The 94,714-nt window shown below is 72.1% G+C and carries 86 protein-coding genes and 3 pseudogenes (1 of these 89 only partly in view); 51 read left to right on the forward strand and 38 right to left on the reverse strand.

The genetic code is table 11. The features are described 5' to 3' along the window. Nucleotides 1–712: the 5' portion of an LLM class F420-dependent oxidoreductase gene (locus tag ACIBMZ_RS02435; RefSeq protein ID WP_396690295.1), read on the reverse strand. 239 nt of this gene lie to the left of the window's left edge; 712 of the gene's 951 nt are visible here — the first part of the coding sequence; it begins with the start codon at nucleotides 710–712; the stop codon falls past the left edge of the window. Nucleotides 713–714: 2 nt separating this feature from the next. Next, complete coding sequence (locus ACIBMZ_RS02440) at nucleotides 715–1,497, reverse strand: ABC transporter ATP-binding protein (protein WP_396690297.1); 783 nt, start codon at nucleotides 1,495–1,497, stop codon at nucleotides 715–717. 268 nt (nucleotides 1,498–1,765) lie between these two features. On the opposite strand from ACIBMZ_RS02440, the gene ACIBMZ_RS02445 reads away from it, so the two are divergent. After that, nucleotides 1,766–2,788: an ABC transporter substrate-binding protein gene (locus ACIBMZ_RS02445; RefSeq protein WP_396690299.1), complete on the forward strand. Its 1,023-nt coding sequence runs from the start codon at nucleotides 1,766–1,768 to the stop codon at nucleotides 2,786–2,788. A gap of 101 nt (nucleotides 2,789–2,889) precedes the next feature. Next, nucleotides 2,890–3,750: an ABC transporter permease gene (locus ACIBMZ_RS02450; protein WP_396690301.1), complete on the forward strand. Its 861-nt coding sequence runs from the start codon at nucleotides 2,890–2,892 to the stop codon at nucleotides 3,748–3,750. A 6-nt stretch (nucleotides 3,751–3,756) separates the two neighbouring features. On the opposite strand, the gene ACIBMZ_RS02455 is transcribed toward ACIBMZ_RS02450, so the two are convergent. Further along, a complete protein-coding gene (locus ACIBMZ_RS02455) occupies nucleotides 3,757–4,938 on the reverse strand; it encodes an ABC transporter substrate-binding protein (RefSeq protein ID WP_396690303.1) in 1,182 nt (393 codons plus the stop codon). Nucleotides 4,939–5,385: 447 nt separating this feature from the next. On the opposite strand from ACIBMZ_RS02455, the gene ACIBMZ_RS02460 reads away from it, so the two are divergent. The 4 genes from ACIBMZ_RS02460 (at nucleotide 5,386) to ACIBMZ_RS02475 (ending at nucleotide 9,986) form a co-directional block, all read left to right on the forward strand. Further along, nucleotides 5,386–8,526 (forward strand): nitrate- and nitrite sensing domain-containing protein, encoded by a 3,141-nt coding sequence (locus tag ACIBMZ_RS02460; RefSeq protein ID WP_396690305.1) that lies wholly within the window; start codon nucleotides 5,386–5,388, stop codon nucleotides 8,524–8,526. After that, nucleotides 8,523–8,930 (forward strand): roadblock/LC7 domain-containing protein, encoded by a 408-nt coding sequence (locus tag ACIBMZ_RS02465; RefSeq protein ID WP_007465177.1) that lies wholly within the window; start codon nucleotides 8,523–8,525, stop codon nucleotides 8,928–8,930. Before ACIBMZ_RS02460 ends, ACIBMZ_RS02465 begins: the two co-directional genes overlap by 4 nt. 86 nt (nucleotides 8,931–9,016) lie before the next feature. Next, entirely contained in the window at nucleotides 9,017–9,382 is a 366-nt protein-coding gene (locus ACIBMZ_RS02470) for a DUF742 domain-containing protein (RefSeq protein WP_117226208.1), read from the forward strand. Further along, on the forward strand, nucleotides 9,363–9,986 hold the full coding sequence (locus tag ACIBMZ_RS02475) for a GTP-binding protein (RefSeq protein ID WP_396690307.1): 624 nt from the start codon (nucleotides 9,363–9,365) through the stop codon (nucleotides 9,984–9,986). Before ACIBMZ_RS02470 ends, ACIBMZ_RS02475 begins: the two co-directional genes overlap by 20 nt. 57 nt (nucleotides 9,987–10,043) lie before the next feature. Here ACIBMZ_RS02475 and ACIBMZ_RS02480 read toward each other — a convergent pair whose 3' ends face one another. Genes ACIBMZ_RS02480 through ACIBMZ_RS02490 form a run of 3 tightly spaced genes read right to left on the reverse strand, consistent with a single transcriptional unit; the run spans nucleotide 10,044 to nucleotide 11,650 of the window. Then, a complete protein-coding gene (locus ACIBMZ_RS02480; RefSeq protein WP_396690308.1) occupies nucleotides 10,044–11,132 on the reverse strand; it encodes a uroporphyrinogen-III synthase in 1,089 nt (362 codons plus the stop codon). After that, nucleotides 11,133–11,468: a nitrite reductase small subunit NirD gene (gene nirD / locus ACIBMZ_RS02485; RefSeq protein ID WP_396690310.1), complete on the reverse strand. Its 336-nt coding sequence runs from the start codon at nucleotides 11,466–11,468 to the stop codon at nucleotides 11,133–11,135. Beyond that, complete coding sequence (locus ACIBMZ_RS02490; RefSeq protein WP_396691035.1) at nucleotides 11,465–11,650, reverse strand: hypothetical protein; 186 nt, start codon at nucleotides 11,648–11,650, stop codon at nucleotides 11,465–11,467. Before ACIBMZ_RS02490 ends, nirD begins: the two co-directional genes overlap by 4 nt. Before the next feature lie 163 nt (nucleotides 11,651–11,813). On the opposite strand from ACIBMZ_RS02490, the gene ACIBMZ_RS02495 reads away from it, so the two are divergent. The 7 genes from ACIBMZ_RS02495 (at nucleotide 11,814) to ACIBMZ_RS02525 (ending at nucleotide 17,141) form a co-directional block, all read left to right on the forward strand. Beyond that, the gene (locus tag ACIBMZ_RS02495; protein WP_396690312.1) at nucleotides 11,814–12,557 is read left to right on the forward strand and encodes a class I SAM-dependent methyltransferase; all 744 of its coding nucleotides are present in this window, start codon (nucleotides 11,814–11,816) and stop codon (nucleotides 12,555–12,557) included. Then, nucleotides 12,557–12,844, forward strand: a complete 288-nt coding sequence (locus ACIBMZ_RS02500) for a hypothetical protein (RefSeq protein WP_396690314.1) — start codon at nucleotides 12,557–12,559, stop codon at nucleotides 12,842–12,844. The genes ACIBMZ_RS02495 and ACIBMZ_RS02500 overlap by 1 nt, the downstream gene beginning before the upstream one ends. After that, nucleotides 12,834–13,127, forward strand: a complete 294-nt coding sequence (locus ACIBMZ_RS02505; RefSeq protein ID WP_396690316.1) for a type II toxin-antitoxin system PemK/MazF family toxin — start codon at nucleotides 12,834–12,836, stop codon at nucleotides 13,125–13,127. Before ACIBMZ_RS02500 ends, ACIBMZ_RS02505 begins: the two co-directional genes overlap by 11 nt. A 461-nt stretch (nucleotides 13,128–13,588) precedes the next feature. Beyond that, nucleotides 13,589–14,032, forward strand: coding sequence for a 50S ribosomal protein L13 (gene rplM / locus ACIBMZ_RS02510; RefSeq protein ID WP_350692820.1), 444 nt, complete (start codon nucleotides 13,589–13,591; stop codon nucleotides 14,030–14,032). A 20-nt stretch (nucleotides 14,033–14,052) separates the two neighbouring features. Further along, entirely contained in the window at nucleotides 14,053–14,517 is a 465-nt protein-coding gene (rpsI, locus tag ACIBMZ_RS02515) for a 30S ribosomal protein S9 (RefSeq protein ID WP_102658823.1), read from the forward strand. 118 nt (nucleotides 14,518–14,635) lie between these two features. Continuing rightward, entirely contained in the window at nucleotides 14,636–15,988 is a 1,353-nt protein-coding gene (gene glmM, locus ACIBMZ_RS02520; RefSeq protein ID WP_396690319.1) for a phosphoglucosamine mutase, read from the forward strand. 112 nt (nucleotides 15,989–16,100) lie between these two features. After that, nucleotides 16,101–17,141 (forward strand): hypothetical protein, encoded by a 1,041-nt coding sequence (locus tag ACIBMZ_RS02525; RefSeq protein WP_396690321.1) that lies wholly within the window; start codon nucleotides 16,101–16,103, stop codon nucleotides 17,139–17,141. An 8-nt stretch (nucleotides 17,142–17,149) separates the two neighbouring features. On the opposite strand, the gene ACIBMZ_RS02530 is transcribed toward ACIBMZ_RS02525, so the two are convergent. Beyond that, the gene (locus ACIBMZ_RS02530; protein WP_396690323.1) at nucleotides 17,150–18,343 is read right to left on the reverse strand and encodes a pyridoxal phosphate-dependent aminotransferase; all 1,194 of its coding nucleotides are present in this window, start codon (nucleotides 18,341–18,343) and stop codon (nucleotides 17,150–17,152) included. A gap of 156 nt (nucleotides 18,344–18,499) precedes the next feature. Here ACIBMZ_RS02530 and glmS point away from each other — a divergent pair, with 156 nt between their 5' ends. Beyond that, nucleotides 18,500–20,413, forward strand: a complete 1,914-nt coding sequence (gene glmS / locus ACIBMZ_RS02535) for a glutamine--fructose-6-phosphate transaminase (isomerizing) (protein WP_396690324.1) — start codon at nucleotides 18,500–18,502, stop codon at nucleotides 20,411–20,413. A gap of 21 nt (nucleotides 20,414–20,434) precedes the next feature. Here glmS and ACIBMZ_RS02540 read toward each other — a convergent pair whose 3' ends face one another. Both ACIBMZ_RS02540 and ACIBMZ_RS02545 read right to left on the reverse strand, forming a co-directional pair. Further along, a complete protein-coding gene (locus ACIBMZ_RS02540) occupies nucleotides 20,435–22,048 on the reverse strand; it encodes an alpha/beta hydrolase (RefSeq protein WP_396690326.1) in 1,614 nt (537 codons plus the stop codon). Next, nucleotides 22,045–22,341: a hypothetical protein gene (locus ACIBMZ_RS02545; RefSeq protein ID WP_396690328.1), complete on the reverse strand. Its 297-nt coding sequence runs from the start codon at nucleotides 22,339–22,341 to the stop codon at nucleotides 22,045–22,047. The genes ACIBMZ_RS02540 and ACIBMZ_RS02545 overlap by 4 nt, the downstream gene beginning before the upstream one ends. 218 nt (nucleotides 22,342–22,559) lie before the next feature. Between ACIBMZ_RS02545 and ACIBMZ_RS02550 the strand changes: the two genes are divergently transcribed. The 5 genes from ACIBMZ_RS02550 to ung all read left to right on the forward strand — a co-directional run bounded on the left by ACIBMZ_RS02550 (nucleotide 22,560) and on the right by ung (nucleotide 27,584). Beyond that, the gene (locus ACIBMZ_RS02550) at nucleotides 22,560–24,029 is read left to right on the forward strand and encodes an NAD(P)H-hydrate dehydratase (protein WP_396690330.1); all 1,470 of its coding nucleotides are present in this window, start codon (nucleotides 22,560–22,562) and stop codon (nucleotides 24,027–24,029) included. 83 nt (nucleotides 24,030–24,112) lie between these two features. Beyond that, a complete protein-coding gene (alr, locus tag ACIBMZ_RS02555; RefSeq protein WP_396690332.1) occupies nucleotides 24,113–25,231 on the forward strand; it encodes an alanine racemase in 1,119 nt (372 codons plus the stop codon). Beyond that, nucleotides 25,228–26,322 carry an alpha/beta fold hydrolase gene (locus ACIBMZ_RS02560; RefSeq protein ID WP_396690334.1) on the forward strand — a complete coding sequence of 365 codons (1,095 nt, stop codon included), beginning with the start codon at nucleotides 25,228–25,230 and terminating at the stop codon, nucleotides 26,320–26,322. Before alr ends, ACIBMZ_RS02560 begins: the two co-directional genes overlap by 4 nt. Further along, nucleotides 26,319–26,807 carry a tRNA (adenosine(37)-N6)-threonylcarbamoyltransferase complex ATPase subunit type 1 TsaE gene (gene tsaE / locus ACIBMZ_RS02565; protein WP_396690336.1) on the forward strand — a complete coding sequence of 163 codons (489 nt, stop codon included), beginning with the start codon at nucleotides 26,319–26,321 and terminating at the stop codon, nucleotides 26,805–26,807. The genes ACIBMZ_RS02560 and tsaE overlap by 4 nt, the downstream gene beginning before the upstream one ends. Nucleotides 26,808–26,882: 75 nt before the next feature. Further along, on the forward strand, nucleotides 26,883–27,584 hold the full coding sequence (ung, locus tag ACIBMZ_RS02570; RefSeq protein WP_396690338.1) for a uracil-DNA glycosylase: 702 nt from the start codon (nucleotides 26,883–26,885) through the stop codon (nucleotides 27,582–27,584). A gap of 81 nt (nucleotides 27,585–27,665) precedes the next feature. Here ung and ACIBMZ_RS02575 read toward each other — a convergent pair whose 3' ends face one another. The 3 genes from ACIBMZ_RS02575 to ACIBMZ_RS02585 all read right to left on the reverse strand — a co-directional run bounded on the left by ACIBMZ_RS02575 (nucleotide 27,666) and on the right by ACIBMZ_RS02585 (nucleotide 32,710). After that, entirely contained in the window at nucleotides 27,666–30,905 is a 3,240-nt protein-coding gene (locus ACIBMZ_RS02575; RefSeq protein WP_396690340.1) for a S8 family serine peptidase, read from the reverse strand. 115 nt (nucleotides 30,906–31,020) lie between these two features. Continuing rightward, on the reverse strand, nucleotides 31,021–32,184 hold the full coding sequence (locus ACIBMZ_RS02580; RefSeq protein WP_396690342.1) for a hypothetical protein: 1,164 nt from the start codon (nucleotides 32,182–32,184) through the stop codon (nucleotides 31,021–31,023). Further along, entirely contained in the window at nucleotides 32,168–32,710 is a 543-nt protein-coding gene (locus tag ACIBMZ_RS02585) for a SigE family RNA polymerase sigma factor (RefSeq protein ID WP_396690343.1), read from the reverse strand. Before ACIBMZ_RS02585 ends, ACIBMZ_RS02580 begins: the two co-directional genes overlap by 17 nt. A 171-nt stretch (nucleotides 32,711–32,881) precedes the next feature. Here ACIBMZ_RS02585 and tsaB point away from each other — a divergent pair, with 171 nt between their 5' ends. The 4 genes from tsaB to ACIBMZ_RS02605 all read left to right on the forward strand — a co-directional run bounded on the left by tsaB (nucleotide 32,882) and on the right by ACIBMZ_RS02605 (nucleotide 35,392). Further along, a complete protein-coding gene (gene tsaB, locus ACIBMZ_RS02590; protein WP_396690345.1) occupies nucleotides 32,882–33,559 on the forward strand; it encodes a tRNA (adenosine(37)-N6)-threonylcarbamoyltransferase complex dimerization subunit type 1 TsaB in 678 nt (225 codons plus the stop codon). 68 nt (nucleotides 33,560–33,627) lie between these two features. Then, the gene (gene rimI, locus ACIBMZ_RS02595) at nucleotides 33,628–34,071 is read left to right on the forward strand and encodes a ribosomal protein S18-alanine N-acetyltransferase (protein WP_396690972.1); all 444 of its coding nucleotides are present in this window, start codon (nucleotides 33,628–33,630) and stop codon (nucleotides 34,069–34,071) included. A gap of 5 nt (nucleotides 34,072–34,076) precedes the next feature. Further along, nucleotides 34,077–35,123, forward strand: a complete 1,047-nt coding sequence (gene tsaD, locus ACIBMZ_RS02600; RefSeq protein WP_396690346.1) for a tRNA (adenosine(37)-N6)-threonylcarbamoyltransferase complex transferase subunit TsaD — start codon at nucleotides 34,077–34,079, stop codon at nucleotides 35,121–35,123. A 14-nt stretch (nucleotides 35,124–35,137) separates the two neighbouring features. Further along, nucleotides 35,138–35,392 (forward strand): hypothetical protein, encoded by a 255-nt coding sequence (locus ACIBMZ_RS02605; RefSeq protein ID WP_131056998.1) that lies wholly within the window; start codon nucleotides 35,138–35,140, stop codon nucleotides 35,390–35,392. On the opposite strand, the gene ACIBMZ_RS02610 is transcribed toward ACIBMZ_RS02605, so the two are convergent. Next, nucleotides 35,373–36,149, reverse strand: a complete 777-nt coding sequence (locus tag ACIBMZ_RS02610) for a CopD family protein (protein ID WP_396690973.1) — start codon at nucleotides 36,147–36,149, stop codon at nucleotides 35,373–35,375. The genes ACIBMZ_RS02605 and ACIBMZ_RS02610 overlap by 20 nt on opposite strands. Between ACIBMZ_RS02610 and ACIBMZ_RS02615 the strand changes: the two genes are divergently transcribed. Together ACIBMZ_RS02615 and ACIBMZ_RS02620 are read left to right on the forward strand one after the other, a co-directional pair. Further along, nucleotides 36,049–36,696 carry a hypothetical protein gene (locus ACIBMZ_RS02615; RefSeq protein ID WP_396691037.1) on the forward strand — a complete coding sequence of 216 codons (648 nt, stop codon included), beginning with the start codon at nucleotides 36,049–36,051 and terminating at the stop codon, nucleotides 36,694–36,696. The two genes, ACIBMZ_RS02610 and ACIBMZ_RS02615, sit on opposite strands and share 101 nt — an antisense overlap. Nucleotides 36,697–36,705: 9 nt before the next feature. Continuing rightward, entirely contained in the window at nucleotides 36,706–36,843 is a 138-nt protein-coding gene (locus ACIBMZ_RS02620; protein ID WP_396691039.1) for a hypothetical protein, read from the forward strand. Between the two features lie 5 nt (nucleotides 36,844–36,848). On the opposite strand, the pseudogene ACIBMZ_RS02625 reads toward ACIBMZ_RS02620, so the two are convergent. The 8 genes and pseudogenes from ACIBMZ_RS02625 to ACIBMZ_RS02660 all read right to left on the reverse strand — a co-directional run. Beyond that, nucleotides 36,849–37,160: pseudogene (locus tag ACIBMZ_RS02625) on the reverse strand (copper resistance protein CopC); the annotation flags it as partial. Between the two features lie 17 nt (nucleotides 37,161–37,177). Beyond that, on the reverse strand, nucleotides 37,178–37,915 hold the full coding sequence (locus ACIBMZ_RS02630; RefSeq protein WP_396690348.1) for a DUF4142 domain-containing protein: 738 nt from the start codon (nucleotides 37,913–37,915) through the stop codon (nucleotides 37,178–37,180). A gap of 147 nt (nucleotides 37,916–38,062) precedes the next feature. Beyond that, entirely contained in the window at nucleotides 38,063–39,244 is a 1,182-nt protein-coding gene (locus ACIBMZ_RS02635) for an ROK family protein (RefSeq protein ID WP_396690350.1), read from the reverse strand. Nucleotides 39,245–39,272: 28 nt separating this feature from the next. Next, the gene (locus ACIBMZ_RS02640) at nucleotides 39,273–40,532 is read right to left on the reverse strand and encodes a sugar ABC transporter permease (RefSeq protein WP_396690352.1); all 1,260 of its coding nucleotides are present in this window, start codon (nucleotides 40,530–40,532) and stop codon (nucleotides 39,273–39,275) included. Next, nucleotides 40,529–41,347 (reverse strand): ATP-binding cassette domain-containing protein, encoded by an 819-nt coding sequence (locus ACIBMZ_RS02645; RefSeq protein WP_396690354.1) that lies wholly within the window; start codon nucleotides 41,345–41,347, stop codon nucleotides 40,529–40,531. Before ACIBMZ_RS02645 ends, ACIBMZ_RS02640 begins: the two co-directional genes overlap by 4 nt. Before the next feature lie 102 nt (nucleotides 41,348–41,449). After that, a complete protein-coding gene (locus ACIBMZ_RS02650; protein ID WP_396690356.1) occupies nucleotides 41,450–42,544 on the reverse strand; it encodes a sugar ABC transporter substrate-binding protein in 1,095 nt (364 codons plus the stop codon). 197 nt (nucleotides 42,545–42,741) lie between these two features. Then, a complete protein-coding gene (ybaK, locus tag ACIBMZ_RS02655; RefSeq protein WP_396690358.1) occupies nucleotides 42,742–43,221 on the reverse strand; it encodes a Cys-tRNA(Pro) deacylase in 480 nt (159 codons plus the stop codon). 95 nt (nucleotides 43,222–43,316) lie between these two features. After that, complete coding sequence (locus tag ACIBMZ_RS02660) at nucleotides 43,317–44,561, reverse strand: methyltransferase domain-containing protein (RefSeq protein WP_396690360.1); 1,245 nt, start codon at nucleotides 44,559–44,561, stop codon at nucleotides 43,317–43,319. Nucleotides 44,562–45,271: 710 nt separating this feature from the next. On the opposite strand from ACIBMZ_RS02660, the gene groES reads away from it, so the two are divergent. The 3 genes from groES to ACIBMZ_RS02675 all read left to right on the forward strand — a co-directional run bounded on the left by groES (nucleotide 45,272) and on the right by ACIBMZ_RS02675 (nucleotide 49,066). Then, nucleotides 45,272–45,586, forward strand: a complete 315-nt coding sequence (gene groES, locus ACIBMZ_RS02665) for a co-chaperone GroES (protein WP_089155197.1) — start codon at nucleotides 45,272–45,274, stop codon at nucleotides 45,584–45,586. Between the two features lie 70 nt (nucleotides 45,587–45,656). Then, complete coding sequence (groL, locus tag ACIBMZ_RS02670) at nucleotides 45,657–47,300, forward strand: chaperonin GroEL (RefSeq protein WP_396690362.1); 1,644 nt, start codon at nucleotides 45,657–45,659, stop codon at nucleotides 47,298–47,300. 119 nt (nucleotides 47,301–47,419) lie between these two features. Further along, nucleotides 47,420–49,066, forward strand: coding sequence for a molybdopterin-dependent oxidoreductase (locus tag ACIBMZ_RS02675; RefSeq protein ID WP_396690364.1), 1,647 nt, complete (start codon nucleotides 47,420–47,422; stop codon nucleotides 49,064–49,066). A 57-nt stretch (nucleotides 49,067–49,123) separates the two neighbouring features. On the opposite strand, the gene ACIBMZ_RS02680 is transcribed toward ACIBMZ_RS02675, so the two are convergent. Then, on the reverse strand, nucleotides 49,124–49,510 hold the full coding sequence (locus ACIBMZ_RS02680; protein ID WP_396690365.1) for a WhiB family transcriptional regulator: 387 nt from the start codon (nucleotides 49,508–49,510) through the stop codon (nucleotides 49,124–49,126). 254 nt (nucleotides 49,511–49,764) lie between these two features. Here ACIBMZ_RS02680 and ACIBMZ_RS02685 point away from each other — a divergent pair, with 254 nt between their 5' ends. Continuing rightward, nucleotides 49,765–50,562, forward strand: a complete 798-nt coding sequence (locus ACIBMZ_RS02685; protein WP_396690367.1) for a response regulator transcription factor — start codon at nucleotides 49,765–49,767, stop codon at nucleotides 50,560–50,562. Nucleotides 50,563–50,669: 107 nt separating this feature from the next. On the opposite strand, the gene ACIBMZ_RS02690 is transcribed toward ACIBMZ_RS02685, so the two are convergent. After that, nucleotides 50,670–51,080: a DUF5319 domain-containing protein gene (locus tag ACIBMZ_RS02690; protein ID WP_396690369.1), complete on the reverse strand. Its 411-nt coding sequence runs from the start codon at nucleotides 51,078–51,080 to the stop codon at nucleotides 50,670–50,672. Nucleotides 51,081–51,300: 220 nt separating this feature from the next. Between ACIBMZ_RS02690 and guaB the strand changes: the two genes are divergently transcribed. The 3 genes from guaB (at nucleotide 51,301) to ACIBMZ_RS02705 (ending at nucleotide 55,570) form a co-directional block, all read left to right on the forward strand. Then, the gene (gene guaB / locus ACIBMZ_RS02695; protein WP_396690371.1) at nucleotides 51,301–52,863 is read left to right on the forward strand and encodes an IMP dehydrogenase; all 1,563 of its coding nucleotides are present in this window, start codon (nucleotides 51,301–51,303) and stop codon (nucleotides 52,861–52,863) included. 37 nt (nucleotides 52,864–52,900) lie between these two features. Then, on the forward strand, nucleotides 52,901–54,019 hold the full coding sequence (locus tag ACIBMZ_RS02700; protein WP_117226169.1) for a GuaB3 family IMP dehydrogenase-related protein: 1,119 nt from the start codon (nucleotides 52,901–52,903) through the stop codon (nucleotides 54,017–54,019). 132 nt (nucleotides 54,020–54,151) lie between these two features. Then, a complete protein-coding gene (locus ACIBMZ_RS02705; protein WP_396690373.1) occupies nucleotides 54,152–55,570 on the forward strand; it encodes a M1 family metallopeptidase in 1,419 nt (472 codons plus the stop codon). Between the two features lie 40 nt (nucleotides 55,571–55,610). On the opposite strand, the gene ACIBMZ_RS02710 is transcribed toward ACIBMZ_RS02705, so the two are convergent. Then, nucleotides 55,611–56,723, reverse strand: coding sequence for an LCP family protein (locus tag ACIBMZ_RS02710; RefSeq protein WP_396690375.1), 1,113 nt, complete (start codon nucleotides 56,721–56,723; stop codon nucleotides 55,611–55,613). 182 nt (nucleotides 56,724–56,905) lie between these two features. Here ACIBMZ_RS02710 and ACIBMZ_RS02715 point away from each other — a divergent pair, with 182 nt between their 5' ends. Both ACIBMZ_RS02715 and guaA read left to right on the forward strand, forming a co-directional pair. Continuing rightward, nucleotides 56,906–58,600 (forward strand): FAD-dependent oxidoreductase, encoded by a 1,695-nt coding sequence (locus tag ACIBMZ_RS02715; RefSeq protein ID WP_396690377.1) that lies wholly within the window; start codon nucleotides 56,906–56,908, stop codon nucleotides 58,598–58,600. Nucleotides 58,601–58,700: 100 nt separating this feature from the next. After that, entirely contained in the window at nucleotides 58,701–60,257 is a 1,557-nt protein-coding gene (gene guaA / locus ACIBMZ_RS02720) for a glutamine-hydrolyzing GMP synthase (protein ID WP_396690379.1), read from the forward strand. Nucleotides 60,258–60,519: 262 nt separating this feature from the next. Here guaA and ACIBMZ_RS02725 read toward each other — a convergent pair. Continuing rightward, a pseudogene (locus ACIBMZ_RS02725) lies at nucleotides 60,520–60,855 on the reverse strand (PspC domain-containing protein); the annotation flags it as partial. 144 nt (nucleotides 60,856–60,999) lie between these two features. On the opposite strand from ACIBMZ_RS02725, the gene ACIBMZ_RS02730 reads away from it, so the two are divergent. The 3 genes from ACIBMZ_RS02730 to ACIBMZ_RS02740 all read left to right on the forward strand — a co-directional run bounded on the left by ACIBMZ_RS02730 (nucleotide 61,000) and on the right by ACIBMZ_RS02740 (nucleotide 64,227). Next, complete coding sequence (locus tag ACIBMZ_RS02730; protein ID WP_396690381.1) at nucleotides 61,000–61,947, forward strand: NUDIX domain-containing protein; 948 nt, start codon at nucleotides 61,000–61,002, stop codon at nucleotides 61,945–61,947. A gap of 94 nt (nucleotides 61,948–62,041) precedes the next feature. After that, nucleotides 62,042–62,947, forward strand: a complete 906-nt coding sequence (locus tag ACIBMZ_RS02735; protein ID WP_396690383.1) for an NUDIX hydrolase — start codon at nucleotides 62,042–62,044, stop codon at nucleotides 62,945–62,947. Nucleotides 62,948–63,312: 365 nt separating this feature from the next. Continuing rightward, entirely contained in the window at nucleotides 63,313–64,227 is a 915-nt protein-coding gene (locus tag ACIBMZ_RS02740) for a CDP-alcohol phosphatidyltransferase family protein (RefSeq protein ID WP_396690974.1), read from the forward strand. Nucleotides 64,228–64,287: 60 nt separating this feature from the next. On the opposite strand, the gene ACIBMZ_RS02745 is transcribed toward ACIBMZ_RS02740, so the two are convergent. The 3 genes and pseudogenes from ACIBMZ_RS02745 to ACIBMZ_RS02755 form a co-directional block, all read right to left on the reverse strand. Further along, complete coding sequence (locus ACIBMZ_RS02745; protein ID WP_396690385.1) at nucleotides 64,288–65,535, reverse strand: phosphatidylserine decarboxylase; 1,248 nt, start codon at nucleotides 65,533–65,535, stop codon at nucleotides 64,288–64,290. A gap of 346 nt (nucleotides 65,536–65,881) precedes the next feature. After that, nucleotides 65,882–66,065, reverse strand: a pseudogene (locus ACIBMZ_RS02750) (hypothetical protein); the annotation flags it as partial. Further along, nucleotides 66,062–67,795 (reverse strand): PspC domain-containing protein, encoded by a 1,734-nt coding sequence (locus ACIBMZ_RS02755; protein WP_396690387.1) that lies wholly within the window; start codon nucleotides 67,793–67,795, stop codon nucleotides 66,062–66,064. The gene ACIBMZ_RS02755 and the pseudogene ACIBMZ_RS02750, both read right to left, overlap by 4 nt. A 170-nt stretch (nucleotides 67,796–67,965) precedes the next feature. Here ACIBMZ_RS02755 and ACIBMZ_RS02760 point away from each other — a divergent pair, with 170 nt between their 5' ends. From ACIBMZ_RS02760 to ACIBMZ_RS02790, 7 genes are all read left to right on the forward strand, one after another. Further along, nucleotides 67,966–69,234, forward strand: coding sequence for a PspC domain-containing protein (locus ACIBMZ_RS02760; RefSeq protein ID WP_396690976.1), 1,269 nt, complete (start codon nucleotides 67,966–67,968; stop codon nucleotides 69,232–69,234). Then, the gene (locus tag ACIBMZ_RS02765) at nucleotides 69,231–69,917 is read left to right on the forward strand and encodes a response regulator (protein WP_396690389.1); all 687 of its coding nucleotides are present in this window, start codon (nucleotides 69,231–69,233) and stop codon (nucleotides 69,915–69,917) included. Before ACIBMZ_RS02760 ends, ACIBMZ_RS02765 begins: the two co-directional genes overlap by 4 nt. Nucleotides 69,918–70,291: 374 nt before the next feature. After that, entirely contained in the window at nucleotides 70,292–71,929 is a 1,638-nt protein-coding gene (locus ACIBMZ_RS02770; protein ID WP_396690391.1) for an ABC transporter substrate-binding protein, read from the forward strand. A gap of 100 nt (nucleotides 71,930–72,029) precedes the next feature. Further along, on the forward strand, nucleotides 72,030–73,040 hold the full coding sequence (locus tag ACIBMZ_RS02775) for an ABC transporter permease (protein WP_396690393.1): 1,011 nt from the start codon (nucleotides 72,030–72,032) through the stop codon (nucleotides 73,038–73,040). 157 nt (nucleotides 73,041–73,197) lie between these two features. After that, entirely contained in the window at nucleotides 73,198–74,136 is a 939-nt protein-coding gene (locus ACIBMZ_RS02780; RefSeq protein WP_396690395.1) for an ABC transporter permease, read from the forward strand. 166 nt (nucleotides 74,137–74,302) lie between these two features. After that, nucleotides 74,303–75,340, forward strand: a complete 1,038-nt coding sequence (locus tag ACIBMZ_RS02785; RefSeq protein WP_396690397.1) for an ABC transporter ATP-binding protein — start codon at nucleotides 74,303–74,305, stop codon at nucleotides 75,338–75,340. Beyond that, nucleotides 75,333–76,343 (forward strand): ABC transporter ATP-binding protein, encoded by a 1,011-nt coding sequence (locus tag ACIBMZ_RS02790; protein WP_396690399.1) that lies wholly within the window; start codon nucleotides 75,333–75,335, stop codon nucleotides 76,341–76,343. Before ACIBMZ_RS02785 ends, ACIBMZ_RS02790 begins: the two co-directional genes overlap by 8 nt. A gap of 346 nt (nucleotides 76,344–76,689) precedes the next feature. On the opposite strand, the gene ACIBMZ_RS02795 is transcribed toward ACIBMZ_RS02790, so the two are convergent. Further along, nucleotides 76,690–77,061 carry a chorismate mutase gene (locus tag ACIBMZ_RS02795; protein WP_396690978.1) on the reverse strand — a complete coding sequence of 124 codons (372 nt, stop codon included), beginning with the start codon at nucleotides 77,059–77,061 and terminating at the stop codon, nucleotides 76,690–76,692. A 331-nt stretch (nucleotides 77,062–77,392) separates the two neighbouring features. Between ACIBMZ_RS02795 and pcrA the strand changes: the two genes are divergently transcribed. Further along, nucleotides 77,393–79,786, forward strand: coding sequence for a DNA helicase PcrA (gene pcrA / locus ACIBMZ_RS02800; protein ID WP_396690401.1), 2,394 nt, complete (start codon nucleotides 77,393–77,395; stop codon nucleotides 79,784–79,786). Between the two features lie 54 nt (nucleotides 79,787–79,840). Here the strand turns inward: pcrA and ACIBMZ_RS02805 are convergent, their stop codons facing one another. Both ACIBMZ_RS02805 and ACIBMZ_RS02810 read right to left on the reverse strand, forming a co-directional pair. Beyond that, entirely contained in the window at nucleotides 79,841–80,641 is an 801-nt protein-coding gene (locus ACIBMZ_RS02805; RefSeq protein WP_396690403.1) for a M23 family metallopeptidase, read from the reverse strand. 275 nt (nucleotides 80,642–80,916) lie between these two features. After that, nucleotides 80,917–81,630, reverse strand: a complete 714-nt coding sequence (locus ACIBMZ_RS02810; RefSeq protein WP_396690405.1) for a M23 family metallopeptidase — start codon at nucleotides 81,628–81,630, stop codon at nucleotides 80,917–80,919. A gap of 424 nt (nucleotides 81,631–82,054) precedes the next feature. On the opposite strand from ACIBMZ_RS02810, the gene ACIBMZ_RS02815 reads away from it, so the two are divergent. The 3 genes from ACIBMZ_RS02815 to sucD all read left to right on the forward strand — a co-directional run bounded on the left by ACIBMZ_RS02815 (nucleotide 82,055) and on the right by sucD (nucleotide 85,146). Next, complete coding sequence (locus ACIBMZ_RS02815) at nucleotides 82,055–82,459, forward strand: cobalamin B12-binding domain-containing protein (RefSeq protein WP_350692734.1); 405 nt, start codon at nucleotides 82,055–82,057, stop codon at nucleotides 82,457–82,459. Between the two features lie 618 nt (nucleotides 82,460–83,077). Continuing rightward, nucleotides 83,078–84,256, forward strand: coding sequence for an ADP-forming succinate--CoA ligase subunit beta (gene sucC / locus ACIBMZ_RS02820; protein ID WP_396690407.1), 1,179 nt, complete (start codon nucleotides 83,078–83,080; stop codon nucleotides 84,254–84,256). Nucleotides 84,257–84,258: 2 nt separating this feature from the next. Next, complete coding sequence (sucD, locus tag ACIBMZ_RS02825) at nucleotides 84,259–85,146, forward strand: succinate--CoA ligase subunit alpha (RefSeq protein WP_396690409.1); 888 nt, start codon at nucleotides 84,259–84,261, stop codon at nucleotides 85,144–85,146. 44 nt (nucleotides 85,147–85,190) lie between these two features. Here the strand turns inward: sucD and ACIBMZ_RS02830 are convergent, their stop codons facing one another. After that, a complete protein-coding gene (locus ACIBMZ_RS02830) occupies nucleotides 85,191–85,451 on the reverse strand; it encodes a DUF4190 domain-containing protein (protein WP_350692730.1) in 261 nt (86 codons plus the stop codon). A 158-nt stretch (nucleotides 85,452–85,609) separates the two neighbouring features. On the opposite strand from ACIBMZ_RS02830, the gene ACIBMZ_RS02835 reads away from it, so the two are divergent. Next, nucleotides 85,610–86,902, forward strand: a complete 1,293-nt coding sequence (locus ACIBMZ_RS02835; protein WP_396690411.1) for a DUF6350 family protein — start codon at nucleotides 85,610–85,612, stop codon at nucleotides 86,900–86,902. Nucleotides 86,903–86,993: 91 nt separating this feature from the next. Here the strand turns inward: ACIBMZ_RS02835 and ACIBMZ_RS02840 are convergent, their stop codons facing one another. Then, nucleotides 86,994–87,671, reverse strand: coding sequence for a DUF4190 domain-containing protein (locus ACIBMZ_RS02840; protein WP_396690413.1), 678 nt, complete (start codon nucleotides 87,669–87,671; stop codon nucleotides 86,994–86,996). Nucleotides 87,672–87,684: 13 nt separating this feature from the next. After that, nucleotides 87,685–87,975: a CD225/dispanin family protein gene (locus ACIBMZ_RS02845; RefSeq protein ID WP_396690415.1), complete on the reverse strand. Its 291-nt coding sequence runs from the start codon at nucleotides 87,973–87,975 to the stop codon at nucleotides 87,685–87,687. Nucleotides 87,976–88,147: 172 nt separating this feature from the next. Here ACIBMZ_RS02845 and purN point away from each other — a divergent pair, with 172 nt between their 5' ends. Both purN and purH read left to right on the forward strand, forming a co-directional pair. Further along, a complete protein-coding gene (gene purN / locus ACIBMZ_RS02850) occupies nucleotides 88,148–88,759 on the forward strand; it encodes a phosphoribosylglycinamide formyltransferase (protein WP_396690417.1) in 612 nt (203 codons plus the stop codon). Further along, the gene (gene purH / locus ACIBMZ_RS02855; RefSeq protein WP_396690419.1) at nucleotides 88,756–90,327 is read left to right on the forward strand and encodes a bifunctional phosphoribosylaminoimidazolecarboxamide formyltransferase/IMP cyclohydrolase; all 1,572 of its coding nucleotides are present in this window, start codon (nucleotides 88,756–88,758) and stop codon (nucleotides 90,325–90,327) included. The genes purN and purH overlap by 4 nt, the downstream gene beginning before the upstream one ends. Nucleotides 90,328–90,405: 78 nt before the next feature. On the opposite strand, the gene ACIBMZ_RS02860 is transcribed toward purH, so the two are convergent. From ACIBMZ_RS02860 to ACIBMZ_RS02875, 4 genes are all read right to left on the reverse strand, one after another. Continuing rightward, on the reverse strand, nucleotides 90,406–91,434 hold the full coding sequence (locus tag ACIBMZ_RS02860) for an ABC transporter ATP-binding protein (RefSeq protein ID WP_396690421.1): 1,029 nt from the start codon (nucleotides 91,432–91,434) through the stop codon (nucleotides 90,406–90,408). Then, nucleotides 91,418–92,449, reverse strand: coding sequence for an ABC transporter ATP-binding protein (locus ACIBMZ_RS02865; protein ID WP_396690423.1), 1,032 nt, complete (start codon nucleotides 92,447–92,449; stop codon nucleotides 91,418–91,420). Before ACIBMZ_RS02865 ends, ACIBMZ_RS02860 begins: the two co-directional genes overlap by 17 nt. Nucleotides 92,450–92,454: 5 nt before the next feature. Then, a complete protein-coding gene (locus ACIBMZ_RS02870; protein WP_396690424.1) occupies nucleotides 92,455–93,411 on the reverse strand; it encodes an ABC transporter permease in 957 nt (318 codons plus the stop codon). Nucleotides 93,412–93,616: 205 nt separating this feature from the next. Then, nucleotides 93,617–94,555 carry an ABC transporter permease gene (locus tag ACIBMZ_RS02875; protein ID WP_396690426.1) on the reverse strand — a complete coding sequence of 313 codons (939 nt, stop codon included), beginning with the start codon at nucleotides 94,553–94,555 and terminating at the stop codon, nucleotides 93,617–93,619. Nucleotides 94,556–94,714 lie beyond the last annotated feature (159 nt).

A 94,714-nucleotide genomic window follows, 5' to 3' on the forward strand; every position in this document is an offset into this window, starting at 1 on the left:
CCACGATGCCGGCGGAGAGCACCAGCGGTGCCCGGCCGGTGCCGGCGCGGTCGACCCGGTCGCACGCCTCGCGTACCCGCTCGTAGGACTCGGCGGTCCGGGCGACGTCGGTGAAGGGCACGTTGAACTCGTCGGCGAAGCGGGCCGCCAGGTCCGGGGTGCGCTTGGGACCGCGTCCGCCGATGATGATCGGCGGCCCGGGGGTCTGCACCGGCTTCGGTAGCGCCGGGGCGTCCACCAGCCGGTAGTGGTCGCCGCTGTAGCTGTACGTGCTGCCCGACGGGGTCCGCCACAGTCCGGTGAGTACGTCGAGTTGCTCGGTGAGCCGGTCGAAGCGTTCACTCGTGCCGGGGAACGGGATGCCGTACGAGGTGTGCTCGCGGGCGTACCATCCGGCGCCGATGCCCAGCTCGACCCGGCCGCCGCTCATCCGGTCCACCTGGGCCACCATCACCGCGAGCGGACCGGGTAGCCGGAAGGTCGCGGAGGTGACCAGGGTGCCGAGCCGGATCCGGCTGGTCTCCCGGGCGAGCGCGGCGAGCGTCAGCCAGGCGTCGGTCGGGCCGGGCAGCGCCGACGCGTCACTCATCGACTGGTAGTGGTCGGCGCGGAGGAATGCCTCGAAACCGCCGTCCTCGGCGAGTCGGGCGAAGCGGAGCTGGTCGTCGTAGTCGGCCCCGCGATGCGGCTCGGTGAAGACGGTGACCCGCATGGTCACCTCCGTGTACCGGCGGTCGCGGGGTGGTCCCGCTCCATGAGCAGCTCGTGCAGGTCGGCGCTGACCTGGGCGACCTCCGCCAGGTGCGCGTTGCGGCCCAGCGTACGGGGGCGGGGGATGGCCACGTCGACGATCTTGCGAACCCGGCCGGGGCGCGGGCTGAGCACGATCACCCGGTCGGCCAGCAGCACCGCCTCGTCGATGGAGTGGGTGACGAAGACGATGGTGGCGCGGTTGCGCATGTGCACCCGCTGCAACTCCCCGGACAGTTCCTCGCGGGTGAGCGCGTCCAGCGCGGAGAAGGGTTCGTCCATCAGCATCACGCGGGGGTCGCCGATCAGGGACCGGCACAGCGACACCCGCTGCTGCATGCCGCCGGACAGCTCGTGCGGCAGCCGCTTCTCGAAACCGGCCAGCCCGGCCACGTCGAGTAGCTGCCGGGCGCGCTCCCGGTAGTCGTTCCGCTTCCAGCCGAAGATCTCCACCGGCAACAGGACGTTGTCCAGCACCGTGCGCCACGGCAGCAGGGCCGGCCGCTGGAACAGCATGGCGATGTCGCGGCGCGGCTTGGTGACCGTCTCGCCACCCACGGTGATCTCACCCGAGGTGACCGGGATCAGTCCGGCGATCAGTCGGAGCAGGGTCGACTTGCCGCAGCCGGAGCGGCCGAGGATGGCCACAAACTCGCCGTCGGCCACGTCGAGGTTGATGCCGCGCAACGCCTCCACGCGGCCACTACGGCCGTCGAAGGTGCGCGAAACCTCGGACAGGCGGATCATCTCCGGCGGCCTCCCTGAGTGAGTAGTCAGGATTCCGCCCAAAGGTTAGCGGTCTCCACCGTTATCTCACCGTCCGGGGTGGAGATGAGTTGTTTCCGTTCCGCAACCCGGTATGCCTGGCGTCGCAAAGGTGAGGTTCTCGTACGCTGTGCCCGCGAAGAGTCCCCTCGATACGCGGTGTCGGCTTCCGTTCCGGCTGCCGGTACCGCCCCAACATCCCCTCCCGGAGGCCCGCGACGCCTCCGGTGGGAAAGGACAAGGTGTACTGATGAGAAGGCTGACCCGTACGGTCGCCGCGGCCACGATGGCCACCGCGCTCGCCCTGGTCTCCGCGTGCGGCAGCGGCTCGGACGACGCTGACGACAACGTCGGCTCCTCGATGGAGCAGGTGACCTACCTCACCTCGTTCGGCAACTTCGGGCGTGACGCCTACGCCTGGGTGGCGAAGGAGAAGGGCTTCTTCAAGGACGCCGGCTTCGACGTGGACATCAAGCCCGGCCAGGGCACCAACGCCGTGATCCAGACGATCGTCGGCGGCCAGGCGCAGTTCGGTCCGATCGACCTGACCGGTGGTCTGCTCCAGCTCGGCAACGGCCAGGCCAAGGACTTCGTCGCGGTGGCGGCGATCCAGCAGCGCACGATGGCCGCCATCGCGACCGTCGAGGGCACCGGCATCAGCACGCCGAAGGACCTGGAGGGCAAGAAGCTCGCCGACACCCCCGGCTCGGTCGTCCGGAACCTCTTCCCGACCTACGCGCGCCTGGCCGGCATCGACTACGACAAGGTGACCTGGGTCAACGGTGACGCGCAGACCCTGATGGGCACGCTGGCCTCCGGCTCGGTCGACGGCATCGGCCAGTTCGTCGTCGGTCAGCCGACCATCGAGGCGGTGACCAAGAAGAAGGCCGTCCTGCTGCCGTACAGCAACGTCATGCAGGACCTCTACGGCAACGTGCTGGTCACCTCGAAGCAGATCGCCGCCGACAAGCCGGAGATGGTCAAGCGGTTCACCGAGGCGCTGCTCAAGGGCCTGGAGTACGCCCTGGAGAACCCGCAGGAGGCCGCCGAGATCCTGGCCAAGAACGTCGAGGCCGTGGTGCCCGCCGCAGCCGCCGCCGAGCTGCAGCTCATGGCCGGGTACGTCCGCTCCAGCAACTCCGGCACCGCCCTGGGCGCGCTGGACAGCGGTCGGGTGGCCAAGAGCATCGCGATCCTGCGCGGTGCCGGCGCTCTGGAGTCCGACCTCACCCCGGACCAGATCGTCGACTTCAACCTGGCCCCCAAGGCCTGACTCCAGTTCACACCAGTTCCACCGCGGGGTACGCCGTGCCGGTCAGCCGGTACGGCGTACCCCGATCCCGCGTCTGACCACCCGAACCGCAGGAGGATCCGATGACCGACGTCCGCTCACGGCAGCCGGAGGTGGCACCCGCCCCGGAGCCGGCCCCGGCCGCACCGCAGGGCCGGCGGTGGCGGCCGGCAGACCTGCGGGACGGCGTGAGGGCCGCGCTGCTGCCGGCCGCCGGCCTGCTGATCGCGTTCAGCGTGTGGTGGCTGGTCGCCCGGCTGGAGCTGGTCCACCCGGCCGCCCTGCCGCCGCCCGGCGACGTGCTGACCGCCTTCCGGCTGGGCCAGGACCGGCTGCTCGAACACACCGTCACCACCACCGGCGAGATCCTGCTCGGCTTCCTGCTCTCGGCGGTGGCGGGTGTGCTGATCGGCCTGTCGCTGGCCGCTTCGCGGACGGTCGAGCGGATGTTCACCCCGCTGCTGGTCGCCGTCAACGCGGTCCCGAAGATCACCCTGGGCCCGCTGTTGGTGGTGGCGCTCGGTTGGGGTCAGAAGCCCATCCTGACGATGGTCTTCCTGCTCTGCTTCTTCCCGATCGTGCTCTCCACCGCGACCGGCCTGACCACCACCTCGGCCGAGTTGGCCGAGCTGGTCCGCTCCTGGAACGCCTCCCGCTGGCAGGCGTTCCGCAAGGTCCGCTTCCCGGCCGCGCTGCCGCAGATCTTCGTCGGGCTCAAGGTCGCCATGCCGCTGGCCGCGATCGGCGCCGTGATCGGGGAGTTCCAGGCCGGTGAGGGTGGTCTCGGTTTCGTCATCCAGCAGTACGCGGGCATCGGCGACACCGCCACGGCGTGGGCGGCGATCATCCTCGTCGCCCTGGTCAGCATCCTGCTGTACGCCGTGCTGGTGCTCGTCGAGCGGCGCAGCCTGCCGTGGGTGCGCGAGACCACCTCCAGCCGCTGAGCGAGGTCAGCCCGCCAGGCGCCACCGGCCGTTGCGGGCGACCAGCGTGGTGAGCGCCTGCGGCATCAGCCCGGAGTGGTTGTCCGGCGTCATCCGGATCGGTCCGGACAGACCGTCCAACTGGGACGTCTCCAGCACGTCGCGGAGGCCCTCACGGTCGACCTGTCCGGCCGGTCCGCCGGCGCGCAGTTCGGCGTCGGCGATGAGCTGGACGGCGTCCGCCGCGAAGGAGGACGAACCGTGGTAGCCGCCGAAGCGGGCGGTGTAGTCCTGGAACCACTGGCGGCGGGCCGCCTTCGCCGGGGTGGTGGCGATGACGTCGTCGATCACCATGGTCTGGGTGAAGACCAGGGTGGCCCGCTCCACCGCCCGCGAGGCCGATCCGAGGAAGAGGTCACCGGCAGCGGCGGCGTCGAAGTACAACGCCCCGCCGAAGTTGGCCCGCTTCACCGCTGCGGCGGCGAGCATCGCCTGGTCCGGCGAGGTCCAGATGATGATCCCCTCCGGGTCGGCGGCAGCCAGCGAGGCGGCCTGCTGGTCGACCTCGGTGTCGGTGCCCCGCACCGAGGCCTGGGCCACCACCCGGATGCCGGCGTTGTCGAACTCGCGCTGCAACGCGGTGACGCCCTCCCGGCCGTAGGTGTCCTCGGTGTGCAGGATGCCGATCGTGTCGATGCTGCGTCGGCGGAGTTCGACGGTGAGCGCGTCGGCGCTGTCGGCTGCGTTCGGTGCCAATTTGAACACGTACCGTCGTTCGGCGACCGGGCTGGTGATGGCGCCGGCCGCAGCGAGCGCGATGGTCGGGATCTGCTTTTCGTTGATGGTGCGGACCGCGCCGACCGCGCATTCGTTGCAGCCGCCCATGATGATGGCGCTGACCGCCGAATCGTTGCTGAAGTCCGCGATGTTTCGCAGCGACTCACTGGCGTCGGAACGATTGTCCTTCACCCGCAGATCGATCGAACGGCCGTTGAGCGCACCCGAGGCGTTCAACTGCTCCACCTTGAGTTCCAGTGCCTGCCGGTACGCCTTGCCGACCCCGGCCGCCGCACCGGAGAGCTCCAGGTCGGCGGCGATGACGATCGGGCTCGTGTCCCTCGCCTCTCCGCCGAACTGGCAGCCGGCGAGCATGGAGGCCAGCAGGGTGGAGGCGAGCGCCGTGGCGGTCGCGGAGCGGAAGGGGGTCAACTCAGTCCTCCTGGAGTGGCGCGGGCGGGGCCCGGTCACTGGTGTCGGCGACCGTCCTCAGTGGATAATCGGGAAGGGTCTGCCGTACCGTGTGCGCGAAGCCTGCAAAACCTTGCCAATGCCGGGCGCTGCGGTCAAGCGGGACCACTGGAGGCGTTTCGGGACGCCGATCCCACATGCTGGGGTAACCAGATGTTTTCCGTTGCTCACTGTGGCGACATGCTTCGCCACTCTGGAGTTACATGCCCTGTTCAGGGCGCTGTGGAAATGTAGGTATTAGTTGACCGGATCACGGGATGCGCGACGTCCGACCGATTCCTGCCCGCCTGCGGCTTCCCAAACACGATCTCGTCTGATGAAATCGCGGCCGTGCCGCGCGTGGCGCTGGCCGTCGCTCCATGCACGGATCGACGGGCCAGGCGTGGAGAAAACGACGGAGGCGATGTCGTGAGCACCGGACCGACGACCCTGCCCGCCAGCGGTGACGCCGTGCCGAAGGCGCCTCGCCGCCTGTTCCGGCTGCGCGACGCGCGGATCCGGTCCAAGCTGGCGCTGATCCTGGTCGTGCCGGTCGCCGCCGTCATCGCGCTGGCCACCGTCCGTCTCGTCTCCGTCGGCGAGGGCGCCTACGACGCCACCCAGGCGCGATCGCTGACCGCACTGTCCATGAACATCTCCGCACTCACCAACGACCTGCACGCGGAACGGATGGCGGCGGCGGCCTACCTGGCCCAGCCGCAGCCGCAGGCCGACGCGTACAACCTGCGGGTCCGGCAGACCCAGCAGCGGATCGACGCGTACCGCGCGGAGCGGTCCAAGATCGGTGAGGTGCCCAGCGCGGTCGGCGACCGCCTGCGGACCATCGACACGCACCTGGACACCCTCGACGGCACCCGGCAGGAGGTGCTCGACCGCTCGCAGATGGAGGTCGCCGAGGCGGCCCTGCGGTACGGCGTCGTCCTGGCCGACCTGGTCGCCTACGGCGACGGCCTGGCCCAGTTGCCGGGTGAGGAGCAGTTGGCCGACAGCCGCCGCGCGGTGGCCGCCTTCGCCCGCGCGAAGGCCGCCGTCGCCGAGGAGGAGTCGATCGCGTTCACCGCGCTGAGCCGGGGCCGGCTGGACAACGAGCAGTTCTCCGCGTTCGTGGCCACCCTGACCGGGCAGCAGGAGGCGCTGCTGGCCTTCTCGCTGGCCGCCGACCCGACCCAGCGGGCCCTGGTCGAGACCACCGTCTCCGGTGACGCGGTGGTGCTGGCCGACCGGATCGCCACCGACATCAGCCGCTCGGTGGGCAACCGCTCGCCGGTCAGCGCGCAGGACGCCACGGCGGCGATCGGCGCGGTCAACGAGCTGATGCGCTGGGCCGAGATCGAGCTCCAGAACCGGTTGCTCGCCCAGGCCGAGCAGGCCCGGACGGACGTCATCCGGCAGGCCATCGTCGAGACGACGCTGGTGCTGCTCACCCTGATCATCGCGGTGACGCTGGCCGTCGTGCTGGCCCGCTCGCTGAACCACTCGCTGCGCCGGCTCCGTGAGGGCGCGCTCTCGGTGGCCAACCACGACCTGCCCGAGGCGGTGCGCCGCCTCCAGGGCATGGGTAACGTCAGCGACGGCAGCGTCGACGAGATCGTCCGCGAGGTGCGGGACCCGATCCAGCTCAACAACCGCGACGAGGTGGGACAGGTCGCCCTGGCCTTCAACGTCGTGCACCGGGAGGCGGTCCGGGTCGCGGCCGAACAGGCGGCCCTGCGGACCAGCGTCTCGGCGATGTTCCTCAACCTGGCCCGGCGCAGTCAGACCCTGGTCGACCGGATGATCGGTGAGCTCGACGCGATCGAGCGTGGCGAGGAGGACCCGAAGCGGCTCGCCCAGCTCTTCGAGCTGGACCACCTCGCCACCCGGATGCGCCGCAACGACGAGAACCTTCTCGTGCTGGCCGGCGCGGACTCGGCCGTGCCGCGTCGCGACGACGCCCTGCTGGTGGACGTGTTGCGCGCCGCGCAGTCGGAGGTGGAGCTCTACAACCGGATCGAGTTCGGCACGGTCGACACCGACGTCTCGGTGGCCGCGCACGCGGTCAACGACGTGGTGCGACTGGTGGCCGAGTTGCTCGACAACGCCACCCGCTTCTCGCCGCCGAACACCACCGTGGTCGCCGACGGCCGCCGCATCCGCGACTACGTGCTGATCCAGATCGAGGACCGGGGCCTGGGCCTCAGCGACGAACAGCTCGACTCGCTCAACCGGCGGCTCGCCGCGCCGTCCACCGTGGACGTGGCCGCCTTCCGGCTGATGGGTCTCGCAGTGGTCAGTCGCCTCGCCGCGCGGTACGGCATCCGGGTCGAACTGCGCCGCAACGTCGAGGGCGGCACCGTGGCGCAGATCACCCTGCCGGCCGCGACGGTGATCCTGCCGAGCCTGCGGGGACGCGACCAGATCACCCGGCCGCGTCAGCCGCTCGCGGTCGAGCAGACCCCGGCGACGCCGCCGGCACCCGCCGAGCCGCTCACCGGCGCGGGTCGCAGCAACCTCGCCACGTTGACGACCGAGCGGTGGCGCGACAGCACCCCCACGTCGGCACCGTGGCCGGCTGCGACCCCGACCCCGACCCCGGAGCCGCCGGCACCACCGGCCCGTACCGTGCCGCCCGCCTTCGCCGGTGGGTTCAACGCCGGTACGCCGACCGTCGCCCAGCCGTCGCTCGACCCGCTGCCACAGCGCGCCGCGCCGCCCGCCGCCCGGCCCGACCCGGTGCTGCCGGCCGGTCCGGTCGCCGGAGCGCCGATGAGCGCGCCGACCGCGTTCGGCGTGGGTGCCACCCCGCAGTCCGAGACGCCCTTCCGTGGCCTGGGCGCCAGCCTCGCGGCCACCGCACCACAGGCCACCGCGCCGATCACCGCCCCGCCGGAACCCCAGGCCGAGGCGCCGATCTTCCGCGAGATGGAGGCGGTCTGGTTCCGTTCACACGGCAACGACGCCACCGCCATCTTCAGCCGACCGCAGTTCGACGAGCCGCCGCAACCGGCTGCCGGCCCACCCACGCCGGCTGTCGAGCCGACTCGGGGACGGAGCCCGTTGCCCACACGTACACCCGGTGCGGCAGCCGCCGCGCAGCCCGCGCCGCCACCTCCGTACCAGTCGTCACCGGCTGCGCCGACCGCCGCGACGGCCGCGACCACGCAACTGCCCACGGTGACTCCGGCCGCCGCGCCACCACCACCGGCGGCGCCTCCCCGGACCGCCCCGGCCGCGCCGGCACCGCCGGCGCCCCCGGCCCCGGCACCGACGACGGCCCACGCCCCGGATCCGTCCGACGCCTGGCGGACCGCGGCCGACGACGGCTGGACGCGGGCCAGCAAGGCCGCCGAGCCGACCCCGGCCGGCACCACCCGGTCCGGACTGCCCAAGCGGGTGCCGCAGCAACAGCTCGTCCCCGGTGGGATCGAGCCCCGCGGCGGACGTGAGCGCAGCCGCCGTACGCCGGACGAAGTACGCGGCCTGCTCTCGGCCTACCACCGCGGCGTGCAGCGCGGACGGACGGCCGGAGCGAGTCAGGACAGCACCTCGACCAAGGAGACGAGCCGATGAACAGGCCAGCGGCCATGCAGGACATGGGTTGGCTGCTCACCAACTTCGCCGACAGCGTGGCGGGTATCGCCCACGTGGTGGCGGTGTCCGCCGACGGACTGCTACTCGCCTCCTCCCGTGACCTGCCGGGGGACCGGGCGGACCAGCTCGCCGCGATCACCTCCGGCGTGGTGAGCCTGACCGAGGGCGCCGCGCGGATGTTCAGTGCCGGCGGGGTGTTGCAGACGGTCATCGAGATGGACAGCGGCTACCTGTTCCTGATGTCGATCAGCGACGGGTCGTCGATGGCGGTGCTCGCGGCGCGTAGCTGCGACGTCGGGCAGGTGGGTTACGAGATGGCACTGCTGGTCGAGCGGGTCGGCGCGGCGCTGGTGCCGCTGCCCCGGGACGCGGTGCGGTCATAACAGGGACAGCACCGGCGCAATCCCGCGCCGGTACGGAGGAGATCCGGTGGCGACACGCCGGCGAAGGGGAGAGGAGGTGATCGCGGATGGAGCAACACCGACGTGACCCGCGTGGTGCACTGGTGCGGCCGTACGCGGTCACCCGGGGACGGACCGAGCCGCGGCAGGACATCGCCTTGGAAGCGGTGCTGGTAGCCAGCCCCACCCAGATCGCCGAGTCGCGGTTTGCCGGGCATGACAAGCATCGCATCGCCATGGTCTGCGAGAGCCGGCCCGAATCGCTGGCGGAAATCGCCGCGTACACCCGGCTACCGCTGGGTGTCGCCCGGGTGTTGGTCGCCGACATGGTGGCCGAGGGCCTGTTGACGCTACAGACGGCTGCTCCCGCCACAGGTTTCGAGGAGCGGATGGAAATGCTGGGAAGGGTGCTGAGTGGACTTCGCGAGCTATGACCCCGCCGGGGCCCGCCAGAGCCGGGGAATCATCTCCGCGAAGATCGTCGTCGCGGGTGGCTTCGGTGTCGGCAAGACCACGTTGGTCGGCGCGATCTCGGAGATCACACCGCTGACCACCGAGGCGGTGATGACCGCGGCGGGCGTCGGTATCGACGACCCGTCCAAGGTGCCGGGCAAGGAGACCACCACGGTCGCCATGGACTTCGGCCGTATCACCATGGCGCAGGACCTGATCCTGTACCTCTTCGGCACACCCGGGCAGACCCGGTTCTGGTTCATGTGGGACGAGATCATTCGGGGCGCGGTGGGTGCGACGGTGCTGGTGGACACCCGCCGGATCACCGACGCGTTCGCTCCGCTCGACTACTTCGAGAGCCGCAACCTGCCGTACGTGGTCGCGCTGAACCGGTTCGACGGTGCGCAGCAGTACGAACTGGAGGAGGTCCGCGAGGCGCTGGCCATCTCGCCGGACGTACCGCTGGTGCTGACCGACGCCCGGCAGCGCGACTCGGTCAAGCGGGTACTGATGACCGTCGTCGAGCACGCCATGACGCGGTTGCAGGCCGAACACGACCGGGGCTTTCCGACCCCGGTCGGCTGAGTGCCGGGCGGGAGCCCGTCGGTGGATCGATCTCCACCGGCGGGCTCCCGCGTCCGGTCAGTCGACCCGGAGCCGGTACCCGCGTTTGACGACCGTCTGTACCACGCGGGGGGCCTTCAGCCCGGCCCGGAGCCGGGCCACCGCCATCTCCACCGCGTGCTCGTCGGCGCCGCGCGGCAACGTCCGCAGCAGGGCGGTACGCGACAGCACCCGACCCGGCGTCTGGGACAGGGCCCGCAGCACCGCCATCGGCGCCGGGGCCAGGGGTCTCAGCTCACCGTCCATCACCGCCGCGTGTCCGCGCAGGGTGAGCAGATGTCCGGCGGCCTTGATGGTGACCGTCCGACGGGGCAGTTCGTCGACGATGGTGCGGACCAGCGCACCCAGCCTCGCCCGGCTCGGTGCGCTGACCGGTACGCCCCGACGCACCAGCGGTTCGGCGGTGACCGGGCCGACACAACTGGCCAGCACGTCACCGCGCAGCGCCTCCAGCACCGTCTCGGTACGGTCACCGGCGGCCCGCAGCAACGCCTCCGCGGCCGGTGCCGAGGTGAACGTGACCGCGTCCACCAGACGGCTGGCCACCAGGTCGACGAGCCGGTGCAGCGGGGCCGGGTCGGTCGGCGGCGCCCACCGGTAGACCGGGATCTCGATGACGGTGGCACCGGCGTCCTCCAGGGCGCGGGTGCACTCCGGTTGTCGCTCGCCGTGCAACTGCATGGCGATCACCTGCCCGGCCACGCCCCGTCGACGCAGGTGGTCCACCACCTCGTCGCAGCTCTCCGACTCCGGGGACCACTGGTCGTGCAGCCCGGCGGCACGGATCGCCCCCCGGGCCTTGGGGCCCCGGGCCACGACGTACGCGCCGCCGAGGACCGAGCGCAGCGGCTCGGCCAACCCCCAGCCCTCGGCGGCCTCCAGCCACCCGCGCATTCCGATGCCGGTGTTGGCCATCAACACGTCCGGCGGCCGGTCCAGACAGGTCCGGGTCGCCTCGCGCAGCTCGGTGTCGTCGGCGAGCGGCACGATCCGCAGGGCGGGAGCGAGCACCACCCGAGCACCGCGCCGTTGTAGTAACGCGGCGAGTTCGTCCCGCCGCCGGTCGGCGGTCACCCCGATGGTGAAGCCGGCCAGTTCCTCGCCCATTCACCCCTCCTGTCGCAGCCGCACCTCGACCATGCCGTTCCGACAACGGATCTCGTGCCGGGTCACGGCGACGCCGGGCAGGTCGAGACAAACCCCCGTGCGCAGGTCGTGCACCTGCTTGTGCAGCGGCGAGGCGACCGTGGGCACGCCCTGCCGGCTGCCGACGATGCCCCGGGACAGCACGTACGCCTCGGCGACCGGGTCGCGGTTGTCGATCGCGTACAGCCCGTCCCCGGTGCGGAAGATCGCCACCTGCACGCCGTCGACGAGGGCGGCCACGCCCCGGTCCGGGTCCAGCCGGCCCAGCGGGCGGACCACGTGCCAGCCGGTGCTCATCGCCCCACCTCCACCGGATCGGTTCTGGGCAGGTTGGTCGGGAAGTCGCGGGGGAGTACGGCGATCCGGTCCTCCTCCCGGCGCAGGGTCATCCCGCGCTGGAGGGCGCAGTACGGGCAGTGCGTCGCCACCTCCCGGGGCGACTGCCCCGGTCGAGTTGCGGACCGTGCACCGTCTGTCATGTCGGCAAAGCGTGCCGTTGGGCGGTTTCCGGTCAGCGTCCCGTTTGTTTCGGCCCTGTCAAGAGCGCCTCACACCGCACGCCGGCTGCGCGTGTGGTCGAGGGGTCTACAATATGGAACAAGAATCCTGATATTTGAGAAGACTCCGGATCGGAGGATCGACATGGATGTGGCTCGGGCGTTCGACGCCGTGGCCGGCAGCTACGACGCCGCGCGGCGGCGGCTGGTGCCCTGCTTCGACGGGTTCTACGGCACCGCCGTCGAGGTCGTCGAGCCGGCGCTGCGGGCCGCCCGTGCCGCCGGACGTACCCCCGAGGTGTTGGACCTGGGGGCGGGCACCGGTCTGCTGTCGTTGCTCGTCGCCGCCGCCGTGCCGGACGTCCGGCTGACCCTCGTCGACGCCGCGCCGAAGATGCTCGCCGTCGCCGCCGAGCAGCTCACCGGTCGTGGCGTGCCGCACCGGGTGGTGGTGGCCGACCTGACCGACCCGCTGCCCGGCGGGCGTTACGACGCGGTGGTCAGCGCGCTCGCCGTCCACCATCTCGACGACGCCGGCAAGCGGGACCTGTACCGGCGGGCCGCCGGTGCGCTGGTGCCCGGCGGCGTCTTCGTCAACGCCGAACAGGTCGCCGGCCCGACGGCCGAGCTGGACCGGCGCTACCACGAGGTCTGGCTGGCCCAGATCACCGCGCGCGGCTCCGACGCCGACGAGATCGCCGCCGCCGCGCAACGGATGGCGTACGACCGGCCCGCGCCCGTGGGGGAGCAGTGTCGCTGGTTGTCCGAGGCGGGCCTGGTCGACGTGGACTGCTTCTTCAAGGCGTGGCGGTTCGCCGTCTTCGGCGGCCGTGCCCCGGCCGTCACCGGCCCGTCCGGCGACAGCTCGCGGTATCCGACGGATGACTGATGGTCATACCGACGGGTAGTCTGACCGGCATGACAGCAAAGGTGACTCTGTCGTTCTCCGACGAGACGATCGCGGAGGCCCGGCGGTTCGCCAAGCGCGAAGGGCTCTCCCTGTCGGCCTGGATGGACCAGGCGGCCCGGGAGAAGGCCCTGCGTGAGGTCTTCGCGGCGCACGCCGCCGCGGTCGGCCGGGCGGGGCTGGACCTGGAGTCGGCCTCGTTGGCCGACGCGCAGGAGGTGGGCATGGTCGACGACCTGCTCTTCGGCGGTCGCCCGCGTGCTGCGTAGGGGCGAGGTCTGGCGGATCGCCGGGGCCCGCGAGCGGCTCGGGCTCGTGATCAGCTCGGACGTCTACAACTCCACCGCGGTGCCCATCGTGATCGTCGCCGAGGTGGTCGAGGCGGCGCTGCTGCGCGACTCGCCTCTGGCGGTGCCGATGGGTGGCTGGGTGGTGATGCCGGACCGGATCTCGTCACCGATGAAGAAGTGGTTCGCCGAGTGCGTGGACGTGGCCGACGTCGAGACGATGCGGCAGATCGACCGGGCGCTGCGCATCCTCCAGCAGCTCTGACCCGGCGGGTTCCTCACCACCGGCGCTCGATTCCTGGCTGCGGCGCCATGACCACCACGAGCACGCGTCCGAGGTCGTCGCGGACGAACAGGACCTGGACCGCCGGCCCGGTCGCTGGATCGGGCACTCGTTCATCGGCTACTCGGCGGCCTTCCCGACGCTGCTCACTTCTACGTCGGCTTCCTGGTGTTGCTGGCGGTCACCTGGGTGGCGTACCTGCGGACGGGGTCCCGGATGGCCCGGGCGTGGGTGTGCGGGGTATTGTCCGGTCGTCCGGCGCGCCCGCCGGACCCCCGTTTTGACCGGCCGACGGGGCTACGGGTATCGTTGCCTGCTGTTGTACGACATCTGTGGGCGTGCCGCCTGAGGTACGCTTGGTCGTTCGTGCGCGCTGGTCCGACCGAGAAGCCCTGGTCACCTCGGCGCGCTACCCCAGACCGACGACGAGACAAGGTAGACCTGTGCGTACGTACAGCCCGAAGCCGGGTGAGATCGAGCGTCAGTGGCACGTCATCGACGCCTCTGATGTCGTGCTGGGCCGCCTGGCCACCCACGCCGCCACGCTGCTGCGGGGCAAGCACAAGCCGACTTTCGCGCCGCACGTCGACACGGGCGACTTCGTCGTCATCGTGAACGCGGGCAAGGTCGCGCTGACCGGCAACAAGCGGCAGCAGAAGATCGCCTACCGCCACTCCGGCTACCCGGGCGGCCTGAAGCAGGTCGGTTACGAGGAGCTGCTCGCCAAGCGCCCCGAGCGGGCCATCGAGCTGGCTGTCAAGGGGATGCTCCCGCACAACAAGCTCGGCCGTCAGCTGATCAAGAAGCTGAAGGTCTACGCCGGTGCCGAGCACCCGCACGGCGCGCAGCAGCCGGCGCCGTTCGAGATCAAGCAGATCGCGCAGTGAGCGCGGGCGAAGGAAGCAGCATGACCGACATCACCGCCACCGAGGTCGCCCCCGAGGCCACCGAGGCGCCGGCGCCCGTCGCCCGCGCGCCTCGTGGTGACCGCCCGATCCAGACCGTGGGTCGGCGCAAGGAGGCCATCGTCCGAGTCCGGATCGTGCCGGGCACCGGCAAGATCACGTGCAACGGGCGTGACCTCGAAGCCTACTTCCCGAGCAAGGTGCACCAGCAGCTCATCAAGGACCCGCTGGTCACCGCCGAGAAGCCCGAGGCCTTCGACGTGATCGCCAACCTGCGGGGCGGCGGCACCACCGGCCAGGCCGGTGCGTTGCGGCTGGCCATCGCGCGGGCGCTGATCGTCAACGAGCCCGACGACCGCCCGGCCCTGAAGAAGGCCGGCTTCCTGACCCGTGACGCCCGGGTCAAGGAGAGCAAGAAGTACGGCCTCAAGAAGGCCCGTAAGGCTCCTCAGTACTCGAAGCGCTGATCTCCAGCCGCACCTTGTACTTCTGACGGACGGCCGGTCCGCCTCCCCTCGATCCTGGGAGGTGGACCGGCCGTCCGCTTTTCACCTATTACGGTAGTTTCATCGGAGGTTGGTGGGTATGGGTCGGTTGTTCGGCACGGACGGCGTACGCGGGCGGGCGAACGTCGACCTCACCCCGGAGTTGGCGCTCTCGGTGGCCGTCGCCGCCGCGCACACCCTCGCCGAGTCGGATCGCAGTCACGCCCCGATCGCCGTGGTCGGCCGGGACACCCGTGCCAGCGGCGAGATGCTGGAGGCGGCCGTGGTGGCCGGACTCACCAGCGCCGGGGCGACGGTGGTCCGGGTCGGCGTGCTGCCCACCCCGGCGGTGGCGTTCCTCACCGCCGAGGCCAAGGCGGATCTCGGGGTGATGCTCTCCGCCTCGCACAATCCGATGCCGGACAACGGGATCAAGCTCTTCGCGGCCGGCGGGCACAAGCTGCCCGACGAGATCGAGATGCGGATCGAGGCGGCCATCGAGGCCAACGCCACCACCGCCTGGAAGCGCCCGGTCGGCGCGGGAGTGGGCCGGGTGCACGACCTGCTCGACGGTGCCGACCACTACGTGCAGCACCTCGCGGGCACTGTGCCGCACCGGCTCGACGGGATCAAGGTCGTGGTGGACTGCGCCAACGGCGCCGCCGCCGAGGTCGCCCCGGCCGCGTACCGGGAGGCCGGTGCCGAGGTCGTCGCGATCTACGCCGAGCCGGACGGGCTCAACATCAACGACGAGTGCGGCTCGAACCACATCGCCGCCCTGCGACAGGCCGTGGTCGAGCACGGCGCGCACCTCGGCATCGCGCACGACGGCGACGCCGACCGCTGCGTGGCGGTCACCGCCGACGGCGACGAGGTCGACGGCGACCAGGTGATGGCGATCCTGGCGTTGGCCATGCGCGAGGCCGGCACGTTGACCGGGGACACCCTGGTCGCCACCGTGATGAGCAACCTCGGCCTGCGCCTGGCCATGTCCGCCGAGGGCATCCGGCTGGTCGAGACCAAGGTGGGCGACCGGTACGTGCTGGAGGAACTGCGCGCCTCCGGGCTGGCGCTGGGCGGCGAGCAGAGTGGACACATCGTCATGCCGGCGTACGCCACCACCGGCGACGGGGTGCTGACCGGGCTGCACCTGATGGCCCGGATGGCCGCCACCGGCCGTACCCTGGCGGACCTCGCGGGGGTGGTGACCAAGCTGCCGCAGGTGCTGATCAACGTGCCGGTCGGTGACCGCACCGTCGGTGCCGCCGCGCCGGCCGTACGTGCCGAGGTGGAACGCGCCGAGGCGGAGCTGGGCGAGACCGGGCGGGTGCTGTTGCGCCCCTCGGGCACCGAGCCGCTGGTGCGGGTGATGGTCGAGGCCGCCACCGAGGCGACCGCACGGGAGGTCGCCGAGCGGATCGCCGAGCAGGTCAGCACGGCCAGCCCGGCCTGACCGACGCGAGGACGAGCCGAAGATGCGGCAGGGCGGCCGTGGTGCCCCCTGCCCCGAGGTGTGTCGTGCGACCATGGCGACCGCCGTACCGCCCGCTCTCACGGAGGTGACCGTGTCTCACCCAGGCTCCCTCGGTGCCGTCGACCAGCCCGCCGACCTCCCGTCGGACGTGAGTGGGGCGGACGTGCCGGAGAGCTGGCTCGGAGCCCGCTGGGGGCGCCTGCTCGCCATCCTGCTGGCCTTGGGGCTGATCGCCGCCTCGGTGGTGGTGCCCTGGTCCGAGGTGTCGTTGCGGGTGCTGGGCAGCCGGGACGACGCACTGATCAACCAGGACTCCACCGCCGCGCTGGGCCTCACCGAGATCGGCGGTTGGGGCTGGGCCTACCTGGCCGTACTCCTACCGTTGGTGCTGTTGACGCTGGCCGCCACGGTGCTGGCCGGGTGGGCGGGACGGGTGGCGGCCCTGGCGGCGGGCGGTGCCCTGCTGGCGATGTCGACGGTCCTGGTCGGCGCCGCCCACCGCGTCTCGTCCGGGCCGGACGAGACGGCGGCGCGCTGGGCGGAGGTCGTCCGGCGGCTGGCGCCGGTGCTCGACGACGACTACGGGGCGATCCGGTTCGGCTACGACAGCCCCGGCCTGACGTTCGCGGTGCTCGGCGTGGCCACCCTGGCGGGGATCGTGCTGGCCGGTCGGTTGCCGGGTGGCGGCCGGTTCGTGCTGGCGGGGGCCGGCACGTCGGCCCTGCTCGTCGGTCTCGCGGCACCGTGGGTGACCGTGTACGGCGCGACCGCGACCGAGGTGGACCGCAGCACCGTCCGGTGGACCGGCCTGGGCACCGCGTCGGTGGTCGTCATGGTCGGGACCGTGGCGTTGGCCGCCGTGGTCTGGTGGGCCGCGGCGCGTCGGTCGACCCGCTGGCGGCTGCCGCTGCTGCTCGTGACGGTGCCGGTGGCGTTCGCGTTCGCCTTCGCCCACGACTTCCTGGAGTTGGACCCGGCGCAGTGGCAGGACGCGGCCGAGCGCGCCCGCTTCCTCGCGGTCACCTACGACATCCGGTCCGCCGCCGAGCTGGCCCAGCTCGCGCCGCTGCTGCTCCTCGTCGCGATGGTACTGAGCTGGTCGGCGGCGCGCCGCCGGGCCCGGGCGCGGTGACCGTCGGATCAGGCGTGCGTGTCCGCCCGGCGTAGTCGGGCCACCGCCTCGGTCAACACCTCGGGGCGCTTGCAGAACGCGAACCGCACCAACCGTCGGCCGGCCTCCGGGTCGTCGTAGAAGACCTGGGTGGGCACGGCCACCACGCCGCAGCGCTCCGGCAGCGTACGGCAGAAGTCGACGCCGTCGGTGCCGCCGAGCCCGGTGATGTCGGCGGTGACGAAGTACGTCCCCTCCGGCGTGAGCACGTCGAAGCCGGCGTCGCCGAGACCGCTGATCAACTGGTCGCGGCGGGACTGCATACCGTCCCGGAACTCGGTGAAGTAGGCGTCGGGCAACGCCAGGGCCACCGCGACCGCCGGTTGCAGCGGCGCGGCGTTGACGAAGGTGAGGAACTGTTTGACCCGCAGTACCGCCGAGACGAGAGCCGCCGGGCCGCTGACCCAGCCCACCTTCCAGCCGGTGCAGGAGAACGTCTTACCGGCGGACGAGACGCGCAGCGTGCGCTCGCGCATCCCGGGCAGTGTGGCCAGCGGGACGTGCCCGGTCGACGCGTCGGTGAAGACCAGGTGCTCGTACACCTCGTCGGTGACCGCGTACGTGTCGTGCTCCTGGCACAGCTCGGCGATCAGCGACAACTCGGCCGGGGTGAAGACCTTGCCGGTCGGGTTGTGTGGTGAGTTCAGCAGCACCAGTCGGGTCCGTGGCCCGAACGCGGCCCGCAGGTCGGCCGGGTCGAAGGCGTACCGCCCGTGGTCGCCGGGACGCAGCGTGACGGGTCGCCGGACCGCGCCGGCCAGGGTGATCGAGGCGGCGTACGAGTCGTAGTAGGGCTCGAAGCAGACCACCTCGTCACCCGGCTCGCACAGGCCGAGGATCGCCGCGGCGATCGCCTCGGTGGCACCCGCCGTGATCACCACCTCGCCGTCCGGGTCGTACTCCAGGTTCCAGAAGCGGCGTTGGTGTGCGGACACGGCGGCGCGCAGCTCCGGGACGCCGGGACCGGGCGGGTACTGGTTGCGGCCGGAGCGCAGCGCCTCGGCGGCGGCGGCCAGCATCTCGGGCGGGCCGTCGGTGTCCGGGAAACCCTGGCCGAGGTTCACCGCGCCGGTACGCACGGCCAGAGCGGACATCTCGGCGAATACCGTCGTCCCGAACGGGCGCATCCGGCTCACCAGCGGGTCGACATCGGTGCTCGTCACCCCGTCAGGGTACGGGTGGGCCCGGTCGTCCCGACCCGGCCCGGCTGCGTGCTCCGTGACACCGATCACCGGTGTTGCGCTAATCGCTCAAATTCAGTGATTGTTTACCCCGCTTTCGCGCAGACATCGTGAGCGGAACTGGTTAGGCTGCCACCCATGTGTGGAATCGTGGGGTACGCCGGTAGTCGGCCGGCGCTCGGTATCGTGCTCGACGGCCTGCGGCGGCTGGAGTACCGCGGCTACGACTCGGCGGGCGTCGCCGTGGTCTGCGACGGGCAACTGCTGACCGAGAAGAAGGCCGGCAAACTGGCCAACCTGGAGAAGGTGCTCTCCGAGCGGGCCGCCGAGGACCCGGACGGTTGCGGAGCCAGCCCGATCGGCATCGGCGACGGCACCACCGGCATCGGGCACACCCGGTGGGCCACCCACGGCGGCCCCACGGACCGTAACGCCCACCCGCACCTGTCGCCCGACGGCCGGGTCGCGGTGATCCACAACGGCATCATCGAGAACTTCGCCAAGCTCCGCGCGGAGCTGGAGGACGACGGCGTCCAGTTCCTCAGCGACACCGACACCGAGTGCGCCGCGCACCTGCTCGCCAAGGCACTGGCCGAGCTGCGGGCCGCCGGTCACCCGGACGGGCCGCAGTTGCTCGCCGCCGCGATGCGGGTGGTCTGCCAGCGACTGGAGGGTGCCTTCACGCTGCTCGCGGTGGACTCCGGAGTGCCCGGGGCCGTCGTCGGCGCGCGCCGCAACTCACCCCTGGTGGTCGGGCGCGGCAACGGGGAGAACTACCTCGCCAGCGACGTCGCCGCGTTCATCGAGCACACCCGCGAGGCGGTCGAGCTGGGCCAGGACCAGATCGTCCTGATCACCGCGGACACCATCGAGATCACCGACTTCGCCGGTCAGCCGGCCACCGGCAAGGACTTCCACATCGACTGGGACGCCTCGGCCGCGGAGAAGGGCGGCTACGACTGGTTCATGCTCAAGGAGATCGAGGAGCAGCCGCAGGCCGTCGCCGACACGCTGCTGGGCCGGTTGACCGAGAGCGGCGAGATCATGCTCGACGAGGTCCGCCTCAGCGACCAGGACCTGCGCGACGTCGACAAGATCTTCATCGTCGCCTGCGGCACCGCGTACCACTCCGGCATGGTCGCCAAGTACGCCATCGAGCACTGGACCCGGATCCCCTGCGAGGTGGAGCTGGCCAGCGAGTTCCGATACCGGGACCCGGTGCTGGACCGGTCCACCCTGATCGTGGTGATCTCGCAGTCCGGCGAGACCATGGACACCCTGATGGCGCTGCGGCACGCCAAGGAGCAGAAGGCCCGGGTGCTGGCCATCTGCAACACCAACGGCTCCACCATTCCCCGGGAGTCCGACGCGGTGCTCTACACGCACGGCGGGCCGGAGATCGCCGTCGCCTCGACCAAGGCGTTCCTCACCCAGTTGGTCGCCTGCTACCTGATCGGCCTGCACCTGGCCCAGGTGCGCGGGATCAAGTTCGCCGACGAGGTGGCGGCCGTGGTCGAGCAGCTCCACCAGGTGCCGGACAAGCTGCGGGAGCTGCTCGGCCGGATCGATCCGGTCCGGGAGCTGGCCCGCGAGCTGAAGTCCGCGCCGACGGTGCTGTTCATCGGCCGCCATGTCGGTTACCCGGTGGCGCTGGAGGGTGCGCTCAAGCTCAAGGAGCTGGCGTACATGCACGCCGAGGGCTTCGCCGCAGGCGAACTCAAGCACGGCCCGATCGCGCTGATCGACCAGGGCACTCCGGTGATCTGCGTGGTGCCGTCGCCGGTCGGTCGCGGTCTGCTGCACGACAAGATCGTCTCCAACATCCAGGAGGTACGGGCCCGGGGCGCCCGCACCATCGTGATCGCCGAGGAGGGCGACGCGGCGGTCGTCCGCTACGCCGACCACCTGATCTACGTGCCGCGTACCCCGACGCTGCTCGCCCCACTGGTGACCACCGTGCCGTTGCAGGTGCTCGCGGCCGAGATCGCCGCCGCCCGGGGGCACGACGTCGACCAGCCGCGCAACCTGGCGAAGTCGGTCACCGTCGAGTAGGAGCGGTCGACGACCGGGCGGTCACCGGCCGAGCACCACACGCGCCATGCCGTCCAACGCGGGATTGGCCGGATCCCAGTAGCCGGTGTGCCCGTACCGGCCACTGGGGAACGTCCGGCCCCCGAAACCCGGCTCGGCCGGGTCGCGCCCGAACCAGCGTTCGTCGCGCGGCCCGGCCAGCCAGTCGACGATGGTCCCGACCGGCGAGGCGCCGAGTATCGTCTGCCGGGCCAACTCGTCCGGTGGGCGGGTCAGCCGGATCACGTCGTCCGGCGCGGTGCTGGCCCACACCTGCTCGGGCGGTATGCCCAGCTCGGCGGCGTGTCGCACGCCGACGCCGGGCGAGCCGACGAAGACCAGCGCGTCCGCGGCGAGCCCGTGGTCCCGGGCGGCGGTGCCGACCACCAGCGATCCGTAGCTGTGCCCGAGCACCGTCTGCCGGGCCGGTGGCCCGTCGTGGGTGGCCCGCAGCCCCTCCTGGAACCGGTGCAGCGCGTCGCCCGCGTCGCGGGCCTGCCCGTCCCGGGCCGCCTCGTGCAGGAAGTCCGGGGCGTCGTAGTCCAGCCAGAGCACCGCCGAGGTCTCCTGGCCCGGTGCCAGGTCGGCGCAGCGGGACAGCACCCGCGCCGCCCGGCCCAGCTCGCCGGTGGCGTCGTCCAGCCCGGCGGTCATCCCCGGCACGTACGTGACCACGCCGGTGGCGCGGTCCGGGTCGCCCAGCGCCACCACCGTGCGTCCCTCCCCGCCCACGTCCAGGCCGAGCAGGTACGCCCGGGGCGACTCCGTCGCGTCGAGCCGGGTGGCGAGCGCGTCCAGCCCGGTCAGCGCGGCGTCCACCGCCCGTAGCCCGGCCACCTCGACGGGCCCGCGCGGCACCCGGGCCAGCAGGCGCTCCCACCGGGCCCGCAACTCCTCCCGCCGGGTGCCCAGCAGCGACCGGTTGGCCTGGTCCCGGTCGGCTGCCGGCACTCCGTCGAGTCGACCGACCAGCTCCGGCTCGTGCAGCACCAGCCAGCGGCGCTGTGCCGTGCTGAGCCCGGCCCACCACAGCCGCACCCGGGCCGGGTCGGTGTGCGGTGCGGGCCGACCCGGTGGCGGCGCAACCACCCACCCGGCGGCGGCATCCCGGGACAACTGCCCGAGGCGCGCGGCGGCCTCGCGGTCGGCCGCACCCGCCAGGTCGAGCGCGTCCCGGATGCCGCTGGCCACCGGGGCCGTGGTGGCGGCGGCCCGCTCCGGCGGCACGTGTGCCGGGTCGGGGCGTACCCGACCCGACCGGTCGATCAGCACGCCGGTGGCGGCGGCCAGCTCGACGGCCGAGGAGAGCCGGGCGCGGGCCGCCGCGAGCCGGGCGGCGAACCCGGCGAGCACCTGGTCGACCTCGACGGCGGCCGGGACGAGCGCGGTCAGCTCGGTCCGCAGCCCGGCCAACCGGGCCCCGGCTGACCCGGCGGCCCGCCCGGTCCAGCCGGCGCGCAGCGCCGCCGTGCCGTCGGCGAGTTCGTCGGCGCGTCGCCGGGCGAACCCGGACAGACCGGCCCAGGCGGTGCCGGCGGCCCGCCAGCCGGTCGGGTCGGTGCTGGAGAGCTGGACGTAACCGACGGGGGCGGGCCGGGCCGGTGTCGAGCCGGTCACCGGGGCACCGCGGCGAGCCGGGTGGCGGCCCGACCGTCCACCGACTCGTACGCCCCGGCGGCGGCCCGCACCGCGTCCCCGGTGTCGGCCACCTGCGCGCCGAGCCGCCCGCACCAGGTACGTACCGACGTCTCCAGGGCGGCCAGCGCCTCCGCCGCTGACCACCGGCGGTCCGGTGCCGCCAGCCCCGGTACGCCCGCCGGGCCGTGGACCACCCGGTAGGCGGTGTCGCCGAGCGTCCGCCCGACCCGGTGCAGCGTCTCCGGCCGCACGGTCAACTCCTCCTGCGCCATCGGCCCCTCCCGCCCTCGGCTCCCGCACGCCGCAGACGCTAGGCGGGGTCGGCCGTCGGATGCGTGCCCTGTGGACGACGACGGCGCGCACCTCCGACGGCCGTCCACAGGGGCCGCCGGGAATGTGAACAACGGCTATCCTGCGGCCCGCCCGCCGGTAGGGTGGCGCGTGGTCGTCGGCATCGATCGCGTGCGGGGCGCGGGAGACGGGGTGGGACATGCGGCCGGTCTGGCGGGTGGCGGAGATTCGGGCGGCCGAGAAGGCGCTGATGGCCACGCTGCCTCCGGGCACGCTGATGCAGCGGGCCGCCGCCGGGCTGGCCCGCCGCTGCGCGTTGCTGCTCGCCGACCGGGGCGGGGTGTACGCCGCACCGGTGCTGCTGCTCGTCGGCTCCGGCGACAACGGCGGCGACGCCCTGTACGCGGGCGCCCGGCTGGCCGGGCGCGGTGCGTCGGTGTCGGCGCTGCTGCTCGACCCGGACCGCGTACACGCGGCGGGGCTGGCCGCGTTGCGGGCCGCCGGTGGCCGGGTCGTGGACCGCCCGCCGGTCGTGGTCGACCTGGTGGTCGACGGGATCGTGGGCATCGGTGGGCGCGGCGGGCTGCGGGAGACGGCCGAGCAGTTGGCGGCGAGCCTGCTGCGGCAGCACGGGCGCGACGGCGGCCGGGCGACGGTGGTGGCGGTGGACGTGCCCAGCGGGGTCGAGGTGGACACCGGGGCGGTGCCGCTGACCTCGTCGGGTCGGCCGAACGCGGTGCGGGCCGACGTGACGGTGGCCTTCGGCGCGTGGAAACCGGCCCTGGCGGTCGGCCCGGCCGCCGCACTGGCCGGGCAGGTGGAACTGGTCGACATCGGCCTGCGACCGTGGCTGCGCGGCAGCCCGGCGTGGCACGTCGTGGAGGAGTCCGACGTCGTCGACTGGTGGCCCCCGCTCGGCGCGGGCTCGGAGAAGTACACCCGGGGCGTGGTCGGGGTGGCCACCGGGTCGGCGACGTACCCGGGTGCGGGGGTGCTGTCGGTCGGCGGTGCGCTCGCCGGGCCGACCGGCCTGGTCCGCTACGCGGGCGGTGCCCGCGAGGAGGTGGTGCGCCGCTACCCGTCGGTGATCGCCACCGACCGGGTGGTGGACGCGGGCCGGGTGCAGGCGTGGGTGTGCGGCTCGGGCCTGGGCACCGACGAGCGGGCCGCCGCCGAGCTGCGGACGGTGCTCGCCGCGCCGGTGCCGGTGGTGCTGGACGCCGACGCGCTCACCCTGCTGGTCGACGGTCGGCTCGCCGACCAGCTCCGGCAGCGCGACGCGCCCATCGTGCTCACGCCGCACGACCGCGAGTTCACCCGGCTCTGCGGCGAGGAGCCGGGCGCGGACCGGGTCGCCGCGACGCTGCGGCTGGCCGCCTGGACCAACGCCGTGGTGCTGCTCAAGGGCAACCGCACGGTGATCGGCACGCCGGACGGCCGGGCGTACGTCAACCCGACCGGCACCCCGGCCCTGGCCACCGGTGGCACCGGCGACGTCCTGGCCGGGCTGCTCGGCTCGCTGCTCGCGTCCGGCCTGCCGGCGGAGCGGGCCGCCGCGTCGGCGGCGTACCTGCACGGGTCGGCCGGTCGGGAGGCCGCGCGGGGCGGTCCGGTGGTCGCCGCGGACGTGGCCGCCGCGCTGCGTCCGGTGCTGGCCCGGATCACCTGACTCCGGCCGTCCCGGGACCCGTCCGACACCCCGTACTCGGCCGGGGCCACCCCGGGTGATCAGCGCGGAAGTAGGGTGGGGGCATGTGGCAGGCCGAGGTACGCGTCGACCTCGACGCGATCCGGGAGAACGTGGACCGGTTGCGCACCGGTACCAACGCCGAGGTGATGGCGGTGGTGAAGGGCGACGGCTACGGCCACGGCATGGTCCCGGCGGCCCGTGCCGCGCTGGAGGCGGGCGCGGACTGGCTCGGCGTCTGCACCCTGGACGAGGCGTTGGGCCTGCGCGCGGCGGGCATCGACGCCCCGGTGCTGGCCTGGCTGCTGGCCCCCGGGCTGCCGCTGCACAGCGGCGTCGCGGCCGGCGTCGACCTGGGTGTGGCGAGCCTTCCGCAGCTCGACGAGATGGTCGAGGCGAGTCGGCGCGCGGAGCGCCCGGCCCGGCTGCACCTCAAGATCGACACCGGGTTGGCCCGGGGCGGCGCGACCGTCGCCGACTGGCCGACGCTGCTCGACGCCGCCGCGAAGGCCCAGGCCGACGGGTTGGTCGAGGTGGTCGGGGTGTGGAGTCACTTCGTCTACGCGGACCTGCCGGGACACCCCACCACCGACCGGCAGTTGGCGGTCTTCCACGAGGGGCTGGCCATGGTCGAGCGGGCCGGACTACGCCCCCGCTACCGGCACCTGGCCAACTCGGCGGCCACGCTCACCCGGCCCGACACCCACTTCGACCTGGTCCGTCCCGGACTGGCCGTGTACGGCCTCTCCCCGGTGGCCGGGCAGACCTACGGGCTGCGGCCGGCGATGACCGCGCGGGCCCGGGTGATGCTGACCAAGCGGGTACCGGCCGGTGCCGGCGTCTCCTACGGGCACACCTACCTCACCGAGCGCGACGCGACGCTGGCGGTGGTGCCGCTGGGCTACGCCGACGGGGTGCCCCGGCACGCCTCCAACACCGGCCCGGTGCAACTCGGGGGCAAGCGGCGGACCGTCGCCGGCCGGGTCTGCATGGACCAGTTCGTGCTGGACTGCGGCGACGACCCGGTGGTCGCCGGTGACGTGGTCACCCTCTTCGGCGACGGTGCGGACGGGGCGCCCACCGCCGACGACTGGGCCGAGGCGGCCGGCACCATCAACTACGAGATCGTCACCCGGTTCGGCAGTACCCGGGTTCCCCGGATCTACGACGGCGGGTCGGCGTGAGGGTGCCCCGACCGCGTTCCGCCGCCGGCCGGGCCGCCGGGCTGGTCGGGGCGGCGCTCGGTGTGGCCGCCGCCGGGCTCGCCGCCGGGGTGGCCACCGAACGGGCCCTGGTCCGCCGGCTCAAGGCCGACCCCGCCGACCCGTACGTCGACGAGGTCTTCGGCGAGCAGCACTACGACGCGGCGTACCGGTTGGAACTGCCCGACGGCACCGACGTGCACGTCGAGGTGGTCGAACCGATCCGCCCGGTCGCCGGCAACCCGACGGTCGTGCTGGTGCACGGCTTCTGCCTGGACATGGGCACCTTCCACTTCCAGCGCAAGATGCTGGCCGGGCGGGGCGAGCACCGGATCGTGGCGTACGACCAGCCCGGACACGGCCGCTCGGGGCGGCTGGAGGGCGGCGAATACGACCTGGTCGCGCTCGGCCACACGCTGCGCCGGGTGATCGACGAAGTGGCGCCGGACGGCCCGCTGGTCCTGATCGGGCACTCGATGGGTGGCATGACCATCATGTCGCTGGCCGAGCTGTACCCGGAGATGTTCGACGACCGGGTGGTCGGCACCGTGCTGATGGCCACCTCGGGTGGTCTGCTGGCGGAGACGAAGCTGGTCGCGTCCGCCCTGCTCGGGCGCGTCGGCGCGCCGGTGCTCTACACGGCCGGTTACGTGACCCGGTACGGCGGGACGGTGATCGACCGGGCCCGCAAGTCCACCAGCAACGTGGCCTGGCTGCTCACCCGCAGGTACGGCTTCGGCACCCGTAAACCGAGCCCCGCACTGGTGTCGTACGTGGAGGAGATGAACTCGCGTACCTCGGCCGACACGGTGACCCGCTACCTGCGTACGCTGGCGACGCACTCGCGGTTCCCGGCGCTGGCCGCGTTGGAGGACACGCCGGTGTTGGTGATCGTCGGAGACAAGGACATGATCACGCCGGTGACGCATTCCGAGGAGATCGTCCGGCGGCTGCCGCACGCCGAGTTCGTCAAGATCCAGGACAGTGGGCACGTGGTGATGCTGGAGCACGCCGACGAGGTCAACATCGCGGTGAGCCGGTTCCTCGACTCGTGCGAGCGGGACCGTCCGTGACCCGCTTCGAGTTGCCGACCGTCGCGGACACGCACGCCTTCGGGCAGCGCCTCGCGCAGGTGCTGCGCGCCGGTGACCTGGTGCTGCTGACCGGCCCGCTGGGCGCCGGCAAGACCGCGCTGACCCAGGGGATCGGCGCCGGGTTGGGCGTGCTCGGCGACATCACCTCGCCGACCTTCGTGATCGCCCGGGTGCACCGGCCGGACCCGGCGACCGGACGCGGGATGGCTCTGGTGCACGCCGACGCGTACCGGCTGGGGGCGGCGAGCGATCCCCGGGCCGAGATCGACGACCTGGACCTGGACGCCTCGGTGGAGGAGTCGGTCACCGTGGTCGAGTGGGGCGAGGGGCTGGTCGAGCAGTTGGTCGACGCGCACCTGCGGATCCGCCTCGACCGGCGCGACGACGACACCCGGGACGTGGAGTTGGAGCCGGTCGGCGGCGACTGGGCGGCACGGCTGGCCGCGCTGACCGTGCCGCGCTGACCGCCCTGCGCCCGACGCTGTCGTACCCACTGCCTACAGTGCCCCGGAAACGTTCCGACCGGTGAAAGGCCGCCGATGCCCGACGACACCCCCGCTCTCGACCTGCTGGCCCTGCTTCCCGAGCAGTGGCGCGAGGTGCTCGCCCCGCACCTCGACCCGGCCCGCACGGCCGCGTTGGCCGACTTCGTCGCCGGGGAGTACGCGACCCAGACGGTCTTCCCGCCGGTCGAGGACCTGTTCTCCGCCTACCGGCTCTGTGCGCCGTCGGCCTGCCGGGTGCTGATCCTCGGGCAGGACCCCTACCACCGGGCCGGCCAGGCACACGGGTTGAGCTTCAGCGTGCGCGAGGGCGTCTCGGTGCCGCCGTCGCTGCGCAACGTCTTCAAGGAGTTGGGCGAGGACCTGGGTGTGCCCAAGCCGCGCAGCGGCAACCTGGACGGCTGGGCGGCGCAGGGGGTGCTGCTGCTCAACTCGGTGCTGACGGTCCGGCAGGCCACCCCCGGCTCGCACGCCAACCGGGGGTGGGAGGAGTTCACCGACGCCACCATCCGGGCGTTGGACGCCCAGGAGTCGCGGGTGGTGTTCCTGCTCTGGGGCGGCTACGCCCGCAAGAAGGCGACGCTGGTGACCAACCCGCAGCACGTGGTGCTGGAGGCGGGGCACCCCAGCCCGATGAACCCGCGCGGCTTCCTCGGCAGCCGTCCGTTCAGCGCGGCCAACAAGGCGCTCGCCGACGCCGGTCTGCCCACCGTCGACTGGGAGCGCACCGCAGGCTGAGCCGACCGACGCGCTCCGGCAGGACGAGGAGAGGTGCCCCCGCACACCACCGGACGGGTGATGTGCGGGGGCACCTCGTGCTCAGCCGATCCGGTACGCGCGAACCACCGTCTCGGTCAGGATGGCGGCGCTGCCCCTGGCGGTGACCCGCACCGACACGTATCCGGGGGTGGCCGGGTGCCGGACCGTGCCACGGAAGGCACCGGCGCCGGTGCGGACGACCGGGGCGGGCCGCCAGGTGACGCCGTCGTCGTAGGAGACCCGCAGGCCGACCGAGTCGGCGTCGACGCTGATCGGGATGGTGAACGACCGGCCGGCCGGTGCGGTGCCGGTGGCGTCCAGGCCGGGCGCCATCCGGACCGCCATCAGGCGCGAGGCGGTCGCGGGCCGGGTGAACGTCCAGTCGGCCGTGACCCGGGTGGAGAGGCCGAACGAGGCGGCCCGGGTGGACTCCACGTGGAGCCGGTAGTCGCCCGGTGCGGGCCGGACGGTGAACCGGGCGTGACCGGGCACGTCGGAGGTGGCCACCGCGGTGCCGTTGCGGTAGAGGGTGGTCGTGCCGGTGCGGGCTTCCTGCTCGACGTAGCCGGGGTGACCGGCGCTGTCGCAGTAGGGCGCGATCCGCACGACCAACTGGTCGCCGGACCACCCGCCACCGGCGGTCGGGCAGGGCGCGACGATCGGGGCGTTCCAGGTGGAGGTGTAGGTCCGCCCGGCCCGGTAGGCGATCGGCGCGCCGGTCGTGGTGACGGTGTAATAGTCCACGGCCTCGTCCGAGTACTGGAACACCCGCGAGGCCCACGTGACGCCGCCGTCGGTGTTGAAGTAGCGGGTCTGCGCCAGCGGCGTGGAGGCGTAGGCGGGGGTGAGCGGATAGCCCGGCACGATCGGTGCCGACTGCATCGCGGTCGGACCCTCCGGGGCCTGGGCGCGGGCGGAGGTCCGGTCCAGGGCGAGGTCTCCGGTGCGGACGGACCTGGTGAAGCCGGTGGGCAGCGTGCCGGGCCGGTGCCAGGCGAGCTGGTACGCGTACCGGCTGGGATCCGATCCGTCGGCGAAGGCCGCGCCGATCATCGAGACGAAGGTGTCGGCGCTGCCGATCCCGCCGATCTGGGCGGTCCGCATCCGGGTCGACGCGTTGCTGCTGCCGCCGACGGTCACCCAGGAGTCGCCGTTGCGGACGCCCACCTGGACGGTGCTGTCCGCGCGGACCGCGTCGGCCGCCGGCACGCTGATCCGGACCGGCCGCCCGGCCCGTTCGTCGAGCGTGAGGTCGGTGTCGGCGGTCACGGCGAGGTTCGGGTGCGCCAGGTAGGTCAGCGCCGGCGAGCCGGAGAACATCTGCGAGACGACCGCGTAGCGCCCCTCGGGCACCCGGATGGTGATCTCGCTGCCCTGCTCGTCGTCGTAGTGGTGGAGCGAGTCGTAGACGTACGGGGTGTCCAGGCCCACGACGGTGGTGTAGTAGTCCCTGCTCGCCTGTCCGTCCACACCGAGATGCCGCACCGTCAGCGAGTGGGTGGCGGCCTCCCGGATCAACCCGACCGGCGTGGTCAGCCGTTTGCCGTCGCCGGTGCTGGCGGTCAGCCGCCCGGAGTACGGCCCGGCCGGTGCCGTCGTCGAGGCGGCGGCCGTGACGGTGGCCTGCGCGCTGCCACCCGCCGGCACGGTCAGCGTCGACGGGCTGACCTGGAACAGTCCGGAGACGGGCGTCATCCGTGGCCCGTCCACGGTCAGGGCCAGGGTCAACGTCTGCGGCGCGGTGCCGGTGTTGCGGTAGGTGACCGTCCGGCTGGTCGGCTCGTCGTCGGTGTGCGGGTACGCGTGCGTGCCGAGGCTCAGGCTCGGCGGGTCGGCGAGCACCCGGCCGGCGAGCGCCCCGGCCACGTCGACCCTACCGGCCCCCTGGGCGAACACGCCGACACCCGGTGCCGGTCGGGCGGTACCCATCAGCGCGGCCTTGATCATGTCTCCGGTCCAGTCCGGGTGTCGCTGCTTGAGCAGGACGGCGCTGCCGGCCGCGTGCGGGGCCGCGAAGGAGGTGCCCCACAGCCCGTCGGTGTAGGGGCCGGTGCCGTACGCGTCGGTGCTGCGGGCGGCGGTGATGTCGTCGCCGGGCGCGGTGAGGTCGGGCTTGACGGCGTCGTCGCCGAGACGCGGGCCACGGCTGGAGAAGGAGGTCAGCCGGTCGTCGTGGTCGACCGCGCCGACGGCCAGCGCGGCATCGGCGGTGGCCGGTGACCCGACGTCGTAGTCGTGTGCGGCGTTCGGGTTGTTGCCGTTGTCGCCGCTGTTGCCCGACGCGACCACGAACAGCGTGCCGTGCTGCTCGCTCAGGCTGCGCAGGGCGATCTCCAGGGGGTCCTCGCCGGGGGTGTCGGGGAAGCCGAGACTCATGTTGACGACTGCGGCGCGCTTCGGGCCGGCCGCCCACTCCATCGCGGCGATCACCGCCGACTCGGTCGAGTCCCAGTCCCCGGTCTTGGCGTCGATGATCGTCGCCTCCGGAGCGACGCCCCGGTACCGGCCGGCCGAGGCGGCCCCGCTGCCGGCGGCGACGGCGGCGACGGCCGTGCCGTGTCCCATCAGGTCGCGGACGTCGCCGCTGGTGGGTACGCCGCCGTCGGAGACCGGCGAGAAGTCGACCTGGTCGGCCACCCGGCCGACCAGGTCGGGGTGGGTGGCGTCGACACCGCTGTCGATCACCGCGACGGTGACGCCCTTGCCGGTCAGGCCGCCCTGCCAGGCGCTCGGCGCGCCGATCTGCTGGACGCCCTCGGCACCGTGGAAACGACCGACGGCGTCCAGCCAGACCTTGCCCTTCGCGCCCTTGCGGGTCAGCCCCGACCAGAGCCGGTCGAGGCCCTGCTTGCGGGTGTGCATGGCGGTGGCCTGGAAGCTGGTCATCCGGTGCACGATCGTGCCGTCGACGCCACTGTCGGTGGAGGCGATGATCGGCAGGTCGGCGCGCCGGTCGTCGTCGTACCCGTCGGCGAGCAGGCCGGTCACGTCGAACAGCCGTGGGTCGAGCCGGTCCGCCCGCAACAGCGGCAGCGCGTCGGCCGGCACCACCCGTACCCGGCCGGCGATCGTGCTGGTCAGCATCGGGATCTCCGACCGGCCGGGGCCGGGGACGACGCTGACGCCGCCGTCGGCGGTCACGGTGACCCGGTCGCCGGTGATCAGCGTCGCGGTCCGGCCGTCACCGCCGGGCAGCGGAGCCGACCCGGCCGCGTCAGCCGCACCGGCCGGGGACGCGGGGACGAGACCGGCCGCGAGCAGCAGGGCCACGGCGGCCGGTAGGAATCGTCTGGGACGCATGTACCTCTTGTCCTCCATTGTGGACATAAGACGGGTGGGAGAAGTGCGACGGCGCCGCGCCCCCGGGGGCGGGGACACGGCGCCGGACGTGCGGGGTCGCCGGTGTGGGCCAGGGCTACCGCGCCTGGAGCACCGGGACCCAGGTGTTCTCGTCGTTGACGTCGGTCACCTCGACCGACTCCACGATCCGGGTCAGCTCCGCGACGGAGAGCCCGCCGGTGCTCAGGACCTGCACCTGCACCGCGCCGTCGGCGGTCCAGCGGTTGCAGAACGGGTCACCCGACACCTGGTGGCACTTCGTCTTGCCGGCCTTCGCCCGCTGGTTGGAGGCGGAGGAGGGCATGACGTAGATGCTGACACTGCCCGGGATGGTCCCGGCCTCGTTGTCGCCGTACGGCGCGTTCAGGCCGGTGGTCGCCGGGCTGGGATCGGCGTAGGTCACGCCGCCGTAGTTGCCCGCCCGGGCCTGCGAGATGCCGATCAGACCGGGCAGGGCGTGCGTGCCGGCCTCCACCGGGGCGTGGCCGGCGGGCAGGTAGCCGACCCGGAACGGCAGCGTGGCCGGCGTCGCCGGGCTCGGCTCCAGGGCGGTGACCAGCGCCGACAGGTCCGCGATGGAGGGTTCGGAGGTGCTGGTGTACGCGGTCACCACGGCCCATGCGTCGTCGGCGTACTCCCAGGCCAACTGTCGGCCGGCCGGCTCGACGGCGGACTCGACGGCCTGGCGGCCGGCGATCGTCGACGCGGTGCCGCCGACGATCCCCGCCGGGTCGAACGCGCCCGGCCGGTAGAGCGTGAGGTAGCCGGAGAACGGCCGGGCCGAGTCGGTGCCCGCAGCGGGGGGCCGCTTCCCGTTCCGCCGGACGGGCGCCTCGGAGTCCTCGACCGGCCGATCGTGGGTGACCCTGCCGTCCAGGTAGACCGCGGCGATCTGATAGGCGGTGGAGGCCACGACGGGGTCCTGCACGCGCAGCGGACCGGCGTCGAAGGCGCGGAACGTGAAGCTGAACGGCGGTGCGTCCGACCAAGTGGCTGCCGTCTCCGGTGCCGCCCCGGCGACGATCGTGGTCGGCGGCTCGGCGGTTCCCGGAGCGCCCGGCGTCAGCGCGAACGTGCCGGCGACCACGGCCACGACCAGGCCGGCGGCACCCGCCGAGGCGAAGCCGGCCCGACGACGACGCTCGGCCTTGCGGCCGGCCGCGACGATCTGGTCGACGGAACGCGACATGGGCGGCTCGTCCACGGTCACCGCCGCCACGATTTCATGCAACTGCGACATGCCATTCCTTGTCCTCGATGTGATTGAGTCGATCGGCTCCGAGTAGTTCGCGGAGCTTGGCGAGACCGCGTGAGGTCTGGCTCTTTGCCGTACCGACGGTGCAGCCCAGGACCTGGGCCGTCTCCTCCAGACTGAGTCCCAGGTAGTGGCGCAGCACCACGGCGGCACGCTGGCCGGTGGGTACGGCGTTGAGCGCCGCCCGCAGCCGTAGCCGCTCGTCGGTGGTGCCGTTCGGGTCGTCCATCGCAACGTCCGGAATGCCGTCGCCGACCGACCGTTCCCGCCCCCGACGCCACGGCCTGCGGGTCTCGTCGACAGCGGCCCGGTACACCATGGTCTTGGCGTACAGGTCCGGCCGCTCCACCTTGCGCCAGCGCGGGTACAGCTTGATCAGTGTGTTGGCCACCGCGTCATCCGCCGCGTGCCAGTCCCCGCAGGTCACATAGGCCAGCTTGCGCAGCGACGCCATCTCGGACGTCACGAACTCCCGGAACGCTTGCTCGTCTGCGGCCTTCAAAATCGACATTCCTCCTCTGTCCGGAGGTGGGACGGCGGGATCGGGAGCAGAAGTTGCTCGGGGAGAGGAAGTACTTGTCCGATCACTTTCGGTGGTGCCGGCGGTGGTGGACGCGGCGCCGGCACCGGTGGCGGGCGGGGCGCCACGGGGCGATCGGCGGTGCGGCTAGGCTGGCTCATTGTGCTCGTACTCGTGGTGGACAGCTCGACGCCGGCGGTGACGGCGGCCCTGGTCGAGGTCACCGCGACGGCGGTGACGACCCGGGCGCACCGGTGCACCGTCGACGCCCGTGCCCACGGCGAACTGCTCGCGCCCCAGGTCGACGCGGTGCTGACCGACGTCGGCGCCCGCCCGGCCGACCTCGGTGCGGTCGTCGCCGGGCTCGGTCCGGGACCGTTCACCGGGCTGCGGGTCGGGCTGGTCACCGCCGCCACCATGGGCCAGGTGCTCGACATCCCGACGTACGGTGTCTGCTCGCTGGACGCGATCGGGTACCCGGCGGCGAACGGCGAGCCGGTGCTGGCCGCCGGTGACGCACGGCGGCGGGAGATCTACTGGGCGGTCTACGACGGCGCCGGGCAGCGGCTCGTCGGGCCGGAGGTCGGCGCGCCGACGGTCGCCGCCGAGCGGGCCCGGGAGTCGGGCGTCACGGCGGCGGTCGGGGACGGCGCGCACCGGTACGCGGAGACGCTCGGGCTGCCGCTGCGGGCGGAACCGCGCTACCCGGACGCGTACACGCTGGCGACACTGGCCGCCGAACGCATCCGGGCCGGTGCGCCCGGTGAGACGCTGGCTCCGCTCTATCTGCGGCGTCCGGACGCCGTGGCGGCCACCGCCCGCAAACCGGTCCTGCCGTGACCGGGCGGCACGGCACCGATCCGGTGCGATCCGATCCGGTGCAGCGCGATCCGGAGCAGCGTGACTCGGTGCGGCTCGGCCGGTTCCGCTGGTGGCACATCGACGAGGTACTGCCGATCGAGGCGGACCTCTTCGGTGCCGAGCAGTGGTCCGCGGCGATGTTCTGGAACGAACTGTCCCACGGGCACTTCTATCTGGTCGCCACCGACGACGGTGGTGCGGTGCTCGGCTACGCCGGGCTGGCCGTCGCGCCGCCCGACGAGGCGTGGGTGCAGAACATCGCGGTACGGCGGGACGCGCAACGTCGGGGCGTGGGACGGGTGCTGCTGGAGGCACTGCTCGCCGAGGCGGCCCGGCGGGGCGTACGGAGCGTGCTGCTGGAGGTCGCGGCGGACAACGCGCCGGCCCAGCGCCTCTACGCGTCGTACGGCTTCGAACCGATCGGCGTGCGGCGCGGCTACTACCAACCGAGCAACACCGACGCGCTGGTGATGCAGCGCAACCAGGACTGAGAACCATGGCTGACGAACCACTGATCCTCGGCATCGAGACCTCGTGCGACGAGACCGGCGTCGGCATCGTACGCGGGCACACCCTGCTCGCCGACGCGCTCGCGTCCAGCGTGGACCAGCACGCCCGGTTCGGCGGGGTGGTGCCCGAGGTGGCCAGCCGGGCGCACCTGGAGGCGATCGTGCCGACCATGCGGCGGGCGCTGACCGAGGCCGGGGTGACCCTCGCCGACATCGACGCGATCGCGGTCACCGCCGGCCCCGGGCTGGCCGGTGCGCTGCTGGTCGGGGTGGCCGCGGCCAAGGGGTACGCGGTCGCCGCCGAGAAGCCCGTCTACGGGGTCAACCACCTGGCCGCCCACGTGGCGGTGGACACGCTGGAGCACGGGCCGCTGCCCGAGCCGGCGATCGCGTTGCTGGTCTCCGGCGGCCACTCGTCGCTGCTGCTCGTCGACGACCTGGCCCACGGCGTCACCCCGCTGGGCGCGACCATCGACGACGCGGCCGGGGAGGCTTTCGACAAGGTCGCCCGGCTGCTCGGCCTGCCGTTTCCCGGCGGACCGTACATCGACCGGCAGGCGCGGGAGGGCGACCCGGCGTCGATCGCGTTCCCACGCGGCCTGACCGCCGCCAAGGATCTGGCCGCGCACCGGTACGACTTCTCCTTCTCCGGGTTGAAGACCGCAGTGGCCCGGTGGGTGGAGGCGCGGCAACGCGCCGGTGAACCGGTGCCGGTGGCCGACGTGGCCGCGTCGTTCCAGGAGGCGGTCTGCGACGTGCTGGTCACCAAGGCACTGGACGCCTGCCGCAGCAGTGGCGTGGAGACCCTGGTGATCGGCGGGGGAGTGGCGGCCAACTCCCGGTTGCGGGCGCTGGCCGAGCAGCGGGCCGCGCGAGCGGGCATCCGGGTACGCGTACCCCGGCCGGGACTGTGCACCGACAACGGCGCGATGGTGGCGGCTCTCGGCTCGCACCTGGTCGCCTCGGGGGTCGCGCCGAGCCGGCTCGACCTGCCCGCGGATTCGGCGATGCCGCTGACCACGGTCAGCGTGTGAGGGAGGACGGCGACGTGATCGTACGGATGTGGGAGGCGCGGGCGGAGCCGTACGCGCTCGCCGAGTTGATCACCTGGGTCTGCGACAGCGCCCTACCCGAGTTCGAGCACGACCCGCTGCACCTGTCCAGCGAGGTGTTCTCCTCCACCGACCACCGGGTGGTGGTGATCTCGAAGTGGCGCAGCAGTCCCCGGCCGCTGCCCGAGCCGCCGGTGATGCTGCTCGCCCGGCCGCCGCACTCCTGGGACTTCACCCAGGTCGACCGCTGACCCGCAGCGCCACCACGGTCAGCGGATGGTCACCGTGGTGGTCGCGGTGGCCCGGTCGATGTCGCTGGTCCGGGCGCTGATCCGCAGCGTCCACTCGCCGGCCAGCGGGAACTGGATCTCGGCGCTGCCGTGGTGTGGTTCCAGGCTGACCACGTCGATCGCGATCGGCTCGACACCCGCCTCCGGCAGGGCGGCGGTGACACTCCACTCCGCCACCGGCAGCTCCCTGCCCTCCGGCGTGTAGACGTACGCGTGCAGGCTGTTCGCCGTGTTCGGGGCGGCCGGGTAGATGTCGAACTGCACCACGAAGATGCTGGTGGTCAACGACTGGGCGACACCGTCCCGGGTGACGCCGTCCGGGGTCGCGCCGTCCGTACGCCCCGGCGGCGTCTGTACCAGGACCGCGGTCAGCGCCAGGACCACCGCGGTCACCGCGAGTTCGCCGCCGGCCGCCCGGGCGACCCAGCGGGGGCGGGCGGGGGGGGGGCGCCCCCCCCGGGGGGGGGGGCCGGGGCCCCCCCCCGCCCCCCCCCGCCCCCCCCGTGCGCCCCCCCGCCCCCCCGCCCCCCCGGGGGGGGGGCCGGCCGCCGGCCCGCCGCCGGATCAGGCGGCGCTGCCAGGCCGCGATCGCCAGCACGGCCGCGAGCAACGCGGCCTTGGCGCAGAGCAGGCGACCGTACGCGGTGCCGAACAGCGCCGCCGGTCGACCGAGTTCGATCGCGGCCTGGAGCACACCGGCGGTGACCAGCCAGGCCACGGCCAGCGTGGCCCACCTCGACCAGGCCGGCAGGATGCGGGCGAGAACCCGCTCGTGGGTGCCCCGGAGCAGGAACACGGTGAGGGTGAGCAGCCCACCCAGCCAGACGACCACCCCGACCACGTGCACGGTGGTCAGCACGATGCTCACCGGCGGCACCGGTGCGGCGACCGGATGCCCGGCGAGCGGCCAGGTGACCGCCCCGCCCACGCCGACCGCGGCCAGCGCGCCGGTCCGGGCCCGTCCGGCGGTACCCCGGGTGACCGCCGGCAGCAGCGCCGCGGCGACCCCGACCAGCGCCAGGCGGGCGGCCAGCACCAGCCCGATGTCGGTGTCGGCGACGGCGCGCAGGTCGGCGGGGGAGAGTCGCCCGACCGGCGCGCCGACCACCTGGGCGGCCTGCCCGACCCAGGTGCCCACGGTGGCCACGGCGACCAGGCCGAGCCCGACCAGCGCCGTCACCGTCGCACCCCGTCGGGACCGTCGGGGTGGCCAGAGGACGGCCGCGAGCAGCGGCGGACCGACGGCCAGCAGCAGCCCGAGATAGCCGAGGAACTTGGCGGCGGGCACCAGGACCCCGGCCGGAGACTCCGACTCCGGCGTGGCCGGCAGCGGCGGGGCCACCGACGGCGCCCCGGCGGCGAAGGTGAAGCTGCCGGCGACCGGATGGCTGTCCGCCGAGATGACGCGGTAGCTGACCAGGTACGTGCCGAGTGGCCGGTCCGAGGCGCGCAGCATGATCCGCAGGGTCCGGTCGCGGACCTCCGGGTCACCGATGTTGATCCGCTTGCCGTCCGGCGCGAGCACCTGCACCCGGCCGGCGACCGGTGCGACCGACTCGCTGAAGGTGACCAGCACCTCGCGCGGTGCGTACGGGAGCACCTCGTCGCGCTGCGGGGCGGTGTTCACCACCACGGCGTGCGCCGCCGCTGGGCCGGTGGGGCCCAGGGCGGCGCACAGGGTGGCCAGGACCAGCCCGAGCAGGGTGAGGGCCCGGGTACGGGGAGTCATCGGTGCGGGTCGGCTGGTTACCTGCGGCGCAACAGCCGATAGCTGAGGAATCCACCGGTGCCGAGGGCGGCGAGGAAGATCGCCCAGATCAGGGTGTTGCTGATGCCCATCGCCGGTGCGGAGTTGGCCTGCGCGGCGGCGATCAGTCCGTCCTCGCCGGGGGCGGGCAGCACGGCGGGCGGCAGTTCGGCGTATCGCACCAGGCCGGTGCTCTCCAGCATCAGCATGTGGTCGCTGACGTACTTGTTGGTGGCGTTGGCCAGGTCCCGGATGACGTCGTTGCGGGTGCTGCCCCGGACCGCGGTGACCACCGGGAGGATCGAGCCGTGGGCGACCCGGAGCCGGGTGACGAAGATCTGGTCGAACTGGGCGCCGGTGGCGTTCTTCATCTCCGTCAGCCACTGCTGCTGCTGTGCGGACGGCACGGTCGGGATGGTCGCGCCGAGCTTGTTGGCGGCCTCCACGGTGAGTCGGTCCAACTCCTCGTGCTGCCGGGCGATCTCCGCACCGACCTCGCGGACCACCGCCGACTGGCCCTTCTCGGCGGCCATCTGCCCGGCCGGCATCTCCCAGAGCCCGGCCAGACGTACGCCGTCGAGCAGAGCCTGGTCGGCGGCGGCGAGCTGCTGCCCCACGGGCGCGGCTGCGGCCACACCGGGCAACCCGACGAGAGCGGCGGCGATCGTGGTGAGTAGCACCGCCAGGCGACGGGACCGGGTGCCCTGCCGGCGACGAACGGAATCCAGCGGTGCCATGTCTGCGGCGCCTCCTCGGACGAGAACCGATCGACTAGTGACGGGCGGGACGGCACCCCGCCGGCCGCTCGTGCGCACAGTGGTACGGAATGAGCGGCCGATCAGTTCATCAGTTCCGAAAGCGGTTCACGGTCGTGTCCGGCCGGGTCAGCCGACGTCGAGCGGGTCGGCCAGCAACCGGTCGAAGGCGAGTTCGGCGGCACCGACCAGTGGGGCGTCCTCGCCGAGCTTCGGCGTCCGCAGGCGTACGTGTTCCAGGCAGGCGGGCAGACCGTTCGAGTTGAGCCGGCTGCGTACCTGGGCGGCGGCGGCCAGGTAGAGGTCGCGCATGGTGCCGCCGAAGATGACCATCTCCGGGTTGAAGATGTTGACCAGGTTGGCGACGCCGAAACCCAACCAGTCGCCGGCCTGGCGTACCGCCGTCTGGGCCCGGGCGTCGCCCCGGTCGGCGGCGTCGAAGACCGCGAGCATGGCCTCCCGGCCCCGGGCGTCGGAGCGTCCGGCGGCCCGCAGCAGCGCGTGCTCGCCGATCTCGGTCTCCCAGCAGCCCCGGTTGCCGCACTCGCAGCGCACCCCGTCGCGGGTCACCACCATGTGCCCGACCTCGCCGCTGTAGCCGCCGTGCCCGGTGAGGCGGCGACCTCCGGCGATGATCCCGGCGCCCACGCCGACGTCGCCGTAGAGGTAGATGACGTTGTCACAGCCGGACGCCACGCCCCGGGCGTGTTCGGCGAAGGCCGCCACGTCGGCGACGTTCCCCACGGTGACCGGGACGTCGACGCCGAGTTCGCGGCCGAGGGTGGTGCCGATCGGCTCGTCCACCCACCCGGTGGTCGGGCCGAGCCGGACCAGTCCGTCGTCGCGGCGCACCATGCCGCAGACCGCCACCCCGGCCCCGACGCAGACCGCGCCCTGCGGCAGCCCGTGGCGCATCTCCTTGACCGCCCCGGCCAGCAGCGGGGCGGCCTCCGTCGCGGTGAGCCCGCGCGGGCGGTCCAGCTCCCAGCGGTCGAGCACCGCACCGCCGAGACCCACCCGCGCGGCCCGCAGCCGGTCCACCTCGATGCTGTACGCGTACGCGAAGACCCGGTCCGACTCGGGCCGGACGACCAGTGACGGTCGTCCGGCCCGGCCGGTCTCCTTCGGTGCCCCCTCGCTCACCAGGCCGGCGGCGGCGAGGTCGGCGGTGAGCGCGCCGATGGTGCTCCGGTTCAAGCCCAGCGTGTTCGTCAACTCGGCGCGCGTGGTGGCGCCGTGCAGGTGCACGTAGCGCAGCAGGGCACCGAGATTCTGTCGACGGATCTCGTCCTGGCTGGGTCCTACGCGCATCGGGGCTTACTACTTTCGGTACAGCGGATCAGCGGTTGCCGGTGGCCGAGGCTCGTCGTCGCGACAACGCGTCGACACTGGCCGCGAGCAGCAGCACCACGCCGGTGACCACGTACTTCACGCCCGAGCTGTAGCCCATCAGCCCCATGCCATTGTCGATCACCGCCACCACGGCGCCACCGAGGACCGCGTCCAGGACGCGTCCCTTGCCACCGAAGAGGCTGGTTCCACCGATCACGGCCGCCCCGACGGCGTACAGCAGCACGTTGCTGCCACCGGTGTTCGGGTCGACCGAGTTGGCCCGGCTCGCCGCCACGATGCCACCGATCGCCGCCATCGTGGAGCAGATCACGAAGACCGAGATGCGGATCCGGTCCACGTTGATGCCGGCCCGGCGCGCGGCCTCCTTGTTGCCGCCGACGGCATAGATGTGTCGGCCGTAGCTGGTGCGCTGGAGCACGAAGGTCCAGAGCACGAGCAGGATGGCGATGATCGGCACCACGATCGGCACACCCTTGAGCGAGCTGATCAGCACGTTGCGGCTGCGCTCCAGGTTGAGCACGTAGACGGCGACGCCGAGGACCACGGCCAGGATGCCGATCCGGCCCAGCACCATGGCCAGCGGGTCGTTGATCAGGCCGCGTGCGGCACGCTTGCGGTACCGCAGCAACTGCACTGCGGCGAAGCCGACGACCGCGAGCGCGGCCAGGGCCCAGCCGAGCGTCGGCGGCAGGTTGCGGTTGGCGATCGCCACCAGCACCGGGTCGCGGACCGAGATGTTCCGGCCCTCCTCCATCAACAGCAGCACCACGCCCTGGAAGGCGAGGAAGCCGGCGAGGGTGACCACGAACGACGGGATGCCGACCTTGGCGACCAGGAAGCCCAGCGTGGTGCCGATGACCAGGCCGGTGAGCACGGCCGCGAGCACCGCCACGTACCAGGGGTACCCGAGGACGGTCACCACGTTGGCCAGCACCGCCGCGCAGACGCCGCTGGCGAAACCGGCGGACAGGTCGATCTCGCCCAGCAGCAGGACGAAGACCAGACCCATGGCGATCAACGTGACCGCCGCGCCCTGGGTGAACAGGTTGGCGAAGTTGCCCGCGGTGAGGAAGCTCGGACGCATGATCGAGAAGATCGTGCAGAGCACGAGCAGTCCGGCGACGGCGGGCAGCGCGCCGATGTCGCCACCGCGTACCCGACGCCAGTAGCCGCGTACGTGGCTGGCGACGGTGGGTTCCGGCGCCACGGCGGCCGGCCCGTCCTGCTTGACGACGGTGGAACTCATGCCTGGCCTCCCGGAGTACCGTCGGCGGCTGCTCCACCGTTGCCGTTGACGGCCGGTTCGGCGGCGAGCCCGAGCCCGCCGGAACGGCCTGCGGTGATCAGCTCGACCACCTGTGAGTGCGTGATGTCGGTGGTCCGCACCTGGGCGACCATCTGGCCGAGATAGAGCGCGGCGATCCGGTCGGAGACGGCGAAGACGTCGTTCATGTTGTGCGAGATGAGCACCACGGCCAGGCCGTTGTCGGCCAGCCGGCGGACCAGTTCGAGCACCTGGGCGGTCTGCGCGACGCCGAGCGCGGCGGTCGGCTCGTCCAGGACCACCAGCTTGCTGTTCCAGAGCACCGCCTTGGCGATCGCCACGGTCTGCCGCTGGCCGCCGGAGAGGCTGGAGACGTGCTGACGCAGCGACTTGACGGTGCGTACGGAGAGCCCGGCCAGGGTCTCCGCGGCCATCTGCTCCATCGTCGGTTCGTCCAGGACGATGCCGCTGCGCTTCTCGCGCCCGAGGAACATGTTCTGCACGATGTCGAGGTTGTCGCAGAGCGCGAGGTCCTGGTAGACGACCTCGATGCCGAGCGAGGCGGCGTCCCGGGGGCTGTTGATGTGCACCGGGCGGCCGTCGAAGACGAACTCCCCGGAGTCGGTGGGGTAGATGCCGCTGATGCACTTGACCAGGGTCGACTTGCCGGCGCCGTTGTCGCCGACGAGCGCGGTCACCTCGCCCGGGTAGGCGGCGAAGGCGACGTCGCGCAGGACCTGGACGGGACCGAAGCTCTTGTCGATCCCGCGTAGCTCCAGCAGTGGGGTCGCGGACACGGGGTTCTCCTTAGGCACGGAGGGAGATCGGGGCCCGTCCAGCGGCGTCGCGCCGCCCGGCACGGGGTTGCCGTGCCGGGCGGCGACGCCTAGGCGGGTGGGTCAGCTGATGCCCGCTTCGGTGCAGAGCTTGGCGAAGTCGGCGGTGCAGACCTCTTCCTTGGTCACGTAGCCGTCGGCGATGACGTCCTTGACGTTCTCCTTGAAGATCGCCTTCGGGGTGAGCAGGACGCTGGCCACGTCCCGACCGCTCTCCGGGTCCTTGACCGTCTGGCCGGTCTCCTTGCGCTCGCCCTTGGCCAGCGCGATGGCCAGCTCGGCGGCGGCGTCCGCCTCCTGCTTGACCGCCTTGTAGACGGTCATGCACTGGTCACCGGCGAGGATGTTCTGCAGACCCTGCGGGTCGGCGTCCTGGCCGGTCACCGGGACCTTGCCGTTGAGGTTGTTCTTCTTGAGCACCGAGATGGCGGCGTTGCCCAGGCCGTCGTTCGCGCTCAGCACGCCGTCGATCTTGCCGCCGGCCTTGGTGAGCTGCTGCTCGAAGATGGTGGCGGCCTGCGCGTTGTCCCAGTCCGGCACCGAGTCGTCGGCGGCCTGGGTGTACTCGCCCGAGTCGAACTTCGGCTTGAGGATCGAGTCGTACCCGTTCTTGAACAGGGTCGCGTTGTTGTCGGTCGGCGAGCCGTTCAGGTACGCGATCGCCGGCTTCTCCACCTTGGCGTCGGTGAGGCACTTGACGAGGCCCTCGCCCTGGAGCTTGCCGACCGCCTCGTTGTCGAAGCTGACGTAGTACTCCGCCGAGCCACCGAGGGTGAGGCGGTCGTAGTCGATCGTGGCGACGCCCTGCGACTTGGCCTTGTCGAGCACGGCCTTGCCGGTGCCGGAGTCCAGGTTGACGATCATCAGCGCGGTGACGCCGCTGGTGATCATCTGGTCGGCGATGGTCTGGAAGGCGTTCTTGTCACCCTGGGCGTTCTGGATGTCGTACTGAACGTTGGCGGCTTTGAACGCCTCCTCCAGGAACTTACGGTCCGCGCTCTCCCACCGGACCGAGGACTTGCTGTCCGGCAGGATCACCCCGATCTTCGGGGTCTTGTCGGAACCGGCCTGGTCGCCGCCGGAGTCGTCGCCGCAGGCCGTCAGGGAGCCGAGGGTCAGGAGACCCACGGCGCCGACGGCGAGGAAGCCCTTGCGCATCTGCAGGGTCCTTTCGAGGGTGGGGGAAGGTATCGGTGTTTGTTTTGTTGTGTCCGGCAACGTATTGCGCCCCACCCGTCAGCACAAGAGCGCGATGGCGATGAGTTTGTTGTCGGCAGTAACAATTCAGCAACGCCGAGGACACCCGCCCGGTACGCGGCCGGACCGCGACGGGTGAGTGCGCAGGTGGGGTGTTGTCAGCCGGTGGTCAGCGCGGCGGTGCGGGCCTCGGTCAGCGTCACGAGATCCGTGGGCGCCAACTCCACCTGGAGACCCCGGCGACCGGCCGACACGTACACGGTCGGATGGGCCAGGGCGGAGCCGTCGACCACCGTGGGGAGCCGCCTGCGTTGGCCGAGCGGGCTGATGCCGCCCCGCACGTACCCGGTGGCGCGCTCGGCCACCGCGCGGTCGGCCAGCGCCGCCCGCTTGCCACCCACGGCGGCGGCGAGGGCCTTGAGATCCAACTCGCCGGTGACCGGCACCACCGCCACGGTCAGCGCGCCGTCGACCTCGGTGACCAGCGTCTTGAAGACCCGCTCCGGCGCGACCGCGAGCGCTGCGGCGACCAGCGCGCCGTAGTTGGCGGCGTCCGGCGAGACGTCGTACGGATGGGTGCGGTGCGTGATCCTCCGCTTCGCCAGCAGCGCGATCGCCGGCGTCCCCCGTCCCGCCATGCCCGTCAACCTAGTCCGCCGACCGTCCGGCAGGCCAGCGGCGGGTCCGGTGTGGCCGCAGGCGGGCGGTGCTGGCCGTGCGGTGATCCGGCGGGTCAGGTCACCGGCTGGCAGACCAGCACCGTCGGGGCGTCGGCGACCCGGGTCAGCACCAGGCTGGCCGACTGGTCACCGGCCAGCCGCAGGTCCCGCCGGAGCCGTTCCGGTTCCAGCGCGGAGCCCCGCTTGAGGATCTCGACCCGACCGACCCGACGTTCCCGCAGCAGTGCCCGCAGCCGCTTGAGCGAGAACGCCAGCACGTCCGTCACCTCCAGGCAGCGGGCGTACGGGGTGGGGGTGGCCCGGTCGGCGTAGAGGTAGGCGATGCTCGGGTCGGCCAGCGAGGCGTCCAGGTCTTCGGCCAACTCGGCGACCAGGTGCGCCCGCACCACCGCCGAGTCCGGGTCGTAGACGAACCTGCGTACCGGCCCGACCGGCGCCTGCGCCGTCCCCTGTCCGATGAGCTGATGCACGCGCGGCCCGTCGCCGAGATGTAAGGAGGGGACCCCTGCTATGCACGAGGCGTTAGTAGGGGGCCCTTCCTTACAAAGGGTCGCGCGGCGGGGGTGTTCGGCGAGCGGGCCACACCAGAGGGCCGCCTCCACCAGGTCGCCGTCGACGCCGACCCACTCGGCCTCGGCACCGGCCGGGATCAGCGCGTGGTCGATCCCCGGTGCCACCTTGACCACCGTGCGCGGCACCCGTTCGGCGAGCCCGACGACGAAGTCCCAGGGCGGCGAGTACGCGTTCGGGTCGAAGATCCGGCGACCGGTGCCGGCCCGGCGGCGGGCCGGATCGCAGAAGACCGCGTCGACCCGGGTCACGTCGACGGTGGTCGCGTCGGCGCACTCCACCGAGACGAGGTCGGCCACCCCGGCGGCGTGCGCGTTCGCCTCGGCGAGCGCGGCGGTGAGCGGGTCGGCCTCCACGGCGTACACCCGGATGCCGGCGCGCGCGGCGGCCAGCGCGTCCGCGCCCAAACCGCAGCCCAGGTCCGCCAGGGTGCCCACCCCGGCGGCCCGCAGTCGTCGGGCCCGACGGTCCGCGACGATCCGTCGGGTGGCCTGCTCCAGGCCGGGCCGGGTGAAGAACATGCCGCTTGCCTCCGGCCCGAACTTGCCGGTGGCGCGGCGGCGCAACTCCGCCTGGGTCAGTGCCGTGGCCGCCAGTCCGGGCGGCACCCCGGCCGCGCGGAGCGTGGCCGCCGCGTGCAGCGGGTCACCGCCGGCGACCCGCCCCGCCGCGTCGAGCGCCGCCGACCCCTCGTCGGTACGCAACACGGCGAACTGCTCCACATCCACCCGCCCATTGTTCCGACCCGCCCCCGACACCGGCCCGCCCGCCCCCGCCGCGGCGCTGTCCGGTTCATGATCATGCTCGATCCGTGTTCGAGTGGTCTCGCAGTCGCCTGGATGCCACTCGAACCTGGATCGAGCGTGACCTTGACGGCGTTCGCGGCATCCCGCCCACCGTCGATCACGCAGCAGCCCGCCCATCGCCCCGTCGATGCGGCGGCTCGCACCGTCGCTCCGCCGATCATGGACTCATGGCTCACGCAAATGCCCATATCGCGGCGTTTCGTCGACCACAACTCCATGATCGACGAGGCGACGGGCGACGGGCGACGGGCGACGGGGCAGCGGGGTGGCGGGAAGGCGGGGCCGGCGACGGGGTGCATCGCGGCTGGTGGAGCGCCGATTACGGCAGCGTGTGGTGTGGGTGGTGACGAAGGCGTGCCGGGCGGCCGGGGTGAAGGTGGGCGTCGGGCAAGAGTGCGGAAAGAGTGGCGACACGAGGTGGTGGGTTGGCACTCTCCTTGACGGAGTGCTAGCCGAGGAATAACCTGCGATTAGCACTCTCACCCTGAGGGTGCCAACGTCCGGGCCCTGGTGCCCGGGGGTTGAACGCCAGGCGGACCGGCACCCGCGACGACGGCCCCGCCCGGTGGCATGTGGCAATTGACGCCGGTCGGCATGCCGACCGGTAACGAAACCAAGTACCCCAGGAGGGTATGCCCGTGACTACCGCGACCAAGGTTGCGATCAAGCCGCTCGAGGACCGCATCGTGGTCCAGGCGAACGAGGCCGAGACCACCACCGCCTCGGGCATCGTGATCCCCGACACCGCCAAGGAGAAGCCGCAGGAGGGCACCGTCCTCGCTGTCGGCCCGGGCCGGATCGACGACAAGGGCAACCGCGTGCCGATCGACGTCTCCGTCGGCGACACCGTCCTCTACTCGAAGTACGGCGGCACCGAGGTCAAGTACGCCGGCGAGGAGTACCTGGTGCTCTCCGCCCGCGACGTCCTCGCGGTCATCGAGAAGTAACCAACCGATCAGTGACGTTGCCCCGGTCCGGCTCGCCGGGCCGGGGCAACCTCGCGTCGAAGGGACATTCATGGCGAAGATCCTGAGCTTCTCGGACGACGCCCGGCACCTGCTGGAGCACGGTGTCAACGCGCTCGCGGACGCGGTCAAGGTCACCCTCGGGCCGCGCGGGCGCAACGTCGTCCTGGACAAGAAATTCGGTGCGCCGACGATCACCAACGATGGTGTGACCATCGCCAAGGAGATCGAGCTCACCAACCCGTACGAGAACCTCGGCGCGCAGTTGGTCAAGGAGGTGGCGACCAAGACCAACGACGTCGCCGGCGACGGGACCACCACCGCGACCGTGCTGGCCCAGGCCATGGTCCGCGAGGGTCTGCGCAACGTCACCGCGGGTACCAACCCGGCCGGTCTCAAGCGGGGCATCGACGCGGCCTCCGCGAAGGTCTCCGAGGCGCTGCTCGGCAAGGCCGTCGAGGTCTCCGACAAGAAGGCCGTGGCGCACGTGGCGACGGTCTCCGCGCAGGACTCCACCATCGGTGAGCTGATCGCCGAGGCGATGGAGCGGGTCGGCCGCGACGGTGTGATCACCGTCGAGGAGGGCTCCGCCCTGCACACCGAGCTGGACGTGACCGAGGGTCTCCAGTTCGACAAGGGCTTCATCTCGCCGAACTTCGTCACCGACGTGGAGTCGCAGGAGTCCGTCCTGGAGGACGCGTACATCCTGATCACCACGCAGAAGATCTCGGCGATCGAGGAGCTGCTGCCGCTGCTGGAGAAGGTCCTCCAGAACAACAAGCCGCTGCTGATCATCGCCGAGGACGTCGAGGGTCAGGCCCTGTCCACCCTGGTGGTCAACGCGATCCGCAAGACCCTCAAGGTCTGCGCGGTCAAGGCGCCCGGCTTCGGCGACCGCCGCAAGGCGATGCTCCAGGACATGGCGGTCCTGACCGGTGCCGAGCTGGTCGCGCCCGAGCTGGGCTACAAGCTCGACCAGGTCGGCCTGGAGGTGCTGGGCACCGCCCGGCGCATCGTGGTCGACAAGGAGAACACCACGATCGTCGACGGTGGCGGGCAGGCCACCGAGGTCACCGACCGGGTCGCGCAGATCCGCAAGGAGATCGAGGCCTCGGACTCCGAGTGGGACCGGGAGAAGCTCGCCGAGCGGCTGGCCAAGCTCTCCGGCGGCATCGCGGTGGTCAAGGTCGGCGCGGCCACCGAGGTCGAGATGAAGGAGCGCAAGCACCGCATTGAGGACGCCATCGCCGCGACCAAGGCAGCGGTCGAGGAGGGTACGGTCCCCGGTGGCGGTGCCGCCCTGGCCCAGATCCTGCCGGTGCTCGACGACGACCTGGGCTTCACCGGTGACGAGAAGGTCGGCGTCTCGATCGTGCGCAAGGCGCTCGTCGAGCCGCTGCGGTGGATCGCCCAGAACGCCGGCCACGACGGGTACGTGGTGGTGCAGAGGGTCGTCGCCGCCGAGTGGGGCACCGGCCTGGACGCCGCCACCGACGAGTACGTCGACCTGGCCAAGGCCGGCATCATCGACCCGGTCAAGGTGACCCGTAACGCCGTCACCAACGCCGCGTCGATCGCCGGTCTGCTGCTCACCACCGAGAGCCTCGTGGTGGAGAAGCCGAAGGAGCCGGAGCCCGCCGCGGGCGGTCACGGTCACGGCCACGGTCACGGCCACCAGCACGGCCCGGGTTTCTGACCCGAAGAGATCCGGACGCGGGGCGCATCGTCGACGACGGTGCGCCCCGCGCGTTCCGGCCCGGTCACGCCGCGTCGAGGTGACTACCGGTCGGGCGTACGGTCGGAAACACTGGACCGGTGAGCAGTACGACACCCCGGTACGCCGCCCTCGCCGGTGTCGCCGCCGCAGCGGCGGCCATCGGTGCCGCCGAAGTGGTGGCGGTGCTGACCGGTCCCCGCTCCGCCCCGCTGGTGGCGGTGGGTGGGCTGGTCGTGGACGCCGCCCCCGAGCCGATGAAGCGGTTCGGCATCGCGGTCTTCGGCACGTACGACAAGATCGCCCTGCTGGTCGGGACGGCGGTGCTGCTGGCCGCCTTCGCCGCCCTGCTGGGCGTGCTGGCCGTACGCCGTCTGGTGGTCGGTCTGGCCGGCATCGCGGCGTTCGCCGCGCTCGGCGCCGGCGCGGCGCTGACCCGGGCCGGTGCGCAGGGCGTGGACGTGCTGCCGTCGCTGGTCGGCGCGCTGGTCGGCGGCGTGACGCTCTGGGCGTTCGTCGCCGGTCCGCTGGAACTCGATCCATGGCCCTGGTCCCCGCCGACCGAACAGCGTCCACCCGGCCCGGACGAAGCCGGACCGCCGCACGCATCCGGCCCGGACGAAGCCGGGCCGCGGCATTCGCCCGTGCCGGACGGGGCGGGGTCGCGGCGGCGTACCGATCCGGAGTCGCGGCGGCGGTTCCTCACCGGCGTCGGCGGGGTGCTCGGGGTGGCGGTCGTCGGCGGTGCGGCCGGGCGGTGGTGGTCCGGTCGACGCGGTGTCGCCGACGCACGGGCGGCGATCACGCTGCCCGCCCCGGTCTCCGCCGCGCCGCCGCTGCCCGCCGGGGTCGACCTGGAGGTGCCGGGCCTGGCGGGCTACGTCACGGAGAACCGACGCTTCTACCGCATCGACACCGCGCTGGTGGTGCCGCAGGTGGATCCCGAGACGTGGCGGCTGCGCATCCACGGTCGGGTGCGCAATCCGGTGACGCTGAGCTTCGCGGACCTGTTGGCCCGACCGATGGTGGAGCGGTACGTCACGCTGGCCTGCGTCTCCAACGAGGTCGGCGGCGACCTGATCGGCAACGCGCGGTGGCTCGGCGTACCGATCCGGGAACTGCTCGACGAGGTGCAGCCGCTCGACGGCGCGGACCAGGTGGTGGGGCGCTCGGTGGACGGCTGGACCTGCGGTACCCCGACGGCGGTGCTGCGGGACGGGCGGGACGCGTTGCTCGCCGTGGGCATGAACGGCGAACCGCTGCCGGTGGCGCACGGCTTTCCCGCCCGGATGGTGGTGCCCGGTCTCTACGGCTACGTGTCGGCGTGCAAGTGGATCACCGAGCTGGAGCTGACCAGCTTCGCCGACTTCGACGCGTACTGGGTGCCTCGGGGCTGGTCGGCCGAGGGGCCGGTGAAGACGCAGTCGCGGATCGACACGCCCCGTCCGCGCCACCGTCCGGCCGCCGGCCCGGTCACCGTGGCCGGGGTGGCGTGGGCGCAGCACCGGGGCGTACGGCGGGTCGAGGTACGCGTCGACGGCGGGCCGTGGCAGGAGGCGGAATTGGCGCCGACCGCCTCGGTGGACACCTGGGTGCAGTGGTCGTGGCGGTGGACGGCGACGCCCGGCGAGCACACGCTCCAGGTCCGCGCGACGGACAGTACCGGTGAGACGCAGACCGGTCAGCGGCAGGCGGTGGCACCGGACGGCGCGACCGGCTGGCACTCGGTCACCCTGACGGTCGAGTGACGCACAGACCGACGCCGCGCTTCCGGGGGGCGGGAGCGCGGCGTCGGGGGCGTTCGGTCAGGCGACGTTGCGTTGGGGCGGCGGCAGGGTCGACTTGTGGGAGCTGCCCAGCCGGGCCTCCAGCCGGTTGACGTCCACCCGGCTCTGCCGACGGTCGGCGAGGTCCTCCCAGCCGACCGCGAGCAGGCGCAGGCGCTCCGACTCGCTGAACCCACCCCAGACGCCGTACGGCTCCCGCACCGCCAGCGCGTGTGCGGCGCACTCGGCCCGGACCGGGCAGGCGCGGCAGACGTTCTTGGCGGAGGACTCGCGCCGCAGCCGGGAGGATCCACGCTCACCGTCGGGGTGGAAGAACTGGGCGCTGTCGCGGCCACGGCAGGAGCCGAGCCGCTGCCAGTCCCACAGGTCGATGATGGGTCCGGGCAGTCTACGTACGTTCGACATCTGCACCCCTCCTCTCGCGCGGCACCGCGAGATACTTCGTGGCCGGTTGTCCGGGCGGCGGGCCGCGCAGGCGCACCGTTCCCGGCCTGAGCCCCTCGGTACCCAGCCCTCTCTCGGCTCACACGTGTGTGATCCAAAACCTTTGGCGGATTGGGGCATATGCCCTATCTGTCGGAAAAGTTGGAAGAGTTGCCGGGAACCTCCTCCCGACCCCACCCCGTCATGGTCTGCTCGTGTGCGGAAGGGAGATCACAGTGCGTACGGTTCTCGTGTGCGTTCGGACGCCGCTCGCGGCGCAGCACCTGACCTCCGCGGCGGCGCGGTTGGGACTGTCGGGTGCGGTCCGAACGGCGGTCTCCGATCCGGAGGTGATGCTGCGGCTCGCCGAGCGCCCCGCCGACGTGGTGCTCGCCGACACCGCCATCACCCGGCCCGACAGCGCCGGGTTCGTCCGTCGGGTCCTGGCCCGCGCGCCGCAGGCCAGCGTGCTGCTGCTCGGCGCGGAGGAGTCCGAGGCGGCGGCGGCCACCATCAGCGCCGGTGCGCGCGGCCTGATCCAGGGCGTCGACCACGATCTCACCAGCGCGGTCGCCAAGGCGTTGCTGCTGCTGGCGGCCTCCGGCCGGGCCAACCGTCCCCGGATCGCCGACCCGGCCCGGGACACCGCCGCCGTCGGCGGCCCCGGCCGTCCGGCCCCGGGCGCCCGGCCCACCACCGGTGAGGCCGCGTCGGCCTGGCCGGGCGGTGACGCCGCCGGTGGCCCGGCGATGGTGCCGGTGCAGCGGGGCGACGACCCGGCCGAGCCGGAGGCCGCCGAGACTGGCACGGCCGCTCCGGCGCGGGTCGACCGGTCCACCGTCGGCCTGACCGAACGGGAACTCCAGGTGCTGCTCGGCATGGCCGAGGGCAAGAGCAACGCCGAGATCGGCCGCGAGCTGTTCGTCTCCGAGGACACCGTGAAGACCCACGCCCGGCGGTTGTTCCGCAAGCTGGGCGCCCGGGACCGGGCACACGCGGTGGCCGCCGGCTTCCGGGCGGGTCTGGTCGCCTGACACCGGCCGGTAAGGAGGGGCCCCCTGCTAACGCCTGGTGTATAGGAAGGGCCCCCTCCTCACCGGTCACCGGACGGCGGCCACGGCCCGGCGGCAGGCGGCGCGGCTCAGTCCCGGCCGGGGGAGTCGTCCTCGGTGCCCTCGCTGAGGGTGTCGTGCACGCCGTCGGCGTATCCCCGGGCGTAGTCCCAGGTGACGTAGTGGTCCGGGTCGGGATCGTAGGCCGGCTCGTGCACCCGGGGGCGGCCCGAGCTGAGCAGGTGACGCAGGTTGCCCCGGAGCAGGTCCCAGTCGAAGTAGTGCGGTTCCCGGCAGTCTTCACACTCGATGACCAGCCCGCGTACGCCGATCGGCGCCAGCAGCGCCTGGTAGATCTCCAGATCGGCGAGGTCTTCCAGCACGTCCTGGCGTTCGACGTCGGTCAGCGGATCGAGCGGGGCGTCGCGACCGGGGCCGTCCAGATCGGCCGACGGGTCGGTCGGATCGCCGGTGAACGGGTCGATGGGCTCGTCGTGCACCCCCTCACCGTAGACCCAAGGCACGTCGGACGCCTGTCCCCCTTCGCGCAAGCCGACGTACCCCACTGAGGTCGTCTCCGCCTCGCCGCACGGACCGCCGGACGCGGGTGCCGCCCCGGCCACTGGGTACGATGGCCCTGACGCACCCTCGCCCGGCGCTCGCCGGTGCCCACCCGTGCACCTCGCTGAAGCCCCGTTCGACCAGCTCAGGAGAGCAATCGTGGAGAATTCGCCCCGTTCCGACCTTTTCGCTGGCACCGAGGGTGGCGAGCTGGGCGGCCATCTGCCCGAGCTGCCGGCCGGCTCCGCCCGGGTGGTGCCGCTGGGGCTGACCTTCGACGACGTGTTGCTCCAGCCCGGCGAGTCGGACGTGGTGCCGAGCCGGGTGAACACGGTCACTCGACTGACCCGCAACGTGACGCTCTCCATCCCGCTGCTGTCCAGCGCGATGGACACCGTCACCGAGGCGCGGATGGCGATCGCCATGGCCCGCCAGGGCGGCATCGGCGTGCTGCACCGCAACCTCTCCGTCGAGGACCAGGCGCTCCAGGTGGACCTGGTCAAGCGCTCCGAGTCCGGCATGATCACCAACCCGGTGACCGCCAGCCCGGACGACACGCTGCGCGAGGTGGACCAGCTCTGCGGGCGCTACCGCATCTCCGGTGTGCCGGTGGTGGACGGGCAGGGCCAGTTGGTGGGCATCGTCACCAACCGTGACATGCGTTTCGTCTCCGACCCGGCCACGCCGGTGCGCGACATCATGACCCGCGCGCCGCTGGTGACCGCGCCGGTCGGGGTGAGCAAGGACGACGCGCTCGGCCTGCTGCGCCAGCACAAGGTGGAGAAGCTGCCGATCGTCGACGGCTCCGGCAAGCTGCGCGGCCTGATCACGGTGAAGGACTTCACCAAGAGCGAGCAGTACCCGAGCGCCACCAAGGACGACGCCGGCCGACTCCGGGTGGCCGCCGCCATCGGGGTGGGCGAGGACTCGTACAAGCGGGCCCGCGCGCTCGTGGACGCCGGGGTCGACGTGATCATCGTGGACACCGCGCACGGGCACCAGCGGGCCGTGCTGGAGATGGTCAGCCGGCTCAAGAAGGACGTCGCGATCGACATCGTCGGCGGCAACGTGGCGACCTACGCCGGGGCGAAGGCCCTGGTCGACGCCGGTGCCGACGGCGTCAAGGTGGGCGTCGGCCCGGGTGCCATCTGCACCACCCGGATCGTGGCCGGCGTCGGCGTGCCGCAGATCACGGCGATCATGGAAGCCGCCCGGGCGGCCCGCCCGGCCGGCGTGCCGGTGATCGGTGACGGCGGCATCCAGTACTCGGGCGACATCGCCAAGGCGCTGGTCTCCGGTGCCGACACGGTGATGCTCGGCAGCCTGCTGGCCGGCTGCGAGGAGAGCCCGGGTGAGCTGATCTTCGTCAACGGCAAGCAGTTCAAGGCGTACCGCGGGATGGGTTCGCTCGGTGCCATGCAGTCCCGGGGCCAGGCCAAGTCGTACTCCAAGGACCGCTACTTCCAGCAGGACGTGACCAGCGACGAGAAGCTGGTCCCGGAGGGCGTCGAGGGCCAGGTTCCCTACCGTGGGCCGCTCGCCCGGGTGGCCCACCAGCTCGTCGGCGGCCTGCGGCTGGCGATGGGGTACGCGGGCGCGGAGAGCATCGTCGAGCTGCACGAGCGCGGTCAGCTCATCCGGATCACGGCGGCCGGGCTCAAGGAGAGCCACCCGCACGACATCCAGATGACCGTCGAGGCGCCCAACTACCACACCCGCTGACCTCCCCCTCCACCCCCGAAGACAACTGGAGTCCCCAATGCGTGACGTGGTCGAGATCGGGCTGGGCAAGACCGCGCAGCGCGGCTACCACCTGGACGACATCGCGATCGTGCCGAGCCGCCGCACCCGGGACGTCGACGACGTCTCCACCGGGTGGCAGCTCGACGCGTACCAGTTCGGCATCCCCTGTGTCGGGCACCCCTCCGACGCGACGATGAGCCCGGCCTCGGCGGTCCGGCTCGGCGAGCTGGGCGGACTCGGCGTGCTCAACGTCGAGGGGCTGTGGACGCGGTACGAGAACCCGGCCAAGGTGCTGGAGGAACTGGCCGACCTCGGCGAGGACGCCCGCGCCACCAAGCGCCTCCAGGAGGTGTACGCCGAGCCGATCCGGCCCGACCTGATCACCGAGCGGGTCCGCGAGCTGCGCGAGGGCGGCAGCACGGTGGCCGTCCGGGTGTCCCCCCAGCACACCCTGGCGTTGGCTCCGGTCATCCTCGACGCGGGCGTCGACCTCCTGGTCATCCAGGGCACGATCGTCTCGGCCGAGCACGTCTCGACCACCGACGAACCGCTCAACCTCAAGGAGTTCATCGCCGACCTGGACCTGCCGGTCATCGTCGGCGGCTGCACCGACTACAAGACCGCGCTGCACCTGATGCGGACCGGTGCGGCGGGCGTGATCGTCGGCATCGGCGGGGACGAGTGGTCCACCACCGAGTCGGTGCTCGGCATCCGGGTGCCGATGGCCACCGCGATCGCCGACGCCGCGGCGGCCCGCCGGGACTACCTGGACGAGACCGGCGGCCGGTACGTGCACCTGATCGCCGACGGCGACATCCGTACCTCGGGTGACATCGCCAAGGCGCTCGGCTGCGGCGCGGACGCGGTGATGCTCGGCGAGCCGTTGTCGCTCTGCGCGGAGGCGCCGGCGGGTGGGGCCTGGTGGCACTCGGCGGCCAGCCACCCGTCGCTGCCCCGGGGCGCGTTCGAGGTCGCCGGTGAGCCGCTGGGCTCGATGGAGCGCCTGCTGTTCGGCCCCGCCGACGAGCCGGACGGCCAGCTCAACCTCTTCGGCGGCCTGCGCCGGGCCATGGCCAAGTGCGGCTACCGCGACCTCAAGGAGTTCCAGCGCGTCGGCCTGGTTCTCGACCGCTGACGCTCCCTCCCGCCGCGCGCCCGTGGCTGCGTCGATCATGGAGTCGTGGCACCTGACCTGTGCTGATTTCGCCCGGTTCGCCACCGCCACAACTCCATGATCGATCACGTGGGCGGCGGTAGGCTCTGGCGGATGAACAGGGGTGCGGGGCGGCGGTGGCAGGCCGGCGTGGTGGCCGTGGTGGCCGCTGTGGGGCTGGTGAGCTGCACGGGGGAGCGCGACGCGTCGGACCCGGACGAGTTCCGGGCGGGCAGCGTCGACCTGGCCGACCCGTACGTGCCGGGCAGCGGCAACGGCGGATACGACGTGGACCACTACCGGTTGCTGGTGCGCTACGACCCGGCCGACGACCGGCTCACCGGCCGGGCCGAGGTCCGGGCCACCGCCACACACGGGCTGTCCCGCTTCAACCTGGACCTGACCGGGCTGTCGGTCGACACGGTCACCGTGGACGGCGCACCGGCCCAGCACCGGCACGCCGACGGCGAGTTGACCGTCACGCCGCGCCGGGGACTTCCCGCGGGCAGCCGGTTCACCGTCGACGTGACGTACGCCGGTGTGCCGCAGCCGATCGCCGACAACGTGCTGGGCAGCGGCGGCTTCCAGCACACCGACGACGGCGCGATCGCGCTCGGACAGCCCCACTCGGCGTCGACCTGGTTCCCGGTCAACGACCACCCCTCCGACAAGGCCACGTACGACATCGAGGTGACCGTCCCGGACGGCCTCGCCGCGTTGAGCAACGGGGTGCCGGGGGAGCGGACCAGCGCCGACGGCTGGACCACCTGGCGGTGGGCCGAGCGGTCGCCGATGGCGAGCTACCTGACCACGCTGGTGATCGGTGACTACCGGGTCGAGACCGGCACCCACGGCGGCAAGCCGCTGGTCACCGCCGTACCGACCGGGATGCCCGCCACCGGCCCGCAGGCACGGTCCCTGGCCCGCACCGGTGAGATCGCCGACTTCCTGGCCGGCCGGTTCGGGCCGTACCCGTTCGAGGCGTACGGCGGGGTGGTGGTCGACGACAGCCGCATCGGGTATGCGCTGGAGACGCAGTCCCGGCCGGTCTACGGGCCGGGCTTCTTCCGCGACGGTGAACCGAACTACGCGGTGGTCGCGCACGAGCTGGCCCACCAGTGGTTCGGCAACAGCGTGGCGCTGGCCCGCTGGGGCGACATCTGGCTCAACGAGGGCTTCGCCAGCTATGCCGAGTGGCTGTGGGCGGAACACGACGGTGGACGTACCGCCCAGCGCAGCTTCGAACTCCAGTACGCCGACACCGACTGGTCGCGGCCCACGCTCGACCCCGGTCCGGGCCAGATGTTCAGCACCGCCGTCTACAAGCGCGGGGCGCTGGTGGTGCACGCGTTGCGTCGTACCGTGGGCGACGACGCCTTCTTCGAGATCCTCCGCTCCTGGACCACGGAACGCCGGGACGGCACCGCCACCACCAGCGACTTCGTCGCGCTGGCCGAGCGGGTCTCCGGGCGGTCGCTGGGTAGCTTCTTCGACACCTGGCTCACCGGCACCACCCCACCCGGCCTGCCCTGACCGCCCGGTCCCGGCCGCTCCACCGCGGGACGGGCACCGCTCACTGCGGCACGACGAGTGTCGGGTGCTCGGCGAGGTAGGCGTCCGCCCGCCCGGCGCGCAGCGCGGTCAGGAACCGGCGACCGACGGTGGTCAGTTCCTCGCCCCGGTACGCGCCACCCCGGCCGACCGACGCCCCGGGCAGGCCGACCAGCGTGAGCGTCTCCGGTGACAGCGTGCCGAGCGCGTACGCGAACTCAACGATCCGCCGCCCGCCGACATAGACCATGGCGTCACCGAGGGCGGCGACCACCTGCTCGACGCGCTGTGGTTGCTGGGCCAGGTCGTCGGCGAGGATCCCGCCGATCAGCGCGCGGACGAGTTGCTGCTGGTGGCGCTGCCGGGTGTAGTCGCCGCCGGGCAGGTAGCGCTGGCGCGCGTAGTCCAGCGCCTGCCAGCCGTTGAGGTGCCGGTCGCCCGGCTCGTAGACCATCCTCGGCCCGACGTAGCCGCCCACACCCGGGCCCGGTTGACGGTGCTTGCCGTCCGGCTGGCGGTGCCGGGAGACGACCCGCTGGTCGACCCGGATGTCCACCCCGCCGAGGCTGTCCACCAGCTTGTCGAAGCCGCCGAAGGTGAGCACCGCGCCCGCGTCGATGCGCAGTCCGGTGTACTCGCTGACGGTGCGGCGCAGCAGCTCGTACCCCTGGGCCGGGTCGGGCTTGTTCGGCCGCCCCGGCACCCGGCTGCCGTTGCTCATCGCGTGGGTGAGCTTGGTCCGCCCACCCCGGTAGTCGGCGGCCGGGAACGCCGGGATGTCCACCAGCAGGTCACGGGGGAGCGAGAAGAGGTACCCCCGGGACAACCCGGCCGGCACGTGCAGCACCAGGACGGCGTCGGCGTTCGGCTGCCAGCCGGGCACGCTGACCCGGGTGTCGATGCCGACCAGCAGCAGGTTGAGCGGGCCGGTGATGTCGGCGCCGGGTGGGGGCGTACTCGGGACGGGGCTGGGCGACGGGCTCGGCGAGGTGGCGACGTCGGTGGGCGCGGCGCTCGGCGCACGGTCCTCGCCGACCGTCTTGGCCACCACCACCGCGCCGACGGCCACCACCGCCACCGTGACCAGACCGGCCAGCGCCAGTGTCAGTCGTCTCCGGTCTCCTCCGAGCGCCATCCCCCGCCTCCTCCTACGATGCCGGGCCGCCGCCGCGCGGCGGGCCGGGTTGCCACCGACCGGTCCGCAGGCGTCCGGGACGGCGTCGTGGCACGCGTCGGCCGCACGGTGATCGGGTGCGCTGCATGATGGCGCGAGAACGCCGCCTGGCGCGAGATCTACTCACGAGTAATGATGCGTGCATGCGGTACGACGTGGTCGTGATCGGGTCCGGCTTCGGCGGCAGCGTCGCCGCGCTGCGGCTGGCCGAGAAGGGGTACTCGGTCGGTGTGCTGGAGGCGGGCCGACGGTTCGCCGACGACGAGTTCCCCCGGACCTCGTGGCGGCTGCGTCGGTTCCTCTGGGCACCCCGGCTGGGCTGCCTCGGCCTGCAACGCCTCACCCTGCTGCGGGCCGCCGAGCGGCGACGTGGCGGCGGGGTGCTGGTGCTGTCCGGAGCCGGTGTCGGCGGCGGGTCGCTGGTCTACGCCAACACGCTCTACGAGCCGCCGGCCGCGTTCTACGACGATCCCCAGTGGCGCGACGTCACGGACTGGCGCGCCGAACTGGCCCCGCACTACGCCCAGGCGAAGCGGATGCTCGGGGTGACCACGTATCCGCTGGTGACCCCGGCGGACCGGGTGATGCGGCGGGTGGCCGGGCGGATGGGGGTGGGACACACCGTGCACGCCACCCCGGTCGGCGTGCACATCGGGCGGCCCGGCCAGTCGGTCGCCGACCCGTACTTCGGGGGTGCCGGTCCCGCCCGCACCGGCTGCACGCACTGCGGCGCCTGCCTGACCGGCTGCCGCCACGGGGCGAAGAACACGCTGGTCAAGAACTATCTCTGGTTGGCCGAGCGGCTCGGTGTCCGGGTACACCCGTTGACCACGGTGACCGCGGTCCGGCCGGTCGAGGGCGGCTACCGGGTGCACACCGAGCGCAGCGGTGCCTGGCTGCGGCGGCGTCGGCAGGTGATCGACGCCGATCAGGTGGTCTTCGCCGCCGGGGCGCTGGGCACCCAGCGGTTGCTGCACGGGATGCGGGCAGTGGGCGCGCTGCCCGGACTCTCACCCCGACTCGGCGAGCTGACCCGCACCAACTCGGAGGCGATCCTCGGCGCCTCGATGTCCCGTCGGCAGGCCCGGGCGCGCGGGGTCGACCTCACCGAGGGGGTGGCGATCACCAGTTCGTTCCACCCCGACCCGCAGACCCACGTCGAGCCGGTCCGGTACGGGCGGGGCGCGAACGCGATGGGGCTGCTCCAGACGCTGCTGGTCGAGGGCGGGCCGCATCGGGTCCGCCGCTGGCTGGGGCAACTCGTCCGGCATCCCGGCCGGGCCGCGCGGATGCTCTCCGTACGCGGCTGGTCGCAACGCACCGTGATCGCACTGGTGATGCAGTCGGTCGACAACTCACTGACCACCCGGTGGCGGCGCGGACCGTTCGGCGGCCGGCTGGTCTCCGGCCCCGGCCACGGCGCGCCGAACCCGACCTGGATCCCGGCCGGCCATCGGGCCGCCCGGCTGCTGGCGGCGGAGATCGACGGTACGCCGGGCGGCGCGCTGACCGAGCCGTTCGACATCCCGATGACCGCGCACATCCTCGGCGGCGCGGTGATCGGCGCGTCCCCCGCCGACGGGGTGATCGACCCCTACCACCGGGTCTTCGGCCACCCGGGGCTGCACGTGCTGGACGGTGCCGCCGTCTCGGCCAACCTCGGGGTCAACCCGTCGCTGACCATCACCGCGCAGGCCGAGCGCGCGACGTCGTTCTGGCCCAACCGGGGCGAGACGGACCCTCGGCCACCGCTCGGCGCGCCGTACCGGCGGCTCGCGGCGGTCCGCCCGCACCGTCCGGCCGTGCCGCCCGGCGCACCCGCAGCGCTGGCCGACTAGGGCGGCCCGGCCTCGCCCCGGTGCCGGTCGGGCGAGGGGTCGGTGGGAGCGTGCAGGGCGCGGCCGGGCTGACCGGTGACTGTCGGTAGGCTTCGTGCACATGAGCCTGCCGCGTCCTGTCCTCGTGGTCGACTTCGGTGCCCAGTACGCCCAACTGATCGCCCGCCGGGTACGCGAGGCGAGGGTCTACTCCGAGATCGTCCCGCACACCATGCCCGTGGCCGAGATGCTGGCCAAGAATCCGGCCGCGATCATCCTCTCCGGCGGCCCGTCCAGCGTCTACGAGCCGGGTGCGCCACAGGTGGACGACGGGTTGTTCACCACCGGTGTGCCGGTCTTCGGCATCTGCTACGGGTTCCAGGCGATGGCCCGTTCGCTCGGCGGCACGGTGGCCCGCACCGGCAACCGTGAGTACGGCGGCACCCCGCTGCGCCCCCGCCTGCTCGACCCGGGTGTGCTGCTCCGCGACCTCCCGGCCGACCTGCCGGTCTGGATGAGCCACGGCGACTGCGTCACCGAGGCGCCGGAGGGCTTCACGGTGACCGCCGAGTCGGCCGGTGCGCCGGTCGCCGCCTTCGAGGACCTGGCCGGTCGACGGGCCGGTGTGCAGTTCCACCCCGAGGTGGGGCACACCGCGCACGGGCAGGAGATGCTGACCCGCTTCCTGTACGAGATCGCCGAGATCGAGCCGACCTGGACTCCCGAGAACATCATCGACGAGCAGGTGGCCCGGATCCGCGAGCAGGTGGGCGACAAGGAGGTCATCTGCGGTCTGAGCGGCGGGGTGGACTCCGCGGTCGCCGCCGCGCTGGTGCACCGGGCCGTCGGTGACCAGCTCACCTGCGTCTTCGTCGACCACGGCCTGCTGCGCGCGGGCGAGGCCGAGCAGGTGGAGAAGGACTACGTCGCCGCCACCGGCATCAAGCTCAAGGTGGTGGACGCCGCCGACCGGTTCCTCGGCGCGCTGGCCGGGGTGGTCGACCCGGAGCAGAAGCGCAAGATCATCGGTCGGGAGTTCATCCGGGTCTTCGAGGCCGCCGCCCGGGAGGTGGCCGCACACGGTGACGTCGAGTTCCTGGTGCAGGGCACCCTCTACCCGGACGTGGTCGAGTCCGGTGGCGGCACCGGCACCGCCAACATCAAGAGCCACCACAACGTCGGCGGGCTCCCCGACGACCTCAAGTTCGCCCTCGTCGAGCCGTTGCGCACGCTGTTCAAGGACGAGGTCCGCACGCTCGGCCTCCAGCTCGGCCTGCCCGAGGCGATGGTCTGGCGGCACCCGTTCCCCGGCCCCGGCCTGGCCATCCGGATCATCGGCGCGGTGGACCGGGAGCGGCTGGACCTGCTGCGCCGGGCCGACTTCATCGCCCGCCAGGAACTCACCGCCGCCGGGCTGGACCGCGACGTCTGGCAGTTCCCGGTGGTGCTGCTGGCCGACGTCCGCAGCGTCGGCGTGCAGGGCGACGGGCGCAGCTACGGTCACCCCGTGGTGCTGCGCCCGGTCTCCAGCGAGGACGCGATGACCGCCGACTGGTCCCGCCTGCCCTACGACGTGATCGCCCGGATCTCCACCCGGATCACCAACGAGGTCGCCGAGGTGAACCGGGTGGTCCTGGACGTCACCAGCAAGCCGCCGGGCACCATCGAGTGGGAGTGACGCCTCAGGAGGTCGGCTTCTCCGACGGCTGAGGCGAGGTCCCGGAAATCGGCTGAGACGAGGTCCCGGAGGTCGGCAGCGGCCCGGTCTCCGGCTCCGGCTCGACGACCAGCGCCGGTCCCGCGTCCGGTGGGGCGGACGCCGGGCGCGGCGCCCGGGGCGTCTCCTGGGCCGCGGGAGCCGGGTACGACGCCTGCGGAGCCTCCTGCGCGGCGGGTGTCGGCTGCGGGGCGTGCGGGGCCGGTGACGCCGCGTGCGGGGTGCCGGCCGGGGCGGTGGGTGCCGCTGCCGGGCCCGGGAAGGGCCAGGCCGGATGCGGTGGACCACCGGCCTGCGGCGGAGCGCCGTGCGGCGCCGCGCCCGCCGGGTGCGGCCAGGCCGGCGCGCCGGCCGGCTCCTCGGGCATCAGGAACCACATGACCGGGTACGCGAGCGCGGCGATCCCGCCGGTCAGCAGCGTGCCGACGGCGAAGGCGACGCGGACCAGGGTGGGGTCGACGGCGAAGTACCGGCCGAGGCCGCTGGCCACACCGGCGATCATCCGGTCGGTGGTCGGACGGCGCAACTGCTTGTACGGGGCCTGGGAAGTGGAAGTCATGACTCCACGGTCCGCGTCGCGGCGCTCATCGACCTCGGTGATGGCCCGGAGCCTTACCCTGACCTATCCCTCAGGGGCGAGTGATCAGTCAGGAATCCGACTCTTTTCCGCAGCGGTAACCGGTCACGGGGAGAATTTGGCTCCGTGACCACCATGCTGGAGCCGCTGCGCAGGATCGCGGCATATGCAGTCTGTGCTGATTCGGTTGACCGAGTGTTGCTGGTCCGCGCATCGGAGCGCTCCGGCACACCCGGCACGTGGTCCCTGCCCGGCGGGGCTGTCGACCACGGCGAGGACCCCCACCACACCGTCGTCCGCGAGACGGCCGCCGAGACCGGGCTGTCCGTGGCCGTGGCGGGCCTCCAGGACGTCCTGGCCGACATGCGTGCCCTGCCCGAGCGGGGCATCACCATCCACACCGACCGGCTGCTCTACCGGGTCTCGGTCCGGGGCGGCTCGTTGACCGACCGGGTCGACCGGCCCACCGACCTGGCCCGCTGGGTGACCCGGGAGGAGGCGCAGCAGCTCCCGCTGCGGTCCTTCACCGCCCGCGCGCTGGGGCTGCCCGCCTCCTCGGCGGACATCGTCCCCGACGAGGCACCGGAGTTCCCCTCCTTCTACGCGGTGCCCGGCCCGGACGGGCTGCACCGGGCGCAGCGCTTCGCCGCGTACGCCGTCGTCACCGATCCGGACGGGCGGGTGCTGCTGACCCGGGTCTCCGACGGCTACCCGGGGGCGGGCTGCTGGCACCTGCCCGGTGGCGGCACGGACTACGGCGAGCAGCCGGGAGCCGCGCTGATCCGGGAACTGGTGGAGGAGACCGGGCAGACCGGACGCCTGGTCGAGCTGCTCGGGGTGGCCAGCCACCGGGACGCCGCCTCGCTCGGCCCCGAGGGCTATCCGATCGACTGGCACGGCGTCCGTGCCTTCTACCGGGTCGTGGTGGACAAGCCCGCCCCGCCCACCGTCGCCGACGTCGGTGGTTCCACCTGCGAGGCACGCTGGTTCGCACGGGAGGAGTTGGGCGCCCTGCCCTCCGACCGCCTCACCGAGGTCACGGCCGAGGCCGTGCAGGCGGCCCGACTGACCTGACGCCATCCGCCCGACGATCGTGAGGTTGGCGGCGGGCAGCACGGAAACGGCCGTCAACTTCATGATCGATCCTCGCTCGCCTAGGGTCGGGAGCGTGGAACAGGTACGGCGGGTCGGTGCGTACGGGGTGCTGCGGGACGCCGAGCGGCGGGTGCTGCTGGTGCGCGGCTCGGCGCAGGCGGACTTCCCCGCGGTGTGGTCGCTGCCCGGCGGCGGCCTGGAGCACGCCGAGCATCCCGCCGACGCGGTGGTCCGCGAGGTCGCCGAGGAGACCGGCCTGGCCGTCGAGGTGGCCGGCCTGCGGGCGGTGGTCGCGGACGTGACGCCGTACCCGGACCTCGGGGTGGCCCTGCACACCGACCGGGTGCTGTTCGACGTGACCCCGGTGGGCGGGCGGCTGCGCGCCGAGCGGTCGGGCAGCACCGACCTCGCCCAGTGGGTCACCCCGGCCGAGGCTTCCGTGCTGCCGCTACTGCCGTTCACCGCCGAGGCGCTCGACCTGCCGGTCGTTCCGTTGCCGCCGGAGGCGCTGCGCCGCACCGCGCCCTTCCCGCCTCCCGAGCCCCGCCGACGACAGCGCTTCGGCGCGTACGGCGTGGTCACCGACCCTGCGGGTCGGGTGCTGCTGTCGTTGATCGCGGACGGCTACCCGGGTGCCGGTCGGTGGCACCTGCCCGGCGGTGGAACGGATCATGGTGAACAGCCGGTCACCGCGCTGCTACGGGAACTGGTCGAGGAGTCCGGACAACTGGGTCGGGTGACCGAGCTGATCGCAGTGGACAATCTGCACAATCCGGCCGCGCTGGGTCCGGAGGGCTATCCGCTGGACTGGCACGGGATCCGCGTCGTCTACCGGGTGCTGGTCGACCTTCCGACCGTTGCGGCGGTGACCGAACTGGCCGGCGGATCCACCGCCGAGGCCGCCTGGTTCACCGTTCCTGAGCTGCGAGAACTCCCGATGACGGAGATCGCCTCGCGGGCGCTCGTCACGCTCGTGTGACGCTCGTCGCGGGCCTGCCCGCGCCCCTGCTCACCAGGCCGGTGATGACCGGCTCCGGTACAGTCGAGGCAGGGCTGACAACCAGAACGGGCAGGAAGTCCCGGGATGGGAATAAGGCGGCGGTTTGCGTAGTTGAGGCAGATATAAGTACCGCCGGTAGCTATCGCCAATCCCCGTCCCCCTATGCAATGGTGTACTCCGCAAAACGGCTGCCGGGTCACAGAGACCCGGCACGAGAGAGCCGGACGCAGGCCCCAGGTGGCGGCCGACGATCCGGTGATGGAGGAAGCGTGCCGAGAGCCCCATGGCGCCGGCGTCGTACCACTGACAGCCCGCGTCCCGCCGGACGCAACTGGACGGGCCCGCTGCGCCGCAGCGGCAGTCTTGCCCGCCAGGTCCTGTTGGTCCGCGTCGGTCGTCGAGGTGTGGAGGGGGGCGGCACGGCTGACGTGCTGCCCGAGCCGAGGTACCAGGACCGCCCGCGTCGCCGGTACGGTCTGCAGCGGTTCCACCGCACACGGATCGAGACAATCGCCCCGGCCGGCCCCGCCGTCGTGCCGACCGGAGCCCAGGAGAGCGTCGAGACACCGGTCCCGCTGCTCCCGGGCGAGCGGACGATGGCCCGGCGGATGAAGTTCGCCCTGGTCAACGCCTGCACACTGGCCAGCCTGGTGCTGGGCATCAACGCGATCTTCGTCGCCATGCGTGGCGACGTACGACTGGCCGCCCTGCTGCTCATCGCCTGCGTCGCCTTCGACGGTCTCGACGGCGCGCTGGCCCGCAAGCTCGGGGTCTCCAGCCCGTTCGGCGCGCAGATGGACTCACTCGCCGACATGTGCTCGTTCGGTCTCGCCGCGCCGGTGGTGGTCTACGCCTCGCTCGCCGGTGAGGTGCCGACGGCCGCCGCCGGGGTGGCCGCCGCACTGGTCGCGGCGTGCGCCGCGATCCGGCTGGCCCGCTTCAACGTCTCGCCCCAGGACGGCCGCTTCTTCTGCGGCGTGCCGACCACCATGGCGGCGGCGGTACTCGCCCTGATGGTCGTGATCGGCCTGCCGGTGCCGGGCGTGGTGCAGGTGGCCGGGGTGGCGCTGCTCGCCTTCACCATGGTCAGCAGCTTCCCGTACGCCAAGCTCGCGCGGCTGGTCAAGCTGCCGCCGTGGGTCTGGGTGGCCCCGGTGCTCGGCGCGCTGATCGACATCCGGGTCACGTTCGGGCTGATCGTGGTGGGTTACCTGGTCAGCGGTCCGGTGCTCTGGCTGCGGCAGCGTCGCACCATCTGATCGACATCGCGAGAAGGGGCGCCGCGGTCGGAAGACCACGGCGCCCCTTTCCTGTGTCGGTCAGCGCCAACGGGCGATGACGCTCGACCCGCCGACGACCTTGTCGCCCGGCCCGACCAGCGGCTCGGCGGCCTCGGCCGGCAGATACACGTCGGTACGCGAGCCGAACCGGATCAGGCCGAACCGCTCGCCCCGGGCCAGCAGCGCGCCGATCGGGGCCCGCTGCACGATCCGCCGTGCGATCAGGCCGGTCCGCTGGGCCACCACGACGGTGCCGTGGGCGGTGTCCAGCACCGTGTACGCGGCCACGTTGTGCTCCGCGTCCGGCTTCATCGCGTTGACGAACCCGCCGTCGGCGACGAAGTAGTCCACCACCTTGCCCGCCACCGGTGCGCGGTTGACGTGCACGTCGAGCACCGAGAGGAAGACGGCGACCCGCAGGAACTCGCCGTCGCCGAAGCGCTCGTCGTGCAGGCGCTGCACGGACAGCACCTCACCGTCGGCGGCGGCCACCACGGCCGACGGGTCCTCCGGCACGTCCCGCTCCGGGTCGCGGAAGAAGGCGGCCACGGGTGCGGCGGCCAGCGCGGGCAGCAACCAGAGCTTCGACTTCGGCCGGGCCAGGCGGGTCAGCGCGGCCAGACCGAGGGCGATGCCGGCGGCGGCCACCCCGTTGGAGTCGATGTGCATGTCGCGGGTCAGCGGCACGCTCGACGGCCGGTAGGCGGGGGCGAGGCGCTCCGCCGACGCGGCGTCGGCCGGCGTGAACCGGAGCCGGTACACGCGTACCGGCGGAGAGTTGCGCAGCACCAGGTCTGCGCCGACGCCGTGCAGCGCGCCCTGCCGCTCCAACTCCGCGGCGGCGCCGGCGGTCCGGGCGACCGCCGTGGACACGGTGAGCACACCGCCGTCGGCGAGGTACTTGGTCAGCTCCTCGACGGCGCTCCGGGTCTCGTCCGCGGTGCCGACGAACGGCTCACCGGCGACCACCACGGTGGCGGGTTCGGCCTCGGTGAGGCTGTCCACCACCCGGACCCGGTCGGCGACCCAGCGCCCCTGGGCGGTGACGTGTTCCCGCAGCGCCGTCGCGCTGACCCGCTCGGTGGGCACCAGGGTGAGGGTGTCGCCGGGCAGCAGCGCGTCGATGGCCGCGGCCAGCACAGCGGACTCCGGGGCGGCGCCCACCAGCAGGGCGGCCTTCGGGTCGTTGATCCGAGCGAACTCGGCGACGAGGGTACGGGCGGCGCGCTCGCCGAGGCGGACCGGACCGGACCGCCCGGGGACACGCACGGCGGGGGACTGGGTCATGTCGAACGGGCTCCTGACGGGGTAGAGGCGACTGTCGCGAGATCACCGCCAGCGGCGGGGCCGGACCCGCCGCGGACGGCCCGCGCGAGCCGGCGGCCAGCGCAGGACGTCCTGCGGCGTGGACCGGCCGGCGGAGGCGGGAGCACACCGGCCAGCATAGGCGGCTGACGACAGCCGTCGCATGGTCAGGCGGCGGGCCCCCGTGGCGGCGTGGACGACGTGTCGTCGCCGTAGGGGAGATCAAGGGTCGGCGAGTCCGGGTCGGTCGCCGACGATGCGCCCGGAGCGGCGTCCGGGTCGCCGGTCGACGGGTCGGCCGCGGTGGCCCCGTCCGCCGACGGGCCGTGCCGGCTGGACCGCAGCGCGCCGACCAGTCCGAGCACACCGATCAGGATCAGGCCGCCGGCCAGGAACCAGCCCACCGGCGGCAGGACCAGGCCGAGTACCTGGGCCAGCAGCCACCAGGCCGAGAGCAGGAGGAAGAGCAGCCCGAAGGCGAACGACACCAGGTCCGTGCGATGCACCCTCACCGGGTCACCTCCATGTGTCCGGCGTTGATCTGCAGGTTGAGGCGGAGCTTGCCGCCACCCGCACCGTCCGCGCCGAGGTCGACGATCTCCGTGAGCCGGTTGTCCAGGCCGCCGGCACGCTGGCCGAAGACGTTCGCGTCACCGGCGGTGACATGTGCGTTGGCCGTCACGTCCACGTTGGGCGGGACGACCACGGTGGCCTCGCCGAAGTTGATGACCACGGTGATCTCGGTGTCCTTCTCGTCGAAGTCGACCGCGCGTAGGTCGAGCACCGCGTCGGAGAAACTCTGCTCGTACCGCACCGCGAGGTCGCGGTGGTCGGTGGGTGCCCAGGTCACGGTGCCGTCCACCCCACGGACCCGGTCGTACGACTCGGCGACCGTGGCGACCGCCAACGCGGCGGAGACCACCAGGCCGAGGGCGATGAGCCAGCGGGCCCGGCCGAACCAGGTGCCCACGAGCAGGCCCAGGGCGATCACGGCGAGGACCGCCGCGAAGTAAGCCGACGCGCCGACGGGGAAGACGTCGAGCAGGTCGAGGATGCCCACCACACCCAGCGCGACGAAGATCAGCGAGAAGGTCACCGCACCGAGGGCGGACCGTTCGCGCGGCTTCTTCGGCGGCTTGGGCGGAGGCGGCGGCGGTACCACCGGGGTCTGCCCGGCGTACGGGCCGTGCGGGGCGAACGGGGCCCGGTAGGTCGGCGAGTGCGGCGGCACCACCGGTGGCGTCGGAGCGCCCATGGACGGCCACGGGGGTGTCGGCGGCAGGTACCGCGTGGGCTCCTCGGTCTGCCCGGCAGGACCGGATGACGGGGCGGGCGCGTGGAAGGCGGCCGGCGCGGTGAACGGCGGAACGGTGCGCCCGAACCCGCCGGCCGGCGGCGGATATCCGGCGGGACCGGGGTAGCTCACCGGCGGCACCGGGCCGGGCGGACCGGCGGGTGGCGCCGGTGCTCCGCCCGGGCCGCCCGCCGGCTGCGGGGCGCGTTGCTGGTGGCGGTTGAGCAGCAGTGCGCCGCCGACCAGGATCGCCGCGCCGAGCAGCACCGCGCGGAAGGCGTCGGTGACGATGAAGCCGAAACTGATCGCGACCAGGATGCTGAGCACGATCACGGTCACCGGCGACATGCTGGACCGACCCCGGCCGAGCATGGACTCGACCGGAGAGGCGGTGTCACCCTCACCCGGAATGATCAACCAGGCGGCGACGTAGAGCAGGATGCCGATGCCGCCGAAGAAGCCGAGCACCGCGAGCAGCACCCGCCAGAGCACCGGATCGGTGTTGGTGGCACGACCGACGGCGGCGCACACACCGGCCAGGTAGCGGCCGTCGCGGGGCCGGACCAACCCGTACCGCGAGGTGAACCCGGCGCCGCCGAAGTGCGACCAGGGGCCGTCCGACGGCGGCGGCCCGCCGGTCCCCCCGGGCGGCGGCGTGGCCGACGGGCCACCGGTGTACGCCGACCCGCCGTACCCACCTGCCCCGCCCGGCCCCCCCGGCCCGGCGGGGGGTGGCGTGCCGACCGGCGGCGGCGTCGCGTCCCAGGCCGTCGACCCCGCCGATGGCGGTGCGGCCGAGGTGCCGGAACCGTCCGGGGCGGTGCTCGGGGTGCCGGCCTCCTCCTGGACGGGGCCCGGTGGCCCGGGCGCGTCCGGTGCCGGGGTGTCGTGCCCCGGCGCCCTCTCCGTGGGCCCGGGCCGGTGCGGCTGAGCAGCGTCGTCGGTCATGTCTCGATACTGCTGCGCCACGGACCCGAGCGACCTCCGGAGCCGACCCTGACCCCACCCTGAGATCGGCGGGCCGGTGAAGTCCGGGGCGTCCCCGTGGTCGGCCGACCACCGCGCGTGTGACGATCGGACCAGCGCCGCCGCACCGTCCGTCTCCGGCGCGAGCCGTCCTGACCAGGGAGTACGTGATCAGCACCGTCGTTGGGCCGCCGCGCCTCTACCGTGCCCCGGAACACCGGATGGCCGCCGGGGTGGCGGCCGGCATCGCCGAGCACCTCGGTGTCCCGGTACTCCGGGTCCGGGTCGCCTTCATGGTGCTGCTCGGGCTGAGCGGGCTCGGCCTGCTGCTCTACGCGGCGTTCTGGGCCGTCGTGCCGCTGCGGCCGGGAGACACCGCCGTACCGCCCCGGCGGGAGTTCGGGCAGTTGCTGCCGTTCGTGGCGATCGGGCTGGGCGCTCTGCTGGTCCAGGTGGTGCTCTTCGACTCGGTGGGTGCCGCGGGCACCGCCGGGTGGCTGGTCGCGATCATCGCGGTGGGAGCCGGCGTGATCTGGCACCAGTCGACCCCGGAACGGCGGCGGCAGTGGGGCGAGTCGATGCCGGTGCCGTGGCTCGGCGCGGTGGTGGAGGAGAGCGACCGGCGGGCCTTCGTGCTCCGGTTCGTCGGCGGCGGGGTACTGGTCGCCGTCGGCATCATCGGCGTCGCCGCCGTGTACTCCCCGGCGCAGAACCTCGACGCGGTGATCAACGGCGTGATCTTCGCGCTGGTCGGCCTGGCCGGCGTCGGGGTGGTGGCGGCACCGGTGCTCTGGCGGACGTGGAACCAGCTCCGCTCCGAGCGCGAGGGACGCATCCGGGAACAGGAACGGGCCGAGCTGGCGGCCATGGTGCACGACCAGGTGCTGCACACCCTCGCGCTGATCCAGCGCAACGCCAGTGACGTGAAGGCCGTCCAGCGGCTGGCCCGGGGCCAGGAGCGCTCGTTGCGGAACTGGCTCTACAAGCCCACCGCGTCGCCCACCGAACGGTTCGCCGCCGCGTTGGAGCAGGCCGCAGCCGAGGTCGAGGACACCTTCGCGATCACCGTGGAGGCGGTGGTGGTCGGTGACCGGGAGACCGACGAACGGGTCGGCGCGCTGGTCGCCGCCGCGCGGGAGGCGCTCGTGAACGCCGCCCGGCACGCCGGGGTGCAGACCGTCTCGCTCTACGCCGAGGTGGAACCCGACCAGGTCAGCGTCTTCGTACGGGACCGGGGGGCGGGCTTCGATCCGGATACCGTGGAGGATCACCGGCACGGTGTACGGGGCTCGATCATCGGGCGGATGAAGCGACACGGCGGCCGGGCGGAGATCCGCTCCGGGCCGGGGGAGGGGACCGAGGTGCGACTGATCCTGCCGATCAGCCGGGACTCGGCCACGGCGGAAAGGGACAGATCATGACCGAGCAGTCGACGCCAGCGGCCGAGCCGACGGGAGCCGGACCCGAGCGGCTGCGCGTGTTCCTGGTCGACGACCACGCCATGTTCCGCGCCGGGGTACGGGCCGAACTGGGCGCGCACGTGGAGGTGGTGGGCGAGGCGAGCACGGTCTCCGAGGCGGTCAGCAGGATCGCGGCCATCGAACCGGACGTGGTGCTGCTCGACGTGCACATGCCCGACGGGGGCGGGCGTGCGGTGCTGGAGGCGATGCGGCGCAGCCACCCGCAGGTGCGGTTCCTGGCGCTCAGCGTCTCCGACGCCGCCGAGGACGTGATCGGGCTGATCCGCGCCGGTGCACGGGGCTACGTCACCAAGACGATCTCGCCGGACGAGCTGGCCGCGGCGATCCGGCGGGTGGCCGACGGCGACGCCGTGTTCAGTCCCCGGCTGGCCGGGTTCGTGCTGGACGCGTTCGCGGCCCGCCCCGACGCTCCGGTCGCCGACCCCGAGCTGGACCAGCTCACCAACCGCGAGCGCGAGGTGCTGCGGCTGTTGGCCCGGGGGTACGCGTACAAGGAGATCGCCCGGGAGCTGTACATCTCGATCAAGACCGTCGAGACCCACGTCTCCAACGTGTTGCGCAAGCTCCAGATGTCCAACCGCTACGAGCTGTCCCGCTGGGCTGCGGACCGCCGGTTGGTGTGAGCGGACGGGGCTCGTTCGGACTCTTCGGAAGACGATCACCCGAGGAACTGATTCGGTCTCCCGTCTGGATTCGACATCCTCCTTTCGGTTAGGATTCGGGGCGACGTGGCGGGATTCACCTCAGGTTTCCTGGTCGATGCTTCGAGGTGATCCGGTCGCGCAGGCAATCGGCCATTCGGGCGCGAAAAAGCCGTTGACGGGCAGCTCATAGCATGCCTGTCGGGCGGTGTGGACGGGGCTCCGGGTCGATGTCGAGGCCGTCCCGGGCGGGTATCGGGTTGATAACACGCCTTTCGGCTTGGGCGCATCGGGTGTCACAGTGGCAGGCACCTCACAACCCCCTCGTGAGCCGAGCGCCCTGAGGAGGCACTCCCATGCGCGGGAAATTCCTGAAGGTGGCGGTCGCGGCGACCGCCACCGCCATGTTGGCCACCGCCTGTGGCGGTGGTAGCGACAACGACAACGACTCGAGCGGCCAGGCCGGCGGTACGTTGCGCGTCTACAACGCGGAGCCGGCGTTCCTGACGCCCTCCGGCGGTGACGACGAGCCGTCGCTGTACGTGATCCGCTCGCTGTTCCGTGGTCTGGTCAAGTACAACGCCGAGAGCGCCGCGGTCGAGATGGACCTGGCCGAGTCGGTCGAGTCGGACGACCAGAAGCTCTGGACGATCAAGATCAAGGACGGCTACACGTTCGACAACGGTGAGCCGGTCAACGCCGACGCCTTCATCCGTTCCTGGAACTTCGCGGCCTACAGCCCGAACGCCCAGAACAACGGCTACTTCATGAAGCGGATCGCCGGCATCAAGGACGTCCAGTCCGAGGACCCGGACGGCGACGGCCCGCAGAAGGCCCCGGAGCCGAAGGCCAAGGAGCTGTCCGGCCTGAAGAAGGTCGACGACCTGACCTTCACCGTCGAGCTGGAGGCCCCGTTCTCCGGCTTCCCGACCACGATCGGCTACCCGGGCTTCTTCCCGATGGCCGAGGCCTGCGTCGCCGACATCGCGGCCTGCAACGAGAAGCCGATCGGTAACGGCCCGTACAAGATCGACGGCAACTGGCAGCACAACGTCGCGATCAACGTGGTCCGCAGCGACAGCTGGAAGGGCGAGCCCGGCAAGCCGGACCGCATCGAGTACCGGATCTTCGCCGACATCGACGCCGGTTACGCCGCCTTCCAGGCCGGCGAGCTGGACGTGCTGTACACCGTGCCGCCGGCCCGGTACAAGGAGGCCAAGGCCACCTACGCCGACCGGATGTACGAGCAGCCGGGTGACAGCTTCACCTACGTCGGCATGCCGCTGTACCAGGACAACTTCAAGGACAAGCGGGTCCGCCAGGCGCTCTCGCTGTCGATCGACCGCCAGTCGATCATCGACGCCGTCTTCGACGGCCGGTTCACCCCGGCCACCGGCTTCGTCGCCCCGACCTTCGAGGGTGCGCGGGAGAACGTCACGCCGTACGCCAAGAAGGACGTCGAGAAGGCCAAGCAGCTGCTCGCCGAGGCCGGCGGCTGGCCGGCCGGTGAGAAGCTGATCCTGTGGGCCAACGCCGGTGCCGGCCACGACCAGTGGCTGCAGGCGGTCGGTGACCAGATCAAGGAGGCCCTGGGTATCGACTACGAGCTGCGGGTGAACCTGCAGTTCGCCGAGTACCTGGAGACCGCCGACCAGAAGAAGTTCACCGGTGGGTTCCGCCTCGGCTGGGGTCCGGACTACCCGTTCATGGAGACCTTCCTCTACCCGCTGTACGCCACGGGCTCGGGCAGCAACAACTCGACCTACAGCAACCCCGAGTTCGACGCCGCCATGAAGGAGGGTGACTCGGCCGACTCGATCCAGGCCGCGATCCCGTCCTACCAGAAGGCGGAGGACCTGGTCGGTGAGGACCTCCCGGTCATCCCGATGTGGTTCAACAAGGTTGGTGCCCTTTACAGCGAGAACGTCGACCAGTTCGTCTGGAACTCCGTCTCGGACGCCGACTACGCAGCGATTTCGCTGAAGCAGAACTGAGCTTCAACCGCCTGATCCTGCCGTAACACGACGTGGCGGCAACGGTCTCCCCACCAGGGTGATCGTTGCCGCCACGTCAGCGCCGAGAGGAGACCCCGACATGGGGCGCTACGTCATTCGACGGTTGCTCCAGTTCATCCCCACCGTGCTGGGCACCATGTTCCTGCTCCACTACCTGACTTCACTGGCGATCCAGTTCAGCGGGAACCCGGTCCGGGCGCTGTTCGGGGACCGGACGCCGCCGCCCGCGCTGCTGGAGGCGATCACCGAGCGACTCGGCTACGGTGACCCCTGCCTCGACCAGAAGGGCAACCCCTGCTTCGGGCTCTTCGTGGACCGGCTGCAGGGCATCTTCCTGAACTTCGACTTCGGCATCAACCTGCGCCAGCGCGAGGTCACCGACCTGGTGGCGGACGCCATTCCGTTCACGCTCAAGCTGCTGCTCATCGCCATCGTCTTCGAGGCGGTCGTGGGTATCGCCGCCGGTGTGCTCGCCGGCCTGCGCGGCGGCAGCTTCGCCGACTACACGGTGAAGATCAGCACGGTCTTCGTCATCTCGGTGCCGATCTTCGTGCTCGGCCTGGTCGTGCGGGAGTTCGTCGGCGTCAAGTTCGGCAACGTGCTGCGGGGCCAGAGCTGGATCCCCGACGTGATCTCCACCGGTATGTTTAGCCCAGGCTTCAAGCCCGACTATCCCTGGGCGAGTCTGATCATCCCAGGCATGGTGCTCGGTGCGACGTCGCTGGCGGTCACCGCCCGGCTCACCCGGACCAGCATCATGGAGAACATCCGGGCCGACTACGTCCGGACGGCGAAGGCCAAGGGCCTGACCACCAAGCGCGTCATCGGTGTGCACACGCTGCGTAACTCGCTGATCCCCGTGATCACCTTCCTCGGCGTCGACATCGGCGCCGCGATGGCCGGCGCGGTGGTCACCGAGACCATCTTCAACGTGCCGGGTATCGGTCGGCTGGTGACGATGTCCGCGCGTACCGGCGAGTCCTCGGTGGTGATCGGCGTGGTGACCATGCTGGTGCTGGTCGTCCTGATCGCCAACCTGCTGGTCGACCTCCTCTACGCCGTGCTCGACCCGAGGATCCGCTATGAGTGACCGGACCGTGGTGACGATGCCGACGCAGGATCTTCCGACCGCTCCCGGGTGCCGGTGGAGCGAAACGAGGTATGGACATGAGTGAGCGTAGCGAGCGAATCTTCAGGCTCAGTGCGTTGGTGCCTCGTGGCGGCGCGGAGCGAAGCGGAGCGTCGGCATGAGTGACCTGAGTAGTGCGGGCGCCGCCGTCGGCGGTGCGCCGGTGGCCGGTGACGGCCCCACGACCGATGCGCCGGTCGGTGGCAAGGAGCGCAGCGCCAGTCTCTGGGCGGACGCCCGGCGGCAGTTGCTTCGCGACCCGGTCTTCATGATCGCTTCCCTGTACATCCTCGTGGTGGGCTCGATGGCGGCCTTCCCGAAGCTCTGGACCAGCCAGGACCCGCGTGCCTGCAACACCGACCGGTCCCGGATCTCGCCCAGTTGGGAGCACCCGTTCGGGTACGACATCCTGGGCTGCGACTACTACTCGCACGCGATCTACGGCGCGCGGCCGTCGATGGTCATCGCGGTCATGGCGACCGGTGGCATCGTGCTGGTCGGTGGCACGCTCGGCCTGCTCGCCGGCTACTACGGCGGCTGGGTCGACACGATCATCTCCCGGGTGATGGACATCGTCCTGTCGCTGCCGTTCCTGCTCGGCGCGATCGTGTTCCTCACGGTCATCAAGCGGCAGAACATCTGGACCCTGACCCTGGTGCTGTTCCTGCTCGCCTGGCCGACCATCGCCCGGATTACCCGAGGTAGCGTCATCTCCTCGAAGGACCTGGACTACGTACACGCGGCCAAGGCGGTCGGTGCCCGCAACTCGCGGCTGATGTTCCGGCACATCCTGCCGAACGCGATCGCCCCGATGCTGGTGTACGCCACCATCGTGCTCGGTTCGTTCGTCGCCGCGGAGGCCACGCTGACCTTCCTCGGTGTCGGGCTCCAGCCGCCGGCGCAGTCGTGGGGCATCATGATCTCGGTGCACCAGGTCTACTTCCTGGAGGACCCGTGGCTGCTGCTCTTCCCGTGTGGTCTGCTGGTCGGCACGGTGCTCTCCTTCATCCTGATGGGTGACGCACTGCGTGACGCCCTCGACCCGAAGTTCCGGTGATTCCGAATGAGCGAGCGGAGCGAGCGAATCTTCAGGCTCAGTGCGTTGGTGCCTCGTGCCGGCGCGGAGCGAAGCGGAGTGTCGGCATGAGTGAGCGGAGCGAGCGAATCTTCAGGCTCAGTGCGTTGGTGCCTCGTGCCGGCGCGGAGCGAAGCGGAGTGTCGGCATGAGCAGTGATGTGAACGTCAAGTTGGACGCGCTGCCGGGCCTCGACCCGAACGCGTTGCCACTACAGGTCAAGAACCTGCAGGTGGAGTTCCGTACCCGTAACGGCGTGGCTCGCGCGGTCAACGGGGTGAGCTTCGACGTGCGGGCCGGCGAGACCCGGGCGATCCTCGGTGAGTCGGGCTGCGGCAAGAGCGTGACCGCCCAGGCGATCATGGGGATCCTGGACAGCCCGCCCGGGTTCGTCACCGGTGGCGAGATCCTGTACCGGGGTGTCGACCTGCTCAAGCTGCCGGAGTCCGAGCGCCGCAAGGTGCGCGCGAACCGGATCGCGATGATCTTCCAGGATGCGCTCTCCGCGCTGAACCCGGTCTTCACCGTCGGGTTCCAGCTCGGCGAGTTGTTCCGCAAGCACCGGGGCATGTCCCGCAAGGACGCCAAGGCCCGAGCCGTCGAACTGCTCGACCTGGTCAAGATCCCGGCGGCGCAGCAGCGGGTGAACGACTACCCGCACCAGTTCTCCGGCGGTATGCGGCAGCGGGTCATGATCGCCATGGCGTTGGCGCTCGACCCCGAGGTGCTGATCGCGGACGAGCCGACCACCGCACTGGACGTGACCGTGCAGGCCCAGATCATGGCCCTGCTGGCCGAGCTCCAGCGGGAACGGAACATGGCGCTGGTGCTGATCACCCACGACATGGGTGTGGTGGCCGACGTGGCCGACCGGATCTCCGTCATGTACGCCGGTCGGGTCATCGAGGAAGCCGGCGTGGACGACATCTACGCCACCCCGGCCCACCCGTACACCAAGGGTCTGCTGGAGTCGATCCCGCGGCTGGACCTCAAGGGTCAGGAGCTCAGCGCCATCAAGGGTCTGCCCCCGGCGCTGACCAACATCCCGCCGGGGTGTGCCTTCAACCCTCGCTGCCGCTACACCCAGGACGTCTGCAAGCAGGACCCGGCGCCGCCGCTGTACCAGGTGTCGCCGAGCCGGACGGCTGCCTGCCACTTCTGGAAGGAGGTCAAGGGCGATGAGTGACGTGGTGTTGGAGACCCGCGACCTGGTAAAGCACTTCCCGCTGACCCGGGGCATCGTCTTCAAGAAGCAGGTCGGCGCGGTCCGCGCGGTCGACGGGATCAACCTGGAGCTGCGGCGCGGCGAGACCCTCGGCATCGTGGGCGAGTCCGGCTGCGGTAAGTCGACGTTGGCGCGGATGCTCGTCGGTCTGGAGACGCCGACCTCCGGTGACCTGTTTGTGCAGGGCAAGAACATGGCCAAGGTCGGTGCCGAGGAACGGCGTCGGGGCCGGCGGAACATCCAACTGGTGATGCAGGATCCGTACACCTCGCTGAACCCGCGGATGACCGTTGGCGACATCATCGGTGAGCCGTTCGAGGTGCACCCGGACGTGGTGCCGAAGGGCCAGCGTCGGCCCAAGGTGCAGGAGCTGCTGGAGCTGGTCGGCCTGAACCCCGACCACATCAACCGCTATCCGCACCAGTTCTCCGGTGGCCAGCGGCAGCGGATCGGCATCGCCCGGGCGCTGGCGCTCAACCCGGAGATCATCCTCTGTGACGAGCCGGTCTCGGCCCTGGACGTCTCCATCCAGGCGCAGGTGATCAACCTGCTGGAGAAGCTCCAGAACGAGCTGGGTCTGTCGTACATCTTCATCGCCCACGACCTGTCCGTGGTGCGGCACATCGCCGACCGGGTCGCGGTGATGTACCTCGGCAAGATCGTCGAGGTCGGCACCGAGGACCAGATCTACGAGACGCCCACGCATCCGTACACCCAGGCATTGCTGTCCGCGGTGCCGGTGCCGGACCCGAAGCTGCGTGGGCACCGCGACCAGATCGTCCTGACCGGCGACGTCCCGTCGCCGGCCAACCCGCCGTCCGGCTGCCGGTTCCGCACCCGCTGCTGGAAGGCCCAGGACGTCTGCGCGGAAGAGGAGCCACTGCTGCAGATCAGGGACAAGTCCGGCCACCCGAGCGCCTGCCACTTCGCCGAGGTCCGCGACGTGGTGCACGCGACGGAGTAGCCACACAGACGCCGTCGTGGCCGGTCATCCAAACCGGGAGCGGCGGTGAAGGTAGTGCCTCCTCAGTGATTCGGGGCGTCGGCCGTCACCAGCGGCCGGCGCCCCGGTCCGTGTCCGAGCCGCCGTGTCCGCACTGCCGGCGTCCGGGCCGCTGTGCCCGCGCTGCCGTCCGGACTCGTGCCCGCGCTGCCGCGCCGGGCCGGTGTGGCCGGGCCGCCGCGTTCGGGGCGCCACGTCCGATTAGCTGTTGTCCGGGCCGCCATGGCCGGGCCGCCCTTGGTCGGCCCGGCGTCCGCTCACGTGGACCGCCGGTCCCCGGTCTGCCACTCGGATCGATCCGTCCGGGTCAGAGCGGTCCGCGACCGGCCCGCAGCAACAGCAGCGCCAACTGGGTGCCGTCGGCACCGAGGGCGACCCGGAAGCGCTCCAGGATCTCCTGCTCCCGGGAGAGCACCAGCCGGGTGCCCCCGGAGGCCATCCGGGTCGCACCGACCTCGCGGGACAGGGCGGCCCGCTCCTGCCACAGATCGACGATCGTGCGGTCGATCTCGTCGATCCGGACCCGGATCTCGGCGATGCGGGCGGCAGCGCCCGGTTCCGCGGTGCCAGTGCCCGGGGTGTCCGCGGCGGGACCGGTGCCGCCGTTCGCGCCGGTGTCGTTCGCGTTGGTGCCGTTCGGGGTGGTGCCGGATTCGCCTGGGACGCCGTTCTGTTCCATCACGTCTGTCATCTTCGGGTACCTCTCACGGTGTGGTGCCCGGTGCCCGGATCCCGGGACGACGAAAGCCCCGGACTCCGAGAGCCCGGGGCTTTTCGTAGGTCTTGTCGATCAGGCGCGACCTACGGCTGCCGGACTCCCGGGGCCGTAGTAAAAGTAGAAGCGCTGGTCGAACACGCCGTCGAGTATGCCCGCCGCGGACGCCGCCGCGCAAGGAAACCCGTAAGGAAGGGACCCTTCCTATACACGAGGCGTTAGTAGGGGGCCCTTCCTTTCACCAAGGGCGGCGCGGGGCGGGGATGTCGGGGCGGCGGCATAGACTCGCCCTGCGATGCATCCTCTCTTCGACATCCCCGCGTCCCCGTCCGCGCCCGAGCCCGACCGGGCGCTGCCGCCGCGCCGGCCGGCTCCCGGCCGCCTCGACCCGTCCGAGTTGGTGGAGGGCCTCAACGGCCCCCAGCGGGACGCGGTCACCCACGCCGGCTCACCGCTGTTGATCGTCGCCGGTGCCGGTTCCGGCAAGACCCGGGTCCTGACCCACCGGATCGCGTACCTGCTCGCCGCGCGGGACGTGCATCCCGGCGAGATCATCGCGATCACCTTCACCAACAAGGCCGCCGGCGAGATGAAGGAGCGGGTGGCCGCCCTGGTCGGGCCGCGTGCGCGGCTGATGTGGGTCTCCACGTTCCACTCCGCCTGCGTACGGATCCTGCGGGCCGAGCACGAGCACGCCGGGCTCAAGTCCACCTTCTCGATCTACGACGCCGACGACTCCCGCCGACTGATGCAGATGGTCACGCGCGAGCTCGACCTGGATCCGAAGCGCTATCCGGCGCGGGGCCTGGCGGCCCAGGTCTCCAACCTGAAGAACGAGTTGGTCGACCCGGAGACCTTCGCCGACCGGGCGTCGGGGCCGAACGAGCGGGCGCTGGCCGAGGCGTACACGTTGTACCAACGTCGCCTGCGTGAGGCGCACGCGCTCGACTTCGACGACCTGATCATGACGACGGTGCACCTGCTCCAGTCGCATCCGCACGTCGCCGAGACCTACCGCCGCCGGTTCCGGCACGTGTTGGTCGACGAGTACCAGGACACCAACCACGCGCAGTACGTCCTGATCAAGGAGCTGGTCTCGGGCACGGACGGGCTGGCCCCGGCGGAGTTGTGCGTGGTCGGTGACGCGGACCAGTCGATCTACGCCTTCCGGGGCGCGACGATCCGCAACATCCTGGAGTTCGAACGCGACTTCGGCGACGCCCGCACCATCCTGCTGGAGCAGAACTACCGCTCCACCCAGACCATCCTGAACGCGGCCAACGCGGTGATCGACCGCAACACCTCGCGCAAGCCGAAGCGGCTGTGGAGCGACGCCGGGGCGGGCGAGCAGATCGTCGGGTACGTCGCCGACACCGAGCACGCCGAGGCGGACTGGGTGGGTCGGGAGATCGACCGGCTGGTCGACGCCGACGAGGCCCGGCCGGGCGACGTGGCGGTCTTCTACCGCACCAACGCGCAGTCCCGCGTCTTCGAGGAGGTGTTCATCCGGGTCGGCCTGCCGTACAAGGTCGTCGGCGGGGTGCGCTTCTACGAGCGCAAGGAGGTCCGCGACGCGTTGGCCTATCTGCGTGCGGTGGTCAACGACGACGACACGGTGAGTCTGCGCCGGATCCTGAACACGCCCCGGCGGGGCATCGGCGACCGGGCCGAGGCGTGTGTGGAGGCACTGTCCAGCCGGGACCGCATCTCGTTCGGCGCGGCGCTGCGTCGGGCCAAGGACGCGCCGGGCATCTCCACCCGCGCGGCCAACGGCATCGCCGACTTCGTGGCGCTGCTCGACGCCGCCCGGGAGGTGGCCGTCGACGGCACCCCGGAGGAGGTGCTGGAGGCGGTGCTGACCCGCTCGGGCTACCTGAGCGAGCTGGAGGAGAGCCTGGACCCGCAGGACGCGGGCCGGGTGGACAACCTCCAGGAGCTGGTCAGCGTGGCCCGGGAGTACACCGAACGGATCGAGGCGAGCGGCGCGGAGGGGGAGCGGGCCACGCTGGCCGGTTTCCTGGAGCAGGTGGCCCTGGTGGCCGACGCCGACCAGATACCCGCGGACGATCCCGAACACCAGGGCGTGGTCACGTTGATGACCCTGCACACCGCCAAGGGGCTGGAGTTCCCGGTGGTCTTCCTGACCGGCCTGGAGGACGGCGTCTTCCCGCATCTGCGCTCGCTGGGCGACACCCGTGAGCTGGAGGAGGAGCGGCGGCTGGCGTACGTGGGCATCACCCGTGCCCGGCAGCGCCTCTACCTGTCCCGTGCGGTGACCCGGTCGGCGTGGGGACAGCCGGCGTACAACCCGCCGTCGCGGTTCCTGGAGGAGCTGCCGACCGAGCTGGTCCGTTGGGAGCGCACCGAGGGGTCGTACACCTCCTGGGGCGGTGGTGGCGGCGGCGTGGGCGGTCGCGCGGACCGGGTGGGCGGCGGCTTCACCGGCGGTACGCCCCGCGCGGTCCAGTTGGCCCGCAAGCTCGGCGTGGACGGCAGTCGGCTGGCCACCGCGAGCGAGCTGCCGCAGGGCCCCAAGGTCTCCGCCGGGGACCGGGTCAACCACCAGCGGTACGGACTCGGTCGGGTGGTCACGGTGGAGGGCCACGGCCCGGGTGCCCGCGCGCAGATCGACTTCGGCGACCAGACGTTGTGGCTGGTGCTGCGGCACGCCCCGATCGAGAAGATCTGACGGGTCGGCGCACCGGCCCGGGCCGGGCCGGTGCGCCGGACGCCCGGCGTCAGGTCAGCACGCCACGTCGATGCCCCGGGCACGCAGGAACGGCGCCGGGTCGATCTGGTTCCACATCTGTCCCTGGTGCACCTCGAAGTGCAGGTGCGGCCCGGTGGAGTCGCCGGTGGAGCCTTCCAGGCCGATGGTCTGCCCGGTGCTGACCTTCTCGCCCACGTTCACCCGGGTGGTGCTCAGGTGGGCGTAGTGGGTGAGGTAGCCGTTGCCGTGGTCGATGACGACCGAGATGCCGTACCCGTCACCGACGTCGCCGGCCTTCGTCACGGTGCCCTTGGAGGCGGCCCGCACCGGCGTGCCGGCGGGCAGCGCGAAGTCGATCCCGGCGTGCAGCGTGCCCCAGCGCGGGCCGTAGCACGAGGTGATGGCGGCGCCGGCCATCGGGATGACCCAGTCGGGCTTCGGGGCCGCACTCGTGGTCTTCGTGGTGGCCTTGGTGGCCTTGGTGGCTGTCGGGCGGGGTTTCGCGGTCGGGCTCGCGCCGGGTGTCCGGGACGGGCTCGCCGTCGGGGTCGGCGTCGGGCTCTCCGGCGTCGCCGGGGCGGCCGACTCGCGGGCCGAGCGGTCGGCGCGGGCGGCGGCCTCCGCACGGGCGGCGGCTTCGGCGCTGGCCTGCGCGTCGAGTGAGACGGGGGTCGGGCTGTCGTCGAGACTGGTCACGACGACGCCACCGAGTCCGAGTCCCAGTACGGCGACCGCGCCGACGGCCAGTCGACGGCCGCGCCGGCCGATCCGGCGGCGATGCCGGGCGGGGGCGTGGGGGAGCTTGTGGTGCGGGGTGGGGTTGTCGTCCTGCACGGGGCGGACCTCACTGGATCGAGGGGTACGTGACCTGGAAATCCTGGGGTCCGCCGGGTGTTCGTCGAGTACCGGGGTTGGGTGGGTGGGCGGTGATGGCGGTGCTGCTTTCCCGGTCCGTCCCCGGTTGCCGCCGGATGACCGGGTCGGTGCGTCGGCCGGGGTGTGCGCTCGACCACAGTGCGGACTGTGGCCCGGGACACTTTGCGATCCGGGCGGGCACGAAAAACCGCCCGGATCGATCGATCCGGGCGGTCAACGGGTGCAACGGGCTGTCAGGACTCCGTTACCTCGCTGTAAATTGCCTCGACTTGCAGCTTGATGTCCACTCCGCGCTCCTGGAGCCAGGGCACCGGGTCGAGCGGCTTGCCCTTGACATGGATCTCCAGGTGCAGGTGGACCCCGTAGGAGTGTCCGGTGTTGCCGACCAGACCGAGCTGGTCGCCGGCCTTGACCTGCTGCCCCTCGCGCACGCTCACGTCCGAGGAGTGGCCGTAGATCGCCTCGCTGCCGTCCGGGTGCTGGACGATCACGGCGTTGCCGTACCCGCCGAACCAGCCGGCCTTGGTGACGGTGCCCTCGTGGATCGAGACGTACGGCGTGCCCTCCGGCGCGACCAGGTCGATGCCGGTGTGCAGCTTCCCCCACCGCATGCCGTAGGGGGAGTTGAAGTCGTAGCCCTGTAGTGGCAGCAGCCAGACGCCGGAGTCCTCGACGCTCTCCGGGGCGCTGCGGCCGTCCCGGGAGGCCCGGTCGGCGGTCTCGGCACGCTCGGCAGCGCCCTGGCTGCTGACCGCCGCCTGCTTCAGCTCGTCGAGCACCGACTGTTCGACGCTCTTGGCGTCCGGCAGAGCGCCGGCGCCCAGTGCCACCACGCCGGCACCGACGAAGGCGGTGGTGACGACTGCGGCGTAGCGGCTACGTGGGGGGGTGGGTACGCGGCGGCGACCGCGATATCGATCGGGCTCAGACGACAGGCGCTGGCGCACGCACACCCTCCGTTGTCGGGGTTCCGAGGCGGTCGGCCGTCGTCCGGATCAGTGGTCCGTCCGTCGGCTGGTCGCGTCGTCACCCGTCCGCAAACCTGATGACAACCGTGGACACGGTAGCCAACCGGCAGTCGCCCCACAAGCCGGAGCGCCGAACTCGTTGCACCTTTCTGTCCCTTTCCGTCCGTTAATGTCATGGCTAGCGGCACCGGAGGGCTGCCCTCGTTATCGTCCGTTCGTCGCACACCGTGACCGATCGGCGGAGTCGTCCTCCTTGACCCGGACCGCGTCGGTCGTGTCTCTGCGTGAGGTGGTCGTGGCGGCGGGTCCGTCACCGGGCTTCGGCCCCGGTTCCCCGGGTTCGGGGGCGCGGGTTACCGTTCGTTCAGGTGAAAGCCCCGGAGCCGCTGAAAGGGATGCGCAGATGAGCTCTCGTGTTCGGGTCGTCGTCGCCAAGCCGGGCCTGGACGGCCACGACCGTGGGGCCAAGGTGGTGGCCCGCGCTCTCCGGGACGCCGGCATGGAGGTCATCTACACCGGCCTACACCAGACTCCGGAGCAGATCGTGGAGACCGCGATCCAGGAGGACGCCGACGCGGTCGGCCTCTCGGTGCTCTCCGGCGCGCACATGACGCTGTTCCGTCGGGTGCTCGAACTGCTCGGTGAGCGCGACGCCCGGGACATCGTGGTCTTCGGCGGCGGCATCATTCCGGACGCGGACATCCCGGAGCTGGAGCAGCTCGGTGTGGCCAAGATCTTCACGCCCGGTGCGACCACCCAGTCCATCGTGGAGTGGGTCCGCAGCAACGTCGCCCAGCCGGTGAGCTGACCCGACACGCGCACCGGAGAGTCGACGCGCAGGGCGGGACGGACGTGTCGCAGGAGAGCGCGCAAACGGGCCCGACGCGTGCAGCGCACAAGGGGAGGGGCCGGACGCACCCCTCACACGTCCGGCCCCTCTATGCACGATGCCCCGCCGCCACCCCTCGACCGACAGGGCATCGGCCGCTTGCGTCCTCGCGCCGTTCAGCGCTCCGACACCTGACTCAACGAGGCCCTGCCGGCCGGGTTACGCACCGGCGACGGGTTCCCTGCCCAGGTCGTGGAGATCGCCCGAACGGGTGACACCGGAGCGGTCGCTGCGGCGTGGTGCACGCCGGTGACACAGCGTCCGTGGTGGCTGTGGATTACCGCACACCCCGCACCCGCTCGGTTGCCGCCCGTGCCGACATCGCTAGGCTGCGCCCAATGAACCCCGCATCACCTCCGCCCACGGTCCGACGGACCCACGGGTAGGGCGCGGTGCGCGAGTGCCGTGCGGTTCGGGCCGCGCGAGGTTCAGCGGTCTGCGTCAACTTCGACTGATGTCAGGCACCGCACTGTTTACTTTCCATACGCTGGTGGCGGCGCGACGGTGCGCCGCGGAGACGGGACGGGACGCGCAATCGTGGACCTGTACGAATACCAGGGGCGGGACCTGTTCGAGCGGCACGGTCTGCCCGTGCTCGCGGGCGGCGTTGCCACCACCCCGGAGGAGGCCCGCGCGATCGCCGATCGCCTCGGCGGCCGAGTGGTCGTCAAGGCGCAGGTGAAGGTCGGCGGGCGAGGCAAGGCCGGCGGCGTGAAGCTCGCCGAGGGCGCGGAGGAGACGGTGGCCCGCGCCACCGACATCCTCGGCATGGACATCAAGGGTCACACGGTCCACAAGGTCATGATCACGGTGACCGCCGACGTGGCCGACGAGTACTACTTCTCGTACCTGCTGGACCGGGCGAACCGTACCTTCCTCTGCATCGCCAGCGTCGCTGGCGGCATGGACATCGAGCAGGTCGCCGCGGACACCCCGGACAAGGTCGTCAAGGCCCCGATCGACGCCGTCAAGGGTGTCGACGAGGCCAAGGCCCGGGAGATCGTCTCCGCCGCGGGCTTCCCGGCCGAGGTCGCCGACCAGGTCGTCGACGTCGCGGTGGGGCTGTGGAAGGCGTTCGTCGCCGAGGACGCCACCCTGGTCGAGGTCAACCCGTTGGCCAAGACCGGTGACGGCACGCTGCTGCTGCTGGACGCCAAGATCTCGCTGGACGAGAACGCCGGCTTCCGGCACCCGGACCACGAGGCCCTGGTCGACCAGTCGACCGTGGACCCGCTGGAGCAGGCCGCCAAGGAGAAGGACCTCAACTACGTCAAGCTCGACGGCGAGGTCGGCATCATCGGCAACGGCGCGGGCCTGGTCATGTCCACGCTCGACGTGGTCGCGTACGCCGGTGAGCGGCACGGCGGCGTCAAGCCGGCCAACTTCCTCGACATCGGCGGCGGCGCGAGCGCCGCGGTGATGGCCAACGGTCTGGAGATCGTGCTCTCCGACCCGTCGGTCCGAAGCGTCTTCGTCAACGTCTTCGGCGGCATCACCGCCTGCGACGAGGTCGCCAACGGCATCATCCAGGCGCTGGCCCTGCTGGAGCAGCGCGGGGAGCAGGTCACCAAGCCGCTCGTCGTGCGGCTGGACGGCAACAACGCCGAAGCGGGTCGGGCGATCCTCGACAGCGCGAACAACCCGCTGGTGCAGCGGGTCGACACCATGGACGGCGCGGCCGAGCGGGCCGCCGAGCTGGCGGCTGCGGGGGTCTGACAATGGCTATCTGGCTCACCAAGGACTCGAAGGTCATCGTCCAGGGGATGACCGGTTCCGAGGGTTCCAAGCACACCCGGCGGATGCTCGCGGCCGGCACCAACGTCGTCGGCGGCGTGAACCCGCGCAAGGCGGGCACCACCGTCGACTTCGACGGCACCGAGCTGCCGGTCTTCGCCAGCGTCGCGGACGCGATGAAGGACACCGGCGCCGACGTCACCGTCATCTTCGTGCCCCCGCAGTTCACCAAGGGCGCGGTCATCGAGGCGATCGACGCCGAGATCCCGCTGGCCGTGGTGATCACCGAGGGTGTGCCGGTGCACGACACCGCCGCCTTCTGGGCGTACAACACGGGCAAGGGCGAGCGGACCCGGATCGTCGGGCCGAACTGCCCCGGCATCGCCTCGCCGGGCGCCTCCAACGCCGGCATCATCCCGGCCGACATCACCGGCAGCGGCCGGATCGGCCTGGTCAGCAAGAGCGGCACGCTGACCTACCAGATGATGTACGAGCTGCGGGACATCGGCTTCTCGACCTGCGTCGGCATCGGTGGCGACCCGATCATCGGCACCACGCACATCGACGCGCTGGCCGCGTTCGAGGCCGACCCGGACACCGACGCGATCGTGATGATCGGTGAGATCGGCGGCGACGCCGAGGAGCGGGCAGCCGACTACATCAAGGCCAACGTCACCAAGCCGGTGGTCGGCTACATCGCCGGCTTCACCGCCCCGCCCGGCAAGACCATGGGGCACGCCGGTGCGATCATCTCCGGCTCGGCGGGTACCGCCGACGCGAAGAAGGCCGCGCTGGAGGCGGTCGGCGTCAAGGTCGGCAAGACCCCGACCGAGACCGCCAAGCTGATGCGGGAGATCATGTCCGCCGGCTGAGCCGGTACGACAGTCTTCGAGGGGCCGACCGGAAGGTCGGCCCCTCAGCGGTTCCAGTACGGGTAGTTGCCCGTCGCGGACAGGATCAGGCTGATCACGATGTTCAGCACACCCAGGCCGATCGAGACGTAGCCGAGCACCGGCGACTGCCGGTAGCGGCGTGCGTCGCGGATCGACAACCAGCCGAAGACGATGCCGAGGATGCCGCAGCAGAGCACCCCGGTGACGATGCCCAGCACGCCCCACAGAGTGGTGCGGTCCCGGCCTGCCGGTGGCGGCGGGGGCGGTGGATACGGAGCGTTCACGGCTTCCCTCCGGACACTACCTGCCGCGACGTCGGTCACGGCCCTGAGCCGAGGCTAGACCGGACCCTGCGGCCGGCACGCCGGATCAGGCGAACTCACCTCCGGACGGGGTGGTGTCCGGGCAGCCGAGGCGGCCCCGGCATGCCAGAGTAGAGCCGATGTCCTCCGTCACCCCTGACCAGCCGCGCCGGGCCACCGACGCACGCGGAGTCGGCGCCCGGCCACCCGGTCGCGCCGGCCCGCCCCGCCGGGTACCGGTGCAGCGGGGCACGCCCGGCGGTCGCCGTCACCCGCCCCTCGCGGTCGCCGCGTTGGTGGCCGCTGGCGGAGCCGCCCTCACCTCCTGGCTGCCGGTGGCGCTCGCACTCTGGTTGTTCCAGCTCAGCGAGGGTGCCGCCACGCTGCTGGGTGCGGTCCGCGCGGGGGCGGCCGGATGGCTGCTCGGGCACGGCGTACCGCTGGACACCGCCGCCGGACCCCTGGGCCTGGCCCCGCTCGCGGTCACCGTGCTGGCCCTCTGGCGGCTCGCCCGGGCCGGTGTGCACGCCAGCCGTGCGGTCGGCGCACGCGGCAGCCGGTCGCCGGGCCGCACGTCGGCCGTCGCGGCGGCGGTCGGCGTCGGCTACGGCCTGATCGGTCTGCTCGCCGCGCTGCTCGTGGACACCGGCGGCACCGGTGTGTCGTGGTCGCGGGCCGGGGTGACGCTCGCGGTGATCGGCACGCTCGCCGCCGGGCTCGGCGCGACCCGGACCACCGGGCTGGCCGAGGTGCTCGCCGGTCAGGTACCGACGCCGGTGCGCGAAGGAGTCCGGGCCGGCCTGGTGGCCGCACTGGTGCTGCTCGGCGCGGGGGCGGCCGGGGCGGGACTGGCCGTGGCGACCGGCGGGGGCGACGCGGCCGACCTGATCGGCGCGTACCGCACCGGCGTGGCCGGGCAGGCGGGCATCACCCTGGTCAGCCTGGCGTACGCCCCCAACGCCACCGTCTGGGCAACCGGCTACCTGCTCGGGCCGGGCTTCGCCGTGGGCACCGACACGGCGGTCCGCACCAGCGAGGTCTCGGTCGGCGCGCTACCGGCGCTGCCGTTGTTCGCCGGGCTGCCGAGCGGGCCGGTCGACGGGGCCGGGTCGATCGTGGTCCTCGCGATACCGGTCCTGGTGGGCATGGCCGCGGGTTGGCTGCTGGCCCGTCGGTTGCTCCGGTCGGCCGGGGCGGACCGCGCACCGCTGCGCTGGCGGCGGCTGCTGGTGCCGGCCGTACTCGTCGGCCCGGTGGCCGGGGTGCTCCTCGGCGTGCTCGCGGAGGTCTCCGGCGGGCCGCTCGGTGCCGGACGGCTGGCCGAGGTCGGCCCGGTCGGTTGGCAGGTGGCGCTGGCCGCGATGCTGATCACGGGCGGCGGCGCGGTGCTCGGAGCGGCGGCGACCCGCTGGCTCACCCGGCCCGCCGGCTAGACCGACCGCAGCGCGGCCGGCCCTCGAACTCGGGGCCGTTCACGACGAGGGGCGCCCCGTTCGTCCGGAGCGCCCCTCGCGTACTGCTGGCTCAAAGCTGCGGCACGGCGTAGTTCACCGCGATCAGCACGAGATAGAGCAGGCCCAGCAGCAGGCCGATGCCGCCGCAGATCAGGCCGGTGAGGGCCTGCCCCGCGTTGCCGGCCAGGCCCTGGTCGACCTTCTGCTTGCCGAGCCAGCCGGTGATCACCGCGGCCAGGCCCAGCGGAATACCGAGGTAGCAGCAGTTCAGCGGGATCGACGCGATGCCCAGGATCATCGCCACCAGACCGAGCGTGTTCTGCTGCCCGCCGGGGCCGGCGAAACCGGCGTGCGGGTACATCGGCGCACCGCCGTACGGCTGCGGGGCGTACGGGTCCTGGTAGGGCTGGCCACCGTAGGGGTGCCCCGACGTCGGCGGCTGCCCGTAGGTCGGGGGCTGACCGTACGCCGGCTGTCCGGCGGGCGGGGCCGAGTACGGGTCGTACGGCTGCCCGGAGGTGGGCGGCTGCTGGCCGTACGGGTCGTACGGCTGCTGGCCGTACGGGTCTGCCTGCTGGTACGGGTCGACCGCAGGCGTGTGCGGCTCCGGCGTGGCGTACGGGTTGGCCGGCGGAGGTGCGTAGGGATTGGCCGCCGGTGGCGCGTACGGGTTGTGCGGAGGTGGAGCTGTCGGATCCCCGTACGGCTGTTGGCCGTACGGGTCCTGACCGGGGTTACCGGGCTGCATGTGGTTCCGTGACTCAGACGTTGGAGCCGCTGAGCGAACCGAGGACGCCACCGCCCAGGCAGCAGAGCAGCACGATCGCGAGCCACGCGACACCGACGATGATGGCCCACTTGGACCACTTCTTCGACTCGGCGGACGCGGCCTGGGCACCGGCGTAGTCACCCTGCTGGAGAAGCTGGTTGACCTTCGAGGCGTTGATGATGGCGGGGATCGCCAGCGGCCAGAACAGGAAGATGGCGACGATCGACATCGTCATGTTGTTGTCGACCTGCTGGGGCGGCTGGGACGGGTATCCGGGCTGCATGATGACGAGCTCCTCACGTACGTTTCGCTGACGGGTGCGGGCCGGACACGCGCCGGTCCCAAGCGACCGGCAGCGTACCCGGTCAGTGCGACCTCGGTGGTCGGCGAAGGGTCGCCGGCCCACCGGGTGGGCACCGGACCAGCGCCGATCCGCCGCCGGATAGGGTGTGCCGGTGACCGAGCCCGCCCGCATCGTCGTCCTCGTCTCCGGCTCCGGCAGCAACCTGCAGGCGCTGCTGGACGCGACCGCCGACCCGGCGTACGGGGCCCGGGTGGTCGCGGTGGGCGCGGACCGCGACGGCATCGCCGGGCTGGACCGGGCCGCCGCCGCCGGGGTGCCGACGTTCGTGGCGCGGGTCAAGGACCACCCGTCCCGCGAGGAGTGGGACGTGGCGCTCACCGAGCAGGTCGCCGCGCACCGCCCTGACCTGGTCGTCTCCGCCGGGTTCCTGAAGCTGGTCGGTTCCCGGTTCCTCGCCGCCTTCGGCGACCGCTACCTGAACACGCACAACACCCTGCTGCCGGCGTTCCCCGGCATCCACGGCCCCCGGGACGCGCTCGCCTACGGGGTGAAGGTCACCGGTGCGACGCTGTTCTTCGTCGACGCCGGGATGGACACCGGCCCGATCGTGGCGCAGGTGGCGGTGCCGGTGCACGAGGACGACGACGTGGACACGCTCACCGAACGCATCAAGGAAGCCGAGCGGCAGCAACTCGTCGAGCAAGTGGGCCGACTGGTCCGCGAGGGTTGGACGATCACCGGGAGAAAGGTCACAGTTCCGTGAGTTCCATCGAGGACGGGCGTCGCCCGATCCGGCGGGCACTGGTCAGCGTCTACGACAAGAGCGGACTGGTCGACCTGGCCAAGGCGCTGCACGCCGCCGGGGTGGAGATCGTCTCCACCGGCAGCACCGCGTCGACGATCGCCGGTGCCGGTGTGCCGGTGACCGCCGTGGAGCAGGTGACCGGCTTCCCGGAGATCCTCGACGGCCGGGTGAAGACCCTGCACCCGAAGATCCACGGTGGACTCCTCGCCGACCTGCGCAAGGACACCCACGTCGCCCAGCTCGACGAGCACGGCATCGCCGGGATCGACCTGCTGGTGTCCAACCTGTACCCGTTCCAGCAGACCGTGGCCTCCGGCGCGAGCCAGGACGAGTGCGTCGAGCAGATCGACATCGGCGGTCCGGCGATGGTGCGGGCCGCCGCCAAGAACCACGCGTCGGTGGCGGTGGTGACCGACCCGGCCGCGTACCCGCTGCTGCTGGCCGCGCTCGACGGCGGCGGCTTCACGCTGGCGCAGCGGCGGGCGCTGGCCGCCCGCGCCTTCGCCGACATCGCCGAGTACGACGTGGCGGTGGCCGACTGGTTCGCCACGACCCTGGCCCCGGCCGCCGACGGCGGGCCGGAGTTCGCCGGACTGGCGCTGCGTCGGCAGGCGGTGCTGCGGTACGGCGAGAACCCGCACCAGGGCGCGGCGGTCTACGCGGACCCGGCGAGCCCGCCCGGGTTGGCCCAGGCCGAGCAGTTGCACGGCAAGGAGATGTCCTACAACAACTACGTCGACGCGGACGCCGCCTGGCGGGCCGCGAACGACTTCGTCGACCAGCCGGCGGTGGCCGTGATCAAGCACGCCAACCCGTGCGGCATCGCGGTCGGCGCGGACGTGGCCGAGGCCCACCGCAAGGCGCACGCCTGCGACCCGGTCTCCGCCTTCGGCGGCGTCATCGCGGTGAACCGGCCGGTCTCGGTCGAGCTGGCCGGGCAGATCGCCGAGATCTTCACCGAGGTCGTCGTGGCGCCCGGCTACGAGCCCGGTGCCGCCGAGGTGCTCCAGGCCAAGAAGAACATCCGGCTGCTGCGGGCACCGGAGTTCCGTCCGCCGTCGACCGAGTGGCGGCAGATCACCGGCGGTGTGCTGGTGCAGGAACGCGACGCGATCGACGCCGAGGGCGACGACCCGACGACCTGGCGGCTGGCCACCGGCGAGGCGGCCGACGAGGCGACCCTGGCCGACCTGGCCTTCGCCTGGCGGGCGGTGCGCGCGGTGAAGAGCAACGCGATCCTGCTGGCCCAGGACGGCGCCACGGTCGGCGTCGGGATGGGTCAGGTCAACCGGGTCGACTCGGCGCGACTGGCGGTCAGTCGGGCCGGTGCCGACCGGGCGCGGGGCGCGGTGGCGGCCTCGGACGCGTTCTTCCCGTTCGCCGACGGGCCGCAGATCCTCATCGACGCCGGCATCCGGGCGATCGTGCAGCCGGGCGGCTCGATCCGGGACGAGGAGGTGATCGCCGCCTGCAAGCAGGCCGGCGTCACCATGTACCTGACCGGCACCCGGCACTTCTTCCACTGACCCGCCGCCGCGCGGCTCGGCCTTGGATGTAAGGAAGGGTCCCCTGCTATACACCCGGCGTTAGCAGGGGACCCTTCCTTACACCGACGGGCGCAGCTCGGCGAAGTGACAGGCGGACGGGTGCGGGTCGGCGGCCCGCGGCACCGCCTGTGGATCCTCGACGGCGCAGATCTCCTGCGCCTTCCAGCACCGGGTCCGGAAGTGGCAGCCGCTCGGCGGGTCGGCCGGGCTCGGTACGTCACCGCGCAACCGGATCACCGTACGACGCTCGCGGGCGTCCGGGTCCGGCACCGGCGCGGCCGAGAGCAGCGCCTGCGTGTACGGGTGGGTGGCCCGCTGGTAGATCTCGTCCTCGGTGCCGATCTCCACGATCCGGCCCAGGTACATCACCGCGATCCGGTCCGAGATGTGCCGCACCACGGACAGGTCGTGGGCGATGAAGATGTACGACAGCCCGAACTCGTCCTGGAGCTGCTCCAACAGGTTGATCACCTGGGCCTGGATGGAGACGTCCAGCGCGGAGACCGGCTCGTCGCAGACGATCACCTCGGGCCGCAGCGCGAGTGCCCGGGCGATGCCGATGCGCTGCCGCTGGCCGCCGGAGAACTGGTGCGGGTAGCGGTTGACGTGCTCCGGGTTCAGCCCGACCACGTCGAGCAGTTCCTGCACCCGCCGCTCGCGGCTGCCCTTCGGGGCCGCCTCGGGATGGATCTCGAACGGCTCGCCGATGATGTCGCCGACGGTCATCCGGGGGTTCAGCGAGGTGTACGGGTCCTGCATGACCATCTGCATGTTGCGGCGGATCCGGCGGAGCCGGGCCCCGGAGGCGGCGAACAGGTCCTGCCCGGCCAGGGTGGCCCGGCCGGCGGTCGGCCGCTCCAGCCGCATCAGCAACCGGGCCAGGGTCGACTTGCCGCAGCCGGACTCGCCGACGACGCCCAGCGTCTCGCCCCGGCGGAGCTGGAAACTCACCCCGTCGACGGCCTTCACCGCGCCGACCCTCTTCTGGAACAGCACCCCCTGCGTGATCGGGAAGTGCTTCACCACGTTGTCGACGTCGAGGATCGTCTCGCCGGTCACCGTGGTGGGCTCAGCCGGCGCGGTCATCACGTACCTCCTGCGCGAAGTGGCACGCGCTGGTCCGGCCGTCGCCGAGGACCAGGTCGTGCGGTACCTCGTCGACGCAGACCTGCTGCGCGTACGGGCATCGGGGATGGAAGGGGCAGCCGCTGGGAATGCGCATCAGGTTCGGCGGCAGGCCCCGGATGGTGGACAGCCGCCCGCCGCGCTGGTCCAGGCGCGGGATCGACGCCAGCAGCCCCTTGGTGTACGGGTGGGCGGGCGCCCGGTACAACGACCGCACGTCGGCGTGCTCGACGATGCGGCCCGCGTACATGACCGCGATCCGGTCCGCCACGTCGGCGACCATGCCCAGGTCATGGGTGATCAGGATCATCGCCATGTCCAGGTCCCGCCGCAGGTCGGCGAGGAGGTCCATGATCTGCGCCTGCACGGTGACGTCGAGCGCGGTGGTCGGCTCGTCGGCGATCAGCACCTTCGGTTCCATCGCCAGCGCCATCGCGATCATCACGCGTTGGCGCATGCCGCCGGAGAACTGGTGCGGGTAGTCGCCGAGACGCTGGCCGGCGGCCGGGATCTGCACCAGGTCCATCAGCTCCACCGCCCGGCGGCGTGCGTCGGCGCGGGACATGCCGAGCCGCTGGCGCAGCGTCTCGCCGATCTGCCAGCCGACCGGGAAGACCGGGTTCAACGCGGAGAGGGCGTCCTGGAAGATCATCGCGATCTCCTTGCCCCGGACCTGCCGACGTTGCTCCTCGGGCAGGGCGAGCAGGTCGCGCCCCTGGTAGTGGATCTGCCCGGCGGTGACGTGCGCCGGTGGGCTGTCCAGGATGCCCATCACCGCCTGCGCGGTGACGGACTTGCCGGAGCCGGACTCGCCCAGCACCGCGAGCGTCTCGCTGGGGTCCAGGTGGTAGCTGACCCCGTTGACCACCTTCGCCACCCCCTCGCCGGTGCGGAACTCGATGTGCAGGTCCCGTACCTGGAGCAGGTGGCCGCCGGGCGGGGTGGGGGAGGCCGGAGTGGGCCGCGTCGTGGTCATGTCGGTCACCGCAGCTTCGGGTCGAACGCGTCACGGATGGCGTCGCCGAGCATGATGAACGCCAGCACGGTCAGGGCCAGGAACGTCGACGGGACGACCAGCGGGGTGGCCGACTCCCGCATGTGCACCCGACCGTTGTTGATGTCGATGCCCCAGGAGATGGTCGGTTCCCGCAGGCCGATGCCGAGGAAGGAGAGCGTCGCCTCGGCGGCGATGAACGAACCGAGCGCGATCGTCAGCACCACGATCGCCGGGGCGAGCGCGTTCGGCAGGATGTGCCGCCACATGATCCGGCCGTTGCCGGCGCCCAGCATCCGCGCCGCCGACACGTAGTCCTGCTCCCGGGCGGTGATCACCGAGGAGCGGACCACCCGGGCGGCGGTGGTCCAGCCGAGCACCGCGAGCACGAAGATGACGGCACCGACGCGGACCGTGGCACTGTCGCTGGCGACCCGCTTGAGTAGCACGATCGCGGCCAGCAGCAGCGGGATGCCGAGCACGATGTCGATCACCCGGCTGAGCACCGCGTCGACCCAGCCGCCGAAGTAGCCGGCGAGCATCCCGACGACCAGCGCGATCACCCCGGTGAGCAGCGCGGAGAGGGCGCCGACCAGCAGGGACGCCCGGGCGCCGTAGACCGCGCGGGCGTACGTGTCGCAGCCCTGGAAGTCGTACCCGAAGATCGCCCCGCCGGACGGGGCCGCGTGCTGCCGGGCCAGCACGCAGTCGCCCGGGTCGTTGCTGGTGAACAGCCCCGGCGCGGCGGCCATCGCGGCCACCAGCAGCACCAGCGCCAGGCTGATCCAGAAGATCGGCTTGCGGCGCAGGTCGCGCCAGGCGTCCCCGGCGAGGCTGCGCGGCTTGTGGGGCCGGCCGACCTGGTCGGGCGCGCCCGGCTCACCCGTCGGCCCGCGTCGCGCGGCCTGGTTCTCCGACGCCGCAACGGTCTCGAAGTCACTCATGCCCACCCCTCGCTGCGCTCGGTGCCGGCATGTCCGCTGAGCTGGCCGATTCGTTCGCTGCGCTCACTCATGCCCACCCCTCGCTGCGCTCGGTGCCGGCATGTCCGCTGAGCTGGCCGATTCGTTCGCTGCGTTCACTCGTGCCGCCCCCTCGCTGCGCTCGGTGCCGGCATGTCCGCTGCGCTTGCCGATTCGTTCGCTGCGCTCACTCATAGCGGATCCTCGGGTCCAGGACGGCGTACAGGACGTCCACCACCAAATTGGAGACCAGGTAGACCACGACGAGCACGCTGACGATGCCCACCACCAGCGGGCCGTCCTCGGTGCGGATGGCGCGGAACAGGTTGAAGCCGACGCCGGGGATGTTGAACACGCCCTCGGTGATGATCGCGCCGCTCATCAGGTTGCCCACCTCGACGCCGAGGAAGGTGATCACCGGGATGAGCGAGTTGCGCAGGACGTGCACGCTGACCACCCGCCGGTTCGGCAGGCCCTTGGAACGGGCGGTACGCACGTAGTCGGCGCGCAGGTTCTCGGCCACCGAGGTCCGGGTCAGCCGCAGCGCGGTGGCCAGGGAGAGCGAGCCGAGCACGATCCCGGGCAGCAGCAGCGAGCCGAAGTCGGGGTCGGCGCCGGCGGTGGGCGGGAAGACCTGCCACTTGACGCCGAGGAAGTACTGCGCGAGCGGCGCGAGCACGATGGTCGGGATGCCGAGCACCAGCAGCGTCAGCAGCAGCGTGGCGTTGTCGAAGATGCCGGCCCGGCGGATGCCGGCGAGGACGCCCGCGGTGACCCCGAAGATCACGGCGACCGCGATGGCGATCAGCGCCAGTTTGATGGTGACCGGCCAGGCGGTGGCGAGGATGTCACCGATCGACCGGCCGGTGAGCGACTCGCCGAGGTCGCCGCGGAGCAGATTGGATAGGTAGTCGAAGTAGCGGTAGAGGAAGCCGCCGACACCGGTCGCGTCGAGGTGGTACTTCTCGGTGAGGTAGGCCCGCTGGGCCTTGGTGACCGGACGTTCACCGGCGAGCGCCTGGATCGGGTCGCCCTGGCCGGCGAACATCAACGCGTAGACGATCAGCGTGGTGCCGAAGAAGGCCAGGACCATCTGCAGCAGGCGCCGCACGATGAAGCGGAACATACTAGGCAGTCTCCCCAAAAAGGGCGAACCACGTGGCGGGGGGGGGGGGCCCGCCCCCCCCCCCCCCCCGGGGGGTGTTTATTTTCGGGCGCGGTATTTTTTATGTGGAGCCCGGTGTATAGGTGCAAATAGAAGGTTTTAAACATTGTGGTGTTGGGG

Origin of the sequence: Micromonospora sp. NPDC049900 (assembly GCF_044461025.1) — a bacterium.
Lineage (GTDB): Bacteria > Actinomycetota > Actinomycetes > Mycobacteriales > Micromonosporaceae > Micromonospora.

Excerpts from the sequence above, each read along its gene's own strand:
- ACIBMZ_RS02440 (WP_396690297.1), bottom strand. The coding sequence starts at position 1,497 with ATGATCCGCCTGTCCGAGGTTTCGCGCACCTTCGACGGCCGTAGTGGC.
- ACIBMZ_RS02445 (WP_396690299.1), top strand. The coding sequence starts at position 1,766 with ATGAGAAGGCTGACCCGTACGGTCGCCGCGGCCACGATGGCCACCGCG.
- ACIBMZ_RS02450 (WP_396690301.1), top strand. The coding sequence starts at position 2,890 with ATGACCGACGTCCGCTCACGGCAGCCGGAGGTGGCACCCGCCCCGGAG.
- ACIBMZ_RS02465 (WP_007465177.1), top strand. The coding sequence starts at position 8,523 with ATGAACAGGCCAGCGGCCATGCAGGACATGGGTTGGCTGCTCACCAAC.
- ACIBMZ_RS02470 (WP_117226208.1), top strand. The coding sequence starts at position 9,017 with ATGGAGCAACACCGACGTGACCCGCGTGGTGCACTGGTGCGGCCGTAC.
- ACIBMZ_RS02480 (WP_396690308.1), bottom strand. The coding sequence starts at position 11,132 with ATGGGCGAGGAACTGGCCGGCTTCACCATCGGGGTGACCGCCGACCGG.
- nirD (WP_396690310.1), bottom strand. The coding sequence starts at position 11,468 with ATGAGCACCGGCTGGCACGTGGTCCGCCCGCTGGGCCGGCTGGACCCG.
- ACIBMZ_RS02490 (WP_396691035.1), bottom strand. The coding sequence starts at position 11,650 with ATGACAGACGGTGCACGGTCCGCAACTCGACCGGGGCAGTCGCCCCGG.
- ACIBMZ_RS02495 (WP_396690312.1), top strand. The coding sequence starts at position 11,814 with ATGGATGTGGCTCGGGCGTTCGACGCCGTGGCCGGCAGCTACGACGCC.
- ACIBMZ_RS02500 (WP_396690314.1), top strand. The coding sequence starts at position 12,557 with ATGGTCATACCGACGGGTAGTCTGACCGGCATGACAGCAAAGGTGACT.
- rpsI (WP_102658823.1), top strand. The coding sequence starts at position 14,053 with ATGACCGACATCACCGCCACCGAGGTCGCCCCCGAGGCCACCGAGGCG.
- glmM (WP_396690319.1), top strand. The coding sequence starts at position 14,636 with ATGGGTCGGTTGTTCGGCACGGACGGCGTACGCGGGCGGGCGAACGTC.
- glmS (WP_396690324.1), top strand. The coding sequence starts at position 18,500 with ATGTGTGGAATCGTGGGGTACGCCGGTAGTCGGCCGGCGCTCGGTATC.
- ACIBMZ_RS02545 (WP_396690328.1), bottom strand. The coding sequence starts at position 22,341 with ATGGCGCAGGAGGAGTTGACCGTGCGGCCGGAGACGCTGCACCGGGTC.
- ACIBMZ_RS02550 (WP_396690330.1), top strand. The coding sequence starts at position 22,560 with ATGCGGCCGGTCTGGCGGGTGGCGGAGATTCGGGCGGCCGAGAAGGCG.
- alr (WP_396690332.1), top strand. The coding sequence starts at position 24,113 with ATGTGGCAGGCCGAGGTACGCGTCGACCTCGACGCGATCCGGGAGAAC.
- ung (WP_396690338.1), top strand. The coding sequence starts at position 26,883 with ATGCCCGACGACACCCCCGCTCTCGACCTGCTGGCCCTGCTTCCCGAG.
- ACIBMZ_RS02575 (WP_396690340.1), bottom strand. The coding sequence starts at position 30,905 with ATGCGTCCCAGACGATTCCTACCGGCCGCCGTGGCCCTGCTGCTCGCG.
- ACIBMZ_RS02580 (WP_396690342.1), bottom strand. The coding sequence starts at position 32,184 with ATGTCGCAGTTGCATGAAATCGTGGCGGCGGTGACCGTGGACGAGCCG.
- ACIBMZ_RS02585 (WP_396690343.1), bottom strand. The coding sequence starts at position 32,710 with ATGTCGATTTTGAAGGCCGCAGACGAGCAAGCGTTCCGGGAGTTCGTG.
- tsaD (WP_396690346.1), top strand. The coding sequence starts at position 34,077 with ATGGCTGACGAACCACTGATCCTCGGCATCGAGACCTCGTGCGACGAG.
- ACIBMZ_RS02630 (WP_396690348.1), bottom strand. The coding sequence starts at position 37,915 with ATGGCACCGCTGGATTCCGTTCGTCGCCGGCAGGGCACCCGGTCCCGT.
- ACIBMZ_RS02635 (WP_396690350.1), bottom strand. The coding sequence starts at position 39,244 with ATGCGCGTAGGACCCAGCCAGGACGAGATCCGTCGACAGAATCTCGGT.
- ACIBMZ_RS02640 (WP_396690352.1), bottom strand. The coding sequence starts at position 40,532 with ATGAGTTCCACCGTCGTCAAGCAGGACGGGCCGGCCGCCGTGGCGCCG.
- ACIBMZ_RS02650 (WP_396690356.1), bottom strand. The coding sequence starts at position 42,544 with ATGCGCAAGGGCTTCCTCGCCGTCGGCGCCGTGGGTCTCCTGACCCTC.
- ybaK (WP_396690358.1), bottom strand. The coding sequence starts at position 43,221 with ATGGCGGGACGGGGGACGCCGGCGATCGCGCTGCTGGCGAAGCGGAGG.
- groES (WP_089155197.1), top strand. The coding sequence starts at position 45,272 with ATGCCCGTGACTACCGCGACCAAGGTTGCGATCAAGCCGCTCGAGGAC.
- groL (WP_396690362.1), top strand. The coding sequence starts at position 45,657 with ATGGCGAAGATCCTGAGCTTCTCGGACGACGCCCGGCACCTGCTGGAG.
- ACIBMZ_RS02680 (WP_396690365.1), bottom strand. The coding sequence starts at position 49,510 with ATGTCGAACGTACGTAGACTGCCCGGACCCATCATCGACCTGTGGGAC.
- ACIBMZ_RS02700 (WP_117226169.1), top strand. The coding sequence starts at position 52,901 with ATGCGTGACGTGGTCGAGATCGGGCTGGGCAAGACCGCGCAGCGCGGC.
- ACIBMZ_RS02705 (WP_396690373.1), top strand. The coding sequence starts at position 54,152 with ATGAACAGGGGTGCGGGGCGGCGGTGGCAGGCCGGCGTGGTGGCCGTG.
- ACIBMZ_RS02710 (WP_396690375.1), bottom strand. The coding sequence starts at position 56,723 with ATGGCGCTCGGAGGAGACCGGAGACGACTGACACTGGCGCTGGCCGGT.
- ACIBMZ_RS02715 (WP_396690377.1), top strand. The coding sequence starts at position 56,906 with ATGCGGTACGACGTGGTCGTGATCGGGTCCGGCTTCGGCGGCAGCGTC.
- guaA (WP_396690379.1), top strand. The coding sequence starts at position 58,701 with ATGAGCCTGCCGCGTCCTGTCCTCGTGGTCGACTTCGGTGCCCAGTAC.
- ACIBMZ_RS02745 (WP_396690385.1), bottom strand. The coding sequence starts at position 65,535 with ATGACCCAGTCCCCCGCCGTGCGTGTCCCCGGGCGGTCCGGTCCGGTC.
- ACIBMZ_RS02755 (WP_396690387.1), bottom strand. The coding sequence starts at position 67,795 with ATGACCGACGACGCTGCTCAGCCGCACCGGCCCGGGCCCACGGAGAGG.
- ACIBMZ_RS02765 (WP_396690389.1), top strand. The coding sequence starts at position 69,231 with ATGACCGAGCAGTCGACGCCAGCGGCCGAGCCGACGGGAGCCGGACCC.
- ACIBMZ_RS02770 (WP_396690391.1), top strand. The coding sequence starts at position 70,292 with ATGCGCGGGAAATTCCTGAAGGTGGCGGTCGCGGCGACCGCCACCGCC.
- ACIBMZ_RS02775 (WP_396690393.1), top strand. The coding sequence starts at position 72,030 with ATGGGGCGCTACGTCATTCGACGGTTGCTCCAGTTCATCCCCACCGTG.
- ACIBMZ_RS02780 (WP_396690395.1), top strand. The coding sequence starts at position 73,198 with ATGAGTGACCTGAGTAGTGCGGGCGCCGCCGTCGGCGGTGCGCCGGTG.
- ACIBMZ_RS02785 (WP_396690397.1), top strand. The coding sequence starts at position 74,303 with ATGAGCAGTGATGTGAACGTCAAGTTGGACGCGCTGCCGGGCCTCGAC.
- ACIBMZ_RS02790 (WP_396690399.1), top strand. The coding sequence starts at position 75,333 with ATGAGTGACGTGGTGTTGGAGACCCGCGACCTGGTAAAGCACTTCCCG.
- ACIBMZ_RS02795 (WP_396690978.1), bottom strand. The coding sequence starts at position 77,061 with ATGGAACAGAACGGCGTCCCAGGCGAATCCGGCACCACCCCGAACGGC.
- pcrA (WP_396690401.1), top strand. The coding sequence starts at position 77,393 with ATGCATCCTCTCTTCGACATCCCCGCGTCCCCGTCCGCGCCCGAGCCC.
- ACIBMZ_RS02815 (WP_350692734.1), top strand. The coding sequence starts at position 82,055 with ATGAGCTCTCGTGTTCGGGTCGTCGTCGCCAAGCCGGGCCTGGACGGC.
- sucD (WP_396690409.1), top strand. The coding sequence starts at position 84,259 with ATGGCTATCTGGCTCACCAAGGACTCGAAGGTCATCGTCCAGGGGATG.
- ACIBMZ_RS02835 (WP_396690411.1), top strand. The coding sequence starts at position 85,610 with ATGTCCTCCGTCACCCCTGACCAGCCGCGCCGGGCCACCGACGCACGC.
- ACIBMZ_RS02840 (WP_396690413.1), bottom strand. The coding sequence starts at position 87,671 with ATGCAGCCCGGTAACCCCGGTCAGGACCCGTACGGCCAACAGCCGTAC.
- ACIBMZ_RS02845 (WP_396690415.1), bottom strand. The coding sequence starts at position 87,975 with ATGCAGCCCGGATACCCGTCCCAGCCGCCCCAGCAGGTCGACAACAAC.
- ACIBMZ_RS02860 (WP_396690421.1), bottom strand. The coding sequence starts at position 91,434 with ATGACCGCGCCGGCTGAGCCCACCACGGTGACCGGCGAGACGATCCTC.
- ACIBMZ_RS02865 (WP_396690423.1), bottom strand. The coding sequence starts at position 92,449 with ATGACCACGACGCGGCCCACTCCGGCCTCCCCCACCCCGCCCGGCGGC.
- ACIBMZ_RS02870 (WP_396690424.1), bottom strand. The coding sequence starts at position 93,411 with ATGAGTGACTTCGAGACCGTTGCGGCGTCGGAGAACCAGGCCGCGCGA.
- ACIBMZ_RS02875 (WP_396690426.1), bottom strand. The coding sequence starts at position 94,555 with ATGTTCCGCTTCATCGTGCGGCGCCTGCTGCAGATGGTCCTGGCCTTC.